This is a genomic window from Nocardia sp. NPDC004068 (assembly GCF_042874315.1).
Taxonomy (GTDB): Bacteria; Actinomycetota; Actinomycetes; order Mycobacteriales; family Mycobacteriaceae; genus Nocardia.
Genome location: NZ_JBIAMW010000010.1, coordinates 1 through 112000, shown reverse-complemented (window position 1 = coordinate 112000; position 112000 = coordinate 1). Strand labels below are relative to the sequence as shown.

Genomic DNA, 112000 nt, shown 5'->3' with positions numbered 1-112000 from the left:
GTTCGCGCGTCACGGCCAGGTAGGCCCGCAGGTGCCGCAACTCCAGATCCATGCGTTCAGCGTATACACGGTGCCCGGAAAGCATTTCTCTCGCCCGTCGCGGATCCCTAACGTCGAGTGGTGTGACGATTGTGCCGACTCGCCCGGATTCGCTCGCCCCCGCGTTCCGTGCCTCGGCGGGGCTGGCCGCCGCCATGGGGATCGGGCGGTTCGCCTTCACGCCGCTGCTGCCGGTCATGATTCACGCCGGTCGGATCGACGCGCGGGCGGGCGCGCTCATCGCGGCGGCCAACTACGCGGGCTATCTGCTCGGGGCGGTCGTCCTGGCTCGTCGTCCGGAATGGCACGGCCGCAACACCTTTCGGGTCGCCGCCGTCGCGCTCGTGCTGAGCGAGGCGCTGATGGCCTGGTCCGCGCCGCCGCTCGTGCCCGCGATGCTGCGGCTGGTCGCGGGTGTCGCGAGCGCGGTGGTGTTCATCGGGTGTGCGGGTATCGCGGCGCGGCACGAGAATCGGCGGCGCGCGGCCGGGATCACCTTCGCGGGCGTCGGCTGCGGGATCGCGCTGACCGGAGCGCTGGCACTGGTACTCGGGCCGCACGTGTCGTGGCAGGCGCTGTGGCTGGGGTCGGCCGTGCTGACCGCCGTGCTGCTGGCACCCGCGCTGGCGCTCGATATCGTGCCGGGTCGCCGGGCGCGGGCGGGCACCACCCGTTCGGTCCGGGCGTGGCGGGCGCTGCTGCTCGCCTACTTCCTGGAGGGCCTGGGCTACATCGTGATCGGCACATTCCTCGTGGCCGCCGTCGGTGACGCGACCCTCGGCACGACCCTGTGGGTCGTCGTCGGCGTGGCCGCGGCCCCGGCGACGGTGCTGTGGGGTGTGCTGGCCCGGAAGCGAACCCCGTTGCGCGCCATGGTCTTCGCGCTCGTCTTGCAGTTCTTCTCGGCATTGCTGCCCGCGCTGTCGCCCGGCGCGGTCCCGGCGCTCGTCGCCGCGGCGCTGTTCGGGGCCACGTTCATGGGCATCACCATGCTCGCGATCGAGATCGGCGACGACCTCGCGGGCGCGGGGGCGGCCGCGACGCTGACCGCCGGGTACGGGCTGGGTCAGGTGCTGGGGCCGCTGGTGGTGACGCCTGTCCTGGGCACGAGCTACACCGCGGCCTTCGCCATCGCCGCCGTCGTGCTCGCGGCGGCGACCGGCGTGGCGCTGACGATCAGGAGAACTTGATCTCGAAGCCGATGCCGAGGATGGAGATGATCCAGATCAGGCCGATGAAGATCGTGATGCGGTCGAGGTTCTTCTCCACGACGGTGGATCCGGACAGGCTCGCCTGCACGCCGCCGCCGAACAGGCTGGACAGCCCTCCGCCCTTGGCCCGGTGCAACAGGACCAGCAGCACCAGCAGCACGCTGGTGATGATCAGGAGGATATCCAGGAACATGCGCATGCCCGACAGTTTAGGTCCCCGCCCGCGCCGGTTCCGCAGCAGCCATGGCAATCATCCGCGCCGCCAGGTCCGCACCGGCTGCACCGGTCGCACCGCGACCAGATGCAGGGTGTGACTCTCCCCCGTCGTGTACTCCCCGACGCGTTGTTCGGCCAGCCGGTCGTTGGCGGTGAGCCGGACCTGATGCTGGCGCATGTGCTCGTCCCACGAACGCACCACGAACGCCTCGATATAGCGGTCGGCCACGCCCACGTCCCGGTACAGGCGCCATTCCATCGCGCCCGTGCGCTGCCGGGACCGGCCCACCCGCGCCATGGCCGAGGTGAAGTCGGCCGCCGCCGCGGCGGGTACGTGATAGGTCACCAGCACCAGCACCGGGCCGTCCTCGGGTTCGGGTTCGAACTCCAGCACCGGTTCGGGCCAGTAGGCGGCGGGCGTGGTGTCCAGCGAGGTGACCCGCACCGGCAGCCACACCGTGGTCAGCGCGCACAAGGCCAGCAGGCCGGTCGCGCACCACAGCGCGACCGTCACCCCGAACGACCCCGCCACCACACCCCACACCAGCGAACCGACGGCCTGCCCGCCCATGAACACCAGCTGATACACCGACAGCCCCCGCGCCCGCACCCACCCCGGCAACAGCAACTGCATCGTCGAATTCAGCGTCGACAACGCGGTCAACCAGGAGAACCCACCGAACACCAACGCCACCAACACGATTCCCGCGACGGGCACGCTGGCCGCCGCGAGCGTCGCCACCGCGAACAGCACCGCCGCCAACGCCAGCAACCGGGTCGGGCTCAATGTCCTTCGCAGCCAGGTCAATTGGGTCGCCCCGGCCACCGCGCCCACGCCCAGCGCGCCGAGCAGCAGGCCGTACCCCGACGACGACAACCCGAGGCGCGCGTGCGCGACCACCGGCAGCAACGCCCACAACGCGCTCGCCGGGCCGATGAACAGGATCGACCGCAGCAGCACCCGCCGGATCGCGGGCGCCGCGCGAATGAACCGCAATCCCGTCTGCAGGGCCGCGAACGGGCGTTCCGCGGGCAGATCCTGATCGGCCGTCGGCCGCCGCCACCGGACCAGCACGGCCACCACCCCCACGAACGAGGCGGCGTTCACCGCGAACACCAGCGTCGGCCCGACCAGCGACACCAGCACGCCCGCGATCGCGGGCCCGACCGCGCGGCCGATATTGTTGCTCATACTGCCCAGCGCCGCCGCGGCGGGAATCTCGTTGCGCGGCACCAACTCCGGCTGCACCGCCTGCCACGCGGGCGCGGTCATGGCCTGCCCGATGCCGAGCAGGAACAGCAGCGTCAGCAGCAGCGCCGGGGTGATCCGCCCGACGGCCGTCACCCCCGCGAGCACCAGCGCGCAGACCGCCATCGCCGATTGCGCGCCGATAAGCAGCCGTCGCCGGTCGAGCAGATCGGCGAGCACCCCCGACGGAATCGACAGCAGCATCACCGGCAGGGTCGTCGCGGTCTGCACCAGCGAGACCAGTGTCGCCGCGTTCGGCTCCTCGACCAGCAACCACTGCGCGCCGACCGTCTGCATCCAGGTCCCGAGATTGGACACCAGCTGGGCGATCCACAGCGCGCGAAACACGCGCGACGCCAAGGGCGCCCAGGTGGAGGCGGGAGCGATCGGGGGTGCGGCCATATCGGGAGCCTAACCAGCCGGGATCCGGGCCAATCGCCGCTACGATGGCAACATGTCGGCAACGCTGCTGCGCTGGGTGTCCGTCCTGACGCTGGCGACGGCGGTGGCGGGCTGTGCCACGGACTCGGGCTCGCACGATTCGACCGGTCCGACGCCCATGGGCCACACTTATGTCTCCACCAAGGTCGACGGCACGGCCATCCCCGGCGGCGGCCCGCTCGAACTCACCTTCACCGACGGCCGCGTCTCCGCGCGTTCCGGCTGCAACACCAGCGGCGGGCCGGTGTCCTTCGACGGCGACGTCCTGCGGATCTCCGGCCTCGCGACGACCATGATGGCGTGTGTCGGCGACCGCGCGGGAGCCGACGGCTGGCAGACGGGCCTGCTGGAATCCGCGCCGACCTGGAAACTGAACGGCGACACGCTCACCCTGACCGGTAACGGCAGCACGGTCGCCCTCCTCGACAAGCGGGTCGCCCGGCCCAACCGGCCGCTGACCGAGACCGAATGGACCGTCACCACGCTGCTGCGTCCCGAGGGACAGGTCACCTCGCAGGCCCTCGAACACGCGAAACCCACCCTGACCATCGGCACCGACAATCGGGTCGCGGGCAGCGCGGGCTGCAACCACCTGAGCGGAACGGCCGAGATCGCGGCGGGCGACCGGGAGATCACCTTCCGGCTCGCCACCACCCGCATGCTGTGCGAACCCGAGGTGATGGACGTCGAACGGCAGGTGCTCGAGGCCCTGGACGGTAAGACCACGGCCACCGTCGACGGCGACACGCTCACCCTGCGCAACGACGGCAACGGCACCGGTCTCGTGCTGACCGCCGATCGCTGATCGGCGGCGACGGCGGGATTCCGGCCCGCCGGGCGCTGCGAGACAACATCATTGGAGAGGTGAGCAGCGAACGCGAAGCAGACCTGGATCGCCGGTTGCGGGAGGCGGTGCGCGCGGCGGAGCCGGGGACGCCCCGGGCGGCCACCGATCCCGTCCGGACCGGGAGCGCGTACACGGGTGTCACCTGTCTCGACCTGTTCGACGCGCAGGCCACGAGCCGCCATCTCGATCTCGCCGCCCGGCGGCTCACCGCGTCGGGTCGCGGCTACTACAGCATCGGCTCGTCCGGCCACGAGGGGAATGTGGTGCTGGCGGCCACGTCGCGGCCGACGGATCCGGTGCTGTCGCACTATCGCGCGGGCGCGTTCTTCGTCCATCGCTGCCGTCAGGTGCCCGGCCTCGATCCCATCCGGGACGTGCTGCTGGGGGTGGTCGCCGCGGCGGCGGATCCGATTTCCGGTGGGCGGCACAAGGTTTACGGTTCCCGGCCCGCCGCGGTGATCCCGCAGACCTCCACCATCGCCTCCCACCTGCCGCGCGCGGTCGGGCTGGGTTTCGCCCTGGACCGGGCGACGCGGCTGGGCAGGCGCACCGAGTGGCCGCCGGACGCGGTGGTGTTGTGCACGTTCGGTGACGCCTCGGCCAACCACTCCACCGCCGCCGGCGCCGTCAATACCGCGATTCACACCGCGCACCAAGGGGTTCCGCTGCCGGTGCTGTTCGTGTGCGAGGACAACGGGCTGGGCATCAGCGTGCCGACCCCGCCGGACTGGATCGAGCACGCGTACGGGTCGCGGCCCGGACTGCGGTACTTCACCGCCGACGGGGCGGATCTGCTTGCGGCGCTGGATGTTTCGGCCGAGGCGTTCCGCTGGGCGCGCGAGCATCGACGCCCGGCGTTCCTGCGGTTGCGGACCGTGCGGCTGCTGGGGCACGCGGGTTCGGATGTGGAGTCGGCGTATCGGCGGGCGAGCGATATCGCCGCCGATCTCGACCGCGATCCGGTGGCGGCGACGGCCCGGCTGCTGGTCACCTCGGGCGTCGCCACCGCCGAGCACGTGCTCGAACGGTACGACTCGATCGGGGCGCGGGTCACCGAGGTCGCGGCCCGGGTCGTCGAGGAGCCGCCGTTGCGGAGCCGGGCGGAGGTCATCGCGCCGCTGGTGGCGAGCGATCCGGTGGCGGTTCGCGCGGACGCGGCGCGGACCGAACCCCTGGTGTCGGACCGGCGGGAGGGAGCTCCCGACTCGCCGGGAAAGCCGTTGTCGGGCAATGGTTTCGGTCTGCCCGCCCTGCGGACCGGGCGCTCGGTGGCGGCGGCCGGGGACGCGGCGTCGCCGGGCGAGAATCCGGCGGCGGAACTGCGGGACGCGACCGCGGCGGGCAGCACCGCCATAGACCCCGGCGACTCGGTGGTGGTCGTCTCCGATCGGGAGGAGCCCGCACCGGGCGGCCGGGAGCGGGCCGACGGGCCGATGACGTTGGCGCAGGCCGTGAATCGCACGCTCGCGGCGCTGCTGGAACGCGACGACGACATTCTGGTGTTCGGCGAGGATGTCGGTCGCAAGGGCGGGGTGTACGGGGTGACCAAGGGTTTGCAGAAAACCTTCGGCGCCCGCCGGGTCTTCGACACCCTGCTCGACGAGCAGAGCGTGCTCGGGTCCGCGCTCGGCGCGGGACTCGCCGGATTCGTGCCGATACCCGAGATCCAGTACCTGGCCTATGTGCACAACGCGCTGGACCAGATTCGGGGCGAGGCCGCGACGCTGCGATTCTTCTCGGCCGGGCAATATCGCAATCCGATGGTCGTGCGCATCCCCGGATACGGATACCAGAAGGGCTTCGGCGGTCACTTCCACAATGACGACTCCGTCGCCGCCCTGCGCGACATCCCCGGCGTGGTGGTCGCCTCCCCCGCCCGCGCCGACGACGCGGCCGCGATGCTGCGCACCTGCGTCGCGGCGGCCCGCGTCGACGGCCGGGTCTGCCTCTACCTCGAGCCGATCGCCCTCTATCACACGCGTAACCTGCACGAATCCGGTGACGACGCCTGGCTCGCCGCCGCCACCGGCGATTCGGTCGACATCGGCCGCGCCCGCGCGTACGGCGAGGGTGCCGACCTCACCATCGTCACCTTCGCCAACGGCGTCCCCATGAGCCTGCGCGTCGCCCGCCGCCTCGCGGACCGCGATATCAATGCCCGCGTCCTCGATCTGCGCTGGCTCGCGCCGCTGCCGCTCGACGACCTCCTCCACCACGCCCGCGCGACCGGCCGCGTCCTCGTCGCCGACGAGACCCGCCGCAGCGGCGGGGTTTCCGAATCGGTCTGCGCCGCGCTGCTGGACGCCGGGTTCGACGGCCCGATCGCGCGGGTCACCAGCGCCGACAGCTTCGTTCCGCTCGGCCCGGCCGCGGCCCGCGTACTCCTGGACGAGGACGCGATCGAGGAAGCCGCGGCGAAACTCGTCGAATCCTCGGCGGACACGTCCGATACGCGGCGCTAGGGGCCGTATTGGTTCAGCGGGCGGTGACCGTGGTCGGGAGAGCGGCGAACCCTCGGTTGTTGGAGGCGTGGATCCGGCGCAGGCCCGCGGGGTCGATCTCGTAGTCGGCGACGTGGGATGCCAACTCCCCCAACGCGATTCGCAGTTCGAGCTGGCCGAGAGCGGCGCCCAGGCAATGATGGCGGCCGCTGCCGAACACCAGCGACGGGCCGGTGTCGCGATCGAGGTCGAAGGTGTCGGGATCGGTGAACACCTCGGGGTCGCGATTGGCGGAACCGGTGATCAGCAGCATGCGCGCGCCCTTGGGGATGTGCACGCCGTGCAGTTCGATCTCCTCGGTGGTCGTGCGCAGATTGTTCTGGGTGGGCGGATCGAAACGCAGGCCCTCGGCGATGAATTCGTCCACGCGGCCGTCGAAGCCGCGGCGGCGCTGATCGGGATGCCGCCAGCCCGTGTACCAGAGATTGCCCAGCGACAGCATGGTCGTCTCGATGCCCGCGCCGACCAGCAGGATGAGCACGCCGACGATCTCCTGCGGCGTCAACCGGTCGTCCCCGTCGGCGGCGTCGAGCAGCGCGGACAGCAGATCGTCCCCGCGCCGCTGGCTCCGCTCGATCGTCAATTCGGTGTAGTAGCCGACCAGTTTCCCGATTGCCTCCATGGCCTCGGGCCGCAGATCGGTAGACTCCTCGTCGGTGTACATGATCTCCTTGCCGAGCTCGAGGACCAGCTCCCGGTCCCGCTCCGGCACCCCGACCAGTTCGGAGATCACATGTGTGGGGAACGGCCCCGCGAAGTCGGCCATCAGGTCGAACGAGCCCCGCTCGAGCAGCGGCGTCAGCAACCCGCGCGCGATCTCCCGGATCCGCGGCTCCAGCCCCGACACTCGCCGCTGGGTGAACGCCTTGGTCACCAGCCCGCGCAGGCGGGTGTGCTTCGGCGGATCCATGGCCACGAACGAGAAGAACTGCTCGGCCTGCGGACCCCAGAACGCCGGTTCCATCCGCAGCCCGTTGGCGCTGGAGAAGCGCTCCGAATCCCGGAACGCGGCCAGCACGTCGGCGTGGCGCGACAGGGCCCAGAAGTCGTCGACCTCGTTGCGGAACACCGGCGCCTCGGCGCGCAGCCGGGCGTAATAGGGGTACGGATCGTCGTGAACAGCGAAATCGTAAGGGCTGTACTGCAATTGCATTGACCGAGCCTTCCATGCGCGCGGCGGTGTCGCTACCGGATTCGCGGATCGGAGCTGACAGGATCACAGTAGTCGAGAGGAAAGAGGGCGTACGTGGACTCCGAATGGGCAACTCCACCCCCCGGCATCGATGTGTCCAAACCCCACCCCGCCCGGCGGTACGACTACTGGCTCGGCGGTAAGGACAACTTCGAGGCCGACCGCAAATCGGCCGAGCTGGTGGCCGAGGCGTTCCCCAGCGTCCAGTTCTCGGCGCTCGAGAACCGCGCCTTCCTGCGCCGCGTGGTCACCTTCCTGTCCGCGGAGGCCGGAATCCGGCAGTATCTCGACATCGGCGCGGGCCTGCCGACCGCGGGCAATGTACACGAGATCGCGCAGGACATCGCGCCCGAGTCGCGCATCGTCTACGTCGACTACGACCCGATCGTCGCGGTGCACGCGCGCACGCTGCTCAACAGCACGCCCGAGGGCCGGACCGCCTTCCTCGAGGCCGACGTCCGCGACCCCGAGCGCATTCTCGGTCATCCTGACGTGCTCGCCACCCTCGACTTCACCCGGCCGGTGGCGCTCATGCTGGTGGCGGTCATGCATTTCATCGTCGACGAGGAGAAGCCCTACGAGCTGGTGCGCCGACTCACCTCGGCGCTCCCGTCGGGCAGCTATCTGGTCATGAGCCACGCCACCAGCGACCACCTCACCCCCGAGGACATCGCCGAGAGCGAGGAGGCCAACAAGCGCAGCGGCATCCCGTTCCGGCTCCGGTCCACCGCCGAGTTCGAGCCGTTCTTCGAGGGGCTGGAGATCGAGCCGCCCGGAATCGGGTCGATCATGTCCTGGCGGCCGGAGGGGTGGCGGGCGCATCCGCGGCCGGAGGCGGTGTCGATGCTGGGAGCGGTTGCGCGAATTCCCTAGCGGCGCACGGCTTTTCGACGAGAAACGGCCCGGCATCGACGAGCGATACCGGGCCGTTGGGTTCGATCGCGGCCGATCAGGGCAGCGGGCCGCCCGCGGCGATGGCCGAGAGGGTGGCGAATTCGTCGCCCTTGAGCGACGCGCCGCCCACCAGGGCACCGTCGATATCGGTCTGCGAGGTCAGCTCGCCGACGTTCTTGGCGTTGACCGAGCCGCCGTAGAGCACCCGGACCGACGCCGCGACCTGCTGACCCGCCAGCTCGGCGAGTTCGGTGCGGATCGCGCCGCACACCTCCTGCGCGTCGGAGGGGGTGGCGACGCGGCCGGTGCCGATGGCCCACACCGGTTCGTAGGCGATGACGACCTTCGAGATCTCCTCGGCCGTCAGACCTTTCAGCGAACCGCGCAGCTGCTCGAGGTTGTAGGCTACGTGCGTCTGCGCCTCGCGGATGTTGAGGTTCTCGCCGATGCAGACGATAGGGGTCATCCCGTTCTTCAGCACCTGCTTGGTCTTCGCCAGCACGATGGCGTCGTCCTCGTTGTGGTACTGCCGCCGCTCGGAGTGGCCGACCACGACGAACGAGCAGCCCAGCTTCGCCAGCATCGGGGCGCTGATCTCGCCGGTGTAAGCGCCCGCGTCGTGCACCGAGACGTCCTGTGCGCCATAGGTGATCAGCAGGCGGTCGCCCTCGATCAGGGTCTGCACGCTGCGGAGGTCGGTGAACGGCGGGAGCACCGTGACATCGACCTTGTCGAAGTACTTGTCCGGCAGGGCGAAGGCGATCTTCTGCACCAGGGCGATGGCCTCGAGGTGGTTGAGGTTCATCTTCCAGTTGCCCGCGATCAGGGGTTTACGCGCCACGACTCAGTCCTCCAACACCGCGATGCCCGGAAGTTCCTTGCCCTCCAGGTATTCCAGCGACGCGCCGCCGCCGGTGGAGATGTGCGAGAAACCGTCCTCGGGCAGGCCGAGCGAGCGCACGGCCGCGGCCGAATCGCCGCCGCCGACCACCGTGAACGCGCCCTTCTCGGTGGCCTTGACGATCGCCTCGGCCACGCCTCGGGTGCCCGCGGCGAACTTCTCGAACTCGAACACACCCATCGGCCCGTTCCAGAACACCGTGCGCGCCTCGGTCAGCAGCGCGCCGAATCGCCGCGCCGACTCCGGGCCGATGTCCAGACCCATCCAGCCCTCGGGAATCTCGTGGGCCGCAACGACTTTCGACTCCGCGTCGGCGGCGAACTTGTCGGCCACCACGATATCGCGCGGCAGATGGATCACGTCGGCGTAGGTGTCGAGCAGCTTGCGGCAGGTGTCGACCATCTCCTCCTGCAACAGCGAGGAACCGACCGAAAGCCCTTGCGCGGCAAGGAAAGTGAAGCACATGCCGCCGCCGATGACGAGGGTGTCGACCTTGGGGGCGAGCGCCTCGATGACCGCGAGCTTGTCGGAGACCTTCGAGCCGCCGAGCACGACGGCGTAGGGGCGTTCCGGTTCGGTGGTGAGCTTGCGCAGCACCTCGACCTCGGTGGCGACCAGGCCGCCCGCGTAGTGCGGCAGCAGCTTGGCCACGTCGTAGACCGACGCCTGTTTGCGGTGCACCACGCCGAATCCGTCGGAGACGAACGCGCCGTCGTCGCCGACCAATTCGACCAGGGCCCGGGCCAGTTTGCCGCGCTCGGCGTCGTCCTTGCTGGTCTCGCGCGGGTCGAAGCGGATGTTCTCCAGCAGGAGCACATCGCCGTCGGTCAGGCCCTCCGAGCGGGCGAGGGCGTCCTGGCCGACGACGTCACCGGCGAGCTGGACGTTGCGGCCCAGCTCCTCGGCCAGCTTCGCCGCCACGGGGGCGAGCGAGAGCTTCGGGTCGGGCTCGCCCTTGGGGCGGCCCAGATGCGCGGTGACGACGACCTTGGCGCCCGCCTCGACCAGCGCCTTCAGCGTCGGGACCGAGGCGAGGATGCGGCCGGGATCGGTGATCGCGCCATTGTCGTCGAGGGGGACGTTCAGGTCGGAGCGCACGAGCACGCCCCGACCGTCGACACCCTCGGCCAACAGGTCCTGAAGTGTCTTGACTCCCATGGGTCTACAGCGACTTGCCGACGAGGCCCACGAGGTCGGCCAGGCGGTTGGAGTAGCCCCACTCGTTGTCGTACCAGCCGTTGACCTTCACCTGACCGTCGATGACCTTGGTCAGCGGCGCGTCGTAGATGCAGGAGTGCGGGTCGGTGACGATGTCGCTGGAGACGATCGGGTCGGTGTTGTACTTCAGGATGCCCTTGAGCGGACCCTCGGCGGCGGCCTTGTAGGCGGCGTTGATCTCGTCGACCGGGACGGCCTTGCTCAGGGTGACGGTCAGGTCGGTGAGCGAGCCCGTCGGGACCGGCACGCGCAGCGCGTAGCCGTCCAGCTTGCCGACCAGCTCCGGCAGCACCAGGCCGATGGCCTTGGCCGCGCCGGTGGAGGTGGGCACGATGTTCAGGGCGGCGGCGCGGGCGCGACGCAGATCCTTGTGCGGGCCGTCCTGCAGGTTCTGGTCCTGGGTGTAGGCGTGCACGGTGGTCATCAGGCCGCGTTCGATGCCGAACGCGTCGTTGAGGACCTTGGCCAGCGGGCCCAGGCAGTTGGTGGTGCAGGACGCGTTGGAGATGATGTTCTGGCTGCCGTCGTACTTGTCGTCGTTGACGCCCATGACCAGGGTGATGTCCTCGTCCTTGGCGGGCGCGGAGATGATCACCTTCTTGGCCCCGGCGGCCAGGTGGCCCTTGGCCTTGGCGGCGTCGGTGAAGATACCGGTCGACTCGACCACCACGTCGACACCCAGATCGCCCCAGGGCAGGGCCGACGGGCCCTCCTTGATGGCGAGCGCCTTGATCCGCTGGTCGCCCACGACGATGGTGTCATCACCGTCGAGCGAGACATCCTGCGGCAGGCGGCCGAGGATGGAGTCGTACTTGAGCAGCGTCGCCAGGGTGGCGTTGTCGGTGAGGTCGTTGACCGCGACGATCTCGATATCCGTGGTACCCAGCGCCTTCTGCGCCTCCACCGCCCTGAAGAAGTTACGACCGATGCGGCCGAAGCCGTTGATGCCTACCCGGACAGTCACGTTATCGCTCCTCAGCTTTCAAGCGGATTTCGTTCCGTTGCAAAGTCCACACTAATGCCCACGCCGCGAGGACACAGACATGCCCCTACTCACACCGAACTGCGGGAGTTCCCGCGATCGGCCCGGACCGCCGCCGACGCCCCGACGGCCCGTTAACCACCTAGCGAAGCCCGCCCTTCACTGGCCCGCGCGCCCGTTCAACGCCAGCACCACAAGGTCTTTCAGCTCGGCGAGCCCCTCCTCGAGCGATCGGAACCGCCCGTTCGCCTGGTCGAAGTACCGGTCCATCCGAGTCTCCAACTGATCGAATCGATTTCGCGTCTCGATCTGGAACTCGGCCAGCCGCTCCCCCAGCGCGTTCGTCATCTTCCGCTGAATCTCGGCCTTGCGCTCCAGAGATGACTGCCCCGCTTCCAGCCGGATCTGACCCTCCTCGAGTCTGGTCTGGCGGCCCTCCAAAGCGATCTGCCCCGCCACCAGGGACGCCTGTCCCTCGACGAGGGCCGTCTGGGTCGCCTCGATCGAGTCGAAGCGCGCCTCGTACCGTTCGTCGTTGGCGTCCACCTTGGCGCTCAGCGCGTCCACCTTGGCGCTCAAAGCCTGCACCGCGCCGGAGGTGGCGTGGTCCTCGGCTCGGTTCGCCTCCAGTGCCGCCACTCTCGCCTCCAGCTGAACCAACGTCGTCATCGTCTGGCCCCCTTACGCTTCGGTCACCCCTAACCTGGCACCTCGAAACTACCGCACCGGTGGGGTGGGTGGGGGTGGTGGAACGTGTTCTGGGGATAACTTTCGGGCTGGGGATGAATCTATGAAAACCGCCGTCGCACAGGGGGTTTCGTGCGGCGGCGGTTCTCGGGGGAAGGGTCAGGCGTCTTCGAGGAGTTCGGCGGTGACGGCGGATTCCGTGTCGGGGACGCCCAATTCCTTGGCGCGGCGGTCGGCCATGGAGAGCAGGCGCCGAATGCGGCCCGCCACCGCGTCTTTCGTCATGGGGGGCTCGGCCAGTTGGCCCAGTTCCTCGAGGGATGCCTGGCGGTGCTGGACGCGCAAGCGGCCCGCGGCGGCGAGATGGTCGGGGACGTCGTCGCCCAGTATCTCCAGGGCGCGCTCGACCCGGGCGGCGGCGGCGACGGCGGCGCGGGCGGACCGGCGCAGGTTGGCGTCGTCGAAATTGGCCAGCCGGTTGGCCGTCGCGCGCACCTCGCGGCGCATGCGGCGCTCCTCCCAGGTCAGGCGCGTGTCCTGCGCGCCCATCCGGGTGAGCAGGGCGCCGATGGCCTCGCCGTCGCGGACCACGACCCGATCGGTGCCGCGCACCTCGCGCGCCTTGGCCGAGATGCCCATCCGGCGGGCCGCGCCCACCAGGGCCAGCGCGGCCTCGGGGCCGGGGCAGCTCACCTCGAGGGCCGAGGAGCGACCCGGTTCGGTCAGCGAGCCGTGCGCGAGAAACGCTCCGCGCCAAGCGGCTTCGGCGTCGGCGATGCTGCCGCCGACCACCTGCGCGGGCAGGCCGCGCACGGGACGCCCGCGCACATCCAGCAGACCGGTCTGCCGGGCGAGGGCCTCACCCTCCTTCGACACCCGCACCACGTACCGGGAGGTCTTGCGCAACCCGCCCGCGCCGAGGACGTGCACGTCGGAGCCGTAGCCGTACAGCTCGAAGATCTCGCGGCGTAGCCGTCGCGCGATCGACCCCATGTCGACCTCCGCCTCGACGATCACCCGCCCACCGACGATGTGCAAGCCGCCGGCGAACCGGAGTAGCGCCGACAACTCCGCCTTGCGTGAACTCACCTGCGAGACGGAGAGACGGCTCAGCTCGTCCTTCACCTCGGCTGTCATCGCCACGAGACCCGCTCCTTTCCACCCAACGCGGACCGCACCTGCTGGCCACGGTGCCGTCCTTCGACTCGAAGCCCTGTCATTTCCGGCCGAGGTAGCCGGATCACCTGATCCAGTGCGGCGGCTAGTTTTCCAGGGTGGTGCCGGTCCGTCCCCGCCTCGGCGACATCAGCGAAGGTTACTCGTGCGCGCAGCTGTTCGGCAGCTCTTGCCACATGTTCGCGCTCGCTACCCTCGGGTACGGACCCGGAATCCACCAGCACATGATCGACCGCGAAATCCGGTGCGTGCTGGGACAATACATGCAGGTGCCGCTCGGCGGAGAATCCGGCCGTCTCACCCGGCTCCGCGGCGAGGTTGAGCACCAGCACTTTTCGGGCACGCGTGTGCACGAGCGCCTCGTGCAGGCCCGGAACGAGCACGTGCGGAATGACACTGGTGAACCACGAACCCGGACCCAGCACCACCACATCGGCGTGCTCGATCGCCGCGGTCGCCTCCGGGCTCGCGGGCGGATCCTGCGGAATGAGCCGCACGCGGCGCACCTTGCCGGGCGTGGTCGCCACCGCGACCTGCCCCCGGATGCACCGGCTCACCCGCGGGTCGGCCTCGAGCCCGGACACGTCGGCCTCGATGATCAACGCGGTCGGCGACATCGGCAGCACCCGCCCGCGAATGCCTAGCACTCGGCCCATCTCGTCGAGCGCCGCGACCGGATCGCCGAGCACCTCGGTCAGGCCCGCGAGAACGAGGTTGCCCACCGAATGCCCGGCCAGCGCGCCGGTGCCGCCGAAGCGGTGCTGCACCGTGCGCGCCCACAGTCCCTCGGTGTCCTCGGAGAGCGCGGCCAGCGCCATCCGCAGATCGCCCGGCGGCAACATGCCCAGTTCGGCGCGTAGTCGCCCCGACGAGCCGCCGTCGTCGGCGACGGTGACCACCGCGGTGATCCGCTCGGTCAGCCGGCGCGCCGCCGACAGGGTCGCGTACAGGCCGTGACCACCGCCCAGCGCGACGATCGCGGGCGTTTCGTCGGTTGCGCTCATTCCCGCCCCAGGTCTCGGTGAACCACACGCACGACATCGTGATCGGACGCCCCCAGCGCTTCGCCCAGGGCCTCCGCCATCGCCACACTGCGGTGCTTACCGCCGGTGCAGCCCACTGCCACGGTCATGTAACGCTTCCCCTCTTGGCGGTACCCGTTGGTCGTCAGATCGATCAGGTGGTGACAGGTCCGCAGGTAGTCGTCGGCGCCCGGCTGGGACAGCACGTACTCGCTGACCACCGCGTCCTGTCCGGTGTATTCGCGTAACTCCGGCACCCAATGCGGATTGGGCAGGAAACGCAAATCAAACACCATGTCGGCGTCCAGCGGAACTCCGTACTTGAAACCGAACGATTGGATTGTCACCTGCAACGCGGTCGGCGCGCCGCCACCGTAGGCCTCCTCCAGCTTGCGATGCAATTGATGCACCGACAGCGCGGTGGTGTCGATGACCAGATCGGCGGCGGCCTTCACCGTGGCCAAGCGCTGCCGCTCGGCGGTGATGCCGGCCGACAGCGTACCGTCGGCGCTCTCGCTCTGGAGCGGGTGGCGTCGGCGGGCGAAGCCGAACCGGCGGATCAGCACGTCGTCGGACGCCTCGAGGAACAGCACGCGGGTGCGCACGTTCGCGGCGCGCAGCTGCTCGGTCACCCCGGACAGGTCGCCGGTGAAAAACCGGCTGCGCACATCCATGACCAAGGCCAGTTTGCGGATCGGCGGATCGGCCGCGGCGCCCAATTCGACCAGGCGCGCGATCATTTCGGGCGGCAGGTTGTCGGCCACGTACCAGCCGAGGTCCTCGAGGACGCGCGCCGCCGTGCCGCGCCCGGCACCGGACAGTCCGGTGACGATGACAACCTCGACGCCCGCGTTGCCGGGCTCGGGTCGCAGGGACGTCACGGCGGCGTGGCCGTCCGCCGCGTTGTTGTTCGATTCGACGCTGGTCATGTCCTATCGGATCCGTCTCTGGGCTGTCATTCGATCATCCTGCCTCGCATCGGCTCGAGACGGCGAGCACACGCCAGGGACGAAACCCAGACGTGACCAGTCCGGTTCGCGACTCAGTCATCGTTGAGGGCCGCGAGCACCGCCTTGGCCGTGGCGACTCCGATGCCCGGCACCTCCGTGATCTCCTCCACCGTAGCCTCCTTCAGCCGCGCGACCGAGCCGAAGTGGGTGACGAGGGCGGTACGCCGGGATTCGCCGAGCCCGCGCACCGCGTCGAGCGCGGAGGCGGTCATGCGCCGGGAGCGTTTGGATCGGTGGAAGGTGATGGCGAACCGGTGCGCCTCGTCGCGCACCCGTTGCAGCAGATACAGCGATTCGCTGTTGCGCGGCATGATCACCGGGTCGGGCTCGTTCGGCACCCACACCTCCTCGAGCCGTTTCGCCAGCCCGATCACCGCGACATCGGTGATGCCGAGTTCGTCGAGCACCTCCGCGGCCGCGTTCACCTGCGGCGCACCGCCGTCGACGACGTACAGGTTCGGCGGATACGAGAATCGGCGCGGCTTACCGGTTTTCGGGTCGATCCCGGGCGTGGCGTTGTCGGGCTCCTCGGCGAGGGCCTCGAGATCCTTGCGCAGCCGGTAGAACCGCCGCCGGGTCACCTCGGCGATGCTGGCCACGTCGTCGGAGCGGCCCTCCCCCGCGGCCTCCTTGATCGTGTAGTGCCGGTACTCCGATTTGCGCGGCAGCCCGTCCTCGAACACCACCAGCGAGGCCACCACATCGGTGCCCTGCACATGGCTGATGTCGACGCATTCGATGCGCAACGGGGCCGAGTCGAGTTCCAGCGCGTCCTGAATGCCTTGCAGCGCGGCCGATCTCGCGGTCAGATCGCCCGCGCGCTTGAGTTTGTGCTGGGCCAGCGCCTCGGCGGCATTGCGCTGGACCGTCTCCATCAGCGCCTTCTTGTCGCCGCGCTGCGGCACCCGCACCTGCACGGCCGCGCCGCGCAACTCCGAGAGCCAGCCCTGGATCTGGTCGATGTCCAGCGGCAGGGTGGGCACGAGCACCTCGCGCGGGACCACGGTCGCCGGGGTCTCGGTGTCGGTGTTCTCGGCGAAGGCGGCCTGCTCGCCGTAGAACTGGGTGAGGAACTGCTCGACCAGCGCGGCCAGTTCGCCGCCGGATTCGACGTCGCGCTCATCGTCTCGACCTGTGCCGGGGCCCTCCGTGGTTACGCGGGCTGCCTCCTCCGGGCCTGACCAGCCCAGGTCGGCAGCGTCGCCGGACTTGTCGACCACCCAGCCGCGCTGGCCGCGCACGCGTCCGTCGCGGACGTGGAAGATCTGCACCGCCGCCTCGAGTTCGTCGGTGGCGAAGGCGATCACGTCGGCGTCGGTGCCGGTGCCGAGCACGACGGCCTGCTTCTCCAGCGCGCGTTCGAGCGCCTGTACGTCGTCGCGCAGCCGGGCCGCGGCCTCGAAGTCCAATTCTGCTGCGGCCGTGTGCATTTCGCGTTTGAGTTCGCGCACCATCCGGTCGGTCCGGCCGGAGAGGAAGTCGCAGAAGTCCTCGGCGATGCGGCGGTGCTCGGCGGCGTCGACGCGGCCGACGCAGGGGGCCGAGCATTTGTCGATGTAGCCGAGCAGGCACGGCCGCCCGATCTGCTGATGCCGCCGGAACACGCCGTTGGAGCAGGTGCGCACCGGGAACACGCGCAGCAGCAGATCGACCGTCTCGCGGATGGCCCAGGCGTGCGCGTAGGGGCCGAAGTAGCGCACCCCCTTCTTGCGCGCGCCGCGGTAGACGAACACCCGCGGATACTCCTCGTTCATGCTGACCGCGAGCATCGGGTAGGTCTTGTCGTCGCGGTAGCGGACGTTGAAGCGCGGATCGAATTCCTTGATCCAGTTGTATTCCAGCTGAAGGGCTTCCACCTCGGTGGTGACGACCGTCCACTCCACCGCGGCCGCCGAGGTGACCATCTGCCGGGTGCGCGGATGCAGCGAGGTGATGTCGGCGAAGTAGGAGTTCAACCGGCTCCGCAGGCTCTTGGCCTTACCGACGTAGATGACCCGCCCGTGCGCGTCCCGGAATTTGTAGACGCCGGGTTCGACGGGGATGGTGCCCGGGGCGGGTCGGTAGGTCGCGGGATCTGCCACGGCAACCAGGTTAACGACCTGGACCGACAGGTGAACCGACGGTGGCCGGGCGCAGCCGCCGCGCCGACGCGGCGATGGCCTCGTACAGCGCGCGTTCGGGTTCCGAGGGCCGCTCCCGGCGGCGCAACAGCACGAACTCCAGCTCCCCCAGATCGGGCAGCCGGTCGTCGCGCACCGCGAAAAGCCCTGGCGGGAGCAGACTTTCGGCGTGCACGGTCAGACCGAGACCGGCCAGGACGGCCGCGCGCAAGCCGAGCTGGCTGTCGCTGACGCAGGCGATGCGCCAGGTCCGGCCGTGGCGTTCCAGGGCGCGCAACGCGACGCGGCGGGTGATGCTCGGCGGCGGATAGGTCACCAGCGGGATCGGATCGGCGAAACCCGTTGCGCCCGAAGGTCCGGCCCACACCGTGCGGTCGCGCCAGAGCGGTTCGCCGTGCCGCTCGCCGGGCAGCCGCTTGCCGACCATGAGGTCCAGTTCGCCCGCCGCGAGCCGGTGCTCGAGGTTCTCGCTGAGCCCGACGGTCAGCTCCAGATCGACCCCCGGATGGCTGCGCTGGAATTCGAGCAGCACCTCGGGCAGTTCGCGGGCCATGACGTCGTCGGAGGCGCCGAGCCGGATCAGTCCGGTCAGGTGCGATTCGGCGAAGTGGCGTTCGGCGCGGGCCTGGGCGTCGAGGATGTCGCGCGCGAATCCGACCATGGCCGCGCCGTCGGCGGTCAGGGCGAGGTTGCGGGTGTCGCGGCGGAACAGGGCGCGGCCGGTCGCCTGTTCGAGCCGGGCGATGTGGCCGCTGACCGTCGACTGTCGCAGCCCGAGCAGGCGGCCCGCGGCGGTGAAGCCCCCGGCCCGCTCGACCGCCAGGAAGGTCCGCAGCAGGTCGGGATCGAACACATTGATCACGATACTCGTTCGGAGTTATCGCTTTCACCGCCTGTCGCGATCGGTGTGCCGGGTTCTACCGTGCGAGGGTGAGGTTCTTCGCCAAGCTACGCATCGACGCCTTCATGCTCGGCCTGCTGGTCAGCGTGCTGGTGGCCGTGGTCCTGCCCGCACGCGGCGAGGCGGCCGCCGTGCTGGACCGGGTCACCACCGTCGCCATCGGCGCGCTGTTCCTGCTCTACGGCGCGCGCCTGGAACCGCGCGAAGCCCTTGCGGGACTGCGGCATTGGCGGCTGCACTCGACGGTCCTCGCGGTCACCTATCTGGTGTTCCCGCTGCTCGGGCTGGCGTTGCGGCCGCTGGTGCCCGGTGTGCTGAGCGACGAGTTGTACACGGGGGTGCTGTTCCTGACGCTGCTGCCCTCGACGGTGCAGTCGTCGATCGCGTTCACCGCGATCGCCCGGGGCAACGTGGCGGGGGCGGTGGTGAGCGCGTCGCTGTCGAATCTGCTCGGCGTGTTCGTGACGCCGCTGCTGGTCGTGCTGCTGCTGCGCACCCCGGGCGGGGCGACGGTGTCGGCGGGCGCGGTGCTGGCGATCGTGTCGCAGTTGCTGCTGCCGTTCCTGGCCGGGCAGGTGCTGCGGTCCCGGTTGCGTCCGGTGCTGCGGCACGCGGCGCTGACGCGGGTGGTGGATCGGGGGTCGGTGTATCTGGTCGTGTACGCGGCCTTCAGCGCGGGGATGGTGGAACACGTCTGGCGCGGGATCTCGGGGTGGGCGCTCGCGGCGGTGGTCGCGGTGTGCGCGGGGCTGCTGGCGCTGGTGCTCGCCACGACCTCGGTGCTGGGGCGGGTCGCCGGGTTCGGGCGGGGTGATCGGATCGTGTTGATCTTCTGCGGGTCGAAGAAGAGTCTGGCGAGTGGGCTGCCGATGGCCACGGTGCTGTTCGGGGGGCACGCGGTGGGGTTGATCGTGTTGCCGCTGATGATCTTTCATCAGATCCAGTTGTTCACCTGCGCCGCGCTCGCGGGTCGATGGGGACGGGCCGAGGACGCGCGCAATGCCCAGGAGCGGGCGGGCGCGGTCGCGTGAACGGCTAACGGCCCGAAGGGAATTCGGTGGTTCCGCCGTCCCCGGCGGGGATGATCGGCAGCGTCACCGACGACGGGTGGTCGGGGTCGTGCAGGATCGTCTGGGTCGCGCTCTGCGTGGCGGTGCCGAGGCCGAACGGCTCGCCGGTGTTCGGGTTGGGAGCGTACTGCGGATAGTCGCTGGAGGAGATCTCGATCCGGAGGCGCGAGCCCGCGGGCACCAGGAAGCTGGTCGGCCAGATCTTGATGCTGTACCGGTAGGGCTGGCCGGGCACGATGGGTGTCGGATTCTCGAGCGAGTCGCGGAAGGCCGCGCGCAGGATGCCGTTGTTCAGATTGCGCGACGAGCCGTCGGGCGCGACCACCACGAGTTTGGCGGTGAAGTCGGTATCGGGCGCGGTGGAGGTGGCCCACAGGTCGACCGTCGTCGGACCGGTGAGTTCGGTGTCGGCGGTGAGCGGGGCGCTGGTGTAGGTGAGGACGTCGGTGCGTTGTTCGACCACGAATTGGTCGAACGGTCCCTGCGGTCCGGTGCTCGCGCCGCAACAGGAGTGCCCGCCCGCGCTGGGTGCCGGGGTGAGCGGATCGTAGATGTAGTGGTCCGGCGGTTGCGGACTCGTGGGGCGTTCGGAAGTCAGTGCGCCGCTGCGGTTCTGGGGGCTGGCGTCGCCGTTGCCGGAGAAGTAGTAGGTGGTCCAGCGGGTGTTCGGCAGGGGCCAGGCGTCGGCGGACTTCCAGCGGTCGGCGCCCATCAGGAAGTAGTCGACCCGCGGCTTGCCCGAGACGTTGTTGTCGCGCCCCTTCAGGAAGTGATCGAACCAGGCCAGCATGAGGTCGTTCACGGGACTGTCGCCCCCGGGACCGCCGTCGAGCATGGGCGCGGAGATGTGCGAACCCGGCCGCCCCCAGCCGACGTGGTCCCACGGCCCGATCACGAGCCGTTGGTTGCGGCGGGCGTCCTCGGTGCCGCCGGAGCGGACCATGCCCGCGAAGTTCTCCACCCCGCCCGCGAGGAAGGCGTCGTACCAGCCCTCCATATCGAGCACGGGCACCTTCACCGACGGATAGCGGTCGCGGATGCTCCACTGCTTCCAGTAGTCGTCGCGGGTGGAGTGCCGGATCCAGTCGAAGAACCAGGGCGCCACCGCCGGATCGCCCGGGTGCAGGGGCGGAAACTGCCGGTACGGCCGATACGCCAGCCAATGGGTGTAGTCGGCGCCGTCGGCCCGCAACTGTTTCGCGGTGCCGGTGTCCCCGCGATTGACCGCCGCGCTGGTGGCGATGGTCTCCATCACCCAGGGTTCGACGAAGGCCAGCCGGAACGCGCCGCCCTCGTAGGTCCAGCCGTCGTAGTAGTCCGAGGCGGTGTTGGCGGGCACGATCGTGGTCAGATGCGGCGGGGTCTCCACCGCGGCCAGCCATTGGGTCGCCCCGACGTAGGACGAGCCGTACATGCCGACCTTGCCGTTGGAACCGGGCAGGCCCGCGGCCCACTCGACCGAGTCGTAGCCGTCGGCGCGGTCGGCGGCGAATTCGGTGAAGGTGCCGCCCGACACGCCCTGACCCCGAATGTCCTGCACCACAACGAGATAGCAGTGCGAGGCGAACCAGTCCGGGGTTTGGTAGCGGGAGGGCTGGATCTGCGCGGCCGTTTTGCCGTACTGGGTGCGCATGAGCACGACCGGCACCGCGTCCCCGGTGCGCGGGCGGTACACGTCCGCCTTCAGCACGACACCGTCGCGCATGGTGGCGGGGACGTTCTCCTGTTTGTCGACCGCGCAGGGTCCGCGCCCGCCGGCCGGTGGCCACGATCCCGTCTCGCGGGTGCGCGTCCCGCCCGAACCGCCACAGCCGCTCAGGAGCAGAACGGCGATGGCCGCCAGCGCCGCGCCCCGCGTCCGCTTCGACGACATGCGCCGACGGTAGCACCGACGCGAACGCGGTTGCGCTACTTCGACTCCAAGGGCAGCAACACGTCGGTGAAGCGGTCCAGGAACGCCTCGAACGATTCGGTGCCCGCGGAGCGGACCACGAATTTGGTGATGCCCGCGTCGAGGTAACCGTCGACGAGGCGGCGCACCGCGTCCCAGTCGGCCGCGACGAGTTCGGCGGGATCGACGTCGGGCCTGCGCGCCCGCACGGCGGCCACCAGATCGGCGGGCGGATCACCCTCGGCGACAACGAGATTGACGCCGTAGTGGTCGGATTCGATCTCCCGCCCCGCCGCCGCGGCCGCCGCCTCGATGGCCGCCCGCGCGGTCCGGGCCTCGGCCGGGGTCGGGAAGCTGCCCAACCACCCGTCGCCGAACCGTCCGATGCGTTCGAACGCCGCCGGGGCCGAACCCCCCAACCAGATGTCCAGCGGCCGGGCCGGGCGCGGCCCGATCGCGGCGTCCCGCACGGTGAAGAACCGCCCGGTGAAGTTCAGCTTCTCCTCGGCCAGCGCCGCGCGCAGCAGGCGCAGCGATTCGTCGAAGACCGCGCCGCGCTTGCCTTTCGGCACCTCGAACAGGTCCCGCTCGCCGGGCCGCGCCGGTTGCAGTCCGAACACCGGCAGCACCCGCTTGGGCGCCAGCGCCGCCAGCGACGCGAGCTGCTTGGCCACCAAGACGGGATGACGGCCGGGCAGGATCGCCACCGAGGTGCCCACCTTCAACCGCTCGGTCCGCGACAACGCGAAGGCCATCCCGACCGTCGGATCCACCGCGTCGGCGTAGATCACCTCCGACAGCCACAGCGAATCCACACCCGCCGCCTCGAGCAGGTCCACGACCCGCGCGAATTCCGCGGGTCCGCTGTCCATTCCCAACCCGACCCCGAATCGGACCTTCATCCCCGCTCTCCTCCGTCGTCTCTCGCTCGGTGCCAACCCGGAGCACAGCCCGTTCCATTCCCGAGCGTCTCGAGACGCCTACGCCACCGCCGCGAAGACGCGGCCCAGTGGGCCCGCCAGGTCGCCGCGCGCCCCGATCTCGACCGTGTCCAGTTCCAGCCAGGCGGCCAGTTCGCGCAGTGCTCGGGCGAGTTCGCTTGTGACATAGGGCGAATCCCAGCCCGGTTCGGCGAAGGCGCCGGGGACCAGCAGGCGCCCAGTGCCGCGCTCCGCGCGCAGGTCGACCCGGGCCACCAGCTCGCCGTCGAGCAGGAACGGGAACACGTAATAGCCGTGCACGCGTTTGGGTTCCGGGGTGTAGATCTCGATGCGGTAGTGGAAGTCGAAGATCCTTTCGGTGCGGGGCCGGAAGAAGATGAGCGGATCGAACGGGCACAGCAGCGCCGCGCCCTCGATCCGCCGCGGCGTGCGCGCCGCCGCGTGGAGATAGGCCACCCGGTCCCAGCCGTCGACCTGGACCGGCTCCAGCATCCCCGCGTCCACCAATGCCGCGATGGCGGGTTCGGTTTGGCTGCGGTGCAGGCGGTAGTAGTCGCGCAGATCCGGTTCGGTGGCGATGCCCAGGGCGACCGCGGCGCGGCGGACGAGTTCGAGCACCGCCTCCGGCTCCTCGACGCGCTGGGCCGTGATCTCCGGCGGCAGCACGCGCTCGGTGAGGTCGTAGTGGCGCTGGAAGCCCACCCGCTTGTCGACCGACAGCTCACCGGTGGCGAACAGCACCTCGCAGACCACCTTGGTGTCGCTGTAGTTCCAGCCCCAGTGGTCCTTGCTGCGCGGCCGGTCCAGTTCCAGATGCCGCTCGACCTCCCCGGCCGTGCTCGCCCCGAATTCGCCGATCACCCCGAGCACGTCACCCGGTAGGTTTGGGTTGCGCTGCAACACGTTTCGCGCGCCGCCCCACCGGCCGTGGCGATACCGCTCCATCCGCCACCGCAGCAGCGGCCAGTCCTCGACCGGGAGCAGCGCCGCCTCGTGCGCCCAGTACTCGACCAGCCGCCGCGGCCGCCGCGCGCTGTGACTCCACGCCGCCTCGTCGAGCAGGGTGCGGTCGTACGCGCCGATGCGGCTGAACACCGGCGCGTAGTGCGCCCGCACCACCGCCGACACCGAATCCAGTTGCAGCAGCTGCGTCCGCTCCAGCACCCGCAGGATCGTGCGGCGGCTGGGTGGGGACGACGGCCGTGGCGTGGCGAATCCCTGGGCGGCGAGCGCGGTCCGGCGGGCCGCGGCGGCGGTCATGGTACGCACAGTCGCACCATGCCAGACGCCACCGACAAGTCGGCGCGCGCGCCCGCCCGGCCGCCGGTCAGGAGATCTTGTCCGCGGATTTCGGCGGCGCCAGCGCCTGTTCCACCGCCGCCAGGGCGTCGACGGGAGTTCGGTTGGCGCCGTTGGCGTCTCGCCCGAGCTGCGGCCAGCCCGCCCCGTCGGGGCCGCGCAGCTGGATCCAGATGTCGCGGGTCTTCTCCAGCAGCTCGCGCTGTTCGGCCTCGGTCAACGCTGTCATGATTCCCTCCTCTGTTCCCACGCCGCACTGTGCGGCGAAGTCCTCCGGTGACAGGCCGTTGGCGGCGTTCATATCGCAGCTGCCGAAGGGCGGACAGCCCTCGGGCAGGCCGCCGCCGAACCCGGCGCCGTCGGTGTACTGGTGGGCGATCTGGCCGGGCAGCTCCGGATTGTGGCCGTAGCCCGCGCCGACCAGGCGCAGCCCCTCGGGACGGTCGGGCCACATGGCGAACAGGTCGCCCTTGTTGGCGTAGCCGATGACCCGCCGCGGATCGCCGAGCCAGTCGGCCAGCCGCCAGTACGCGCGGTTGATGCCGTCGGATTGATCGCCGCCGGGATTGCCGCCCGATTCGACGTCGATCATCGTGATCATGCGGGGATGCGGGCCGCCGCACTGTTCCACCATCTCCCGATGGGTGGCCACCGTCTCGGCCCAGTTGGGCCGCCAGTAGAAGTAGACGATGAAACACGCCAACCGGCCGTCTTCGACCGCGGTCGTGGCCCACGCGTAGTTCGCGGCGAAGTTCGGATCGCGGAAGGTGCCGTCGTTGGAGCGGAAGCTCAGGATCCCGTACGGATAGGAATCGTCGACCGGGGCCTGGAAGTACGAGACATCGGCAAAGAGACTGTCCACCATTGTCTTTCCTTTCGATCGGTATGCGGCCAGTCTCGGGGCCGGGCGTCTCACCGACGTCTCACGCGCGTCTCATGAAACACGCCGATCGGTCCGCTCGAAATGCTGAAACATAGTTGCACCAAGGCTCGATAACCAGGAGAATCAGGCAGGCACTGATTCAGCCAGCCGGTGACCAACCGCTCGGGGGGCGGACATCGGACCGACAGCAGCCCGATCGCTCGGCGATCGAGGCGGCGGAAGGCCGAGGTGAACAGCGTGCGGGCAACGACCAAGAACGGAACGACGGGGGGCCGCGGGGTATTGGAGGGCGCGTTCGCGCTGCTCGACGTCCTCGCGGACGGTATCGATCGCGGGCTGACCCAGCTCGCGGCCGAGGCCGGTCTGCCGAAGGCGACCGCCCACCGACTGCTCGACCAACTCGTCTCGCTCGGCGCGGTCGAGCGCCGGGACGGGCGATACGGTCTGGGCGCCAAGACCTTTCGGCTCGGCCAGTCCTGGCGCCCGGCGCGGCTGCTGCGCGCGGCGGCGGGGCGGCCGATGGGCAGGCTGGCCGCGAATGTCGACCGCGGCGGATTCAGCCTGTCGGTGACCGCGGGCCGGCAGACCATGCTGGTGGCGGGCATCGGCCGCGAGGTGAACGAGGCGTTTCCGCTCCGCGCCGGGGTGGTGCTGCCGCCCGGCACGGCGGCGGGCAAGATCCTCGCTCCCACAACGCCTTTCGCGACCGCACCGGAGGGATGCTCACCGCGCGAATGGGCGCGCACGACCGCCGCGACCCGCGAGCAGGGCGTGGCCTACGACCTCGACATGCGGCACGTCGGGGTGGCGTGCGTGGCCGCGCCGGTGCACGCCCCGTCCGGGGTGGTGGTGGCCGCGCTGGCGGCCACCACCTTCGACCTGCGCCGGGTGCACGGCCTCGCCGAGGCGGTGCGCCGCGGCGCCACCATGATCACCGCCGATCTGGCCCGCCTCGTGCGCACCGAGCGCGCGGGGACGCCGTGGCCGGACGAGGGAGCGTTCGCCGCGCCGGAGTCCGGCGCGCCGGGCGACAGCCGGACTCGGACGGCCTGAGCCGGACCCGTTGCGGGCCGGGCGAATCCGCGACGTGCAAGTCGCTCACCCAGGACCACGGTGCGGACCGGCCCTCGGCTAGGCCGGTCAGGGCGACAACCTGCGGGTCCGGCCGACGAACAGGTCGGCCGGGCCGCACAGCGCTCGGCCGCCGTCGGTTCCGGCCGGTTCCAGCGGCGGCGTCGGCGGCCGCGTCGGAACCCGCAGCGACGGATCATGATTCAGCATGCGCACCTCGAGCTCGGCGGTCTCCGGTGACGGATCCATGCCCAGCTCGTCGGCGAGCGCGCGGCGCAGGCGGTGCAGGCGGTGCAGCGCGTCGGGCGGACTGCCGTTGCGGTACACCGCGATCGCGTGCAGGCGGGCCAGCGGTTCGTGCAGCGGATGCTCGGCCACCAGGGCCGCCAGTTCGGCGACCACGTCGGCGTCGGCGCCCGCGCGCACCGCGGCGTCGAGTCCGGTGACGGTGAGCCCGAGCCGCCACTCCGTCAACCGCGCGGCCTCGGCCTGGGCGAAGGGCAGCGCGAGCAGATCCGCCAGAGCCGGTGCGCGCCAACGGGATACGGCGTCGCCGGCCGCGACCCGAACGTCCTCGTGGCGTCCGGCGCGCCGGGCCGCGTGCATGCGATCGGCGGCGGCCTCGGCCGCGACCAGATCGGTGACGACCACGCGCGCCCGATAGCCCGCCGAGGTCCGTCGCACGGCGTCGTTGTGCTCGCCCAGCGCCGCGCGCAGGCGCGAAATCAGCACGCGCAGACGGGGAATGGGCCGCCGCAGCTCGCCCTCGCCCCACAGGTCGGCCGCCAGCCGACCGTCCGGCACCGGCATCCCGCGCGCGAGTCCGAGCCGGACCAGAACCGCCCGCTCCAGCGGGCGATCCACGGCCAGTCGCCGTCCCCCGGCCCACACCTGCACCGGCCCCAGTATGCGTAGCTCGACGGGCGCCTCGGCCGCCCCGCCCCCGTGCCATCGATCCGTCTCGCTCATCGCCCCTCCACGATTCTGCGCCGATGCGCCGGACGCGCATCCGCCCCGAAATGATTGCCGTGAGAATGAAGCCCCCGAGCCCGCCCGCGAATACCGAGAATGCCGACTCGCCCTGCCGAACGGAAGTTGGCGGTCCGATCACCGGACCGCTCACGATGATGCCGGGCGGCACCGACAAGTTCTGCTACCGTGGCCCGGCGAACCGATACACTGATGTATCCAATTTCGTCCGAACGGAGGACTCGTGGCGCAACAGCCGGATGTGATCGTCGTCGGGGCAGGGCTGGCCGGTCTGGTGGCGACCTACGAGCTGACCAGGGCCGGGCGGCGGGTCCTCGTGCTGGATCAGGAGAACCGCAACAATCTGGGCGGCCAGGCGTTCTGGTCGCTGGGCGGACTGTTCCTCGTCGACACGCCCGAACAGCGCCGGATGGGGATCAAGGACTCCCTCGAGCTGGCCTGGCAGGACTGGCAGGGCTCGGCCGGATTCGACCGGGACGACGAGGACCACTGGGCACGGCAGTGGGCACGGGCCTACGTCGAGTTCGCCGCCACCGAGAAACGCGACTACCTGCACGAACTCGGCCTGCGGGTGACCCCACTGGTCGGCTGGGCCGAACGCGGCGGCGCGCACGCCGACGGGCACGGCAACTCGGTGCCGCGCTTCCACCTCACCTGGGGTACGGGCCCGGAGGTGGTGCGGGTGTTCCTCGAACCCGTACTCGCCGCCGAACAGCGCGGTCTGGTGGAGTTCGCCTTCCGGCACCGGGTGGACGAGCTGATCGTGGAGAACGACGCGGTGGTCGGCGTGCGCGGCAGCGTGCTCGAACCCACCGATCTCGACCGCGGCCGGGCCTCCTCGCGAAACAGCGTGGGCGCGTTCGAGTTCCGCGCGCCCGCGGTGCTGGTGTCCTCGGGCGGCATCGGCCACAACCACGAACTCATCCGCGCGAACTGGCCTGCCGACCGCCTCGGCCCGTGCCCGGAGACCATGATCTCCGGCGTCCCCGCCCACGTGGACGGGCGGATGCTCGCGATCACCGAGACCGCGGGCGGGCGCATCGTCAACCGCGACCGCATGTGGCACTACACCGAGGGCCTGCACAACTGGGATCCGATCTGGCCCGATCACGCCATCCGCATCATCCCCGGCCCGTCCTCGCTGTGGTTCGACGCCACCGGAAAGCGCCTGCCCGCACCGTGTTTCCCGGGTTTCGACACCAATTCGACCATGAAGGCCATCCTGTCGACCGGCTACGACTACTCGTGGTTCGTGCTGTCGCGCTCGATCATCGAGAAGGAGTTCATGCTGTCGGGTTCGGAGCAGAACCCCGACATCACCGGCAAGGACCTGAGATTCGCGCTGCGCAGCCGCCTGGCCAAGGGCGCGCCCGGACCGGTGCAGGCGTTCGTCGACCACGGCGTGGACTTCGTGGTCGGCGCGACCGTGGCCGAACTCGTCGAGGGCATGAACAAGATCGCGCGGGGACCGCACCTCGACGCCGCCGACCTGGAACGCCAGATCGCCGCGCGCGACCGCGAATTGGCCAACAAGTTCAGCAAGGACGCCCAGCTCATGGCGACGGCCAACGCCCGCCGCGCCCTCGGCGACAAGCTGGCCCGCGTCGCCACCCCGCACCGCATCCTCGATCCCGCGCACGGCCCGCTGATCGCCGTGCGGCTCAACATCCTCACCCGCAAGACGCTGGGCGGTCTACAGACCAACCTCGACTCGCAGGTGATCCGCGCCGACGGCACCCCCTTCCCCGGCCTGTACGCCGCGGGTGAGGTCGCCGGGTTCGGCGGCGGCGGGGTGCACGGCTACAACGCCCTGGAGGGCACCTTCCTCGGCGGCTGCATCTTCTCCGGCCGGGCGGCGGGTCGCGCCCTGGCCCGCTGAATCCCGTTCGGGCTCAGGCGATTCGGGGCAGGTTCACGACCTGTCCCGCGTAGGCCAGTCCGGCGCCGAAGCCGAGCAGCAGCGCGGTGTCGCCGGGCCGGGCCTCGCCGGAGCGGAGCAGTTGCTCCATCGCCATCGGGATCGAGGCGGCGCTGGTGTTGCCGGTCTCGACGATGTCGCGGGCGACGGCCACGGAATCGGGGATGTGCAGCGCCTTGATGAGCGCGTCGATGATGCGGATGTTGGCCTGGTGCGGGACGAAGGCGTCGAGCTGGTCGGAGGTGACCCCGGCCAGATCGAGCGCGTCGCGGCACGCCTTCTCCAGAAATGTGACGGCCCAACGGAACACGGCCTGGCCGTTCATCCGGATGTAGGGCCGCACCGTGCTGCCGCCGCTCGCCTCGGCCGCGGCGACCTCGGCGAAGTACTGCTGGAAGTCCTTGTCCTGCTTGATCGCCGCGGTCTGGCTGCCGTCCGAACCCCAGGCGACCGGGCCGACGCCCTCGGCGTCCGACGGTCCCACCACGACCGCGCCCGCGCCGTCGGCGAAGATGAAGGCGGTCGTGCGGTCGGCGGGGTCGAGCAGATCAGAGAGCCGCTCCACGCCGATCACCAGGACGTGCCGGGCCTGTCCGGCGCGAATCAGGCTGGCGGCGTTGCCCAACGCGTAGCAGAATCCGGCGCACCCGGCGGAGACGTCGTAGGCCGCGGTGTCGTGCATGCCGAGTTCGGTGGCGACCACCGCACCGGCCGAGGGCCCGAGCACCATCTGCGAGGAGGTGGCCAGGACGACGGCGTCGATCTGCTCGGCCGCGATGCCCGCGGCGGCGAGCGCGTCACGGGCCGCGGCCGTGCTCATGGAGACGATGGTCTCGTCGGATTCGGCCCAGCGGCGGGCCGCGATGCCGGACCGGCTGCGGATCCATTCGTCGGAGGAGTCGATCTGCTCGACGATCTCGGCATTGGGCACGATGCGGCGCGGCCGGTACACACCGAGCCCGAGTAGGGCGGCGTGGGCGACCGGGGTGGCGGTGGCGATGGGGGTGGGCACGACGACTTCCTCTCCGGGTGAACCGATCGGTTCACCGTCTACGATCTAACATGAACCGAACGGTTCACACAAGTGTCGGAAGGTGCGAACATGACGACGGCGGGTCCGCGCGCACGACTGCTCGCGAATACCATCACGATCGTCCAGGAGCACGGGGTTCACGCCGCCGGCCTGAGCGAACTGCTCAAGCGCAGCAATGCCTCGCGCAACTCCCTGTACCAGCACTTCCCCTCCGGCAAGGGTCAGCTCGTGGAGACCGCCGCGCGGATCGTGTCACGCCTGGTCTACCAGCATCTGAGCACGATGGCCGACGCGCTGGCGACCACCCCCTCGGCGGAACGCTGGCTCGACGAGCTGTTCGCGTTCTGGCGGCGGCCGCTCGAGTCCAGCGACTACCGCAAGGGGTCGTTCATGATGGCCGCCGCGCTGGACGAACTGGATCCGGTGGTACAGGCCGCCGCCGGTCAGGCGTTCGCCGAGTGGACCGCGCGGCTGGCCGACGGCATGGTCGCCGCGGGCATCGAGCGGTCGGCCGCGCGGTCGCTGGCGGGTCTGCTGCTGTCGGTCATCGAGGGCACGATCGTGCAGAGCCGGGCATTGAAGTCGAGCCAGCCGTTCCTCGACGCCAAGACGCAGCTCGTGGTGCTCCTCGACCATCATCGCGGGCGGGCGTGAGGTCCCGCACGGCGAAGCGGGTCAGGGCAGTCCGTAGGGCGCGAGCGCGTCGAGCAGTCCGGTGCGGCGGTCGAGGGTGGGCAGCGGTTCGACGTGGGCGAACCGGCAGCCGACCGCGGTGGCCGCGCCGTCGGCCTCGACGCTGTCCCCGACCATGAGGGCATGGCGGGTGCCGACCCGCTCCAGCGCCCAGTCGAAGATGGCGGGGTCGGGTTTGACCGCGCCGATCTCGTAGGACAGCGCGAACGCGGTGATGTGCGCGTCCCAGCCGCGCGCGGCGAAGGCGGGCCGCACGTCGAAGGCGATATTGCTCACGATCGCGATCGGAACGCCTTGGGCGGCAAGCCCTTCCAGCACCTTGCCGGTATCCGGATAGGGCGTCCAGGCGTGCGGATCGACCATGCGGTCGTACAGCCGCTCGGCCCGGTCGCCCGGCAGTCCGGACCGCCGCAGTACGGTCAGGTAGGCCGCTCGGTGCAGCGCCGGGTCGAGATCGCGCCGCTCCCAAGCGAATCGGGTGCGCTCGTCGAGTTCGAGCACCGGCCCGACGGGCTGGGTCATCCGCCGCAGGATCTCGGCGGACTCGTCCGCGTCCATCGGCCGACCGTCCTCGGTGATGAGATCCGCGGCCCAGCTCTCGTCGTCCTCGAGCCGGAACAGGGTCCCCGAGTAATCGAACAGCACCGCCTCGACAGTCACCCGAACAGCCTACCGAATCGTCCCATGATTACCCACACCGCAGCTTGTCTGAGGAGTTTGCTACCGTGGCGGCATGGCCGACTCCCCCATTCTCCAGGCCGACGCCGTGGATTTCGTGCGCGCCCGCAACCCGATTCTGAGCGCGGTGTCGCTGACGGTGCGGCCCGGTGAGCACTGGGCCCTGCTCGGCCCCAACGGCGCGGGCAAGACGACCCTGCTGAAGTTGCTGGGCGCCCTCGAACATCCCACGCGCGGCGCGGTCGAGGTGCTCGGGCATCGGCTGGGCCGGGTCGACATGCGCGAATTGCGCACGGCCATCGGCCATGTCGACCCGCGGCACGCGCCGCCGTATCCGCTGACCGCGCACGAGGTGGTGCTGACCGGGATCACCAACACCGCCGATCTGAAGCAGCGCTGGAATCCGACCGCGGCCGAGATCGCCGAGGCGGACCGGCTCATCGAGTTGCTCGGGCTCGCGCATCGGCGAGATGCCCGCTGGCCCACCATGTCCCAGGGCGAACGCGGCCGCGCGCTGATCGCCCGCGCGCTCATGCCGAATCCGCGCCTGCTGCTGCTCGACGAGCCCGCCACCGGGCTCGATGTGGCCGGGCGCGAACAGCTCATCGAGAACATCGATCGGCTCCAGGCCGCCCGGCCCGAGCTCGCCTCGGTGCTGGTCACCCATCATCTCGAGGAGCTGCCGCCGGGCACGACCCACGCCATGCTGTTGCGGGCGGGCCGCAGTGTAGCCCAGGGTCCCGTCGAACGGGTGCTCACCGACGCCCATGTGAGTACGTGCTTCGACCATCCGATCCGACTCACCCGGACCGAGGGCCGGTGGCAGGTGCGCACGGACCGGGTGCGGGTCTAGGGATTGTCGTCCTTGTCGAGCGGAAGGTTCGCGACCACGGGGAATTCGCCCGTGTAGCCCTCACGTTCGCGGGCGATGCCGAGCACGCGGCGACGCGCGGCGAACCAGCCGACGATCAGGGCGGGCACGATGACGAGCAGGCTCGCCACGGTCCAGGTGCCCACCGGGTAGTCGAAGCCCATGAGCACCACCACGACCACCAGGAAGATCAGCGTGGCGACGCTCGTGTAGGGCGTGCCGAACATGCGGAAGGCGGGGCGGCGCGCCTCGCCCCTGCGCCACAACTGCCACAACCGCAGCTGGCACAGCACGATCGTGGCCCAGGACGCGAGGATCCCCAGCGAGGCGACGTTCAGCACGATCTCGAAGGCCCGGGACGGGACGATGTAGTTGAGCCAGATCCCGAACAGCGCGACCACGCTGGTCAGCAGGATGCCGCCGTAGGGCACGCCGCGGCGGTTCATGCGGCCGGTGAAGCGGGGCGCGCTGCCGTTCATCGACATCGAGCGCAGGATGCGTCCGGTGGAGTAGAGCCCGGCGTTCAGGCTGGAGAAGGCGGCGGTGAGCACCACGAAGTTCATGATCGATCCGGCGTTGCCGACCCCGAGCTTGCCGAAGAACGTGACGAACGGGCTCTCCCCCGCCGAGTACGCGGTGTAGGGCAGCAGCAGGGCCAGCAACAGCAGCGACCCGATGTAGAACACCACGATCCGGAAGATCACCGAGTTGATCGCGCGCGGCATGATCTTCTCCGGATTCGCCGTCTCCCCCGCCGCCGTGCCGACCAATTCGACTGCCGCGTAAGCGAATACGACGCCGGAGGTCACGGTGACCAGGGGCAGGACGCCCCGCGGCAGCCAGCCCCCGGCGTCGGAGACCATGCCGAGACCCGTGCTGTTGCCGGCGATCGGGAACCGGCCCACCAGGAAGACCAGGCCCACGACCAGGAACGTCACCAGCGCGATCACCTTCACCAGCGCGGCCCAGAACTCGAACTCGCCGAACCACTTCACCGACACCAGGTTCACGCTCAGCACCACACACAGCGCGATCAACGCCAGCAGCCACTGGGCCACCGGCTGGAACGAGGACCAGTAGTGCAGATAGGTGGCGATGGCGGTGGAGTCGACGATGCCGGTCATCGACCAGTTGAGGAAGTACATCCAGCCCGCCACGAACGCGGCCTTCTCGCCGAAGAACTCGCGCGCGTAGGACACGAACGAGCCCGACGACGGGCGGTGCAGCACCAGCTCGCCCATCGCGCGCAGGATGAAGAACACGAACAGACCGCACACCCCGTAGACCAGGAACAGGCCCGGTCCCGCGCTGGCGAGGCGGCCGCCCGCGCCGAGGAACAGGCCGGTGCCGATCGCGCCGCCGATCGCGATCATCTTCAGCTGACGCGGCTGGAGGCTCTTGTGGTAGCCGCTGTCCTCCGCGTCGAGATGTCTGTTGCCTCGTACCTGGGTCATCTGCCGGTTGTTCCTCCGTCGACTCCGTGAGGCCCTGACGTTATCTGTTCAATAGCCGCTGCCCGCATCAGACCCCGGACATCGACACCGATACACCATAAGACTTGCTGGCTCGAATTCGATGCAGCCGTGCGGAAATAGCTGTTCGGACGCTCGCGCTCGCGCGTCGGTCCGGCGCCGGGAAATGTCCGCCCGCTGTCGGACCCGGGCGATACAGTCCGTTCATGAGGCGCACGCGACACACCTGGACCGGCGCGGTCGCCGCGCTCGTGCTCACCACGGCCGTACTCACCGGATGTTCCTCGAACGATTCCACCGCCGCCGACCGGACGTGCGCCGACTCGCCCAACGGCACGGCCGTCGCGAGCACCGCCGCGGGTCCGGCCGCGACCAGTACCAACCTCGCCACCAATCCCGAGATCGCGACCGGCTACCGGAAGAACATGACGCCGGTGCGCACCGGCTCGTTCGCGGTGTCCTCCGCCAATCCCCTTGCGACACAGGCGGCCTGCCGGGTGCTGGCCGACGGCGGCAGCGCGGCCGACGCGCTGGTGGCCGCGCAGATGGTGCTGGGGCTGGTCGAACCGCAGGCGTCCGGCATCGGCGGAGGCGCGTTCCTCGTGTACTACGACGCCGCCTCCCGCACGGTCGACGCCTACGACGGCCGCGAGGTGGCCCCGGCCAGCGCGACCGAGAACTATCTGCGCTGGGTCAGCGACACCGATCGCACTGTGCCGCAACCCAATGCGCGGGCCAGCGGCCGCTCGATCGGGGTGCCCGGGGCGCTGCGGCTGCTGGAGCTGGCGCAGCGCGAGCACGGCCGCAAACAGTGGCGCGAACTGTTCGATCCCGCGATCAACCTTGCCGACCACGGCTTTTCGATCAGCCCGCGGCTGGCGGGACAGATCGCCGAATCCGCGCCCGATCTCGCCCGCGACGACAACGCCAAGGCGTACTTCCTGCAACCCGACGGTTCGCCCAAGCCGGTGGGCTTCCAGCTGAGCAATCCCGCGTACGCGAAGACGTTGGGCGCCATCGCCTCCGACGGTCCGGCGGCGTTCTACACCGGCGCCATCGCCCAGGACATCGTCGACGCGACGGCGACCACGTCCGGCGGTCGCACGCCGGGCCAGATCACGCTCGCCGACCTGAGCGGCTACCAGGCCAAGAAGCGCACGGCCTTGTGCACCGAGTACCGCTCCCATCAGATCTGCGGCATGCCGAATCCGTCCTCGGGCGGGATCACCGTCGCCGCGACGCTGGGCATCCTGTCGAATTTCGATCTCGCGTCGCTGCCGCCGGACTCGCTCGACCGCGACGGCGGCAAGCCCAAAGCCCAAGCGGTGCACCTGATCTCCGAGGCCGAGCGGCTGGCCTACGCCGACCGGGACAAGTACGTCGCCGACTCCGATTTCATTCCGTTGCCCGGCAATTCACCGGATACGCTGCTGAACCGGGACTATCTGAAACAACGTGCGGGACTGATCGATCCGAACCACAGCATGGGCACCGCGCAACCCGGCGACTTCGGCCCCGTCCCGGTGGGCAACGGCCCGCAGCCGCCCGAGCACGGCACGAGCCACATCTCGGTGGTCGACAAGTACGGCAACGCGGCCGCGATGACGACCACCGTGGAGTCGGCGTTCGGATCGTTCCACGTGGTGGACGGCTTCGTGCTCAACAACCAGCTCACCGACTTCAACGCCGAACCGACCGGACCCGACGGCGCCCCGCTCGCCAACCGGGTCCAGGCGAACAAGCGGCCGCGCAGTTCGATGAGCCCGACGCTGGTGTTCGACAGGGCGGCCGACGGTTCGCGCGGCGACCTCACCTTCGTCACCGGTTCGCCCGGCGGGTCGGTGATCATCCAGTTCGTCGTGAAAACCCTTGTGGGCATGCTGGATTGGGGCCTGGACCCGCAACAGGCGGTGTCGGGGGTGGCCTTCGGCGCGGCCAACTCCCCGAGCACCAACGTCGGCGGCGAACATCCCGCGATCGACGCCGCCGACCACGGCGACCACGATCCGCTCGTCCAGCGCCTGCGCGAACTCGGCCACCAGGTCAGCGTCGCCCCGCAGTCCAGCGGGCTCAGCGCGCTGAAACGGGAGAACGGCGGCTGGATCGGCGGCGCGGACCCGCGGCGGGAGGGCGCGGTGATGGGCGACGCGAAATAGGCCCTAGTGGTCGAGGCCGACCGAATAGGAGTACTGGTCGCCCTTGACCGCGGAGATGACGAAGGTGACCGGGACCGTCCTGCCGTCCACCTGGGTGACCGTGCACTTGCGGGAGCTGTTGGCCTCGAGCTTCTGCAAACCGGGGCAGGCGACCCCGGCCACCTCGCCGTCGGAGATCTGCCGGTACATGTTCTCGATCTTGGTCTGGGCGTCGTCGGCGGCCACCACGCGATCGTCGAAGGCCGCCTCGACCGAGACGTCGTTGCCATTGACCTTGGCGGCCTTGGCGGTCACCGGCCAGGTGGTGCCCGCCTTGTCGGCGGCCTTGCACTTGACGGTCGCGCCCTCCTTCACCGCGAGCGTGCCGTCGCACGACGAACTCGCCGGATCCTCGCCCGCGTTCTTGTGGAACAGGTCGGTGATCGCGGCCTGGACGTCCTTGTCGTCCACATGGGAACCGATCGACACCGAACAGCCCACGGCGATCAGGATCGGCGACAACAACAGCAAACGACGCATGGCGGGACCTTCACTTCTCCGGTCGGCGACCCCTCATCGATCACCGATTCAGCAAGTGCTATCACGCCCCGGGCGCTTCGGCCATTCGAACGGGCGACCGGCGCTCAGTCGCCCTGCGTCGCGGTGTATTTCGCGCCCAGTTCGCGGAACCGGTCCATGGCCCGCGCGGCGTGCTCGCCGTCGTTGACCCGCAGCGCCAGCATCGGCACGTACTCGTCGCCGATCAGTTCCAGCCGCGCCCACGCCTTCTTGTCCGGCAGTGACACGCCGCGGATATCGGGCCAGCGGAAGTCGTTGTCGCCCAGCACGTTCCGGACCGAGACCCCACCCGGCCCGACGCGCACCCGGGGGCGGGTCAGCAGCAGCACCGCCCCGGCCAGCAGCCAGCCGAAGCAGATGAGCGCGATCTGGTCGGCGACGCGCAGATTCACGCCGGTCGCGGTGTGCGGGGTCGCGATCCCGGCCACGGTGAACGCGATCGCGAGGACCGCGGCCACGATCCGCGCGGTGCGCGCCGAACGCCGGGGACGGATCTCGAGATCCCACTCCGGCGCGGGCTCGGCCCGCTCGGGTCCGCGCTTGCGGATACGGACGACCGGCACGCGATCACGCGTCCTGTCGCAGCGCCCGCAGGGTGAGCGCCGCGTCCAGCGCGGCGGCGGCGGCCTGCTCGCCCTTGTCCTCCGCCGAATCCGGCAGCCCGGCGCGGTCGAGGGCCTGATGTTCGGTGTTCACGGTGAGCACGCCGTTGGTGACCGGGGTGGACTCGTCCAGCGACACGCGCGTCAGCCCGGCCGTCACCGCGTCGCAGACGTACTCGAAATGCGGTGTCTCCCCGCGGATCACGACGCCCAGCGCCACCACCGCGTCGTGGCCGCGGGCCAGCGCCTGCGCGACCACCGGCAGTTCCATCGCGCCCGCGCAGCGCACCACCGTGATCTCCTCGACGCCCGCGTCGCGCGCCACCCGCTCGGCGTTGGCCACGAGCGTGTCGCAGATCTTGGTGTGCCAGCGCGAGGCGACGATGCCGAGTTTGAGGCTGCTGGCATCCTCGAGTGCGAAATCCGGTACGCCCGCACCGCTCATTGTCGAATGTCCGCCTTCCGAATAGTTATCGCGCGGTCTCGTCGAGGTCCAGATCGTCCAGCCCGACCAGGTCGTGGCCCATCCGGTCCCGCTTGGTACGCAGGTAGTGCAGATTCTCCGGCGTGGGGCGGACCGGCATCGGCACCCGCTCGGTGATGCTCAGGCCGTACCCGTCCAGACCGACCCGCTTGGCCGGGTTGTTGGTCAGCAGCCGCATGGACTTGATGCCGAGATCGACGAGGATCTGCGCGCCCGTGCCGTAGTCGCGGGCGTCGGCGGGCAGGCCGAGTTCGATATTGGCGTCGACGGTGTCGTGCAGGCCGCTGTCCTGCAACTGGTACGCCTGCAACTTGTGCATGAGGCCGATGCCGCGGCCCTCGTGCCCGCGCATGTACAGCACGACGCCGCGGCCCTCGGCCGCCACCATCTCCATGGCCGCCTCGAGCTGCGGGCCGCAGTCGCAGCGCAGCGAGCCGAACACGTCGCCGGTGAGGCATTCGGAGTGCACGCGCACGAGTACGTCCTCGCCGCCGTCGACGGCGATGTCGCCGAGGACCAGCGCGACATGTTCGACGTCGTCGTAGATGCTGCGGTAGCCGACGGCCCGGAAGCCGCCGACGCGGGTGGGGATGCGGGCCTCGGCGATGCGCTCGACCTGCTTCTCGTGCTTGCGCCGCCAGGCGATCATGTCGGCGATGGAGATCAGCGCGAGGTCGTGTTCGTCGGCGAAGACGCGCAGCTCCTCGGTGCGCGCCATATCGCCCTCGTTCTTCTGGCTGACGATCTCGCAGATGACACCGGCCGGGCCGAGCCCGGCCATGCGGGCCAGGTCCACGGCGGCCTCGGTGTGGCCCGGGCGGCGCAGCACGCCACCGTCCTTGGCGCGCAACGGAACCACGTGCCCGGGGCGGGTGAAGTCGCTGGGCTTGGCGAGCGGATCGGCGAGCAGGCGCATGGTGGTCGCGCGGTCGGCGGCGGAGATGCCGGTGCTCACGCCCTCGCGCGCGTCGACCGAGACGGTGTAGGCGGTGCCGTGCTTGTCCTGATTGATCGCGTACATCGGCGGCAGGCCGAGGCGATCGCAGTCGGCGCCGGTGAGGGGCACACAGATGTAGCCGGAGGTGTAGCGGATCATGAAGGCCACGAGTTCCGGGGTGGCCTTCTCCGCCGCGAAGATGAGGTCGCCCTCGTTCTCCCGGCCCTCGTCGTCGACGACGACGACCGCCTTACCGGCGGCGATATCGGCGACGGCGCGCTCGATGGTGTCGAACCTGGTCACGTCTGTTGTGCTCCATCTCGAATTCGGTGCCCCTCAACACTACGGCGTGGGCCTGTGCGCCGACGCGGCGGGAATCACCCGCGGTGTGTCAGCCGCTCGACGTACTTGGCGATGATGTCGACCTCGAGATTGACGGTCGTGCCGACCGGGGCGCCGCCGAGGGTGGTGAGTTCGCGCGTGGTCGGGATGAGCGAGACCTCGAGCCAGTCGCCGTCGTCGTCCGCGCCGAGGCCGGACACGGTCAGCGAGATGCCGTCGACGGTGATCGAGCCCTTCTCGACGACATAGCGAGCGAGGTTGTCCGGCAACGAGATTCGCACGACCTCCCAGTTCTCGGCGGGGGTGCGCGCGACGACGACGCCGGTGCCGTCGACGTGTCCCTGCACGATGTGCCCGCCGAGGCGGCTGTTGACCGCGGCGGCCCGTTCCAGATTGACCCGGGAGCCGACGTCGAGCCCGCCGATGCTGGAGCGGGCGAGCGTCTCGCCCATGACGTCGGTGGTGAAGCTGTCGCCGTCGACGATGTCGACGACGGTCAGGCATACGCCGTTGACGGCGATGGAGTCGCCGTGCTTGGCATCGGAGGTGGCCAGCTTGCCGCGGATGGTCAGCCGGGCCGAGTCCGCGAGCGGTTCGCGCGCGACGATCTCCCCCAACTCCTCGACGATGCCTGTGAACATGCCCTCTTCTCCTGTCACCGTGCCCGGCGCGCCGGGCTCCCGCTTGCGCCAACAGCCCGAACCGGCGGGCCTATTCCCCGCCGCGCCGACGTGCCCTTCAGCGTAACGACGGGCGGTCGTAGGCGACAGACTGCCGTCCCGGCGGCGCGTTCGAGACCGCGCTCCGGTTCCCGGGGTGGGAAGCGGACGGCTCGTCGGGAATCGCGCGGCGAAAGGAAATGCGATCGAGGAAATCTCCGGCTATTTCCGGTAACGGCAATTCGGAAAATCCGACGATCCCAACCAGTCGGAACATGTAGGGCGGGAATTGCGGCGCGGCGAAGGACCTGCCCGAATTACCTTCGCGGCGTTCGATGTTCACCCGCTCGACGGCGTGTTTACACCCGGTGCTTGCGTTCCGACAGACGCAGACGCAATATCGTTATAGAGTCGATTCCGAACAACAACTGCGGCGAACAGATGGGGGTAAGCGTGAGCACGCTTCTCGATTCGACACTCGAGGTTCGTTGCGTTCAATATTCCCGCGAATTCCACCTCCCCGCGTCGATCGATCCCGCGACCCGGCACATCCTGCTCGAGATCGGCGCCCGCTACTGCGCGGTGACCATGCCCGCCGAATTGGGCGAGCGGGTACATCAGCGCCTGACACAGGCCGAACTCGCCGGGCCGGTGGTTCATCATCCGCGCGCGGGGCGCTGGACCTTCATCACCGGTCCCGCCCGCCCGGGCGCGGTGACCGCGGCCGTGTCCGCCGAGTTGTTCCGCCTCTACGCCACCGTCGCGTGCGCGGGCAGTCAGGTGGTGCTGCCCTCGGCCGACGACGAGCGCACCGGCTACCGCACCTGGGTGCACGCCCCAGAGACCACCGCCGCCGTGCCGCCGCTGGAGGCCGTCGTGGAGGCCCTGCGAGCGGTAGGCGCGCCGAAAAGCACGGCGCGCTAACGGGTTTCGGAGCGACCCCGTCCTACCGCGCCTGCACGACCTTCTCGCGCAGCTTCTCGACCGTGGCCGCCGGATCGTCGGTGCCGTAGACCGCGGACCCGGCGACGAAGCAGTCCACGCCCGCCTCGGCGGCCTGTTCGATGGTGTCCATATTGATGCCGCCGTCGATCTCCACGACCAGGCGCAGTTCGCCGGAGTCGACGAGGCGGCGGACCGTGCGCGCCTTATCGAGCACGTCGGCGATGAACGACTGCCCGCCGAAACCGGGCTCGACGCTCATCACGAGCAGGGTGTCGAAATTGCGCAGGATCGGCAGGTACGGCTCGATAGGGGTTTTCGGCTTGACCGAGAGTCCGGCCTTGGCCCCGGCCGCGCGGATGTCGCGGGCCACCGCGACCGGATCGTCGGTCGCCTCCGCGTGGAAGGTCACGTTGTAGGCCCCGGCCTCGGCGTAGGGCGGCGCCCAGCGACCCGGATCCTCGATCATGAGGTGGCAGTCCAGGGGGATGTCGGTGGTCTTCAACAGGCTCTGGACCACCGGCAGGCCGAGGGTGAGGTTCGGCACGAAGTGGTTGTCCATGACGTCGACGTGCAGCCAGTCCGCGCCCGCGACCGCGTCGGCCTCCTCGGCCAGATGCGCGAAGTCCGCGGACAGGATGGACGGGGCGATCATCGGCGACGGCCGGTGGAAGGGCGCGTTCGAGGAGGTGGACACGGCGCAGAGTGTAGCGACGCCCGGTCACGCGCAGGGCATCGCAGGGGATACCCCGATTACGCGACAGGGGTTTGGGTAGCCTTCTTCAGGTGATCAATACTTCGGCGGAACAGGGGTTGCGCGGCACCCCGGTGGAGATCGGCGTCGCCGCGACCGTGTCACAGCTGCCGATCGTGCGCGGTCTCGCCGAAACGTTGGTGCTGCTCAGCGATTTCACCCTCGACGAGGTCGCCGACATCCGGCTGGCCGTCGACGAGGCGTGCTCCACGCTGATCGCGATCGCCGCGCCCGACAGCACGTTGCAGTGCCGATTCTCGGTGGGCGACAAGGATCTGCTGGTCCGCGTGGCCGGGGTGGCCGCCCGCGAGGGCCTACCCGACGAGCACGCCTTCGGCTGGCACGTGCTGCGCACGCTCACCGACGAGATCGCCGCCACGCAGGAGGGCTTCGACGAGAACGTGTCCGGCTATCCGACGATCGTGGAATTCCGGCGGGTCCGGGGGAAGGCGTAGTGGCCGAGGAGAACACCGCTTCCACTCCCCACGGCGCGACCGCCGCCGAGCCGGACGAGGACACCGACGACAACGAGGCCGTCGACAGCGACGAGGTCGACGAGGTCGCCGAATCGGTCTCCGGATACGACGACGTCACAGCGCTTTTCGAGCAGCTGGCCCGGGTCGGCGAGGACGAACCGCGCCGCGCCGAGCTGCGCGCCGAACTGATCCATCGCTGCATTCCGCTCGCCGATCACATCGCGCGCAAGTTCAGCGGCCGCGGCGAGCCGTTCGACGATCTGACCCAGGTCGCCCGGGTCGGCCTCGTGCACGCGGTGGACCGCTTCGACATCGCGCGCGGCTCGAACTTCCTGTCGTTCGCCGTGCCGACGATCATGGGCGAGGTTCGCCGCTACTTCCGCGACAACACCTGGGCCATGCGAGTTCCGCGGCGCGTCAAGGAGACTCACCTGCGCATCGGCTCGGCCATCGACGCGCTGTCGCAGTCGCTGGGCCGCTCCCCCACCGCCAAGGAGATCGCCGCCGAGCTGGGCATCTCCGCCGACGAGGTGACCCAGGCCGTCATCGCGGGCAACGCCTACCAGCCCAGCTCCATCGACGCGGTCTCGGTGGGCCGCGATTCGGAGGCGTCGCTGCTGGACACGCTCGGCGAGGAGGAGTCGCAGTTCGATCGCGTGGAGGAGTACGTCGCGATCCGCCCGCTGCTGGCCGGGCTGCCCGAACGCGAGCGCCGCATCCTCACCATGCGGTTCTTCGAATCCATGACCCAGACCCAGATCGCCCAGCGCATGGGCATCTCCCAGATGCACGTCTCTCGCATCCTCGCCAAAACCCTTGCCCGCCTGCGGGAACAGTCGGCCCGCGAGTAGGTCGAGTAGATTCTCGAGTACATGATCACCTCACCCGGACGGAAAGGGGTCGGTGTGGCGCAGGAGCTGCCGTTCGATTCGTTGTATCGGCACGGGTTCGCGCGGGTGGCGGTGGCGGTGCCCCCGATGCGGGTCGCGGATCCGGACTACAACGCCGAGCAGACGCTGCGGCTGGCCGAGCGGGCCGCCGGGGACGGCGTGGTGCTCACGGTCTTCCCCGAACTGGGCCTGTCCAGTTACACCGCCGACGACCTGTTCCATCAGGACGCGCTCGACGACGCCGTGGGCCGCGCGATCGATCGGATCGTCGCCGCGAGCGCCGACCTGGACACCGTGCTGGCGATCGGCGCGCCGATCCGCGCGCAGGGCCGATTGTTCAACTGCGGCATCGTGATCCATCGCGGCCGGGTGCTGGGCGCGGTGCCCAAGAGCTATCTGCCGAACTATCGCGAGTTCTACGAGAAGCGGCAGTACGCGGCCGCGCGCGAGGTGCTCGACGATCACGTCACCATCGCCGGGCAGCGGGTGCCGTTCGGGGCGGACCTGCTGTTCGTGGCGAGCAATCTGGAGGGCTTCGTCTTCCATCTGGAGATCTGCGAGGACGGCTGGGTTCCCTTGCCGCCCAGCGGTTTCGCGGCGCTGGCCGGGGCGACGGTGCTGGTGAACCTGTCGGCGAGCAATATCGTCGTCGGCAAGGCCGACTATCGGCGGCAGCTGTGTTCGGCGCATTCGGCGCAGTTCATCGCCGCCTACCTGTATTCGGCTGCGGGACACGGGGAGTCGACGACCGATCTGGCGTGGGACGGGCAGGCGCTGGTCTGCGAGAACGGCGATCTGCTGGCCGAGGGTGAGCGGTTCGCCGATCATCCGCAGCTGGTGACCGCCGATCTGGATCTGCGCCGCCTGGCGGCGGATCGGCTGCGGATGACCAGTTTCGCCGACAATGTCCACGATCACCGCGAGCGGCTGAGCTGTCTGCGCCGCATCGAGGTCGATCTGCCGGTGCCGTCCGGCGCGGTGGAGCTGCGCCGCGAGATCGCCCGGTTCCCTTACGTTCCCGCGAATCCGGCCAAACGCAACGAGCGCTGCGCCGAGGTGCACCACATCCAGGTCGAGGGGCTGAGCACGCGGCTCGGGGCGACCGGCGCGCAGCGGGTGGTGATCGGCGTGTCCGGCGGCCTGGATTCGACGCTGGCCCTGATCGTGGCGGTCAAGACGATGGACCGGCTCGGGCTGCCGCGCGAGAACGTGCTGGCCTACACCATGCCCGGGTTCGCGACCAGCAAGCGCACCCTGAACGACGCGCATCGGCTCATGCGCGCGCTCGGGGTGTCCGCCCGCGAGATCGATATCCGGCCGTCGGCGACGCAGATGCTGCGCGACCTGGAACACCCTGCGGCCGAAGGGGTTCCGCAGTACGACGTGACGTATGAGAACGTGCAGGCCGGGGAGCGCACCTCGCACCTGTTCCGGCTGGCCAACCAGCACAACGCGCTCGTGCTGGGCACCGGCGATCTCAGCGAATTGGCCTTGGGCTGGTGCACTTTCGGGGTGGGTGACCACATGGCGCACTACAGCGTCAACGCCTCGGTGCCCAAGACCCTGATCAAGTACCTCATCGCGTGGGCGGTCGACACCGGCGAACTGGGCGAGGCCGCGAACGAGGTGCTGACCTCGATTCTGGAGACCGAGATCTCGCCCGAACTCGTGCCCTCGGACGCCGACAGCGACGACGACTCCGCGCAGCCGGGGCAGAGTTCGGAGGCCACCGTCGGGCCCTACGAGTTGCAGGACTTCCACCTGTACTACCTGCTGCGCTTCGGTTACCTGCCCAGCCGGATCGCGTATCTGGCCCGGCACGCCTGGTCCGATCGCACGCGCGGCCGCTGGCCGGATCTCATTCGTCCCGAGGACCACCACGAATACGATCTGCCGACGATCAAGCACTGGCTCGCGGAGTTCCTGCGGCGGTTCGTGCAGACCAGCCAGTTCAAGCGCTCGACGCTGCCGAACGCGCCGAAGGTCGGTTCGGGCGGTTCGCTGTCACCGCGCGGCGACTGGCGCGCGCCCAGCGACGCGGTGGCCACGGCCTGGCTCGACGAATTGCAGCGCAACGTCCCCTAGGGCCCGGTCTGGTGCACGGTGAGCAGCAGGTGGTCGAAGGCGTTCTGCACGCCGGGCGGGGGCGGCTCGAGCGTGTCGAGTTCGGCGATCAACTGGGCCGCCAGGGCGTGCAGCGAGACCCCGGTCTCGTCGGCACGCCATTGCAGGATGCGCAGGGCCTGGTCGGCGCGGATGCGATAGATCCGCATGAGCACGCCCTTGGCCTGTTCGACGACCGCGCGGGCGGCGACCAGTTCCGGCAGGGTCTCGTTGACGACGGTGCGCCGATGTTCGGTGAGGGTCGGGGTGAGATCGAGATAGTAGCCGGAGGTGCCGACGACCGCGCCGGTGTCGTCGAGCATCCGGTCGGCCACCACGATCACCTGGTGTTCCCGGCCCGCGGTATCGATGAAGCGGTGGCGACTGGAGAACGGTTCGCCGCGCCGGACCGATTCGGCGAGCAGATCCGCCACCACGGGCCGATCGTCGGGATGCTTGTGCGAGAGGATCAAGGCGGTGGTCGGGGTGACCGTGCCCGGCTCGTAGCCGTGCATCCGCGCCACCTCGTCCGACCACTCCCACCGCTGATCGGCGAACCAGAACCGGAAACTGCCCACGCCCGCGGAGTCGCTCACCGACCGAGTATGGCACCGCGAACGCTCACGGTGTGACGATCGCCTGCGCGGCGCTCTCCTTCAATTTCGCGTTGGACCACTGCATCTGGCGCAGGGTCTCGTCGTGGCAGCGGGTGGCGAGTTCGAGCAGTTCCGCGTCCTCGGTCGCCTGGGCGGACTGGGCGAGGATCTCCCAGTCCAGCGATACCACCACCGCCTTGGCGTACACGGTCCGCAGATCCCGCAGCAGCAACAGCGCGGGCGTGTGCCGACGGCCCAGCAGTTCACTGGTCCGCTGCCGGACCGCGCTCGAAACCTTGTGCGGCAGTGCGGTTTCCATGAATATCCGGACGCCGCGCGGGCGGCCGACGCGGGTCAGCGCGCGCTGATGCGCCCGGGACCAGTCCGCGAGATCGCGGGCGAGGTGGAAGATGTCGTGGTCGGCCTTGTGCCGGTCGGAGACGCGCAGCAGTTCGTCGGCGAGCTCGCCCTCGGCGCGATGCAGATCCCGGATGACGAGCGCGAGCTTGTTCATCGCGAATCCCCCGCCTCGATCCGCTCGACCGCGGCGACCCCGGCCTTGAACAGCGGCTGTTTGGAGACCGGATCCCAGTCGGTGAGGGTCAGTTCGTTGGCCGCGCGGCCGTCCTCGCCGTCGGGTCGGTAGCCGCCGGGTTCGTCCCAGTACCCGTAGTGGAACGGCAGGAACACCGTACCGGGCCGAATTCCGGTGACGCGCAACCGCGCTCGCACCCGCCCGCGCGGGGTGGTGACGCGCAGCAGATCGCCCTCGGACCAGCCGTGGGAGCGCGCGTCGGCCTCGGCCAGTTCCACCCACACCTCCGGCGCGGCGGCACGCAACTGGGGGACGCGGCCGGTTTTGGTGCGGGTGTGGAAGTGGTAGAGGGTGCGGCCGGTGGTCAGCTGATACGGGTAGTCGGCCGAGGTGGTCTCGTGCGGCGGTGCGTAGTCCGCGCCCCGGATCATGCCCTTGCCGGCCGGGTTGAACGCGGTGTACTCGTCCTTCGACCAGGGCGCGCCGGTGACCAGATCGCGGCCGTACCCCTCGCACATCTCCGGCGTCGCCCAGAAGCTGCCGTCGGCGTAGAGGCGTTCGGTGCCCTCGGGTCGGTCCGGTGTGCACGGCCATTGGATGCCGCCGCCGCGCAGCGCGTCGTACGTGATGCCGGTGTAGTCGCAGGGCCGTCCGGCGCTGCACCGCTTCCACGCCTCGAACGCCTCCTCGGGGGTGTGCCAGGTGATCAGCGGGCCGCCGTCCTTGTCGCGCAGGTCCAGTCGTGCGGCGTAGTCGAGCAGGATGGCCAGATCGGAGCGGGCCAGGCCGGGCGGTTCGACGGCCTGCTCCGAAAGGTGCACGGTCCGATCGGCATTGGTGAAGGTGCCGGACTTCTCGCCCCAGGTCGCCGCGGGCAGCACGACATCGGCCAGGCGCGCGGTCTCGGACAGGAAGATGTCCTGGACCACGAGGAACAGCCGATCCTGCGAGAGGATGCGGCGCACCCGTTCCAGTTCCGGCAGTGACACCAGCGGATTGGTGCCGGTGACGTACAGGAACCGGATCGAGCCGTCCTCGACGTAGCGCAGGATCTGCATGAGATGGGTCGGCGCGGAGTAGTGCGGGATGTGGCCGGGATCGACGTTCCAGATCTCGGCCAGTTCGCGCACGTGCTCGTCGTTCGCCCAGTTCCGGAAGCCGGGCAGATCGCCGTTCGCGCCGCATTCGCGGGTGTTCTGGGCGGTCGGCTGCCCGTTCATCTGGAGCACGCCGCAGCCGCGGCGGCCGAGCAGGCCACGCAGCAGGTGAATGTTGTTGACCTGCATGGCCGCCGCGGTGGCCTGATGGGATTGATAGAAGCCCTGCAGCACGGTCGACAGCACGCGGTCGGCCGTGCCGAGCAGGCGCGCGGCGTGGCGGATGTCCTCGACGGGGACGTCGCAGATCTCGGCCACCCGCTCGGGCGGATAGTCCACGACCAGCTTGCTCAGTTGCTCGAAGCCGACGGTGTGCGCGGCCACGTATTCGTGGTCGACCCAATCGTTTTCGATGATCTCGTGCAGCAGCCCGTTCATCAGCGCGAGATTGGTGCCGATCCGAGGCGCGAGATGTACGGTCGCGGCGCGGGCCACCGGGGTGGTGCGGGGGTCGACGCAGACGACCGCGGGCGGATTCGGTCCCGCGAGCCGGTCCAGGACGCGGGACCAGGACACCGTCTGGGTGGCGGCCATATTGTGGCCGAAGAGCGCGATGACGTCGGCGTGGTCGATATCGGCGAAGCTGCCGGGCTGGCCGTCGCAGCCGAAGGACTCCTTGAGCGCCTCGGCGGCGGTCGCGGTGCACAGCCGGGTGTTGCCGTCGAGATGGTTGGTGCCGATGCCGCCGCGGGCGAGGGTGGCGAGGGTGTAGTACTCCTCGAGGAACAGCTGGCCGGTGGTGTAGAAGCCGATCGAGCCGGGACCGCGTTCGTCGAGCAGCGTCCGCGTGCGTTCGGCGACCACGGACATGGCCGTCTCCCAATCGGTTTCGACCAGTTCGCCGTCGCGGCGGATCAGCGGTGCCGTCAGCCGATCCGGCGCGGCGTTGGCCTGCCAGCCGTACAGATCCTTCGGGCCCAGCCGTCCCCGGTTCACCCGATCGCTCGCGCGCCCGCGCACCCCGACCATGCGGCCGTCGGCCACCGCGATGTCCATGGCGTCGCCGTTGGAGTGCAGCAGCGACGCGGTCGGCACCCAGCGCTCGACGGCATCGGGGGTGACCCCGTCGGCGAGATGGGTGTCCACCCGGTCGGGCCAGGCGTCCCCCCGCCCGTACGGTGTGCGCTCACCCCAGGGTTCGGCGATTCGATCCTCGGCGATCACGTGGTCGAGCTACCCGACCGCCCGGTCACGAAACCTGGGCCCGGCTAGCGGAGGACCGGGGTGAGGTCGTAGCGGGCCAGGACGCGGCGCACCAGGTCACCGAGTTGTTCGGCGGTGTCCAGGGCGGGCGGGTGGAAACCGTTGACGCGCAGCGTGATCGCGCCGTCGATCTCGAAGAACACGCCGTAGAGGGTGCCGCCGCGCGCGGTGACGATCGCGCGGGAGTCCAGGCCCTGGTTGATCAGCGCGAGGGTGATCGAGGAGGCCGCGCTGCCGTCGATGTCGAGGATGCGCGGGTCCACGGTGCCGAGGTTCGAACAGACCGTGCGGGTGGGGTCGGTGGCGGCCCGGCGGGCGAGCTTGCCGTACAGGCCGCGCGGCAGCGCCACCGCGATGGGGATGAGCGGGGGCATGGTCTGCTCGGCGGACAGCTTCTCCTTGATCAGGGCGCGCAGCGGGGCCAGGTCGTCGGGCACGCCCTCGACCGCGAAATCGATCGAGCCGAGCGCGTTGGCGCGTTCGTCGTCGGCGGTGCGGGTGCTGACCGGCATCATGACCCGGGCATGGCCCTGGTCGTCGACGCGGCCGACCTCGGTCGCGAGCGCGGCCATGACGGCGACGGCGAGGGTGGTGGAGGTGCCGTGCCGCGCCTTGGCGGCGGCGTGCCAGAGGTCGGCGGGGATCGTCGCGTCGACGGTCGGCAGTTCGAAGCCGTCCTCGCGGGCGGGCCGGGGTTCGCCGCGGCCGGTCGCGGCGAGCCGCGCGCCGAGCACCACGGCGGCCAGGACGGGACGGATCCGTCTCGCCGTCGCGCCGAGATCGGCGAACAGACGACGCACTGGACCCTGATCTGTTGTGGCCCAGTCGAATTCGTGGTCCTCGTCGGCGACGGCGGCCACCAGGGCGTCGCAGAACCCGCGGCCGTCGGCGATGGTGTGCGAGGCGAGCAGCGATACCGCGCTGCCGCCGTCGTCGAGGTCGACCACGGCCAGCCGCCACGCCGGGCCGCCGTAGGTCCGCAATTCGGCGCGGCTGCGTTCGGCCACCCAGGCGTCGAGTTCGGCGCGCGGGATCGGCCGGGGCGCGATCTCGATGGGCGCGAATTCGCCCGCGCCGCTCCAGGTGTCACCGGCCGCGGGAATGCGGGCGGGTTCGACCACTCGGCGGAGCCGGCCGCGACGCAGTGCCGCGTGGAATTGTTCCAATTGCGCGATATTCGCCGCACGGTCGTAGCGCCACACCGCGTGGATCGCCAGCGCTCCTCCCAGGGCGGCATGACCGCGCGCGCTGACGCAGTCGATGTCATTCAGGCGGTACAACATGTCTCCTCGAAACCCGAACATCGACCGGACACCGACGTCGTCGCAGAGACAATACGATTTGCCCACCCCGAATGTTACGGAACCGGACAGTAGGGTAATCGTGAGGTCATGACCGAAACCCGGGGTTCGGGGCTGCGCGGTACGACCGTGGCGGGGGCGCGTGTTCGTTATCTCGAGCGCGGGACGGGTGAGCCGTTGGTGCTGCTGCACGGGTATCCGCAGAATCACCGGTGTTGGCGGCGACAGATCGACGCGCTCGCCGCGATCCGGCGGGTGATCGCGCCGGACTGGTTCGGCTGGGGTGAGTCCGCGCGGCCGCCCGGCGCGACGTGCGAATACGACTCCGAGGTGGCGTTGCTGCCCGCGCTGCTCGACGCGCTCGGCATCGAGCGGGCCGATATCGCGGCCCACGACTACGGCGGTTATCTCGCACTGGGTTTCGCGGTGGCGCAACCGAATCGGGTACGGCGCCTGGCGATCCTGAACTCGCGGGCGCACCGTACCTTTCCCGCACCGTACTACGCGCTGTTCGGCGCCCTGAGCGCGCTGGCGCGGCGGCCCGCCCGGCGTCGGGTGCTGGTGTCGCTCCCGCTCGGCGGCGCGCACCGCCGGATGCTGAAACGTTATGTGCGCCAAGGGGCGTTCACCGCCGCCGAGGTCGAGGACTACATCGGCTGGCTGGACACCCGGGCCGGACGCGAGCGCTACGCCGACTACTTCGCGGGCTACAGCGTCCGGCCGCGGCCGCAGCTCGCCGACCTGTCCGGCATCCGCTGCCCCGCCGCGGTCGTCTGGGGCGATCGGGATGCCGCCTGCCCCTTCGCGATCGGCGAGGATCTGGCCCAGCGGCTCCCGGACGCCACCCTCACCCGCGTCGCCGGGGCGGACCACTACGTGATGGAACAGCGGCCCGCCGAGGTCACCGCGGCGCTGCTGGCGTGGCTGGAACGCCCTGCGCCGTAATCAGGTTCGCCGCTGCGAGGCCGCGACCGCCTCGAATCCGTAGCGGAGCATCGCACCCTCGTAGTCGTGCACCGCCGCCACCAGCGCACCGGGTTCGGCGAGAATCCGGCGGCACAGCTCGGCCGCGTCGCGCAGGGCGACGGCCGCGCTGATCCCGGCGGGCACCATGGTGTGCGCCGCGTCGCCCATCAGGGTGACGGGCCCGGATTCCCACGGCGACAACGGTTTCGCGGTGCGGATCGTGGTGCGGGCGACGCTGTCCGGATCGCCGAGGCGGATGAGCGCGCCGAGATTCGGATGCCAGTCGCGCACGGTGTCGGCCGCGATCCGGCGCAGCTCGGCCCCGTCGGCCCGTTCGAGACCGGCCGGGAACCGCTCGGCCGGGGCGACCACCACCCACATCACGTAATCCGAACCGCCGGAGAGGAATTCGTGAGCGGCGACCGGCACGAAGCGTCCGTCGTCCCCGACCACGGTGCAGAATCCGTCCAGCGCGGCGGGCGGGGTGAGGGCGCGCGCTTCCTCGGTCAGCGCGGTGCGGCCGTAGATCTCGGTCTGCCCGGTCTCCACCACCTCGGCGTGCGGCAGCAGTTGGGCGCGCACCCGCGAATGGGTGCCGTCCGCGCCCACCAGCAGATCGGCGTCGATCTCCGTACCGTCCCCGAACCAGGCCCGCACCCGGCCCGTGTCGAGCACCTCGTAGCGCTGGAAGGGCGCCGCGTGGCGCACCGTCAGCCCGGTGAGCAGAATTCGCCGCAGGGTCGAACGGTCGACGGTCAGATGCCGTCCGGACACCGCCTCGTCCGCGGTCTCCGGGACCAGGAACTCCTGAACGACGCGCAGGCCCGGATCCAGCACGCGCACACCCGAGCCGCGTTTGCCCGCCGTGGCGAGCACCCGGTCGTACAGCTCCGGGGGCAGGAGTTCGCGCAGGGCGAGATCGCCCGGCTGGTCGATGTGGATGCGATACCCCTGCGCGTCGCGCTCGGCCGGTTCGCGTTCGAAGACGGTGACATCGATTCCGGCCCGGCTCAATCCCTGGGCCAGCAGGGAGCCCGCGAGACCGGCTCCGGCGACAACAATATTCACGCCTTCAGATTATCTGTTTTAAGACGGTTTGTCCTCGGCCATAATAATCCGGTGGACGATTCCTCGGCTCGGCTCGGCGCCCGGATCGGCGGGCAGCTGTATCTGGCCCACCGCTACGCCCGTTCGGCGACCAATCGGGCGCTGCGCGACCACGGCGTGGAACTGCGGCATCTGGGCGTGCTCACCCGACTCGCCGAGAACGGTCCGCTCAGCCAGCGCGCCCTGGTCGATCAGCTCCAACTCGACAAGTCGTCGATGGTCTACATCATCGACGAGCTGGAGAAGCAGGGTCTGGCCGAACGCCGCCGCGACGATCGCGACCGGCGCAGTTACGCCGTCCACATCACGGACGCGGGCCGGGACCGCCTGCTCGCGGCCACGGCCACCGCCGACGCCGTGGTCGCCGACCTGCTCGCGCCCCTGTCCCCCGCCGAGCGCGAACAGCTGCACGACCTGCTCGGCCGCTTCATCGCCCACGCCGAGGAGCGGGCGTAGCGGGTGCCCCTGGAACGGCGAAGCGCGGTGCGCCCCGGGGGCACACCGCGCTACGGAAGAACCGAGGGAACGGGCCGTCAGGCCGCGCTGCCGCTCAGCGCTTGCAGGGCCGTGCTGAAGATCGTCGCGACCACGTCCAGAAGTTCCATTGTCTGCCTCACCTTCGATCGAGTGGAAGGCCCGAGCATGCACGGGCCGAGTGGACAACAGGTTACGAGGCGCTGCGAGGTTCCTCAGCGCGGCTTGCGCAGGGCGGCCAGGAACATGGCGTCCGTGCCGTGCCGGTGCGGCCACAGCTGGGCGGCCGGTCCGTCGCCGACGTCGGTGACGCCGGGGAGCAGTTCGCGGGCGTCGAGCTGTTCGGCGTCGGCGCGGCGGACCAGATCGCCCACCACCGCGACCGTCTCGGGCAGGTGCGGCGAGCAGGTCGAGTAGACCACCACACCGCCCGGCCGCAGCAAACCCCATGCGGCGCCGAGCAATTCGCGTTGCAGCACGGTGAGATCGCGGACGTCGGCGGGGGTGCGCCGCCAGCGCGCCTCCGGCCGCCGCCGCAGCGCGCCCAGGCCCGTGCAGGGGGCGTCGACCAGGATGCGGTCGTAGCCGGGGGCGAGGCCGCTGGCCCGGCCGTCGGTGACGTGCACGGTCACCGGCAGCCCGCGGGTGGCGGTGCGCACGAGTTCGGCGCGGTGCGCGGCCTGTTCGACCGCGTCGAGGTGGTAGCCGTCGATGTCGGCGAGCGCGCCGAGCAGCGCCGCCTTCCCGCCCGGTCCGGCGCACAGGTCGAGCCAGCGGCCGGTGTCGGGGCCCAGCAGCGGGGCGCGGGTCAGCGCCAGCGCGACCAGCTGACTGCCCTCGTCCTGCACCGCGGCCATGCCCTCGCGCACGGGTTCGAGCTTGCCCGGATCGCCGCCGTCGAGGTAGACCGCGTACGGGGACCAGCGGCCCTCCTCGCCACCGGTCACCAGGGCCAGCTCCTCGGCGGTGATCTCGCCGGGCCGCGCCACCAGATGCACGGCCGGGCGCTCGTCGTCGGCGGCGAGCAGGTCGCGCAGCTCCCCCGCCCGCGCGCCCAGCGCGTCGGCGAACGCCTGCGCGATCCACGTCGGGTGCGCGTACTCGAAGGCCAAGTGCCCCACCGGATCCGGCGGCGCGAGCCGTTCCACCCACTCGTCCGGTCCGCGCTCGGCGACCCGGCGCAGCACGGCGTTCACGAAACCCGCCCGCCCCTGGCCGAATTCGGCCCGCGCCAGCGCCACCGAGGTGTCCACGGCGGCGTGCGCCCCCACCCGGGTCCGCAGAATCTGATACGCCCCGAGCCGCAGCACGTCCAGCAACGGCCCGTCGATCTCCACGACCGCGCGCCCCGCCCCCGCCTCGATCACCGCGTCCAGGAACCCGAGCGACCGACAGGCCCCGTACCCCAGTTCGGTCGCGAACGCCGCGTCCCGCCCGGACAACCCGCGATCGCGAATCATCTTGGGCAACACCAGGTTCGCGTAGGCATCCCGCTCCCGCACCACCCGCAGCAGATCCCGCGCCACCGCCCGGACCGGATCCGGATCGGCGTCGTTCCCCCGCCCCTTCCCGGCCCCGTTCGGCCGCGACCGCCCCGGCGCGGCGTTCCCGCCTCGCCCGCGTCCCCCCGATTTGGCTTGCCCCGCAGCGCTGTTGGGCCGACGCGGCCCCGCACCCTCATCCCGGCCGCCCTCGCGGCGCGGCCCGTCCGCGCCACGGCCCGCACCGGATCGACCACGCTCACCCCGGCCCGATCCATTCGGACCCGAGTCCGAGCCTCGACCCGACCCTTCGGGCCGATTCGCGCCCGAGTCCCCCCGCGGCCCGTCGGCACGGCGATCCGCAGCGAATCCGGGATCGGTACCGCGCACGCGCGCCGACTGCCCGGACGCTCCGCGGCCGTCGGCTGAATTCCGCTGCGCGCCAGCCGATCTCGGCTGTGATTCGTCGCGACGCCCCCGATCGGCGGGGCTCACTCGACCACCGCGCCGGGCTCCAGGCGGGCGCCGCGGGCCCAGTCGAGAGCGGGCATCATGCGTTTGCCCTCGGGCTGGACCTCGGTGAGGCGGACGGCGGTGGTGGTGGTGCCGACGTAGACGCCGGATTTGCGGACCTCGACGACGCGTTCGGGGAGGGTCTCCTCGACCAGTTCGACCGGGGCGACCTTGAGGCGTTTGCCGTCGACCAGGGTCCACGCGCCCGGCGCGGGGGTCACCGCGCGGATGCGGCGATGGACGGCGAGGGCGGGCTGATCCCAGCGGATGTGCCCGGCGTCCGGATCGACCTTCGGGGCGTAGGAGACGCCCTCGGTCGGCTGGGGTTCGGCGTGCACGGTGCCGTCCTCGATGCCGTCGAGCGTCGATTCCAGCAGGCGCGCACCGGTTTCGGCGAGCCGGTCGAGCAGGGTTCCGGCGGTGTCGGTGACCGCGATCTTCTCGGTGACCACGCCGAAGACGGGACCGGTGTCGAGCCCGGCCTCGATGCGGAAGGTGGAGGCGCCGGTGATCTCGTCCCCGGCCGCGATCGCCGCCTGCACGGGTGCCGCGCCGCGCCAGGCGGGCAGCAGCGAGAAGTGCAGATTCACCCAGCCGTGCCGCGGGATGTCGAGCACCGGCTGGGGCAGCAGCGCGCCGTAGGCGACCACCGGGCAGCAGTCGGGGGCCAGCTCGGTCAGCCGGGCGACGAAGTCCGGTTCCGAGGGCTTGCGCGGGGTGAGGACCGGGATGCCGCGCTCGTCGGCGAGTCGCCCGATGGGCGAACGGGTCACCTTGCGGCCGCGGCCCGCCACCGCGTCGGGCCGGGTGACCACCGCGACCACCTCGTGCCGCGACGAGTCCAGCAACCGCCGCAGCGACGGCACCGCCGGTTCGGGCGTGCCCGCGAAGACCAGGCGCATCAGCTGCTCCGCTCCGCCGCAGCGGCCTTCGTGGCGGCCACTTCCGCGGCCGGCATCACCGTCTTGCCCGTGGTGAACCACTCCGATTCGCGCACCGCGCGCATCGCCTCCTTTCGTGTCGCCGCATTCAGACGGTCCAGGTACAGCAGCCCGTCGAGATGATCGGTCTCGTGTTGGACACAGCGCGCCAGCAGTCCCTCGGCCTCGAATTCGACTGCGGCCCCGGCACTGTCGAGTCCGCGCGCCCGCACCCGCAGCGCGCGGGTGACGTCGTAGCGCAGGCCCGGAATCGACAGGCAGCCCTCCGGACCGGTCTGCTCCTCCGCGCCCAGCACCTCGTAACTCGGATTGACCAGATGCCCGGCCGCGTCACCGGTGTCGTAGACGAAGACTCGCAGTCCGACGCCGATCTGCGGTCCGGCCATGCCGATGCCTCCGCTGGCGTGCATCGTATCGGTCAGGTCGGTCACCAGCTGACGCAGTTCCCTGTCGAAGGTCGTGACCTCGTCGGCACGGGCGCGCAGGACGGGATCGCCGAACAGGCGAACGGGCTGGACGGTCACGAGAAACTCCCCGGGCGATCGGATACGGACGTCCTATTTTACGGACGTCCCCGATCAGGAGTGCGCGCCCAGCACGACCTCCGGAATACCGGTCCCGAGCGGCACCGCCTGACACACCGGTTCGACGGCGTGTTCGGGGTCGAGGACGTTGAGCATCAGCCGCTGCGCGAACGGGTCGTAGACGATGTGGAAATGCCCGGTCAGGTCGACGGGACACAGATCCTGCAACACCAGATTGGTCGCGTTGGGTCCGTGCAGCGCGATATTGCCGAAGGGCTGGATGATCTCGTCGACCCGGCTGCCGATGGTGGTGTAGTGCGGTCCCGCGACGGTGTCGCCACCGGCGTTGAGCGCCACCATGAACGGCGCGCCCTGGGCCTGCTGCACCGCCGCGATCGAGGTGACCCTCTCGAACACCGGCCACAGCCCCGGCACCGCGTCGGCCACCGGCACCAGCCCGTACATCACGCCGCCGTAGGAGGGCGAGGCCATGCCGACCCACTGGTCGACCTTGTCCGCGCCGCCGAGCTTGTCGACGTAGTAGCGAGTGACGTTGGCGCCCTGGGAGAATCCGACCAGATCGACCTTCTTCGCGCCCGTCGCGGCCAGCACCTCGTCGACGAAATCGCCGATCTGGCGCGCCGACTGCCACACGTCCTGGGTGCCGTAGGTCGTCGCGCCGGGCTTGCCGCCGTAATTCGGTGCGAAGACACAGAATCCGGCGTCCTTCAGCTGGGGCGACACGGCCGACCAGTCGGAATAGGCCGAGGCGTCGGTGCCGTGCGCGAGCACGACCGGATAGGGATGCTCGGCGGTCGGGGCGCACCCGAAGTCGTTGGCGCCCAAGGGCGCGGCGTCGGGGTGGTCCTTGAGGTACCAGGACGCGGTCAGATGCTCCGACTGCGGCGGACCCGCCTCGGTCGGCACCGAGACGTCGGCGCCCGCATCGGCGAAAGCGGGCGCACCGGCACCGAATACCAGTGCGCACGCCGCCCCGCCCGCGACCACCGCGTGCCGCCATTGTGAGATACCTCGAGCGAATCCGCCCCCGGGTCGTGCCATTTCACGATCATCCCGCATTCGCGGTCGCGGAATTCCGTGCTCGGCCAAACCATTTCGAAACCGTTACTTTTGCTCGTCGTCGGCGAGGATCCGGTACAGCGCGCGCCGGGCCTCGGTGAGCACCTCGGCCGCCTTGGCCGCCTGCTCCGGCGTGCCCGCGCGGGCCACCTGAGCGACCGCGCCCATCAACTGTCCGACGAGTTCGCGCAGATCCAGTGCCTGATCACCGATTCCGTCGCGGACCTCCTGCCAGGGATCGCCGAGTTCGTCGGCGTGCTCGCGCACGTAGGTGACGCCCTCGTCGGTCAGCTTGGCGGTCTTGCGGCCCGAGACCTTCTCGATGAGCACCAGCCCTTCGTCCTCGAGTTGTGACAATGCCGGATAAATCGATCCCGGACTGGGACGCCAGACATCGTCGCTGCGCTCGCGGATCCGCTGGATCAGCTCGTAGCCGTGCATCGGACGCTCCTGGAGCAGCAGCAGGATCGCCGCGCGGACGTCGCCGCGCCGACCCCGCCCGCCCCGACCGCGCCCGCGGCCGAAGTGGCCACCCCCGGGACCGAAGCCCGGTCCGAAGTCGGGACCGAACGGTCCGAACCCCGGGCCGAAGCCGCGCGGGCCCCGCGGGTGACGGTGGAACTGTTCGGGTCCGAACTGCTCGCGACCCGGTCCGCGGCCACGCCAGCGGCCGCGTGCGTTCATGTTCTCCATGTTTTCCATGGCCAGCCTCCTCAGGCTTGTTCTTACGTTGACAACATCGACGATATATCGGCAATGCATCTTCGACAAGTGTGAGGCGGGACACGAACCGACCAGATGGGTTATCCCCTGTCAGGCGCGGGCTGACCGTGGCACCTCAGGTGGCGGGCACCCAATTCCCGTGGAAGCCCGCGGGCACGCGGTGCGGCAGGTGCACGCGGGCGACGTCCTCGAGGGTCGCCGCGTCGAGGATGGCCAGATCGCTGGTGTCGGTGGCGGCGTCGTAGACGAAGCCCATCAGCACGCCGTCGTCCTCGGCAGCGTCGGGGGCGGAGGGCTGGAAGACGAACTCGCCCAGGGCTTTTCCGGGACCGAACTCGCGGACGAGCGCGCCGCCGCCGACGAAGTCGTGCTTGTAGAGCCGCGGACCGCTCGCCACGCCCGTCCCCACCGCGGGCGCGTATCCGTAGCGATGCCGCCGACCCGTCAGTCGCTCGTCGACGCGCGGGAACTCCTGCGGCCGATCGTCGAGCACGCCCTGGCGGACCTTGCCCGCCGCGAGGTCGACCTCCCAGCGGTCCAGGGTCGGCAAGCCCTCGTTGGGTCCGGTGAAGTCGGTGGCGAACATCGTCTGATAGCGGACCACGTCGAGCACGAGGGTCTCGCCGTCCTCGTAGGCGTTCATGGGGTGGAAGACGTAGCACGGCTCGATGTCGAACCAGCGCACGTCGGCGTTGCCGCCCGACCGCGGCATGACGCCCAGCCGCGCCGGATACTTCGGATCCCAGCGATAGGGCATGCGGCGATCGGGCGAGACCGAATTCTGCCGTGCCGCGGGCGGATTCGGGATCGGCACGCGACCGACCAAGGCCGACAACACCAGTCGCGCGGGCAGCCGCAGCGCGCGCGGCACGGTCATCGCCACCGCCTGGCGCGCGTCGAAGGTGACCGGCAGATCGTAGAAGACGACGTAGTTCTCGGTGAGCGAGAAGTCGTGCATCATCGGCGAGCCGCCGACCTCGATGTCGACCGTGCGCCGGGCCCGGCCGTCGGCGCCGATGACCGAGTACTGCACCTTGTTGCCGCGCTGGAACGAATACGAAACCGCGTGCAGCTCACCGGTTTCCGGGTCGCGCTTGGGGTGGGCGGTGTAGCCGCCGGTGATCGTGCCGTCGAAATCGCAGACGCCGATCGTGTCGAGTTCCTCGGACAGCTCGTAGTTGGGCTGGCCCGCCTCGATCAGGGCGAACGTGCGCCCGGCATGGCCGATGACATTGGTGTTGGCGCCCGGACCCCCGACCGCCTCCGTCCCGGGCACGGCCCCCTCGCCGAGCGCGCGGGCGGTGACCGGGCCGCGCACCCAGCGGTTGCGGTACCACTCGGCGCGGCCGTCGCGCAGGCGCACGCCGTGCACCATGCCGTCGCCGACGAACCAGTGGTACACGGCCGGATCGAGTTCGCCCACCGGGTTGGGGCCGTTGCGCAGGTACCGGCCGTCGAGGTGGTCGGGAATGGTTCCGGTGACCTTCAGATCGGTGAGTGTGTGCTCGTGCTCGATCGGAGCGAACAAGCCCGAGAGATAGCGATTGCCCATGGGGACCCCCAAGACGAGGAATAACGGTGTTATAGGAGCTAGAATAACGCCGTTATGGAGGTGTGGCAATGGTGAGTTCCCGATCCGGAGCGGGGATGCGTGAACGGTTGATCGAGGCGGGGATCGACCTACTGGAGTCCGACGGCCCCCAGGCATTGCAGACGCGGCGGGTGGCCGCGGCGGTCGGCGCGTCGACGATGGCGGTGTACACGCATTTCGGCGGCATGACCGAATTGCTGGGCGCGATCGTGGCCGAGGCGTTCGCGCGCTTCGGCGCGGCCCTGGGCGCGCGGCCGTCGAGCGACGATCCGGTGGCCGATTTCCTGGTGATGGGATACGCGTATCGGCAGTACGCGCTGGCCAATCCGCAACGCTATCTGCTCATGTTCGGCCTGTCTCCCGCATCCGAAAGCGGCAGCGCGCCTTGCGATTTCGTCGCCGCCCCGGTGACCGACGCGGTCGGGGCGGAGACCTTCGAACAGTTGGTGGCGGTGGTCGAGCGCATGATCGCCGACGGCCATATCCACACCGGCTCGGCCCGCGAGGTGGCGGCGCGCCTGTGGGGCCTCATCCACGGCGTGGTGCTGCTGGAGCTGTCGGGCAATCTCGGCGGCGACGGCCGGGCCGTCACACAGGTGCTGCTACCCGCCACGATGGACATCCTGGTCGGCATGGGCGCCGACCGCGCCCACGTCGAGGAGTCGCTGGCGCGAGCCGCGGCGACCATCACGGGCTGAACCTGTGTGCGGGCGCGGTCCCGGCGGTTGCCGCGCGTGGCCTCGCCGCGGGCGCTCGCCGCTTAGGATGGCGCGGTGGGACTGCTGTTGGCGGCGCGGGCGTCGGATTCTCCGTGGGTCGCCGAGGTGTGGACGTGCCGCAGTGAGCGGGTGGCGGAGATGACCTCGGTGGCGACCGAGACGTGGGGGCTGGTGTTCTGGGAGCAGGACGGGGTGGCGGGCGCGGCCGTCACCGGTCCCGAGAGCCGTACCGCGACCGCACCCGTCCCGGAGGGCGCGTCGTTCGTCGGTATCCAGTTCGCGGTCGGCACCTCGCTGCGCGGAGTGGCCGCGCCGAGTCTGGTCGACACGGGGATCGTGCTGCCGGATGTGACGGACCGGAAATTCTGGCTGGACGGAAGCCGTTGGGAGACACCGGGTCCCGATGACGCGGAGGCGCTCGTCGCCCGGCTCGTCCGGTCCGGGGTGGTGGTGCGCGACGGGCTGGTCGCCGACGTGGTGCGGGGACATCGCCCGCCGGTCACCGAGCGGACCCTCGAGCGCCGCTTCCGCGCCGCGACGGGACTCACCCGCGGCGCGGTGCGGCAGATCGAGCGGGCCCGCACGGCCGCCACCCTGCTGAGTTCGGGCGCGGGCGAGGACACCGTCATCGAGACGCTCGGGTACTACGACGCGCCGCATCTCGCGCGGGCGCTGCGGCGATTCGTCGGGCGTACCTCGCGGCAGCTCCGCGCGGGAGTCGAGGGCGCGATCGCGCTCGATCTACGTCAGCGCGCCACCTCGTAGACGAGTTTGGTCACCCCGTTGGCGTAGGACGCCGAATCCCGCAGGCGCAGTTGCTGTTTGTCGCGGTCAGCCCGGCTGAACACGCTCTTGCCCGCACCCAGCAGCACCGGGAACACCAGCAGGTTGTAGCGGTCGATCAGGTCGGCGTCGGCCAGACGGCGGGCCAGTTCGGCGCTGCCGTGGATGAAGATGCCGCCGCCGTCGCCCTGCTTCAGCTTCGCGACGTCCTCGGTCGAGCGCAGGATCGTGGTCGGTCCCCAGCCGTCGACCAGGTCGTCGTCGGTGAGTCCGGTCGAGACCACGTACTTGGGCAGGTCCTTGTAGTCGACGTGGTCCGCCGAATCGCGCCAGATCGGGGCGAACGCCTCGTAGCTGCGGCGGCCGAACAGCAGTGCGGTCGTGTCGGCGAGTTCCTCGCCCTTGAGCGCGAACGCCTCCGGCACGAATTCGGTCTCCATCACCCAGCCGCCGCTGCGGTGGCCCTCGACCTTGCCGCCCGGCGAGTCGACCACGCCGTCCAGCGTCATGAAGCCCGTCCAGACCAGTTCCCGTGTCACCGAATCTCTCCTCGTCCTCGTTGTCGGTGGTCGGAAGCCTACGGGGCCCAGCCAGCGACGTCTTGGACGAAACCGACACGATGTCGAGGGCCTGGATGTGGTCGGCCCGGGCGCACCCGGCGCTGCGGGCGGGGCTCGGTGCGGGAGGCCGACGCGATGGTCAGCCGATATCGATCGGGTCGATCTGGACGCGCAGTGGGTCGTCGGAGCGATGGGTGCTGCGCACGGCCTGGGCGGCGGTGAGGGCGCGGGACAGGGCGTTGCCCGCAAGCCGGGGGGCGCGCAGGATCATGCGCTCGACCTCGGCGGGAGAATCGCCGGAGGAGAACGGTTTTCGGGCACCCGGCGGCAGCGGGACGGGGCCGAGGATCTCCACCTCGGCGGGAAGCGTTGCCTCCCCGAGCAATTCGGCGATGGAGTCGGCGGTGCCGTCGACGGCGGCCAGGCGGACCGCGGGCGGGAAGCGGACCTCGGTGCGGGCGGCGAGCTCGAAGTCCGCGTGGCCCACGGGATCCCAGCGCACGAGAGCCTGCACGGTCGGTACGGCCGGATCGGCCATGACGATCACCTGCCCCGTCGAGCGCACCAGGGCGGCCGCCGACATCCAGCGCCGCAGCGCGTCCTCGGCGGCCCGCAGATCGGCCCGCCCGAGCAGCGCCCACCCGTCGAGAAGCAGCGCGACCCCGTAGCCGCCGGGCGTCGTGGGTTCGGCCCCGATCGTCGCGACGACCACCTGCGGCCCCTCCGGCACCGAATCCAGCACCGCCGAGCCCCCGGACCCGCGGATCGGCACGCCGGGAAACGCCCGGCCCAATTCCTCGGCCGTGCGAGCGGCCCCGATCACGACGGCCCGCAGCGCCCGCGACCCACACGTCCCGCACCGGAACGCCGCCTCGGTCTTGCCACACCACCGACAGCTCGGGCTGTGCGCGATCTCGTGCGGCGGCACGCTGTCGGCCCGCGCCCGCGCGGATACGCCCCGGCCGCCAGCGATCCCACCACCCGCTCCGTCGCGTCGGCCACCGGGTAGCCCTCCGCCAACGGTTCGGCTTGCTGGTCCGTCGGATCGGGCGGCGCCGTCGGTTCGACTTCCTGGTCCGTCGAATCGGGCGGCACCATCATGTCGTTCATTCGAACGACGTTGTGGCGCAGGGGCTTTCGAGGAGTGGTCGGGGAGGGCCAAGGGGCCGTTGCAGTGGCGGCAGCGGGCGGGGGTGCGGCATTTGGCGCAGGAGAGGGCGGGGACGTAGCCGCGGCGGGGGACCTGGACGAGGACGGGTTCGCCTGCCGCGAGGGCCTTGCGGGCGGCGGTGAACGCGACGCCGGGGATGCGGACGGCGCGGGCGACCGGGTCGCGTTCCAGTGCGATATCGGTGTCGCCGGGGACGCTGATGCGGGGCATGTGCTCGCGGATGACGGCGCGGTCGGCGAGAAGGTTGTGGGCCCAACCGGATTCGACGACGGCCTGGATCTCGGCGGTGCGGGAGAATCCGGCCGCCAGGAAGGCCGCGCCGGTCTCGTGCGCCCGCAGCATGGCGACCTCACGGGCGTGCGGATACGGCGAGCGGGGCTCGGCGTACATATCGTCTCCGTCGTCCCAGATCGCGATCAGCCCCAGATCCCGCGCGGGCGCGAATACCGCGCTGCGCGTGCCGACGACGACCCGCGCCTCCCCGCGCAGCACCGACAGCCAGCGCCGGTATCGCGCCGAAGGCCCCAAACCCGCGGCCAACCCCACCACCCCCTCCACCACGACCTCCGCGCAGGCCGCCAGCACCCGGTCCAGATCACGCTGATCCGGCACCACCACGATCGCGCTGCGCCCACCCTCGGCCACCACCGCCGCCACCTCGGCCAGCCGTCGCGCCCACTCCTCCCCCGGCACCGCCTGCCACGCCGCCCGCGGCCCCCGCCCCTGCCCCAAGGCCGTCAGGAACGATTCGGCATGCCGGTACTTCGCCCATCCGGGGTAACGCGAACCCGCGCCCGCCTGCTCCCTCGATTCCGGGGACACCTCCGAAACCGCCGTGCGCACAACGGCTTCCGAGTCCCCGGGAGTATCGCCCGCCGTATCGTTCAGGTCCGCCGTCGCGACCTGCTCTCCGGAGCCGGGAGGCCCGTCGGAGACGGACTCGGCATCCGCCCCGTCACCCGAATCCGCTGCCTCGCCACGCTCCCCCGACCCTGAGGACGCCTCCGAAAACGCCGCGGCGGCAGCCACTTTCGTGGACAACGGAGCATCGCTCTTCGCGCTGATCGCCTCCCCCGGTGCGGCCTGCTCCCCCGACGCCGAGGACGCATCCGAAGCTTCCGGGCCAGCAACCGCATTCGCGGCATCCGGACCTTCGGCCGCCTTCGAAACCGATTCGGCCGCAGCCGGTTTCCCCTCGGCCTTGGCATGTCGCGGCGGAATGGCCAGCCGCAGCACATCCGCACGCGTCCCCGCATATCGGGCGGCGACGGCCTCGACCAACCGGAGGATCTCCGGGGTGAGAACCCGCTCGCCGGACACGACGCGTTCGAGGCGCACGAGTTTGCCGGTGTGGTCGGACTTCTCGAGGCGTTCGAGAACGAATCCGTCGATCAGCCGACCCGAGAACCGAACCCGGACGCGCACGCCGGGTTGGGCGAGGGCGTCCAGGTTCGGGGGGACCAGATAATCGAAATCCCGGTCGAGGTGGGCCGGTTCGAGCAGCGGCAGGACGCGCGCGATGGGGCGCGCGACCGCCGCCGTCTCCGGTTCCGGCTCGGCCAATTACAGCCCGACGGCCGCGCGCAGCTTGTCCGCGCGGTCGGTGCGCTCCCAGGGGAGGTCGACATCGGTGCGGCCGAAGTGGCCGTAGGCCGCGGTCTTGGCGTAGATCGGGCGCAGCAGGTCCAGGTCGCGGATGATCGCGCCGGGACGCAGATCGAAGACCTCGGTCAGGGCCGCGGAAATCTTTGCGGGATCGACCTTTTCGGTGCCGAACGTCTCGACGAACAGACCGACGGGCGCGGCCTTGCCGATGGCGTAGGCGACCTGCACCTCGGCCCGGTCGGCCAGTTCCGCGGCGACCACGTTCTTGGCGACCCAGCGCATGGCGTAGGCGGCCGAGCGGTCGACCTTCGACGGATCCTTGCCCGAGAACGCGCCGCCGCCGTGACGGGCCATGCCGCCGTAGGTGTCGACGATGATCTTGCGACCGGTCAGGCCCGCGTCGCCCATCGGGCCGCCGAGCACGAATTTGCCGGTCGGGTTGACCAGCAGGCGGATGTCCGAAGTGTCCAGCGGCTCCGGCAGATTCAGCTCGGCGAGCACCGAATCCACAACCTTCTCGCGGATGTCGGGGGCGAGCAGGTTGTCCAGATCGATGTCCGCGGCGTGCTGGGTGGACAGCACCACGGTGTCCAGCCGCACCGGCCGGGCGCCGTCGTATTCGATGGTGACCTGGGTCTTGCCGTCGGGGCGCAGGTAGGGCAGCACACCGGACTTGCGGACCTCGGTCAGTCGCCGGGACAGGCGATGCGCCAACGCGATCGGCAGCGGCATGAGCTCGGGGGTCTCGCGGGTGGCGTAACCGAACATCAGGCCCTGGTCGCCCGCGCCCTGACGCTCGATCTCGTCGTCGGAACCGCCGACGCGCGCTTCGTGCGAAGTGTCCACGCCCTGAGCGATATCCGGCGACTGCGCGCCGATGGCGACGTTCACGCCGCAGGACGCGCCGTCGAAGCCCTTGGCCGAGGAGTCGTAGCCGATCTCGAGCACCTTCTCGCGCACGATCGTCGGGATGTCGGCGTACGCCGATGTGGTGACCTCGCCGGCCACATGGACCTGGCCCGTGGTCACCAGGGTCTCCACCGCGACGCGGCTGCGCGGGTCCTGCTCGAGCAGTGCGTCGAGGATGGAATCGCTGATGGCATCACAGATCTTGTCGGGATGCCCCTCGGTCACGGATTCACTCGTGAAAAGCCGACCACCGAACGTGCGCACAGTTAATCCCTCTCCCTCAACGGGTTTCTCGTCTCGGACTGCGACGCTAACGGCCTCCCGTCACCGCGCAACCCTTTGACTCAGACTATTCCAAACCACCGACGGGGTGGGCGATGACGTCGCCGCTTGCGACGTTCCCACCAGCGACAACACCTCCACAGGGCTCCGTTTCGGCGGCCGGTGCGCTGATGCGCGCGACGCGTTCCCGCATCGCGTGCCACTTAGCAGGATAAGCCGGAACCATGGGCGCGTCAGCGCAACAGTGGTCCCAGCGCGTCCAGCACACGGCTGGCCAACAGGGCCTTCGATCCGTGATCGAGGGCCTGCTCGGTGCCGTCGGCGCCGAGCAGCCAGCCGTCGTTGTTGTCCACCTCGAAGGCCTTGCCCTCGCCGACCGCGTTGACGACCAGCAGGTCACAGCCCTTCCGCTTCAGCTTCGCGCGGGCGTGGGTGAGTACGTCGCCGTGTTCGTCGCCGGTCTCGGCGGCGAATCCGACGATCGCGAGCCCGGGCAGGCGGCCGTCGCGGCGCGCCTGCACCAACCCGGCGAGGATGTCGCGGTTCTTGGTGAGTTCGATCGAATCCGGTTCTCCCGCACCCTTTTTGATCTTCGCGGCGGCGACGTTGGCGGGCCGGAAGTCGGCGACCGCGGCGGCCATGATGACCGCGTCGGCCCCGGCGGCGTGCTTGTCCACCGCGATGCCCATCTGGTCGGCGGTGGTCACCGGCACGACCTCGACGCTCGCGGGCGGTTCGAGGCCGACCGTATTGCCCGCGACGAGGGTCACCTGCGCGCCGCGCTGGGCGGCGACGCGGGCCATCGCGTACCCCTGCTTCCCGGAACTGCGGTTGCCCAGGAATCGCACCGGATCCAGCGGTTCGCGCGTGCCGCCCGCCGAGATCACGATGCGACGGCCCTCGAGGTCGCGCGGGATCGCGTCGGCGCGTTCGAGCAGCAGCGAGGCCAGCGCGAAGATCTCCTCGGGTTCGGGCAGGCGGCCCGGTCCGGTGTCGGCGCCGGTGAGGCGGCCCGCGGCCGGTTCCATGACCGTCGCGCCGTGCGCGCGCAGCGTCCGCACGTTCGCCGCCGTGGCCGGGTGCTCCCACATCTCGGTGTGCATGGCCGGGGCGAACAGCACGGGACATCGCGCGGTCAGCAGGGTCGCGGTGAGCAGATCGTCGGCGCGGCCCATCGCGGCGCGCGCCATCAGGTCGGCGGTCGCGGGGGCGATGACGACGAGATCGGCGGCCTGCCCGATCCGCACGTGCGGGACCTCGGGCACATCGGCGAAAACGCCGGTGTGGACCGGGTTTCCGGACAGCGCCTCGAACGTGGCCTTGCCGACGAACTGCAATGCCGACTCGGTGGGGATGACGCGGACGTCGTGCCCGGTCTCGGTGAATTTGCGAACGAGCGAGCAGGCCTTGTAGGCGGCGATCCCGCCACCCACGCCGACAACGATCCGCATCTGACTACGCCTCTTCGGGTCCGGGTGCTGTGGGCGGCGGGGTGCGCCCCTTACTCGCCTTCGGAGTGCTCGAGCAGATCGGAGTGGATCTCGCGCAGCGCCACCGACAACGGCTTCTCCTGCAGGCCCGGCTCGACCAGCGGGCCGACGTACTCGAGGATGCCGTCGCCGAGCTGGTTGTAGTAGTCGTTGATCTGGCGCGCCCGCTTGGCCGCGTAGATGACCAGCGCGTACTTCGACGACGTGCGCTCGAGCAGCTCGTCGATCGGCGGGTTGGTGAGACCGACCGGGGTGTCGTACGCGGGCACGGTCTTGGTGTCGCTCACTGGTGAGGCTCCCTGCGGGTCGTGTGGACGTGAATTCGGCCGTACCGGCCGCACTCAGAAAGAATTTGTGCTAACGAACAACGATACCAACTGCTCACAGGCGCTCGTCAGTTCGTCGTTCACGATCACGGTGTCGTACTGGTCACAGGTCGCCAGTTCCATCCGCGCGGTCTCCAGCCGGCGCTCGATGACCTCGGGCGGTTCGGTGCCGCGGCCGGTGAGCCGGGCGACCAGTTCCTCCCAGCTGGGCGGCTTGAGGAAGACCGTGCGGGCCTCGGGCATGACCAGCTTCATCTGGCGGGCCCCTTCCTGGTCCACCTCGACCAGGACGTTCTTCCCGGCGGCGAGGGCCGCGCGCACCGGGGCGGCCGGGGTTCCCGAACGTTGCAGGCCGCCGTGAATCTCGGCCCACTCCAGCAGGTCTCCCCTGGCGATCATGGCGTCGAACTCGGCCCGGCTCACGAAGTGGTAGTCCTGCCCGTCGACCTCCCCGGGCCGGGGGGCCCGGGTGGTGGCCGACACACTGAAGACCAGGTCCGGCAGCCGCTCGCGGACGCACCGGACGATCGTGGACTTGCCGACGGCCGAGGGGCCGACCAGTACGACCAGTCGACCCTTCTGCGTGTGCTCGACCACCCTCGTGATCAGGCCTGGTCGAACTTCGCCAGCAGCGCCTTGCGCTGACGATCGCCGAGGCCGCGCAGGCGACGGGTCGGCGCGATCTCGAGCTCGGTCATGATCTCGGCGGCCTTGACCTTGCCCACCTTCGGCAGGGCCTCGAGCAGCGCCGACACCTTCATCTTGCCCAGGACCTCATCCGTCTCGGCATCCTTCAGGACCGTCTTCAGGTCGGTGCCGCCACGCTTCAAGCGCTCCTTGAGCTCTGCCCGAGCGCGGCGAGCGGCAGCCGCCTTCTCCAAAGCAGCGGCGCGCTGCTCGTCAGTCAGCTGGGGAAGGGCCACGGTTCCTCCGTCTCATCGTTCATTGCATCATCTCCCGCCGGTAACCCGGCGGTCTGTGCGACCGTACCCACGCCGCGTGCCGATTGCGAACCCACCCCCCAGGTCAGCGCGGGATTCGGGCACGCTATCGCATCCCCGGACGCCCCCCGACGCCCCATCGAACAGACATTCCGAATCGTACCGCCGATCCCGCCACCAGGCCCGTGACCTGCGTCTTTCCCGGCCCGGACCGGCATTGTCGCAGTACAGCCCACCTCCCCCGCCCCACCGTGACCGCCCCGTTATCCGCCGACCAGGAATTTTCTTGGATTTCCCGGCGTGTCGCGAAATCTCGCCAGGGCGTGTCGCCCGTCTCGCCCCCTTCCTCCCCCTCGCCCGACTCCACCCACCCCACCCCTCCCCCAACCCCTCGTACCGACCCCTCACGCGCCCCTGACACGCCGAAACACATCCATGTAATTCCCACAGCCCCATCCGGTTCCCCGCCCCGTCCAAACCTCCACCACGACAAACAAACCGGTCTCCCTCATAGCTACGGCAACCCCAGCCGCACCCTTTATTCGCAAACGCACCCCTTTCTGGGCCATGAAAGGGGTGCGAATTCGAATAAAGGGTGCGGCTGGGTTGCCGGGCCTTGGGGGTGTTCAGGTTTGAAGGAAGGCGAACTGGTCGGAGAGGTGGTGCAGGCGGGTGCGGAGGGCGGCTGTGGAGGGGCCCGCCGAGAGGAGTTCGCGGGAGACTGCGGGGAGGGCCGTGTGGTAGACCGAGGGGGGGAGGAGGGTGCGGATCGAATCCGGGCCGCCGCCTTGCGTTCCCACGCCGGGCATGAGGATGGGGCCGTTGAGGTGGGTCAGGTCGGGGGCCTCGGTGAGGGTGGCGCCGATGACGACGCCGACCGAGCCGAAGGGGGAACCCGTGTTGCAGGCGGCGGCCTCGTCGACCATGGTTTGGGCGATCGTGCGGCCGTCGGAGGCCGTGGCGCGCTGTAAGGACGCGGCCTCGGGGTTGGAGGTGGCGGCCAGGACGAAGACGCCGCGGTCGTTCGCGGTCGCCGATTCGATTGCGGGAGACAGGGATCCGAAGCCGAGGTAGGGCGAGACCGTGACCGCGTCGCTGCCGAGCGGACCGTCGCCGAGCCACGCCTGGGCGTAGGCGGCCATGGTGGAACCGATGTCGCCGCGCTTGGCGTCGGCGAGCACCAGCGTGCCCTCCGCGCGCAGCGCGCCGATGGTGTCCTCGAGGACCATCAGCCCGCCCGACCCGTACGCCTCGAAGAACGCCACCTGCGGCTTGACGAGCGCGACCCGGCCCGCGAACGCCTCCACACAGGCGTCCGCGAAACGTTTGAGCCCCTCGACGTCCTCGCTCAGCTCCCAGGCGCGCAACAGCGGCGGATGCGGGTCGATGCCCACGCACAGCGAACCGTGCCGGGCGCAGGCATCGCGCAACCGTTCACCGAACGAGGTCAACGGCTGTCCGCGTCCGCGCCCGCGGTAGCCAGCTCGGCCTCGATCGGCTCGTCGTCGGAACGCAGCGGGTCGCGGCCGATGGGCGGGGTGGCACGAAAACCGACGGTGGAATACCCGCCGACCTTCCGCATCCCCCTGATGTCGCCTCCCCCCGGCAAGACGACCTCACCGGTTTCGATCGTGCGACGCCGACGCGGTTTGACCCGCCCCGCGCCCACGGGACGGGCACCTGCCCCAAGCCCGATGGCTCCCACCGTAGTTTCCTCTCCTGTTCCGGTTGTCGTTCAGCCGCGCAGTACGGCGTGCAACTCCTGCAGGGAGCGCACCCCGATACCGCCATTGATCGTCGCCTCGATGCCCTGCACGGCCGCGGCCGCGCCCTGCACCGTCGTGATGCACGGAATATCCGCACCCACCGCGGCGGTCCGGATCTCGTAGCCGTCGACCCGAGGACCCGAGTTGCCGTAAGGGGTGTTGAACACGATGTCGATCTCACCATTCCTGATCCGATCGACGACCGTCGGCTCGTCGGTCGGCGACGGCTCCGAGTGCTTGCGTACCCGCTCGCACGGAATTCCGTTGCGCCGCAACATCTCCGCGGTGCCCTCGGTGGCCAGGATCCGGAAGCCCAGATCGTGGAGTCGTTTGACCGGGAACACCATGGCGCGCTTGTCGCGGTTGGCGATCGACACGAATACGGTACCCGCGGTAGGCAACGAACCATAGGCCGCACTCTGACTCTTGGCGAAAGCGGTACCGAAATCCGCGTCGATGCCCATCACCTCACCGGTCGACTTCATCTCCGGTGAGAGCAGCGAGTCGATGCCCGTGCCGTCGGGCCGCCGGAACCGGTGGAAGGGCAGCACGGCCTCCTTCACCGCGACCGGCGCGTCCAGCTGCGCGTGCCCGCCGTCGCCCTCGGCGGGCAGCATGCCCTCCTTGCGCAGCCCGGCGATGGTGGCGCCCAACATGATTCGCGCCGCCGCCTTGGCCAGCGGCACCGCGGTCGCCTTGGACACGAACGGCACCGTGCGGCTCGCTCGCGGATTGGCCTCGAGCACGTAGAGCACATCGTCCTTGAGCGCGTACTGCACGTTCAGCAGCCCGCGCACCCCGATACCCTTGGCCAGCGCCGCGGTCGAGCGCCGGACGGCCTCGATATCGCTGCGGCCCAGCGTGATCGGCGGCAGCGCGCACGCGGAGTCGCCCGAGTGGATCCCGGCCTCCTCAATGTGTTCCATGACGCCGCCGAGGTAGACCTCCTCGCCGTCGCACAGCGCGTCGACGTCGATCTCGATGGCGTCCTCCAGGAACCGGTCCACCAGCACCGGATGATTCGGGTTCAATTCGGTGGCACGGGAGATGTACCCCTCGAGCGCGGTTTCGTCGTAGACGATCTCCATGCCGCGCCCGCCGAGCACGTAGGAGGGCCGTACCAGCACCGGATAGCCGATCGCCGCGGCGATCTTCTTGGCCTGGTCGACGGTGGTCGCGGTGCCGTACTTCGGCGCGGGCAGCCCGGCCTCGACCAGCACCTGCCCGAACTCGCCGCGGTCCTCGGCCAGGTCGATGGCCGCGGCGGAGGTGCCGACCACCGGCACCCCGGCGTCGGTCAGCCGCTGCGCCAGGCCCAGCGGGGTCTGCCCGCCCAGCTGCACGATGACGCCCGCGACCGTGCCCGATTCGCGCTCGGAGTGATACACCTCGAGCACGTCCTCGAAGGTGAGCGGCTCGAAGTAGAGGCGGTCGGCGGTGTCGTAGTCGGTGGAGACGGTCTCGGGGTTGCAGTTGACCATCACCGTCTCGTAGCCCGCGGCCGAAAGCGTCTGCGCCGCATGCACACACGAGTAGTCGAACTCGATGCCCTGCCCGATCCGGTTGGGCCCGGAACCGAGGATGATCACCTTGTCCCGCTCGAGCTGCGGGGCCACCTCGGACTCCGCGCCCGGATCCAGCTCGTAGCTGGAGTAGTGGTAGGGCGTCTTGGCCTCGAATTCGGCGGCGCAGGTGTCGACGGTCTTGTAGACCGGCCGCACGCCGAGCCGGTGGCGCAGCTCGCGCACCCCGTTCTCGCCCGCCAATTCCGGTCGCAGCGCGGCGATCTGGCGATCGGACAGGCCGTGGTACTTGGCCCGGCGCAACAGCGGCTCGTCCAGTACGGGCGCGGCCAGCAGTTCGATCCGCAGATCGACCAGCCCGGCGATCTCGGCGACGAACCACGGGTCGATGCCGGAGGCTTCCGCGACCTCCTCGACGGTCGCGCCCAGCCGCAGCGCCCGCTCGACCTGGTAGAGCCGGCCCTCGGTGGGTGTGCGCAGATCCTCGAGGATCGCGGGCACGTCGGTCCAGTCGCCGTCGGGCTGGGTCCAGAAGCCGGTGGCCTTGGTCTCGAGCGAGCGCAGCACCTTGCCGAGGGCCTCGGTGAAGTTGCGGCCCAGGCTCATCGCCTCGCCGACCGACTTCATCGTGGTGGTCAGGGTCGGGTCGGCGCCCGGGAACTTCTCGAACGCGAAGCGCGGCGCCTTGACCACCACGTAGTCGAGCGTCGGCTCGAAACAGGCGGGGGTCTCCTTGGTGATGTCGTTGACGATCTCGTCGAGGGTGTAGCCGATGGCCAGCTTCGCCGCGATCTTGGCGATCGGGAAGCCGGTGGCCTTGGACGCCAGCGCCGACGAGCGCGACACGCGCGGGTTCATCTCGATGACGATCAATCGGCCGTCGGCCGGGTTGACCGCGAACTGGATGTTGCAGCCGCCGGTGTCGACGCCGACCTCGCGCAGGATGGCGATGCCCAGATCGCGCATCTTCTGGTACTCGCGGTCGGTGAGGGTCATGGCGGGCGCGACGGTCACCGAGTCGCCGGTGTGCACGCCCATCGGGTCGACGTTCTCGATCGAGCAGACAATCACGACATTGTCGCGGCCGTCGCGCATGAGCTCGAGCTCGTATTCCTTCCAGCCGAGGATGGACTCCTCGATGAGCACGTTGGCCGTCGGCGACGCGGCCAGCCCGCCCCCGGCGATGCGATCGAGGTCGGCCTCGTTGTAGGCCATGCCCGAGCCGAGCCCGCCCATGGTGAACGAGGGCCGCACGACCACCGGAAAACCCAGCTCCGCAACGGTTTCGCGGACCTCGTCCATGGTGAAGCACACCCGCGAGCGCGCCGATTCGCCACCGACCTTGGCGACGATGTCCTTGAACTTCTGCCGGTCCTCACCGCGCTGGATGGCGTCGAAGTCCGCGCCGATCAGCTCGACGCCGTACTTCTCCAGCACACCCCGCTCGTGCAGGGCGACGGCGGTGTTGAGCGCGGTCTGACCGCCCAGCGTCGCCAGGATGGCGTCGGGGCGTTCCTTGGCGATGACCTTCTCGACGAACTCGGGGGTGATCGGCTCGACGTAGGTCGAGTCCGCGAACTCCGGGTCGGTCATGATCGTCGCCGGGTTGGAGTTGACCAGCGATACCCGCAGGCCCTCCGACCGCAGCACCCGGCACGCCTGGGTGCCGGAGTAGTCGAACTCGCAGGCCTGACCGATCACGATCGGGCCCGAGCCGATCACCAGGATGTGGCGCAGATCCTCGCGGCGTGGCATCAGGCTCCCTCCATGAGACCGGCGAAGCGGTCGAACAGATATGCGGCGTCGTGCGGACCCGCGGCCGCTTCGGGGTGGTACTGCACGGAGAACGCGCGGCCGTCGATCAGCCGCACGCCCTCGACCGTGCCGTCGTTGGCGCAGGTGTGGGTGACCTCGGCGGGGCCGAAGGGCGTGTCGAAGCGCTGCCCGGCCTCGCCCTCGAGCGCGAACCCGTGGTTCTGCGCGGTGATGGAGACCGCGCCGGTGGTGTGGTCGATCACCGGGATGTTGATGCCGCGGTGGCCGAACTTCATCTTGTAGGTGCCCAGACCCAGTGCGCGGCCGAGGATCTGATTGCCGAAGCAGATCCCGAACAACGGAATCCCTTCGCCCAGAACGTCTTTCGTGAGCGCGACGGCGGCGTCCTGGGTGGCGGGGTCGCCCGGCCCGTTGGACAGGAAGACCCCGTTCGGCTTCAGCTCCTTGATCCGGTCGAGCGAGGCGTCCGAGGGCACGACGTGCACCCGGATGCCGCGCTCGGCGAACATGCGCGGAGTGTTGGTCTTGATGCCGAGATCGACCGCGACGACCGTGAACCGGTGCGCCCCAACGGGTTCGATGGTGTAGACGTCGTCGGTGCTGACCTCCTCGGCCAGATCCGCGCCCAGCATCGAGGGCTGACCGGTGACCCGGCCGACCAATTCCTCCACCGAGGCGTCGGCGGTCGCGCCGGAGAAGATGCCCGCCTTCATCGACCCGCGGGTGCGCAGATGCCGCACCACCGCGCGGGTGTCGATGCCGGAGATGCCGACCACGTGCTGGCGTTCCAGCTCCTCGTGCAGCGTGGTGGTGGCCCGCCAGTTGGAGGCGCGCCGCGCGGGATCGCGCACCGCGTAGCCCGCGACCCAGATCCGCTGGGACTCGTCGTCCTCCTCGTTCCAGCCGGTGTTGCCGATCTGCGGGGCGGTGGCCACCACGATCTGGCGGTGATAGCTGGGGTCGGTCAGCGTCTCCTGATAGCCCGTCATCGCGGTGCAGAACACCGCCTCGCCCAACGTCTCTCCCGTGGCGCCGAAGGGCGCGCCGCGGAACACCCGGCCGTCCTCCAGCACCAGCACAGCGGTGTTCCCGCTCATGGTTGTTCTCCCGTCGTCGTGCCGGTCGCGCTGCCCGTCCAGGCCGGATACACCGTCTTGTCGTCCCCGCGGAATCCGGTGTCCACCTCGGTCCCGGTCGGCAGCTTCCAGCGAATTACCAGCACCCCATCTGCTGTCATTACCTTGCCCGCGTGTCCGCGCTCGGTGCGCACCGCGGTGATGGACTCCTGCGGAATCCACAGCGGCGTGGCGCCGTCGCGTTCGAGCAGGATGCCCCGCTCGAATCGGGTGAGCTCCGCCGTGGCCCGGAACCCCAGATCGCCCACCGCGATCCGGTTCTGCCAGCTGGGGGCCAGCGTGGTTCCGGTGTAGAGGCCCGTGGTCGGTTCCAGCAGTTGCGCGCCCAATTCGGCCGGTACGGGCGGCAGTTCACCGACCGCGGCGGCCTGCTTGCGCGCCTTCTTCAGCCAGGCCCGGTACATCAGCCACAGGCACAGCGCGAACAGTGCCAGCAGCCCGAGCACCCACAGCAGTCGCTCCATTTACCGTCTCGCTCTCGCCTTGCCGTCGCGAGCGGTGATCCGCCCGCGCAGCAACGTCGCCGTCACCCGCGCGGGCAGGGTCATCGCCTCGTAGGGCGTATTGGTGGAAATGCTCGCGAGCTCCGTTGCCCGCACGGTCCACTCCGTCTCCGGATCGACCAGCGTCAGATTGGCCGGTTCGCCGACCGCGATCGGCCGACCCTGATCGTCCAGACCCGTGATGCGCGAAGGGTTCTCGCTCATCACCCGGGCCACGCCCCGCCAGTCCAGCAGACCCGGCGCGACCATGGTCGCCACGATGATCGACAGCGCGGTCTCGAGGCCCAGCATGCCGGGGCGGGCGGCGGCGAATTCGCAGCACTTGTCCTGTTCGGCGTGCGGGGCGTGGTCGGTGGCGACGCAGTCGATGATCCCGGCGGCCAGGGCTTCGCGCAGCGCCGCCGCGTCGCTCGCCTCGCGCAGCGGGGGGTTGACCTTGTTGACCGCGTCGTAGGTCTCCAGCCGCGAGTCGTCGAGCAGCAGGTGATGCGGGGTGACCTCGGCGGTGATCGAAATGCCTTGGGCCTTGGCCCATTTCACCAACTCGACGGTGCCCGCGGTGGAGGCGTGGCAGATGTGCACCCGCGCCCCGGCGTCGCGGGCCAGCAGCGCGTCGCGCGCCACGATCGACTCCTCGGCCGCGCGCGGCCAGCCCTGCAAACCCAGCCGGGCGGCATTGGGGCCCTCGTGGGCGACTGCGCCCGCGGTCAGCCGCGGCTCCTCCGCGTGCTGGGCGATGAGCACGCCGAGCGAGTTGGAGTACTCCAGCGCGCGGCGCATGATCAGCGGGTCGTACACGCAGTGCCCGTCGTCGGAGAACATCCGCACCCCCGCCGCCCCGGCGGCCATGGTGCCCATCTCCGCGAGCTGCTTGCCCGCGAGGCCCACGGTCACCGCGCCGACCGGGTACACGTCGACCAGCCCGACCTCCTGCCCGCGCCGCCAGACATGGTCGGTGACGACCACGCTGTCGGCCACCGGGCTGGTGTTGGCCATGGCGAACACGGCCGTGTAGCCGCCGAGAGCCGCTGCGGCGGAACCGGTTTCGATGGTCTCGGTGTCCTCGCGGCCGGGTTCGCGCAGGTGCGTGTGCAGGTCGACGAAGCCGGGCAGCAGGATCTGGCCGGTGCCGTCGATGATTTCGTCGTCCGCGCCCCGCTCGACGTCCCCGATCTCCCGGATGATCCCGTCCTCGACGAGGACGTCGACCGGCTCGCCCTCGCCGTAAGGGCGAACGTTCTCGATCAGCACCCTGCTCACGCCACCACCTCTTCGGCTCCGATCAGCAGGCGGAACAGGACCGCCATGCGCATGTGCACCCCGTTGGTGACCTGTTGCAGCACAGCCGCTTTCGGGGAATCCGCGACCGAGGGCGCGATCTCCATACCGCGCAGCATGGGCCCGGGGTGCAGGACCACGGCGTGGTCGTCGAGCAGCGCCAGCCGTCGCTCGTTGAGTCCGTAGTTGATCGAGTACTCCCGCGCGGAGGGGAAGAAGCCGCCGTTCATCCGCTCGGCCTGCACGCGCAGCATCATGACCGCGTCCGCGCCGGGCAGTTCGGCGTCGAGCGAATGCGCGATCCGCACGGGCCACGCGTCGACCCCGACCGGCAGCAGCGTGCGCGGGGCGACGAGCACGACCTCCGCGCCGAGGATGTTCAGCAGGAACGCGTTGGAACGCGCGACCCGGCTGTGCAGGATGTCGCCCACGATGACCACGCGTTTGCCGTCCAGATCGCCGAGCCGTTGCCGCAGCGTCAGCGCGTCGAGCAGGGCCTGGGTCGGATGTTCGTGCATCCCGTCCCCGGCGTTGATGACGGCCGGACCCGGGCCCGCGTATCCGCTCGCGCCCTCGGCGAATTCGCCGAACCAGCGCGCGATCTGGTGGGCCGCGCCGGAGGCCGGATGCCGCACGATGAGCGCGTCCGCCCCGGCGGCGTGCAGGGTGAGCGCGGTGTCGCGCAGCGACTCACCCTTGGACACCGACGAACTCGACGCGCTGACATTGATGACGTCGGCGCTCATCCACTTCCCCGCGACCTCGAACGAGACCCGCGTGCGGGTGGAGTTCTCGAAGAACACCGTCATGACGGTGCGCCCGCGCAGCGTCGGCAGCTTGCGCACCTCGCGCCCGAGCAGCGCCTGCTCGAAACGCTGGGCGTCGTCCAGCAATTCGGTCGCGCTGGCCCGGTCCAGATCGGTGACCGACAGGAGATGCCTCACTTCTCGTCCCCCTGATGCAGGTAGACGCCGTCGCGGCCGTCGTGTTCGGTCAAGAGCACGGAGATGTCCTCGGTCCGGGCGGTGGGCACGTTCTTGCCGACGTAGTCGGCGCGGATGGGCAGTTCGCGGTGGCCGCGGTCGATGAGGACCGCCAGTTGCACGGCGCGGGGGCGGCCCAGATCGCGCAGGCCGTCGAGTGCGGCGCGCACGCTGCGGCCGGAGAACAGCACGTCGTCGACCAGGACCACCAGCGAATCGTCGATGCCGCCCTCGGGTACCGAGGTCCGCTCCAGCGGGCGGTGCGGGCGGTTGCGCAGATCGTCGCGGTACAGGGTGATGTCGAGCGAGCCGACGGCCGGGCGCACCCCGGCGAACTCCTCGATGCGGTCGGCGAGTCGCGCCGCCAAACCCGTTCCGCGCGTGGGGATTCCGATCAGCACCACGCGCGGCGAGCCCGGCTCCCGGGAGTCCAGCGCGGTCTTCTCGATGATCTGGTGCGCCATGCGCGCGATGGTCCGGCCGACATCCTGAGCGGACAACAGCTCCCGCCCGGCACCCACCCAATCCGGGTCGTGCCGTTGCGAGTATTCGCCCGCGCTCGACCTGGCGGCCCGATCCTCGGGCACGGCCATGTCGACCTCCTTCCCCGCCTCACAGGACGGTCCTTTAAAGGATGTCTTCCGGGCACGAAGACTAGCAGCGCGCCCGCGACCGCCCGATGGCGGGGTACCCGGTGTGAGCGCCGCCACCTGCGCCGATACCCGGCGTTCCACTGAGCGGCGAGTGGCCCGTACACCGTAAATCCCTGTGTGACATGCTGGATGGGTGAGCAATGAGGCCGACTTCTCCGAACCGCGGCGACTGCGCTTCACCGGCCTGGGCGGCATCACCCTCGCGGGCGAGAGCTGGGGTCCCGAGGACGGGCCGCTGGCGGTGTTCCTGCACGGTGGCGGCCAGACCCGGCATTCGTGGAAGGAATCCGGCGCGGCCCTGGCCAAGGCCGGGATGCGGGCCGTGCTGCTGGACGCGCGCGGGCACGGCGAGAGCGACTGGGCGCCCGACGGCGACTACCGCCGCGAGGCCATGACCGCCGATCTGCTCGGCGTCCTCGCCGAGCTCGGCCGTCCCGCGATCGTGGTCGGCGCGAGCATGGGCGGGCTCACCGGGCTGCTGGCGACCGCGCGGCCGGGTCACGAGTTGATCGCCGGGCTGGTCCTCGTCGACGTCGTACCGCGTCCGGAGCACAAGGGCGTCGAACGCGTCCTGAACTTCCTCGGCGGCCATCCCGAGGGTTTCGCCACGCTCGACGAGGCCGCCGACGCGGTCGCCGAATACCTCCCGCACCGCAAACGCCCGCGCAGCACCGACGGCCTGCGCCGCAATCTCCGTCAGCGCGCGGACGGCCGCTGGTACTGGCATTGGGATCCGGCGATGATGTCGGGCCGGGGCGAGGACATCGAACTGCACACCGAGGTGCTCGAGGACGCCGCCCGTCGCCTGACCCTGCCGGTCCTGCTGGTGCGCGGCCGCCTCTCCGACGTGGTGAGCGAGCAGGGCGTGGCCGAGTTCCGAAAGCTGGTGCCGCACATGGAGTATGTCGAGATCACCGGCGCGGCCCACACCGCGGCCAGTGATGTCAACGACGCGTTCTCCGACGCCGTGGTCGATTTCGTGCGTGCTCACCTCGAGGGTTAGGGCACGACCGAACCGGCGTGACTGGAACCTGACGTCGGGTCATGGTGCACGGTCGGATTCATGGATACCGAATTCGAGGTCGGTCGCGTCTTCGACCGTTACTTCCGGGCACTGGACGAGAAGCGTTTCGACGCCGCGCATTTCGCGACCCTCTTCGCACCCGACGGGAGGATCGTGCGGCCGAACGACGCGGTCACCACGGGACCGGCCGCCATCGCGGCGAGTCACGCGCGGAGTTTCGCTCGGTTCGAGGCGACCCAGCACCTGGTCACCGGGCGTGATGTGACGATCGAGGGCGACGCGGCGGCGGTGTGGGCGAATATCGTGGCCATTCATCTGTGGCGGGACATACCCGCCGACGCGAGCATGCTCGATCGCTCGTTCACGGCGGGCGGGGTGATCACGGCGGCGGCGGTGCGGACCGCGGCGGGCTGGCGGCTCACCGAGGTCCGCAACCGAATCCTCTGGCGCACCGGGTTTTTCGGGGATATGGCGCGGATGCGGTGACGATCAGGCCGCGGCGCGGCGGCGGACCGTGCGCTCGAGAATGCCGAGCGTGGCCTTGAGCGCCGACTCGGGCACCACGGGAAAGGGGAAGCGCCGCTTCCATTTCTCCTCGACGCCGGACCAGTCGTAGTACGAGGTCACCAGTGTGCCGCCAGCGACGGGTTCGAGGCGGTAGCCGTAGACGTGCTCGAGTCGGAGCCGCCGCTCGCCGCGGCCCTCGACCGTCCAGGCGATCTCCCGGTTCGGGGTGAGCGTTCGGATGACGACCTCGACGTCGTATTTGCCGAGGGGCACATCGCCGAGCGCCTCGCGGTCCATGTGGACCACGAACCGGTCGCCGGGTCGGCGCACCCGCTCCCCCTCGGCGGCGAGCAGCATGCCCGAGGCGTCGATGTCGACGTGGCCCGCGGGGTCGGTGAGGATCGCGAAAATGTCCTCCGGCGCGGCGGGCACAAGCCGGGAAACCTCTGTGCGCTCGACCTTTTCGCGTAGCGGCGGGGTCTCGGCGGTGGCGATGAGGACCGCGCGGCCGAGCGTATGACCCGACATGGTGAAGCCGAGCAGCGCGGGCGTGGCATCGGCGGGGACGTCGAGGGTTTCGACGTCGAGGGCGTACACCACGACGAAGTAGCGGTGCGGCCCGTCCCCGGCGGGCGGGGCCGCGCCGATGAAACGAGCGAGGCGGGCGTCATTGGGCAGTTGGTAGGCGCCCGCGGGCAGGCCCGAGCCGGTGTCGTCGCCCGCGCCCTCGGGCAGTTCGGTGACGGTGGCCGGGATGTCGGCGACGGCCCAGTGCCAGAACCCCGAACCGGTCGGGGCGTCCGGATCGTAGACGGTGACGGCGTAGCTCTTGGTGCCCTCCGGCGCGTCCCGCCAACTCAGTTGCGGCGAAACGTCTTTGCCGCCGGGGACGCCGGAGGACCACTGCGCGGGCGGCCACGCGGCGCCGTCGGCGACGGTGGTGCTGGTGACGGTGAACGAGGCCGCCTCGGGCAGACGAGCGAGCGGATTCATGCGGGGCTTCCTTTCGAGCGGTACGAATCGACCATAACACCGATAATCGATTATTTACAGCATGATCTATGATGGCTCGTATGTCTTCCCCTCCCGCACCGGCCGCCCGGATGCTCTCCGAACAGGTCTACGCCCAGCTGCGGGAAGCCATCCTGCGCGGCGAGCACGCGCCCGGCGCGCCACTCAAACCGCAGGATCTGGCGAGCGCGCACGGGGTGAGCCTGGCCGTCGTGCGCGAGGCGCTGGTCCGACTGGTCGGCGACGGCCTCGCCGACCGGTTGCCCAATCGGGGTTTCGCGGTGCCCGCCTACTCCGATCGCCGCTGGCAGCAGATCGCGGAGGCACGTCGCACGATCGAACCGGCGATCCTGCGCATCTCCGTCGAACGCGGCGATCTGGACTGGGAGGCGCGCGTGCGCGCGGCCCATCACCGCCTGGCCCGCACGCCCGCCTTCGCCCCCGACGAGGGCGAGTACTACACCGCCGCCTGGTCCGAGGCCCATCGCGTCTTCCATCGCGCCCTGCTCGAGGGGTGCGGGAATCCGGCGCTGCTGGACACCTTCGACAGGCTCTGGACCGCAAGCGAATTGACGCGTCGCTGGTCCACCCAGCGCCATCCCGATCGCGACGGCGCGACCGAACACCGCCGCCTCGAGAAGCTCGCCTTGGCTCGCGACGCCGACGCGGCCGCCGCCACGCTGGCCCGCCACCTCACGCTGACCGCGACGGGCCTGACCGATTGAGTGGTCACCGCCACGCGCACCGACACGAGGAACTCGGCCTCGCCGACGGCTCGCCGTTCCCATGGAAAGCTGGGCGCGAACCTGAGACGACGGCGTCCCGCCGTTCATCCGATCGAGGAGCGCACAGTGCGAGCAGCTCGTTTCAGCCGGTTCGGGGGACCCGAGGTCCTCGAGATTGTCGATCTGCCCGAACCGCATCCCGGTCCCGGGGAGGTGCGAATCGCGGTGCGGGCGGCGGGAATCAACGCCAGTGACTGGAAGAAGCGCCGGGGCGAGCTGGACGAGGGGTTGCCGCAGGCCCTCGGATACGAGGCGGCGGGCGTCGTCGACGAGCTGGGTTCGGGGGTCACCGAGGTGGCCGTGGGGGATCGCGTGTTCGGTTTCACCGCGCACGAGGGCGCGCAGGCCGAGTCGGCCGTGCTGGCGCATTACGCGCCGATCCCCCGGTCGCTGGATTTCGCGCACGCCGCCGCGCTCCCGGCCGCCCTCGAAACGGCCACGCGCGCCCTCGATCAGCTCGGTGTCCGCGATGGCGGCACGCTGCTCGTCAACGGCGCGTCGGGCAGCGTCGGCAGCGCGGCCGTGCAACTCGCGGTGGCACGGGGCGCTCGCGTGATCGGCACGGCCGGTCCCGCCAATCACGACTATCTGCGCTCCCTCGGGGCCGATCCCGTCGCCTACGGTCCGGGTCTGGTCGAGCGCGTTCGGGCCTTGCGGCCCAACGGCATCGACCTCGCCCTCGATGTCGCCGGCAGCGGTGTCCTGCCCGAACTCATCGCCCTCACCGGCGACCCCGGCCGCGTCGTGACGCTCGCCGATTTCGCCGGGGCCCGCGCGCACGGCGTCACCTTCAGCCGCGGCGACGCCGGACGCGCCCTGCACGCCCTCGACGACATCGGCGAACTGCTCGAGACGGGCCGTTTCACCGTCCCCGACGTGCACACCTTCCCCCTCGCCGAGATCGCCGAGGCCCATCGGGTCGGCGAAAACGGCCGGGTGCGCGGCAAACTCGTCCTGGTGGTCGGGTTCGACCGCTGACCCAGCGTCGCCCCCGCACTGCCCTTCGCCGAACCCGTTGTGGCGCACGCGAACCCGTTCTCCGTACCCTGAGAACGAGTTCGAGGGGGTCCGGGGTGAAGCGCCTGCTGTTTCTCGTCATCGCGATCGTCGTGGGGGTGTCGACCTACGACTACGCCACGTCCGCCGGGCATTACGGGCTCGTGGTGGTCGCCGGGGTCGTCGCCGTGCTGGTACTGGCGAGCAAGATCGTCGAGTAGCGCCTCGGATCCGCGGCGACCTGGACCGAGCCCGGGCGTTACTCGAGCCGGTGTTCCTCGATCAGGGTGCTCAGGTCGACGCCGTTGAGTGTCAGGTAGAGCTGGCGTTCGGTCACCGAGACCGCGAGGGTGTTGCGGCGGTCCAGGGTCGCGGCAGCGTCGTCGACGAAGGCGCGGTCGAAGCCGTACAGCGGGATCTCCTCGGCGCGATGGATTCGCTTGCCGGACAGCTGGTTCAGGACCTTCGCCGGGTCACGATGGGTGTAGATCGCGACGCGTCCGGCGAGCTTGCTGCCCCGGTGAACGCGGTCGGCGTCGGGCGCGCCGATCTCGATCCACGCCGTGATCCGGCCGGTGAGATCGCGGACCAGCACGGCGGGTTCGTCGGTCGAGGAGACGCCGCCGTCGCTGAAGGCGATGCCCGGCTCGTATTCGAGGCAGTAGGCCAGCAGGCGCGTGACCATGAATTCGGCCGTCTCCGAGGGATGCCGGGCCAGCCGTACGTCCAACTCCTCGTAGACGCCGCGATCGACGTCGGCGAGGTGGACGCCGACGGTGTACAGGGTCGCGCCGAGGGCCATAGTCGCGGCAGCTTAGCCGAAACCATAATGACGAACACTATTGTTCGCTATTCTGGCCGCCTCGAAAGCATTTGGAAGGCAGGTGACTTCGTTGTCGAAGATCTCTCGCTGGGCGGCCGCCGCGTTCGGTGCGCTGGCCGCCGTGACACTGGTGACAGCGGCCCCGGCGGTCGCGGACGACGCCCCGGCGGCGTGTTCCACGACCTCGACCGGCGGAACCATTTCCCAGTCGGTCGACGGACGCCCGTATCTGTTGAATGTGCCCGCCGGACTGCCGAATCCGGCGCCGCTGCTCGTGGCGGTACACGGCGGACAGGACAATCCGGCGCACTTCGAGGGCGTGACGGGCTGGACGCCGTACGTCGCGCAGAAGAAGGCCATCGTGGCCTACCCGCGAGGAAGCAAGGACGACAACAACGGAAACTGGTCCTGGGACTTCGCTCACGGTTCCGACGACGTCCGGGTCCTGCGGGACATGGTGGCGAAGATCGAGGGACAGTTCTGCGTCGATCCGCACCGGATCTACTTCAGCGGCCACTCCAACGGCGGCCAGATGACCTCCCGAATGGCCTGTGACGCAACCGATCTCGTGGCCTCGGCGGCGGTGTACGCGGGCCCGGCCCCGACCCTGTCCGACGACGACTGCCCCGCCTCTCGCCCGATCTCCTTCGGCGTCATGCTGGCCGACGACGATCCGCTCGTCTGGCAGGTCGTCGCCGAACAGCATCGCGACCTGTGGCGGCGCAAGGACAGCTGCGGCACGTCACACACCGAGACGGGCCCGGAGGTCCTCACCGGCACCCGCTACGACTGCGCCGCGGGCACCCAGGTGGTGTACCGGCTCTACGACAACGGCGGGCACCTCTGGCCCGGCGGCGCCCGGGGCGCCGATGTGCGCGATCGAATGTGGAGCCTGTTCACGGCCAGTCCACGCCCCTGAGTGCTGACGCGGCCGGCGGTTGTCACAGAATCGGGGCGGGCGGCATCTGATGGGAAACCGCCCGACCCCGAAGGGACTCCCATGCCGGACCCGGCCACCGACGCCTTCGTCGCCCACCGCAATCTGCTGTTCACCGTCGCCTACGAGATGCTCGGCTCGGCCGCCGACGCCGAGGACGCGTTGCAGGAGACGTGGTTGCGCTGGTCCGCGGTCGACCTGGACGGGATCCGGGACCAGCGCGCCTACCTCGTGCGCATGGTCACCCGGCAGGCGTTGATGCGGGTGCGGTCGCTGGGGCGGCGCAAGGAGTCGTATGTCGGTTCGTGGCTGCCCGAACCGTTGCTCACCGCGCCCGATGTGGCCGAGGACGTCGAACTCGCCGAGAGCGTGTCGATGGCGATGCTGCTCGTCCTGGAGACCCTCGCGCCGACCGAGCGCGCGGTGTTCGTGCTGCGCGAGGTCTTCGACCTGGGCTACGACGAGATCGCGGACGCGGTCGACAAGACACCGGCGGCGGTCCGCCAGATCGCGCACCGCGCCCGCGCCCATGTGGCGGCGCGCCGCCCCCGCGGCGAGATCTCCCCCGCCGAGACCCGGCACGCCCTCGCCGCCTTCCAGCGCGCGGTGGAAACCGGTGAGCTGCAAGGACTTCTGGACATCCTGGCGCCCGACGTCGTCCTGATCGGCGACGGCGGCGGGATCGCGCAGGCGGTGCTCGACCCGATCGTCGGCGCGGACGCGGTCGCTCGCGTCCTGGGCCCCGGACTGCACCACATCGATGCCGCCTCGCTGCGGCCCGCGCAGGTCAACGGGTATCCGGCGCTGATCCTGTGGCGCGACGGCGAGGTCGATACGGTGCTGGCCCTGCGCGTGGAGGAGGGGCTGATCACCGGGTTCTACTCGGTCCGCAATCCGGAGAAGCTGTCGCGGCTGCGGCAGGAGACGGCGTTGCGGCGCTGATCGTCAGTTGTCGCAGCAGCCCTCTCCGCAGCAGCAACAGCAGTCCTCGCCGCAGTCGCAGCATTCGCAGCAGATCATGCCCTCGCAGAAGGGGATACAGAATCCGCCGCGCCGGGGCGGTCGGCCGTAGCCGTACCCGTAGGGCGGCGGCGGATAGCCGTAACCCGGTGGCGGATAGTCGTATCCGGGCGGGGGACGGCGGCGGCGCCAGCGGCCGCTCGGCGGGGCGAAGGTGCGCTGGACGGAGTGCCGCAGCTCGTGGATCAGCAGGGCGCGCACGAGACGATCGTCGGTGAAATCGGCCTCGGCCAGGGCGAGTTCGATACCGAGCAGGGCGTCCGCGCAGAGCCGGTGCGCCTCGTCCACGCCGGAACCGGTGGCGGCCAACGGATTCCATTTGCCCCGGGCGAGATCGTCGGCCAGGTCCTCCACCGCGTCGAGGAGATGCGCCGTGCGACCGAACAATCGGCCCGCCTCGGTGAGCGCGTCGACATTGCGCGGGCGTCCGGCGAGGATCGCCGTATGCCCGAACGCCGCGGCGGTGGCGGCCTCGGTCGGTTCGGTCACTTCCAGTAGGGCGGTGCCCGGCCCGGCGGCGGCCTCGACGGCGATCTGCCGATCCACCGCCCGCAACAGCACGGCCGTGTCGAAGCCCAGCGCCGCGCCGCTCTCGGTGCCCTGCCGCGCCCACCGATCCGCGATACGCCGTGCGGCGGGGCGCAATCCGGTGGTCCCGGCCCACCCGTCGCCGTCGTCGGCGTGATCGCGGACCTTGGCCGCGGCCAGTACCAGCGACACCGTCGCCGCGAGCCGGACGCAGTCGCCGGTGGCCACGTCCGCGCGCCGCATGCCGCGCAGCGGGCACGGACCGGCGGCCCGGCGACTCGTGCCCGGCGACTGGGCCTCCACGAGCGCGGAGATCACCAGCCCGTCGTAGTTGGTCGCCACCCGGGCGGCCTGACCGTGACCGTCGCGCAGGGCCAGACACAGCCCACACAGCTGGGCCAGCCACGCGCGACCCAACTCCTCGCCCAGTCGATGCCGACACGGGCGGATGATGCCGAACATCCCTCGACGGTAACCCGGTCGCGCGAACGCCGCGCCGAGATCGGCCGCGCGGATACGAAATTGGGTGGCAAACCGGAAATTCGCCCGTCACCCTGATGGAATGGAATGTCTGGGAATCGATTTCGGCCGCGTGATCCAGGGGGCGCCCGGCCCCGACGGCACGGCCGACACCGTCTTCCTCGGCGCGAGCCTCGCCGAGGCGATCGAATCACCCGCCACGCCGGGCGCATTCGAGGTGCTCCCGGATCTGATCGCCCGGTTCGAGGGGCGCGCGTGGATCATCTCCAAATGCGGTGAGAACACCGAACGCAAGACCCGGGCCTGGCTGGACCATCACGCGTTCTACGACCGCACCGGCCTGCCGCGCGGCCACGTCCGATTCTGCCGCCAGCGCGCCGACAAGGCGGTCGTCTGCGCCGAGCTGGGCATCACGCACATGATCGACGATCGGCTCGACGTGCACCGCGCGCTGCACGACGTCGTCCCGCACCGCTACCTGTTCGGGCCGCAGGAGGAGATCCCGGACTGGGTGGTGCACACGCCCGACTGGGACGCCGTCGCGGCCTTGGTACGGTGAGCTGATCGTGGACCTCCCGGTGCCCTCCGCGCTCGCACCCGGAGTCGCGCCGCCCGCCCGAATCGAGGTGGGCGAGTTGCTGCTTCGCGCTTGGCGGCCGGAGGATCTGGTGCCCCGCTTCGAGGCCGTCGCCGACTCGTTCGACCACCTGCATCCGTGGATGGACTGGCTCGCCGAGCCGACCACACTGAATCGGCAACGCGAGTGGGATCGCGCCCGGGGACACGGCTGGCCGAGTGACGACCGCGGCTTCCATTACGGCGTCTTCGCACCCGACGGTCTCCTGCTCGGCGCGATGAGCCTGCACGATCGGCTCGGCCCGCCCGCGATGGAGATCGGCTACTGGTGCCGGGCCGGGCACACCGGCCGCGGCGTGATCACCCGCCGCGCCGACGCCCTGACCCGGATCGCACTGTCACTGCCCGGCATCGAGCGCGTCGAAATCCATTGCGACGCCGCCAATCTGCGCAGCGCCGCGGTCCCCCGACGGCTCGGCTACGAACTCGATCGCGTCGAACCGCGGCCACGACGCGCTCCGGCGGAGTCCGGTCGCGGCATGTGCTGGGTCAAGCGGCGAACCCTTGGACCGCCCGGTCCAGAGGGCGGTACCGTCGAGGGGTGAGACTCACCGCCAAGGGGCAGGCCACCCGGCAGCGCATCGTGGAGGGGGCCGCGCTGCATCTGCGCGGGGACGATCCGGGCAATGTGACACTGGACGACATCCGGGCCATCAGCGGGACCAGCAAGGGGCAGATCTTCCACTACTTCCCGGGCGGCAAGGAGGAACTCCTCGTCGCGGTCGCGCGGTACGAGGCGGAGCGCGTGCTCGACGATCAGCGGCCGCATCTCGACGCGCTGACCACGTGGGCGGCGTGGGAACGCTGGCGGGACGCGGTGGTCGCGCGCTATCGGGCGCAGGGCAGGAACTGCCCGCTGGGCGCGCTCCTGCAGCAGGCCGCCGCCACGCCGGGCGCGGCGGCGATCGTCACCACGCTGCTCGCGCAATGGCACGCACGGATCCGGGACGGGATCGCAGGAATGCAGGCCGCCGGACTCGTCCGCCCGGAACTCGCGGCCGATCGGGTCGCGACGACCTTTCTCGCGGGCATCCAGGGCGGGGTGCAGATGCTGCGCACGACCGGTGACGCGACCTATCTGGAGACGACGATGGACACCCTCATCGAGTATCTGCGCGGGGTCTGAGTTTGGACTTGCCGGTCCAAAAATCCGCTCGTACCTTCGCCGGTATGACACGACTTTCCGGTAGGACCGCCCTCGTCACGGGGTCCACGAGCAATATCGGCCGCGCGATCGCGACGGCCCTGGCCCGCGAGGGAGCGCACGTCGTCGTCTCCGGGCGCGACGACGGCCGGGGCGAGGCCGTGGTCGCCGCGATCCGCGCCGAGGGCGGCCGGGCCGACTACGTGCGCGCCGAGCTGGACGGCGGTTCCGCGGCGAGCCGGGCCCTCGCGTCGGCGGCACGCGATCGGCTCGGCGGCCGCATCGACATCCTGGTCAACAACGCCGGGATCTATCCGCCCTCGGCGACGCTCACCGACGACGACGAGATCGTGGACCGGCTCTACGCCGTGAACGTCAAGGCCCCGTACTTCCTCACCCAGGCGGTGCTTCCCGACATGATCGAGGCCGGCGGCGGCGTGATCATCAATCTCGGTTCCTGGGTGACGCGGCTCGGGCTGCCCGTGGGAGCGCTGTACGCCTCGACCAAGGGGGCGCTGGAGACCCTCACCCGATCCTGGTCCGCGGAGTTCGGGCCGAAAGGCGTTCGGGTGAACGCCATTTCGCCGGGCGTCATCCTCGCCGCCGATTCGACCGTCGCGCACCCCTCGGTCGAGACGCTGATGCACGGCACCCCCGCGGGGAGTGCGGGCGCCCCGGAGGCGATCGCCGCGGCGGCGGTCTACCTCGCCTCCGACGACGCGGCCTTCGTCCACGGGTCCGTCCTCGACGTGGACGGTGGCCGGACCGGGGTGGCGGTGATCGCCGACGCGACGGCGGTCGGCTCCTGACGGGCGCGGTTCAGGAGCCGAACTCCTCGTACAGCTCGGGTAGGAAGCCCGCGAGGTGGTTCATCTCCTGGCCGCAGTGCAGCATGAGGTCGCGGGCGAGGTCGAGGCCGGGCAGCAGGTCCGCGGGGTCGGCCGCGGGTCCGCGCTGCACGGCCCGCGCGGCGTGCAGCGGATCGAGCGGGTGTGTTCCATAGAGGCGGAGGTAGAAGCGGCTGCGCATTTCGCAGCCATCGGCGACCGGCCGTACCTGATGGGCCAGCCACCCCAGATCGACGGGTGCGATCGCGCTGCCGACGCGGCCGAGGATCACCGTGTGCTCGTCGGGAACCGTGAAGCCGTGGGCGACGGGGTCGCGGAAGGCGATGGCGAGCTGTTGCAGTTTCGGGCCGATGTACTCGTCGACGTAGGAGATGTTGCCGATGTACTTCGCCCGATCCGGCAGCGGCGCGCCGACCCGATCGGCGGCCACCTCGGCGTACAGGTGCGCGTCCGGATGCCACAGTTTGTAGCGGGCGGACTCGACGAGATGCCAGCCGAACCACCAATCCCACATGGCCGCGGACACGCGCGGCATCTCCGTGCGCACCGCCACCCAGACGACACCGGTTTCGGTTGCGCCGTAACCGGTTTCGACGGCCGAGTAGCCGCCCGGGGCGAGGTCGGTGACGAGGTCGGCGAAGGGCGGTATCGAGGCGGCGGGCGTGGGCGCGGCGCGGTAGGCGTCGGCGACGGCGGGTTGCGGGGGCGCGGTGTGCTCGGCCAGGTACCGCGCGTAGGGGCGGGTCCGGTCCCGCGGTGAATAGCCGGGATAGCGGAGGTCGTCGTCGGGTTCGTCGGCGTGCGCGAGTCCGGTGGCCGCGACGAATGCGCTTGCGGCACTTGCCCCCAACGCCAGCGCGCGACGACGGTTCACCCTCGATTGCCTCGGCACCGGCCGAGGCTAACCCGCTGCCGCCACCGGTGCGGTGCGGGCCGGACGGGCCTGGGACATCTCACAACGGCGCGGCGGTGAACAGGTCGATGAGCCCGTACGGCGCGCGTTCCCCCAGGCACAGATCCAGGATCTCGTGCGCGTCGGCGTAGAACGCGGCGCCGCGTTCGAACATCGCCTTCTCGTAGACACCGAGCGCCGCCTCCAGGTCGCCGGGGTGCGCGGCGATGGCCTCGCCGAGTTCGGCGCCGTCGAGCATCGCCAGATTCGCGCCGTCGCCCGAGGGCGGCATGAGGTGCGCGGCGTCGCCGAGCAGGGTCACCCCCGGCACCGGATCCCACCGATGCCCGTCGGGCAGGGTGTGGATCATGCGCGCGACCGGAGCGGTGTCGGCGTCGGTGATGAGCGCGGTGAGTTCCGGTGCCCAGCCGTCGAATTCGGCCGCGACGCGGGCCGTCGCGGCGACGGGATCGGTGAAGTCGATCGCCGCGACCCACTCGGCCGAACGATTCAGCTCGACGTAGGTGTGCAGCACCCCGCCCGCCTCGCGATGCGCGGCGATGCCCTGTCCCGGCGTGGCCGCGTACATCGCGCCCGAGCCGACCGCGGCAGCCGACGCGGGATGGCGTTCGTCCGCGTCGTGGAGGTAGGTCTCCACGAACGTCGTGCCGATGTACTCCGGCCGGGCGTCGGACAGCAGCGGCCGGATCCTCGACCACGCGCCGTCGGCCCCGACCAAAAGATCGGCGATCGCCGTCGACCCGTTCGCGAAGCTCAGCTCGTGGCGGCCGTCGCCGAGGGACCGCACCGCGGTGACCTTGTGACCCCAGCGCACGGTGCCCTCGGGCAGCGCGTCGAGCAGGATCCGGCGCAGGTCGCCGCGCAGCACCTCCGGACGGCGGCCCGAGCCGTCGTCGGGAAGGTCGAGCAGCACCGTGCCGTCCGGGCCGAGGACGCGCGACGCCTCGGCGCCCCGGTGGATGATCGCGTGGAATTCGTCGGTGAGACCGGCGGCGGCGAGCGCGCGCTGCCCGTCCTCCTCGTGGATGTCGAGCTGACCGCCCTGTGTCCGGGCCGCCGCGGACGCGTCGGCCTCGTAGACGGTCGCCGCGATGCCGTGGACGTGCAGAACGCGCGCGAGGGTGAGGCCGCCCAGGCCCGCACCGACGATCGAAATGGTTGTCGTCATGGTCTTCTCCCTTCGTTGGAACGCCGTTCCAGCATCCAGCTTGGAACAACGTTCCAGACATGTCAAGATGGGTGTCGTGGCAACCGGGAAGCAGCGGAGCGAGCGGCGCGCGGACGCGCTGTCGAAGGAGCGGATCGTCGAGACCGCGATCGAGATCCTCGACACCGAGGGCGAGAACGCCCTCACCTTCCGCGCGCTCGCCGCCCGGCTGGCCACCGGGGCGGGCGCGATCTACTGGCACGTCGCGAACAAGAACGACCTGCTCACCGCGGCGACCGAGGCGGTGGTGGCCCGCGCGCTGACCGAGGGCGACGACGCGGCCGAGCCCCGGCAGGCCATCCGGGACATCGCCCTGGGCGTGTTCGACGCCATCGACGCCCATCCGTGGGTGGGGACCCAGCTCACCCGCGAGCCGTGGCAGGCCGCCATGCTCTCGATCTTCGAGGGCCTCGGCGGTCGCCTCCCGGCCCTCGGCGTTCCCGAACCCGCGCAGTTCGACGCGGCCTCGGCGCTGTTGAACTACGTCCTCGGCGTCGCCGGGCAGAACGCGGCGAACGCGCGCGAGCACGCGCGGGCGACCGACCGGCGCGCCTTCCTCGGGGCCGTCGCCGCGCGCTGGTCCGCGCTCGATCCGCGGCGGTATCCGTTCCTGAACCGGGCGGCCGAGCGGCTGCCCGACCACGACGACCGCGAACAGTTCCTCGCGGGCATCGATCTGATTCTCGCCGGGATCGAAACCCTCGGCGGGCCAGCCTGATTCACGCCGAAGCGCGGAAGCCGCGGCGATACGCCGAGGGCGAGCAGCGCATGGCCCGGGTGAAGTGGTGCCGGAACGTCACCGGGCTCGCGAAGCCGACGGCCGCGGCGACCTCCTCGATCGACATCGTGCCGCGTTCGAGCGGCGGCAGGCTGGCCCGGACGCGTTGCGCGACGACCCACCGCATCGGGGTGGTTCCGGTTCGCCGCTGGAACTGCCGAAGGAACGTCCGGCGCGCGAGATGGGCCCGAGCGGCCATGTCCCCCACCGTGATCGGTTCGGCCAGATGATCCAGCGCCCAGGCCATGGCCCGCGCGACCCAGTCGTCGTCGGATTCGGGCACGGCGGTCGGCACGAGCTGGGCCTGCTCGCCCGCGCGATGCGGCGGAACCAGCAGGTGCCGGGCAATCGTGTTCGCGACCCGCGCGCCGCGGTCCCTGCGCACCAGGTGCAGGCACAGGTCGAGCCCGGCGGCATTGCCCGCGCCGGTGAGGATGTCGCCCTCGTCCACGTACAGCACATCGGGGCACACCCGGATGTTCGGATGGCGGCGGCGCAGCAGCTCGGTGTACTGCCAGTGCGTCGTCGCCGCCCGGCCGTCGAGCAGTCCGGCGGCGGCCAGCGCGAAGACGCCCGAACAGATCGAGACGATTCGCGCCCCGCGGGCGCGCGCCGCGCGCAGCGCCGCCACGAGGTGGGACGGTATCGCGCCGCCCGGATCCGGTACCCCGACGACGATCACGGTGTCGGCCCCGGCGAACAGCTCGTCCTCGTCGAGCGAACAGATCCGCAGTTCGTACCACGGCCCCTCGACATCGGGACGGGTCACACCGAATACCTCGACCACAGAACCGAATTCGAACGGCGCCATCCCGTCGAAGGCGAGGACGGAGACCGTGTGCCGCCCGTCGGAGGTTCCCTCACGCATGGCACAATCTTAGCGATAGGGGGCGTTACTGCCACTCCCGGTCGGTCGGGCGACGAGCCATGATCTTGGTATCGGAAGGAAACATCGAGGAGAGGTATTCCATGATCGTGCGCTCACTGCGAGAGACCGTCGGCACCGAACGCGAAGTGCGAGGACCGGATTGGATCAGCCGCCGCCTGATCCTCGCCCGGGAGAAGGCGGGCTTCTCCGTGAACGACACCCTCGTGCGCGCGGGGGCCGAGCTGAAGATGTGGTACGCCAACCACGTCGAGGCCGTCTACGTCCTCGAGGGCACCGGCGAGGTCGTCGACGACGAGACCGGGCAGCGGCATCCGCTCGAACCCGGCGTGCTGTATCTGCTCGACGGGCACGAGCACCACACCCTGCGGACCCATACCGCGTTCCGGGCGCTGTGCGTCTTCGATCCGCCGCTCACCGGCCGCGAAACCCACGACGAGAACGGCACTTTCCCGCTCCTGCCGGAAGAGGACGCATGACCGGCACCCAGGGCGAACCGCGAAGCGGATTCGTCAGTGACAACAACGCTCCCGTCCACCCGGACATCATGACGGCGCTGATCGCCGCCAACGAGGGCCACGAACCCGCCTACGGCGCGGACCGCCACACGGCCCGGTTGCGCGAGGTGATCAAGACGCGTTTCGGGGAGCGCGCCGAGGTCTATCCGGTCTTCAACGGCAGCGGCGCGAATGTCATTGGGCTGCAAGCGATGTGCGATCGCTGGAGCGCGGTGATCTGTCCCGCGTCCGCGCACGTCAACCTGGACGAGGGCGGCGCGCCCGAGAAGGTGGCCGGGCTCAAGCTGATCGCGGTCCCGACCGCAGACGGCAAGCTCACCCCGGAACTGATCGAGCCTTACGCGCGCGGCTTCGGGGTGCAGCATCACGCGCAGCCGAAGGTCGTCTCCCTCACCCAGACAACCGAACTCGGCACCCGCTACACCCCGGGCGAGATCGCGGCGATCGCCGCCTTCGCCCACGAACGCGGCATGCTGCTGCACATCGACGGCGCGCGCCTGGCCAACGCGGCCGCGGCCCTGGACCTGCCGCCGCGCGCGTTCACCACCGACGTCGGGGTGGACGTGCTGTCGCTGGGCGGCACCAAGAACGGCCTCATGTTCGGCGAGGCCATCGTGGTGCTGAATCCCGACGCGGTCCGCGGGGTGTCCTACCTCCGCAAGTCCGCCCTGCAACTGGCGTCGAAGATGCGGTACCTCTCGGCCCAATTCGTCGCGCTGCTCGAGGGCGACCTGTGGTTGCGCAACGCGCGCCACGCCAACGCCATGGCGGCCCGCCTGGCCGCGGCCGTCGCCGACGTCCCCGGCGTCGAGATCCCGCGACCGGTGCAGGCCAACGCCGTCTTCGCCGTCCTGCCCCCAGCGGTCATCGAACGACTCCTTCGCCGCTACCAGTTCGCCGTCTGGGACGAACGCGTCGGCGAGGTCCGCTGGATGTGCTCGTTCGACACCACCGAGGCCGAGGTGGACGCCTTCGCCGCGACGGTTCGCGACGAGATGTCCGCCCATGCCGGGGTAGCTTGAACATATGTTCGAAGAACCGTAGATTCGAGGCATGTCGATACCGTTACAGGGATCGCTGTTCGACGACGCCGAGGACGCGGCGCTCGGGTCGCTATGCGGAGTGCGCCGAGACAGGTTGAGCGACGGGGCCTGGGTGGATGTGCTGCCCGGCTGGCTCGGCGGGGCCGACGCGGTGTTCCAGCGGCTGGTCACCGGGGTGCCGTGGCGCGCGGATCGGCGGCAGATGTACGACCGCATGGTGGATGTGCCGCGGCTGCTGCGGTTCTACGGCGCGGACGAACCGTTGCCCGATCCCATCCTGGACCAGGCGCGCGCCGCGTTGACCGACCACTACCGCGCCGAACTCGGCGAACCGTTCCGCACCGCGGGCCTGTGCTACTACCGCGACGGCAACGACAGCGTCGCCTGGCACGGCGACACCATCGGCCGCGGGGCGACCACCGACACCATGGTCGCGATCGTCTCGGTCGGCGCGGCCCGCACCCTCGCGCTGCGCCCGCGCGGCGGCGGGGCGAGCCTCCGCTACCAGGTCGGCCACGGCGACCTCCTCGTCATGGGCGGCTCCTGCCAACGCACCTGGGAACACGCGGTCCCCAAGTCCCGCCGCCCGGTCGGCCCGCGCATCAGCATCCAGTTCCGGCCGCTCGACGTCCGGTGACTCGCCCACGGATTCGGCGCTCCGAGCCCCGCTCGTCGCCCGATGAACGGGCCACGAGATATTCGTCCCGAGGGCCACTCGTCGTTCAATGAACCGGCCACGAGATATTCGCCTCGAGCGCCGGTCGTCATCCGATGAATTGCCCACGAGATATTCGTCTCGGGCACCGCTCGTCGTCCGATGAGCCGCCCACGAGATATTCGCCCCGAGGGCCACTCCTCATCCGGTGAACCACCCACGAGGTGTTCGCTCCCGGCAGGCCCCCGGTTAGATTGGGCGGTATGAGCACAGTAGGGGCGGGGCTTCTGGCCGTGATGCCGTTACACACCATCAGTGAGGTGCACGGCGAGAGCGGTTTACGGCAGCGGCTGGAACTGGAGACCGAGAAACTGGCCGAACCGGAGCGGGTCGGCGCGGCCCTGGACCTGGCGTCACGGCTGCACGCGGCGGACCGCTACGGCCGCGAACCGTACGTGAATCATCTACTGCGCGTGGCGATCCGGATCGTCAGCCACTACGAGGTGCACGACACCGAGCTGGCGATCGCGGGCCTGCTGCACGACGCGGTCGAGGACCATGCCGCCGACCTCGCGGGCGAACGACCCGGCACGCCGACCGAGGCGGCGCTGGCCGAACTCGAAAACCGGTTCGGCCCCCGGGTCGCGGATATCGTTGCCGCCGTGACCAATCCACCCCGCGAACCGGGCGTGGACCGGCAGGAACAGTACCGCGAGCACGTCGCCGCCAGCCTGGACCGCAACCCCTGGGCGCGGGTGGTGAAGATCTCCGACTTCACCGACAACGGCGTCGGCATCGTCTACGCCACCGGCGGCGTGCAGCACCACCTGGCCACCAAATACCGTCCACTGACCGATGTCTACCGCGAATTGGTCACCCGCCCCGACACCCCCCTCGCCGACCACGTCAAACAGCACATCCTCGACCAGCTCGACCGCGCCGACCAACGATTCGACGCGATCCTCGACGAGGAGTAGTCAGGGCCGCCGCGCGAAGTCGGGGGCGTGCTCGGGTAGCGCACCCCGCGCGACCAGGAACGGCGGCACATCGCGCACGATCGGCACGCGCCGGAAGACGCGCAGCGGCAACGGGGTTCGCGTCCGATTGGAGACGTTCAACCGTCCCGCCACCGCCGGGCCGATCACCACCCGATGCAGGACACGCTGCATGGTCTGCGTGATCACGGTCGGCACGATCCGGCGACGCTGCACCCGCGCCAGATCCGCGACCGTCACATGTCCGGACCGCAAGCGCGGCACCAGGATTCGCGCGGCGGCCACCGCGTCCTGCACCGCCAGATTGATGCCGACCCCACCGACCGGCGACATGGCGTGCGCGGCGTCGCCGAGGCACAGCAACCCGTCGGTGTACCAGCGGTCGAGACGGTCGAGGCGCACCTCGAGCAGCTTCACGTGCTGCCAGTCGGGCACCGCGTCGATCCGATCCGCCAGCCACGCCACGCTGTCGGCCATGGCCCGCATGATCTCGGTGACCGGCCCCTGCCGCAGCGCCGGATCGCTGCCCTTCGCGATGAGCGTCGCGCACTGCCAGTAGTCGCCGCGGTCGAGCATGATCGCGACCCGGTCGGCGGTCAGCACCGGAACCGCGCCCGCGGGATCGGTGTCGTGGCGCGGGATGCGGAACCACCACACGTCGAACGGGGTCGCCCAGCGGCGTGAGCCCAGCCCGGCCGCGTCCCGCAGCACCGAACCGCGGCCGTCGCAGGCGAGGGTCAGCGCGGCCCGGATCTCGCCCGCCCCACCGTCTTTCGTGCGGTAGCGGACCCCGACGATCCGGCCGCCCTCGCGCAGCGGATCGATGGCCTCGGTGTTCATCCGCAACCGGAAGCTCGGTTCCCGGTCGGCGGCGCGGGCCAGCAGATCGAGCAGATCCCATTGCGGGACCATGGCGATGTACTTGTGCGGGCCGGGCAGGCGGTCGAATGTCGCGACCGTGGTCATGCCGCCGCGCAGCGGCAACTGCACACCCCGCAGACGGCGTTGCGGCAGTTTCGCGAACTCCTCCCCCAGACCCAGTTCGTCGAGCAGGTCGAGGGTGGTGGGATGCACTGTGTCGCCGCGGAAGTCGCGCAGGAAGTCACCGTGCTTCTCGAGAACGGTGACGTCCACCCCGGCGCGGGCCGCCAGCAGAGCGAAGACGATCCCGGCGGGGCCGCCCCCGGCGACCAGACAGGTCGTGCGTTCCATCGGGACATCCCTTCGGTCGCGACGCGCTGTCCCGATGGTAGTTCACGCGGAGGCCCGCTCGCTCAGACGCTTTCGCGGCGCAGGATGAAGAAGTACGGCTCCGGCATTCCGCGCAGATCCATCACGCCCAGCAGGGTCTGATCGTCCACCAGCCGGAAGATGTCGATGATCGGCAGATGGTCGTAGATCATTGCGGCGCTGATCTTTCCGCGGAACTCCACATTACGCAGCCGGGCCCGTGACGGGCGGGTGCGCAGCAGCGGGCGCAGGATCGGCAGCAGGGCGCGGGCGGCACGCACCCCGGACAGCGGAATGCGACCGGCCAGCGCGAGCGGCACCCGGCGGGGATCGACCGCGAACACGGCGGCGTCCCGCCCGGCGAACAGCAACGGCTGCACGGCGTCGGGGCTGTCGAACTGCTTTCCGTACCAACCGGATTCGATGAGGACCCCGGCGAACGGGTGCCCGGTGTCGAGCTCGTCGCCGCGCCAGCGGCCGGTGGTGATCTCGTCGACCCGGACCGCGGGCAGGGAGTCGAACAGTTCCCACGCCTCCTCGGGCGTGCAGCCCTCATCCTGCAACTCGCGTAAGCGCGCGGCGGGCGTCTCGACGCTGGCCATCCGTCCTCCTCCACGTAGCGACCGAATGACAAAGATCCTCTCACGATATCTCACTGGTTCCGCGGCACCGGCCGACGTGACCCAGGCCACGCCGCCCGGCCCTGGACCTCGAGCGCGGTTCAGGAACGACCATGGTGTCGTGACCATGGAAGACACCGACGACATCGCCGAGATCCGCGCTCTCATCGGGCGTGTCGAGGCAGGCTTCAACACCAACGACGCCGACCTCATGAGCGGCGATTTCACCGCCGACGCCACGGCCGTCAACGCCGTCGGGACCCTGATCCGCGGCCGCGAGGCCCTGCTCGAGGCCAGCCGCGCCGGCCTGGCCGGATTCCTGAAGGACGAATACGTCCGCTACGACCTCGTCGACGTCACCTTCCTGCGCCCCGATATCGCCGTGGCGCACAAGCACGCCCGAGCCACCACCGCCGACGGCACCCTCATCGACCGAGAGCCCGCCATGATCGCGCTCTACGTCCTGGTCAAGGAGAACGGCCGGTGGCGCACCGCCGCCCGGCAGAACACCCCGATCCCCCGGCCTTCATGACGGCCGGGCCGACGGGCACCCACGCGCCCGCCGGTGCCCCCGCTGCGCCCACGTACACCCGGCAGCGGGGGCATTTCCTTCCGGTATCCGTGTCCCTCATGGTTACTGGGCGCTCAAGGATTCGACGTCCCCCACGGTTACCGGGCGCTCGAGAATTCGACGGTCCCCACAATACCCGGGCATTCGGGGATTCGACGCCCCCACAGTTACCTGGCACTCGGGGACTCGACGGCCCTTACGATTCCCTGGCACTCGGGGATTCGAGGCGTCCCGGTACTGGTCCGTGCGCGGCGGCCCTCCGCACGGTTCGGGCTACCCTGGGCGTTGTGCAGACCAGTCTCCTGCCTCATGTGGCCGCCGCCAACGCATTGACCGAGCGGTGGTGCGCGGCCGCCGGTAGCGACGACTTCGTCCTGTCGGGGTGCGGGGTGTGGCCCTTGCTGGGGGTGCTGGCGGGGGCGGCGAACGAACCCGCGCGCGCCGAATTGGCCGCCGCCGTGGGGCTTTCCGACGCCGAGGCGCACGAGGCGGCCCTGCGCCTGCTGGCGGAGCTGGACGGGGCCGAGACCATCGCGGGGGCGCTCGGGGTCTGGGTGCGCGAGGACGTGGAGCTGCGGGAGCGCTGGGCGCGCTCGTTGCCGGACGGGACCGTCGAGAAGCTCACCGACCAGGCCGCGCTCGACGGGTGGGCCGACCAGCACACGGGCGGACTCATCCGGCGGTTCCCGCTCGACATCACGCCCGAGACGCTGCTCGTGCTCGCGACCGCGATCGTGGCGCGCACCGCGTGGCGCGACACCTTCGACGAGGATGTGCTCGAGCCGCAGGACGGCCCCTGGCAGGGACATCGCGGCCCGGCGCTGGCGCGCAATTCCCATCAGCTGGACGATGTTTCGCTCCTGACGGCGGCGACGCCGGTGACCCGCGTGGTGGTCCGCGGCATCGGCGATCTCGATGTGCACCTGCTGACCGGCCACGGCGAACCCGCCGAAGTCCTCGGCGCGGGGCTCGGGGCGCTGGACGGCTCGGTGGCGGTACGCACCGACTTGCCGGTCGGCACCGAAGGACCCGGCCTGCGCGTCCGCGACACCCGGGCGGTGTTCGACACTCTGCGAATCCAGCTGCCGCCGTTCGAGATTCGCTCCAGCCACAGCCTGCTCGCGCACGCCGAGCTGTTCGGGCTGCGCACGGCCGCCGACGGCAGCGCCCAGCGTTTCCCCGAGATCTCGCAGACGCCGCTGTATGTCGCCGAGGCCGCCCAGAACGCGCTCGCCCGCTTCACCCGGGAAGGTTTCGAGGCCGCCGCCGTGACCGCGGTGACACTGGCCCGGGCGGCGGCGCTGCATCGCCCCCGCCCCGCCCTCGAGATCTCGGTGACCTTCGATCGACCGTTCGGATTCCTGGCCGTGCACCGGCCCACGGGACTGGTGATCGTGGCCGGGTGGGTGGCCCGGCCGCCCGCCTGAGCGCCGCATGCCGCAACGGATCGACACCGAGCGGATCGCGTCCGCGGCCGAGCCGCGCCCCCGGCGACTGAGCACCCTCGATTGGATTCGCCTGGCGCTGTTGGGAATCGGGCTGCTGTGCGTGGCCACCGGCCTGCTGCCGCGCGCCGAGGCCGCCGCCAATCTGCGCCGCGTCGGGCCGCTGCTGTTGTTCCTGGGCAGCGTGATCGTGCTCGCCCACCTCGCGCGCCGGGCCCTGGTGTTCGATGTGATCGCGCATCGGCTGGCGATCATCGGGCGGGGGCGTTATCCGATTCTGTTCGTGCTGTGCGTGCTGTTCGCCGCGACCACGACCATGGTGCTGAATCTGGACACCACTGCGGTGCTGCTCACCCCGGTCATGCTCGCGCTGGCCCGGCCCGCCCGCATTCCGCCGCTGCCGTTGGCGATGACGACGCTGTGGCTGGCCAATACCGCGAGCCTGGTGCTGCCGGTCTCCAACCTCACCAACCTGCTGGCCGCCGACCGCGTCGGCCTGGACGGCACCGCCTTCGCGGCGAGAATGTGGCTGCCGCAACTGGTTTCGGTGCTGCTGACCATGCTGTTCCTATGGGTCTGGTACTGGCGGCGACGACACCGGGACAACGATCGCTACCTGCCGCCCGAACCCGTCCGTCCCGGCGACGGGCGGCAACGGGCGCTGTTCGCCGTGACCGGTGTGGCGTGTCTGCTGTTCATCGCGGCCATCCCGATCGTCGGTGACAGCATCGGCATCGCGGCCGCCGTGGCCGCGCTCGTTGCCGTGGCGGCCTTCGTCATCTGGGATCGCGGCGCGCTGCGCTGGTCGCTGATCCCCTGGCAGCTGCTGATCTTCGTGGTCGGGCTGTTCCTGGTGATCCCGACCCTCGGCCGGTTCGGTCTGTCCGATCTCATGGGACACCTGATCGGCACCGACTCCGGAGCGGTGGGGGCGTATCGCGCGGCGGCGGCGGGGGCGGGCCTGTCCAATGTGGCCAACAATCTGCCCGCCTACACCGCCGGGGAAGCGGTGGTGCCGCACGGCAACGGAAATCAGTTGCTGGCGTTGCTGATCGGCACCAATGTCGGCGCGATCGTCACGCCCTGGGCCTCGCTGGCCACATTGCTGTGCCTCGAGTTCTGCCGCACGCACGGGGTGCGGGTGCCGATGGTCCGGTTCGTGCTCACCGGGGCGGGGCTGGCGATCTGCGCGACCGCGGCGGCCGTGGCCATGCTGTACGTCACCGGCTGAGTCCGCTCAGCCCGTCACGTCCCATTCGTACACGGTGAGTTCCGAGGCGCCGGTGGTGTGAATGGGATCGGTGCTCACCAATTCCCGTGCCGCCGTGAGGTTTTCGGCCCGCACGACGTAGGCGCCGCCGCTGCCGTCGGTGAATCCGCCGCTGCAATCGAGCTGATCGCGGGCCCGGACGTCGGCGAGCCACGCGCGATGCGGCTGGATCACCGACTCGTCCCAGCGCGCGGTCCGCAGGGCCAGGACCAGATACTTGCGCATCACGCCTCGTCGTCGCGGACCCGGGTGGCGGCGGCCGCGGCCCGCACCTGCGGGGCCACCTGCACCACCTGACCGAGCACGCCGTTGACGAACCCCGGCGAATCGTCGGTCGACAGTTCCTTGGCCAGCTCCACCGCCTCGTCGACGGCGACCACGGGCGGTACGTCGGTGGCGTGGAACAACTCCCACACCGCCACCCGCAGCACCGCGCGATCCACCGCGGGCAGCCGCGACAGCGTCCAGTCCTGCAAGTAGGACTCGATCGTGCCGTCCACCCGATCCAGGTCGTCGGCGACGCCCTCGACCAGGGTGCGGGTGTACGGGTTCACCGGCGCCACCGACTCGTCGCGCACCGCCAGCCGCACCCGCTCGTCGAGCAGGTCGGCGGGATCGATGTCGCGGGCCTCGGCCTCGAACAACAGGTCGACCGCGCGTCGGCGCGCCTTGTGCCGGGCGCCGAGCTTCTTGTACGGGGACTTCTTGTCCCCGGGCTGATCCGCCACGCTCACCAGGTTAGGCGTTCACTCGGCCGAGGTAGCTGCCGTCGCGCGAGTCGATCTTCAGCTTGTCGCCCTGGTTGATGAACAGCGGCACCTGAACCTCGGCGCCGGTCTCCAGGGTGGCGGGCTTGGTGCCCGCGCTGGACCGGTCGCCCTGCAGGCCGGGCTCGGTGTGGGTGACCTGCAATTCGACGGTGACCGGGAGTTCGACGTAGAGCACCTCGCCCTCGTGCGTGGCGACCTGCACCGACATGTTCTCCAGCAGGAAGTTCGCGCTGTTGCCGAGCACCTTGTCGCCGATGTGGATCTGGTCGTAGGTGTCGCCGTCCATGAAGATGTAGTCCGACCCGTCGTGGTACAGGTAGGTCATGTCGCGACGGTCGACATTCGCGATCTCCACCTTGACGCCCGCGTTGAAGGTCTTGTCGACGACCTTGCCGGAGACGACGTTCTTCAGCTTGGTCCGCACGAACGCCGGACCCTTCCCCGGCTTCACGTGCTGGAACTCGACGATCTGCTGGAGCTGATTGTCGATTTTCAGCACGATGCCGTTCTTGAAGTCGCTGGTGTCCGCCACTGTCCTCGGATCTCCTGTTCGTAGGGCAACCGGCGTCAGTCGACGACGGTCAAATCTTTGCTGGTGAGCGTGAGCAGCTCGGGGCCCCCCTCGCGAACCACGAGCGTATCCTCGATGCGGACACCGCCGCGGCCGGGGAAGTACACACCTGGCTCGACGGTCACCGCCACGCCTCGCAGCAGTGTACCCGTGCCGGTTTTGCCGACCGCCGGTGCTTCGTGGATGCGCAGGCCCACACCGTGACCCAGGCCGTGCACGAACAGCTCACCGTGCCCGGCCGCCTCGATGACCGAACGGGCCGCCGCGTCCACATCCGCGCACGCGGCCCCGGGTTTCAGTGCCTCCCGACCGGCCCGCTGCGACTCCAGGACCAGCTCGTACACCTCGCGCTGCCAGTCGCTGGGCGGCCCGAGCACCAGGGTACGGGTCATATCGGAGTGGTAGCCGTCGACGACCGCCCCGAAGTCGAGCTTCACGAAATCGCCCGCGGTCAGCACAGCGTCGGTCGGACGATGGTGCGGCACAGCCGAATTGGGGCCGGCGGCGACGATCGTCTCGAACGAGATCGCGTGCGCGCCGTGTTCGAACATCAGCCATTCCAGTTCGCGGGCCACCTGGCGTTCGGTGCGGCCGGGGCGCAGGCCGCCGCGGTCGAGCAGGGTCGCCAGCGCCGCGTCGGCGGCCGCGCAGGCCGCGCGCAGGCGTTCGACCTCGTAGGCGTCCTTGACCAGGCGCAACTGCTCCACCAGGCCGGGGGTGGGCGCGAATTCGAGCCCGGTGCCCCACTCCAGGAAGGAGCGGTGCTGGTCGACGGTGACGACGTGGCTCTCGAAGCCGACGCGGCCGGTCTGCCATTCCCCTGCCAGTTCGACCAGGCGGCGCGCGCTCGACCGCGCGATCTCGGCGCGTAGATCGGGAGCCTGCTCGCCGACCTGCGTGCGGTAGCGGCCGTCGGTGCAGAGGACGGTGCGCTCCTCGGCCCCGTCCCAGGCGTACACCAGCAGCGCGGCATTGGATCCGGTGAAGCCGGTCAGGTATCTGACGTTCACCAGATCGGTCACCAGCAAGGCGTCGACCCTGTTCTCCACCAACAGGTCCCGCAGCGCGGCCCGGCGGGCCGCGTACGCGGGACGGTGCGCACCGTGATCAGACATGGCACCCACGCTACCGCTGCCCGCCGACAGGGCCCGCACCCCGTCGGTCGCCCCGCCGAAGCCGCCGCACCCGTCGTCACCTGGGCGAACCCCTCCGCGAGGCGACCGATCGTAAGCAACGGTTGTTCACATCCCGAAAGTTGTCCACATTTTGGATTCGTGGCTCCCGCAAGCGATTTCGACCGTGCAGGATCGAGACATGACCGCCTTCGCACTCGTCCTCCTCGCCCTGTGGTGTACGGCCTTGAGCGTCATCGACTTCCGCGTCCGCCGATTACCCGACCCGCTGACGCTGCCCGGTGCGCTCGCCGTACTCGGCTACGCCGCGAGCGCCGATCGACTGGCCGCCGCCGTCGCCGGGGCTCTCCTGCTGGCCGTGCCGTATCTGCTCGTGCACTTGGCCGCGCCCGCCGCGTTCGGTGCCGGGGATGTGAAACTGGCGCTCGGCCTCGGCGCGGCCGCCGCGTGTGGCGGAGCGAACACTTGGATGTGGGCGGCGCTGAGCGCCCCGGTGCTCACGGCGCTCGGCGGCGGCGCCCTCACGGTGTTCCGCGCCTACCGATCCCACGCCCCACCAGCGAATACGACTGTCCCGCACGGCCCTTCGATGTGCGTCGGAACGCTCGCCGCGCTGCTGGCCGCGCCGTTCGTGTGATCGACCGATCCCCCGGTCGGCGGGCATACGGAGCCCCGCCGGTGCGCCGCCGGGCCGACCGGATGTCCGACCTGACCTGCTGACGTGGAAAGATGGTGAGCGTGTTGCGCTGGATTACCGCCGGAGAGTCGCATGGTCCCGCCCTCGTGGCGATCCTCGAGGGGATGGTGGCCGGGGTCGAGGTGACCTCGGCCGATATCGCCGCGCAACTCGCGCGCCGCCGCCTCGGATACGGGCGTGGCGCGCGGATGAAGTTCGAGGCCGACAAGGTCACCGTCATCGGCGGCCTGCGGCACGGCCGCACCATGGGCGGTCCCCTCGCGATCGAGATCGCCAATTCCGAATGGCCGAAGTGGACCCAGGTCATGGCCGCCGACCCCGTCGACGAGGCCGAACTGGCCGAACTCGCGCGCAACGCGCCGCTGACCCGGCCGCGTCCCGGGCACGCCGACTATTCGGGGATGCTCAAGTACGGCTTCGACGACGCGCGCCCCGTCCTCGAGCGGGCCAGTGCCCGCGAGACCGCGGCCCGCGTCGCGGCGGGCACGGTGGCCCGGGCGTTTCTGCGGCAGGCTCTCGGCGTCGAGGTCGTCTCGCATGTGGTGTCGATCGGGTCGGCGCGCGCGGCCGACGGCGTCGTGCCGACCGCCGCGGACGCCGACGCCATCGATGAGAGCCCGGTGCGGGCCTTCGACAAGGACGCCGAGGCCGCGATGATCGCCGAGATCGATGCCGCCAAGAAGGACGGCGACACCCTCGGCGGTGTGGTGGAGGTCGTGGTCGAGGGGCTGCCGGTCGGTCTGGGGTCGTTCACCAGTGGCGAGCACCGGCTCGACGCGCGCTTGGCCGCCGCGCTGATGGGGATTCAGGCGATCAAGGGCGTCGAGGTCGGCGACGGGTTCGAGACCGCGCGGCGGCGCGGCAGCCAGGCCCACGACGAGATGCGGCCCGGCCCGGACGGGGTCCTGCGCTCGACCAATCGGGCCGGTGGTCTCGAGGGCGGCATGACCAACGGCGAGCCGCTGCGCGTGCGCGCGGCCATGAAGCCGATCTCGACCGTGCCGCGCGCGTTGTCGACGGTGGATATGAGCAGCGGCGAGGAGGCCGCCGCCATCCATCAGCGTTCCGACGTGTGCGCCGTGCCCGCCGCGGGCGTCGTGGCCGAGGCGATGGTCGCGCTCGTCGTCGCGCAGGCCGCCCTGGAGAAGTTCGGCGGCGACTCGTTGTCGGAGACCGTCGACAACATCACCAGCTATGTGAAGCGGATCAATGCCCGCCCGCACGTTCCGGGCGCCGTGACGTCATGATCGTGCAGACCGACCCGCGCCGACCGTGCGTGGTGCTGGTCGGCCCACCGGGAGCGGGCAAGTCGACGATCGGCCGCAAGCTCGCCAAGGAACTCGGCGTCGAACTGTTCGACACCGACGCGGGAATCGAGGCGGAGACCGGACGCAGCATCCCGGAGATCTTCGCCGACGAGGGCGAACCGGAGTTCCGGCGCATCGAGGAGCGCGTGGTGCGGCGGGCCATCCTCGCCGAGCGTGGCGTGGTCTCCCTGGGCGGCGGCGCCGTGCTGTCGGCGAACACCCGCGAGCTGCTGCACGGCCGCACGGTCGTCTACCTGGAAATCAGTGTGGCCGAAGGACTTCGGCGCACCGGCGCGAGCACCCACCGCCCCCTGCTGGCCGGTGACGATCCGGGCGCCAAGTACCGCAGCCTCATGCGCGAACGCCGCCCCCTCTACCGCGAGGTCGCCAGCGTCCGCGTCCGCACCGACGGCCGCAGCCCCGGCCGCGTGGTCCGCAACATCCTCGCCAAACTCGACCTCGAGCCCGCCACCACCCACCCCGCGCCCCCCTCCCGAGCACCCGGCGGCGAGGCCACGAGCCGCCGCGCCCGAGCCCGCCGACGCCGCCGTTCCCGCACGGGCAACCAGCCCACCGCCGAGACGAACGCGACGGCGGCGCGGCAGAACCCCGAGTCGGCCGCCTCAACCTCGAGCAACACCGAGGGCGCGGCGGCGAGGCCCCGCTCCGCCGGTACCAGCACGGCCGCGAAACCTACCCGGCAGGCCGAAGACGCCCCTCGCACAACCGATTCCGCCGAACCAACCGCGAACGACTCCGCACGGCGACGATCTCGCCGCTCCCGCCGAGGCGGACGCCGACACACCCGCAAGACGCCGAGCGCCATCGAGTCGATTACGAGCGATACCTCCGACTCCACCCCGAACGACCCACCGACGCGTAGGTCCACCCCCACGACTTCCGCCGAGCGCTCAACGGACGCCCCCCAATCTCCGGCGAAGCGTGCGGCAGCCCCGTCGAACGCGGACCGCCGTCGCAGACGCCGCACCACCCGCCCATCGGCCGCACCGACCCACCTTGCCCCGTCCACGCGAGTCGACAATTCAAAGGCAGATTTCCCCGCCGCTGAAAAGCCGGACGACACAACACCTTCCGATTCGACTCGGTCGACAGGGGCCATCTCGAAGCCCCAGCCGACCACTCCCAACGATCCGTCCACCACAACCACACCCGACCCGAACGCATCCGCGAATTCCCGGTCCCCGCAAGCCCACCCCGAACCCGAGGCCCACCCGACCAACCGTCCGCCCCGCCGACGCGCCGCGGCCCGCCCGGCGGGTCCACCCATGACGCCCGCTGGCCCAGCCACATCCACCACGAACAACGAGACCGCCGAGCGTCCGAAGACGACTTCCGCCCCAACACCACGCGTGACAGGCCCCGAGGCAGCCAGGCCAACCTCCCCCAACCCGACAGCATCCGCGAGGAGCGACCAAATCGCCGGTACGCCGGAAAACCCTTCCGCCGCAACGGCATTCACCGGGAGCAACGAGACCACCAAACCGCAAACAGTGGACTCCGGCCCAGCGGCAATCACCACGAGCCACGAAGCCGCTGAGTCGCCGAAAAAGTACCCCAGCTCAACAGCGGCCGTCACGAGCAATCAGACCGCCGAGGTTTCGAAAACATCCTTTGGCCCAACGGCATTCGCTACGGGCCACGAGGCCGCCGAGTCGCGGATAACGTCCCCCGGGTCAGCGGCATCCGTCACGATCGGCGAGGCCGCCAGCGCGCCGATCAGGCCTTCCGGGCTCATGGGGTCTCCCGGGAGCGGCGGGGCTACGGTGGGCGAGGAGTCGAGATCCCGCCTCGCGCAGGGTGACTCGGCCGGAGAGGGGATGGGCCGGGGCATGGTGCTCGGGTCCGGCATGGGCGGGCATGTACACGACGAACACGAGAAGAATCGGAGCAGCTGCCATGAGTGAGCCGACCCGCATCGAGGTCCGCGCCGCCGATCCGTATCCGGTGATCATCGGGCGGGGGTTGCTCGGCGATCTGGTCGATCAGGTGACCGGGCAGTCCGGGGTGCGGACGGTCGCGATCTTCCATCAGCCGCCGCTCACCGAGACGGCCGAGGTGGTGCGGCAGGCGTTGGCGGACAAAGGGATCGACGCGCATCGCGTCGAGATCCCGGACGCCGAGGCGGGCAAGGACCTGCCGGTGGCGGGATTCTGCTGGGAGGTGCTCGGTCGGATCGGCCTCACCCGGCAGGACGTGGTGATCAGCCTCGGCGGCGGCGCGGCCACCGATCTGGCCGGGTTCGTGGCCGCGACCTGGATGCGCGGCGTGAAGATCGTGCACGTGCCGACCACCCTGCTCGCCATGGTCGACGCGGCCGTCGGCGGCAAGACCGGCATCAACACCGAGGCCGGTAAGAATCTCGTCGGCTGCTTCCACGAGCCCACGGCGGTCCTGGTCGATCTGGCGACCCTGGAAACCGTGCCGCGCAACGAGATCGTGGCCGGTATGGCCGAGATCATCAAGGCGGGCTTCATCGCCGACCCGGTCATCCTGGACCTCATCGAACGCGACCCGCAGGCCGCCCTCGACCCCAAGGGCGACGTGCTCCCCGAACTGGTGAGCCGGGCCATCCAGGTCAAGGCCGACGTGGTCTCCGCCGACCTCAAGGAGGCCAGCCTCCGCGAAATCCTCAACTACGGCCACACCCTCGGCCACGCCATCGAACGCCGCGAACGCTACCGCTGGCGGCACGGCGCCGCCGTCGCCGTCGGCCTCGTCTTCGCCGCCGAACTCGGCCGCCTCGCCGGCCGCCTCGACGACGCCACCACCGACCGCCACCGCACCATCCTCGAAAGCGTCGGCCTCCCCACCACTTACGACGCCGACGCCCTCCCCCAACTCCTCGAAGCCATGCAGACCGACAAGAAAACCCGCTCAGGCGTCCTCCGCTTCGTAGTCCTCGACGGCCTCGCCAAACCCGGCCGCCTCGAAGGCCCCGACCCCACCCTCCTGGCCGCCGCCTACGCCACCATCGCCCGAGAGGACGCCCCCACCAACGGCGCCATCCTCCTATGACACCCACCCGCGACTGCCCCGGGTACGCAACGCATTGCGGCCGAACACTTTTCGCTGACTCACGGTGGCCACATCGAACGCCATCTCACTCTGTGTGCCCGCGACGTCTCAGCAGAACCACCGGCAACAGCGAGAGCGTCGGCCGCACCGACGCCAGCAACCCTCGCCACGCGCCAACCGGGAGGCCGAGGTAGAAGCCGTCAAGGCCCGCCTCGGCGGAGCCGTAGGCAAAGTTGAAGCGGCGGACGCGTTCGCCCGCGACCGAGGACATGACCGGCCGCCCCAGCGGGCCGCGGCTCCGCCCCCCGTGGGAATTGCGAACGCCGACTCCAGGGCAGAGCGCTGTCGGCCCACGTGAACAGCGACCTACCCGGCAGAGCGACCGCACGTCTCCCGCTGGGCGGACGTACGTCTCCCGTAAGACACATACGTCGCGCGCAAACACAGCGCACACCCCCCGCAGGGCGGCGCACTCCCACTCCGCGCGGTGGTGAACGTGGCCAGCGTCGGGGGCCTGCGCTCGACCGGCGTGATCGCCGCCTACGGCGCCTCCAAGGCCGCGCTCATCCGGCTCACCGAGGAGCTGGCCTGGCAGCTCGGCCCGACGATCCGGGTGAACGCGGTGGCATAACCACCTAGAACGGCCCGCGACCAACGGCTCGGCGAAACCTCCCGACGGGCTGCCCTCTATTCTGGCCTACCTGACCGGGTGTCGAAGATCCCAACCATCGCCCGGTCCTGCGAGGAGCTGGCCGACCCAGGCCCGCGACGAAAACTGGTCGCACGAGGTGTATTTGGTGGCTCTGCTGCAACGCCGAGTCGCCGACCGCGAGTCCAAGGGCACCATCATGCGGATCCGCACCGCGCACTTCCCCCAGATCAAGGCCCTCGACGAATTCAACCACGACCACCTGCCTTCACTACGGCGAGATGTGTTGGCGCACTTGGCAAGCGGCACCTTCATCCCTAAGCCGAGAACGTCATCTCTGCTGGGCCCGCCCGGCATCGGCAAGACCACCTCGCGATCGGGCTCGGCGTCAAAGCCGCCCACGCCGGCTACTCGATGCTGTTCGACACCGCCAGCAACTGGATCGCCCGCCTCACCAGCACCCACCACTCCGGACGCCCGGACGCGGAACAGAAGAAGATCCGCCGCTACAAGCTGATCATCATCGACGAGGTCGGCTACATCCCCTTCGACCAGGACGCGGCGAACCTGCGCTTCCAACTCGTCGCCTCCCGCTATGAACAGGGCTCGATCATGGTCACCTCGAACCTGCCCTTCGTCCGCTGGGCAAGACGTTCTCCGACGACGTCGTCGCCGCAGCCATGATCGACCGCCAGGGCCACCACGCCGAGGTTCTCACCGTCACCGGCGACTCCTACGCCACGCCCTCCTCGCCAAGGCAAACCGCGCCGCCGACTAATCCTCGAAAACTGACCCTCCAGGGGATCAAAATCCACGATTCGACCGAGGTCAGTCTTCAGGTTCTGGCACACTTTCGTGATCCACCCGTCAGTAATGTGCTGGGGGGCTTTATATTCGGATGGCCGGTCGCCGATGGTGTCTCGGATGTTCTGATCTTGAGTTGATGGCCGGGCTGTTCCCGCATTTGGACGGCTTGCGCATCGATGGTGTTCGAATGTCCGGTGAAGTCGTTCAGATCGAGGCCAGTACCAGCGCATTCCGGTTGCTTGCCCCGGATGCTCGCGGTTATCTTCGCGCGTGCACAGCCGCTATCAGCGTCGATTGTCCGACACCGCGATCGCGGGCCGGGAAGTGCTGATCGGGTTGCAGGTCCGACGGCTGTTTTGCGGCAATACCGATTGCAGCAGAGGGACTTTCGTCGAGCAATTCCCTGCGCTGGCCGCGAGGCATGGCCGCCGCACGGCGGTAGCGCAACGAGTCTTGTGCGCAGTCGCCTTGGCACTGGGCGGTCGCGCCGGAGCGCGTCTGACCCGGGATTTGGCGGTGTCGATGAGCCGGATGACGCTGTCGCGGCAGATCCGGGCGCTGCCGGATCCGATCCGGCCGACGCCACGGGTACTCGGGGTCGACGATTCCGCGCGGCGCCGAGGACATCACTACGGCACGATCCTGATCGATATCGAGTCCCGTCGCCCGATCGAGGTGCTTGGCGATCGCACCGCCGAGACACTCGCCGCGTGGTTGAGGGTCCATCCAGGGGTCGAGATCGTGTGCCGCGACCGGGCCTGCGCCTACGCCGAAGGAGCCGCTGCCGGTGCACCCGAGGCGTTGCAGGTGGCCGATCGCTGGCACATTCGGAACAACCTCGCCACCGCGGTCGAACGCACCGTCGCTGCCCACCGAACCCACCTGAGCGCGAAGGTTCCGGCCGACTCCGGCGAACATCATCGGCAACCGCCGATCCTGACCGGACCGGCGCAAGTGGTCGCGAGCGCCCGACCTCGCGCGAGCAATCTGATCGAACCGCGGTCCGAACTCAACAGCGCCACAGCGAAATCCACACACTGATAGCCAAAGGCGACAGCATCCGAGTCATCTGCGCGAAGCTCGGTTTGGCACGCAGAACGGTCCGGCGCTTCGCGCGCGCCGATACCGCCGAGGAACTGCTGGTCAACAATGGCACCGGCTACCGGCCCAGCATGCTCGACGATTTCAAGCCCTACCTCCCGCAACGGTGGGGCGAAGGCTTCACGAACGCCACTCAGCTGTTCGACGAGATCACCGCCCACGGTTATCGAGGCCGAGAGGAACGTCGTTCGCTCCTATCTACGCCCTTGGCGCGCCGGAGAGCCTGTTGCCCCAACCGGTCATCAAACCGCCAGCAGTCCGGCGTGTCGCCAGCTGGCTCATGACAGATCCCGCCACTCTCAACGCTGCGGACACGCAGCATTTGGAAGCGATCCTGACGTCCAGTCGGTCCCTGACCGGCCTCGCGAACCATGTCCGCTCGTTCGCTGCCATCCTCTGGCAGCTGCGCGGACGCGACCTCGAGCCCTGGATGAGCGCCGTCGACGTCGATGATCTGCCCGCACTGCATTTGTTCGTCCGCGGTCTGCGTCAAGACCTCGACGCGGTGACCGCCTGCCTGTCGCCGCCCTGGAACAGTGGCGTCGTGGAGGGCCATGTCAACCGGATCATGATGCTCAAACGCCAGATGTTCGGCCGCGCTAAGCCCGATCTGCTCAGAAAGCGAATCCTGTTGAGCGACTGATGAACCTGCTGAACCGAACGCGACAATGTGCCAGAACCTGAACCTGACCACCTGGTCCGGGTCAACCGTGACCCCACCGCGCCTCAACGCACCAAAATGGCTCCCCTCTCGTGTCAAGGCGAGGGTTGCAGGTCATGGCTATATCTCTTTGGCGGTGAGTGCCGCCCCCCGATTGCCCTCCCGGACTTGCCGTTTCGAGGCGACGCTGGTCGGCGAGCATGCGCGTGTGGACAACGTTCGACAGGCGCCCCCTCCCGAGTCGAAACCGAGAGGAGGCGTAAGCGCTACCGGCTCCCTGTGCCGAATGGGTTGCAGGGTTAGGTGATGCCGAGGGTGCGCAGGGCGTGCCCGATGCCGCCGAAGAATCCGGTGTAGGCGATGTCTTCACGGGTGAATCCACCGGTGCGTTTGGGCGGCGTCCAGGGGGTGATGGTCCATGATTGGCCGGGTTCCCCTGGGGGACGGCCGTGGAGGTGACCGTCGCGGTCGGTCCAGTGGGTACGGTCGGGGCCCAGGGTTTTGTCGTCGGCGGCGTAGATGTGCGTGCCGTCGGTGGCCCACCGGTAGGTTTCGTAGTTGGCGCGATCACGTCCGCAGGCTCTCATCCGGGCGACCGTAGTGGTGTCGTCGTGGGAGGGCCTGTAATAGATGCCATCCTGTTCGAGTTCGGGCAGATAGGACTCCATCGCCTCGAGCAGGGGCTGTTTGTGCTCCTCCGCGGGTTCCCAGCCCGCGAGCATTCTGAATTTGATCCAATCCATGCCCCCGTCGCTGGCGTAGACCGCGCACGCGCCTTCCCAGTCGTCGAGATTCTTGTGGTCGTTGGGCATGGATTCGGGGATCAGCGTGCTCAGATATCGTTTGCGTTCTTCCGGCCTGGCCTTTCGCGTGGCTTCCCTGGCCAGAATCTCATCCCACTCCGCTTCACTGGTCAACTCCACAGGGCCGCTGTCGGACTGATCGCGGGTACGGAACCCGACACAGTAGTCACCGATGTTCTGCAGGTCGCGCACTGCGGTGCTGACGATCTGGTTGTAGGGACGCCGCTCAGCCCGGTCTTCAGCGGTGTAGAACTGCCACGCGGTGGCGATGCTGCCGTCGGGATCGCCGAGTTCGAGCCACGGCGCGCTGGTCTTGTACTGAGGGAAGGTCGTGCCTTCCTTGTGGTCGCTGATATCGACGGCGGTGCCTAACCGCACGCGCAGGACCCGTCCGGTGTCGTTGTTGGTGATGGTGAAATTGCCGTTCGGAAAGTTCGCCATGCCTGCAGTCTGCGAGACACCCAGGCTGCGCGTGGGCAGCTTGCCTGAAATGACTACCTGACCTGCGAGATAACGGAACCACGAATCCTGCTGGCTCAGACGGTTTTGGATTCAGCCAACGCCCGCCACGAGTATCGGCGATGGGGGCTGCTGCACGGATAGGTGACAACCGAGTTGGCTTGCCGGGTGGCGAGCCTGAGAGGATGTCGCAGTGCCGAAGCCGTATCCGAAAGAGTTC

The 112000-nt window shown here is 70.1% G+C and carries 111 protein-coding genes and 5 pseudogenes (1 of these 116 cut by a window edge); 46 read left to right on the top strand and 70 right to left on the bottom strand.

The window, feature by feature from the left end:
- Window positions 1-52: the beginning of a LysR family transcriptional regulator gene (locus tag ACFYTQ_RS25325; RefSeq protein WP_387365751.1), read on the bottom strand. The gene continues 782 nt to the left of window position 1, outside the view; only the first 52 of its 834 coding nucleotides appear in the window; its start codon is at window positions 50-52; the stop codon falls past the left edge of the window.
- 70 nt (window positions 53-122) lie between these two features.
- On the opposite strand from ACFYTQ_RS25325, the gene ACFYTQ_RS25320 reads away from it, so the two are divergent.
- Window positions 123-1229 carry a YbfB/YjiJ family MFS transporter gene (locus ACFYTQ_RS25320; RefSeq protein ID WP_387365748.1) on the top strand — a complete coding sequence of 369 codons (1107 nt, stop codon included), beginning with the start codon at window positions 123-125 and terminating at the stop codon, window positions 1227-1229.
- On the opposite strand, the gene secG is transcribed toward ACFYTQ_RS25320, so the two are convergent.
- Entirely contained in the window at window positions 1216-1449 is a 234-nt protein-coding gene (gene secG, locus ACFYTQ_RS25315; RefSeq protein ID WP_387365745.1) for a preprotein translocase subunit SecG, read from the bottom strand. The two genes, ACFYTQ_RS25320 and secG, sit on opposite strands and share 14 nt — an antisense overlap.
- Before the next feature lie 51 nt (window positions 1450-1500).
- Window positions 1501-3117 carry an MFS transporter gene (locus tag ACFYTQ_RS25310; protein WP_387365742.1) on the bottom strand — a complete coding sequence of 539 codons (1617 nt, stop codon included), beginning with the start codon at window positions 3115-3117 and terminating at the stop codon, window positions 1501-1503.
- A gap of 52 nt (window positions 3118-3169) precedes the next feature.
- Between ACFYTQ_RS25310 and ACFYTQ_RS25305 the strand changes: the two genes are divergently transcribed.
- Together ACFYTQ_RS25305 and ACFYTQ_RS25300 are read left to right on the top strand one after the other, a co-directional pair.
- Window positions 3170-3961 carry an META domain-containing protein gene (locus tag ACFYTQ_RS25305; protein ID WP_387365739.1) on the top strand — a complete coding sequence of 264 codons (792 nt, stop codon included), beginning with the start codon at window positions 3170-3172 and terminating at the stop codon, window positions 3959-3961.
- Window positions 3962-4020: 59 nt separating this feature from the next.
- Window positions 4021-6465 carry a thiamine pyrophosphate-dependent enzyme gene (locus tag ACFYTQ_RS25300; RefSeq protein WP_387365736.1) on the top strand — a complete coding sequence of 815 codons (2445 nt, stop codon included), beginning with the start codon at window positions 4021-4023 and terminating at the stop codon, window positions 6463-6465.
- 13 nt (window positions 6466-6478) lie between these two features.
- Here the strand turns inward: ACFYTQ_RS25300 and ACFYTQ_RS25295 are convergent, their stop codons facing one another.
- Window positions 6479-7657, bottom strand: coding sequence for a cytochrome P450 (locus ACFYTQ_RS25295; RefSeq protein WP_387365733.1), 1179 nt, complete (start codon window positions 7655-7657; stop codon window positions 6479-6481).
- 93 nt (window positions 7658-7750) lie between these two features.
- On the opposite strand from ACFYTQ_RS25295, the gene ACFYTQ_RS25290 reads away from it, so the two are divergent.
- Window positions 7751-8569: an SAM-dependent methyltransferase gene (locus ACFYTQ_RS25290; protein ID WP_387365729.1), complete on the top strand. Its 819-nt coding sequence runs from the start codon at window positions 7751-7753 to the stop codon at window positions 8567-8569.
- A 76-nt stretch (window positions 8570-8645) separates the two neighbouring features.
- Here ACFYTQ_RS25290 and tpiA read toward each other — a convergent pair whose 3' ends face one another.
- The 9 genes from tpiA to ACFYTQ_RS25245 all read right to left on the bottom strand — a co-directional run bounded on the left by tpiA (window position 8646) and on the right by ACFYTQ_RS25245 (window position 18565).
- A complete protein-coding gene (gene tpiA, locus ACFYTQ_RS25285; RefSeq protein ID WP_387365726.1) occupies window positions 8646-9431 on the bottom strand; it encodes a triose-phosphate isomerase in 786 nt (261 codons plus the stop codon).
- Between the two features lie 3 nt (window positions 9432-9434).
- A complete protein-coding gene (locus ACFYTQ_RS25280; protein ID WP_387365723.1) occupies window positions 9435-10649 on the bottom strand; it encodes a phosphoglycerate kinase in 1215 nt (404 codons plus the stop codon).
- Window positions 10650-10653: 4 nt separating this feature from the next.
- Window positions 10654-11673: a type I glyceraldehyde-3-phosphate dehydrogenase gene (gene gap / locus ACFYTQ_RS25275; RefSeq protein WP_387365720.1), complete on the bottom strand. Its 1020-nt coding sequence runs from the start codon at window positions 11671-11673 to the stop codon at window positions 10654-10656.
- A 177-nt stretch (window positions 11674-11850) separates the two neighbouring features.
- The gene (locus ACFYTQ_RS25270) at window positions 11851-12360 is read right to left on the bottom strand and encodes a hypothetical protein (RefSeq protein ID WP_387365717.1); all 510 of its coding nucleotides are present in this window, start codon (window positions 12358-12360) and stop codon (window positions 11851-11853) included.
- 177 nt (window positions 12361-12537) lie between these two features.
- A complete protein-coding gene (gene whiA / locus ACFYTQ_RS25265; protein WP_387365714.1) occupies window positions 12538-13521 on the bottom strand; it encodes a DNA-binding protein WhiA in 984 nt (327 codons plus the stop codon).
- Complete coding sequence (gene yvcK / locus ACFYTQ_RS25260; RefSeq protein ID WP_387365711.1) at window positions 13512-14558, bottom strand: uridine diphosphate-N-acetylglucosamine-binding protein YvcK; 1047 nt, start codon at window positions 14556-14558, stop codon at window positions 13512-13514. Before yvcK ends, whiA begins: the two co-directional genes overlap by 10 nt.
- Window positions 14555-15505: an RNase adapter RapZ gene (rapZ, locus tag ACFYTQ_RS25255; RefSeq protein WP_387365708.1), complete on the bottom strand. Its 951-nt coding sequence runs from the start codon at window positions 15503-15505 to the stop codon at window positions 14555-14557. Before rapZ ends, yvcK begins: the two co-directional genes overlap by 4 nt.
- A 113-nt stretch (window positions 15506-15618) precedes the next feature.
- Window positions 15619-17667: an excinuclease ABC subunit UvrC gene (uvrC, locus tag ACFYTQ_RS25250; protein ID WP_387365705.1), complete on the bottom strand. Its 2049-nt coding sequence runs from the start codon at window positions 17665-17667 to the stop codon at window positions 15619-15621.
- 10 nt (window positions 17668-17677) lie between these two features.
- Window positions 17678-18565: a LysR substrate-binding domain-containing protein gene (locus ACFYTQ_RS25245; protein WP_387366185.1), complete on the bottom strand. Its 888-nt coding sequence runs from the start codon at window positions 18563-18565 to the stop codon at window positions 17678-17680.
- 71 nt (window positions 18566-18636) lie between these two features.
- Here ACFYTQ_RS25245 and ACFYTQ_RS25240 point away from each other — a divergent pair, with 71 nt between their 5' ends.
- Window positions 18637-19638 carry a bile acid:sodium symporter family protein gene (locus ACFYTQ_RS25240; protein ID WP_387365702.1) on the top strand — a complete coding sequence of 334 codons (1002 nt, stop codon included), beginning with the start codon at window positions 18637-18639 and terminating at the stop codon, window positions 19636-19638.
- Between the two features lie 4 nt (window positions 19639-19642).
- Here ACFYTQ_RS25240 and ACFYTQ_RS25235 read toward each other — a convergent pair whose 3' ends face one another.
- From ACFYTQ_RS25235 to ACFYTQ_RS25220, 4 genes are all read right to left on the bottom strand, one after another.
- Window positions 19643-21550 (bottom strand): CocE/NonD family hydrolase, encoded by a 1908-nt coding sequence (locus ACFYTQ_RS25235; RefSeq protein ID WP_387365699.1) that lies wholly within the window; start codon window positions 21548-21550, stop codon window positions 19643-19645.
- A 35-nt stretch (window positions 21551-21585) separates the two neighbouring features.
- Window positions 21586-22470: a TIGR03854 family LLM class F420-dependent oxidoreductase gene (locus tag ACFYTQ_RS25230; protein ID WP_387365696.1), complete on the bottom strand. Its 885-nt coding sequence runs from the start codon at window positions 22468-22470 to the stop codon at window positions 21586-21588.
- A 78-nt stretch (window positions 22471-22548) separates the two neighbouring features.
- A complete protein-coding gene (locus tag ACFYTQ_RS25225; protein ID WP_387365693.1) occupies window positions 22549-23778 on the bottom strand; it encodes a winged helix-turn-helix domain-containing protein in 1230 nt (409 codons plus the stop codon).
- Window positions 23779-23836: 58 nt separating this feature from the next.
- On the bottom strand, window positions 23837-24673 hold the full coding sequence (locus tag ACFYTQ_RS25220) for a hypothetical protein (protein ID WP_387365690.1): 837 nt from the start codon (window positions 24671-24673) through the stop codon (window positions 23837-23839).
- Between the two features lie 255 nt (window positions 24674-24928).
- Here ACFYTQ_RS25220 and ACFYTQ_RS25215 point away from each other — a divergent pair, with 255 nt between their 5' ends.
- Window positions 24929-25744 (top strand): IclR family transcriptional regulator, encoded by an 816-nt coding sequence (locus ACFYTQ_RS25215; RefSeq protein ID WP_387365687.1) that lies wholly within the window; start codon window positions 24929-24931, stop codon window positions 25742-25744.
- A gap of 87 nt (window positions 25745-25831) precedes the next feature.
- Here ACFYTQ_RS25215 and ACFYTQ_RS25210 read toward each other — a convergent pair whose 3' ends face one another.
- Complete coding sequence (locus ACFYTQ_RS25210; RefSeq protein WP_387365685.1) at window positions 25832-26731, bottom strand: BTAD domain-containing putative transcriptional regulator; 900 nt, start codon at window positions 26729-26731, stop codon at window positions 25832-25834.
- Between the two features lie 244 nt (window positions 26732-26975).
- On the opposite strand from ACFYTQ_RS25210, the gene ACFYTQ_RS25205 reads away from it, so the two are divergent.
- Window positions 26976-28631: an FAD-binding dehydrogenase gene (locus ACFYTQ_RS25205; RefSeq protein ID WP_387365682.1), complete on the top strand. Its 1656-nt coding sequence runs from the start codon at window positions 26976-26978 to the stop codon at window positions 28629-28631.
- A gap of 13 nt (window positions 28632-28644) precedes the next feature.
- Here the strand turns inward: ACFYTQ_RS25205 and ACFYTQ_RS25200 are convergent, their stop codons facing one another.
- Window positions 28645-29682 (bottom strand): beta-ketoacyl-ACP synthase III, encoded by a 1038-nt coding sequence (locus ACFYTQ_RS25200; protein ID WP_387365679.1) that lies wholly within the window; start codon window positions 29680-29682, stop codon window positions 28645-28647.
- A 90-nt stretch (window positions 29683-29772) separates the two neighbouring features.
- Here ACFYTQ_RS25200 and ACFYTQ_RS25195 point away from each other — a divergent pair, with 90 nt between their 5' ends.
- Window positions 29773-30357, top strand: a complete 585-nt coding sequence (locus ACFYTQ_RS25195) for a TetR/AcrR family transcriptional regulator (RefSeq protein WP_387365676.1) — start codon at window positions 29773-29775, stop codon at window positions 30355-30357.
- Between the two features lie 21 nt (window positions 30358-30378).
- Here ACFYTQ_RS25195 and ACFYTQ_RS25190 read toward each other — a convergent pair whose 3' ends face one another.
- Window positions 30379-31056, bottom strand: coding sequence for an HAD family hydrolase (locus ACFYTQ_RS25190; protein ID WP_387365673.1), 678 nt, complete (start codon window positions 31054-31056; stop codon window positions 30379-30381).
- 73 nt (window positions 31057-31129) lie between these two features.
- Between ACFYTQ_RS25190 and ACFYTQ_RS25185 the strand changes: the two genes are divergently transcribed.
- The gene (locus ACFYTQ_RS25185) at window positions 31130-31927 is read left to right on the top strand and encodes an ABC transporter ATP-binding protein (protein WP_387365670.1); all 798 of its coding nucleotides are present in this window, start codon (window positions 31130-31132) and stop codon (window positions 31925-31927) included.
- Here ACFYTQ_RS25185 and ACFYTQ_RS25180 read toward each other — a convergent pair.
- Window positions 31924-33399, bottom strand: a complete 1476-nt coding sequence (locus ACFYTQ_RS25180; protein WP_387365667.1) for an amino acid permease — start codon at window positions 33397-33399, stop codon at window positions 31924-31926. The two genes, ACFYTQ_RS25185 and ACFYTQ_RS25180, sit on opposite strands and share 4 nt — an antisense overlap.
- 224 nt (window positions 33400-33623) lie before the next feature.
- Between ACFYTQ_RS25180 and ACFYTQ_RS25175 the strand changes: the two genes are divergently transcribed.
- On the top strand, window positions 33624-35573 hold the full coding sequence (locus tag ACFYTQ_RS25175) for a gamma-glutamyltransferase family protein (protein WP_387365664.1): 1950 nt from the start codon (window positions 33624-33626) through the stop codon (window positions 35571-35573).
- 3 nt (window positions 35574-35576) lie between these two features.
- Here ACFYTQ_RS25175 and ACFYTQ_RS25170 read toward each other — a convergent pair whose 3' ends face one another.
- The 6 genes from ACFYTQ_RS25170 to ACFYTQ_RS25145 all read right to left on the bottom strand — a co-directional run bounded on the left by ACFYTQ_RS25170 (window position 35577) and on the right by ACFYTQ_RS25145 (window position 39498).
- Window positions 35577-36092, bottom strand: coding sequence for a DUF4333 domain-containing protein (locus tag ACFYTQ_RS25170; RefSeq protein ID WP_387365660.1), 516 nt, complete (start codon window positions 36090-36092; stop codon window positions 35577-35579).
- 104 nt (window positions 36093-36196) lie between these two features.
- Complete coding sequence (locus ACFYTQ_RS25165) at window positions 36197-36694, bottom strand: PH domain-containing protein (protein WP_387365657.1); 498 nt, start codon at window positions 36692-36694, stop codon at window positions 36197-36199.
- A 4-nt stretch (window positions 36695-36698) separates the two neighbouring features.
- Window positions 36699-37178 carry a 6,7-dimethyl-8-ribityllumazine synthase gene (ribH, locus tag ACFYTQ_RS25160; RefSeq protein ID WP_387365654.1) on the bottom strand — a complete coding sequence of 160 codons (480 nt, stop codon included), beginning with the start codon at window positions 37176-37178 and terminating at the stop codon, window positions 36699-36701.
- 25 nt (window positions 37179-37203) lie between these two features.
- Window positions 37204-38457, bottom strand: coding sequence for a bifunctional 3,4-dihydroxy-2-butanone-4-phosphate synthase/GTP cyclohydrolase II (locus ACFYTQ_RS25155; RefSeq protein WP_387365651.1), 1254 nt, complete (start codon window positions 38455-38457; stop codon window positions 37204-37206).
- A 74-nt stretch (window positions 38458-38531) separates the two neighbouring features.
- Window positions 38532-39137, bottom strand: coding sequence for a riboflavin synthase (locus tag ACFYTQ_RS25150; protein ID WP_387365648.1), 606 nt, complete (start codon window positions 39135-39137; stop codon window positions 38532-38534).
- 97 nt (window positions 39138-39234) lie between these two features.
- Window positions 39235-39498, bottom strand: coding sequence for a hypothetical protein (locus ACFYTQ_RS25145; RefSeq protein WP_387365645.1), 264 nt, complete (start codon window positions 39496-39498; stop codon window positions 39235-39237).
- A 110-nt stretch (window positions 39499-39608) separates the two neighbouring features.
- On the opposite strand from ACFYTQ_RS25145, the gene ACFYTQ_RS25140 reads away from it, so the two are divergent.
- On the top strand, window positions 39609-40079 hold the full coding sequence (locus ACFYTQ_RS25140) for a hypothetical protein (protein WP_387365642.1): 471 nt from the start codon (window positions 39609-39611) through the stop codon (window positions 40077-40079).
- A gap of 22 nt (window positions 40080-40101) precedes the next feature.
- Here the strand turns inward: ACFYTQ_RS25140 and rpe are convergent, their stop codons facing one another.
- Window positions 40102-40752: a ribulose-phosphate 3-epimerase gene (gene rpe / locus ACFYTQ_RS25135; RefSeq protein WP_387366182.1), complete on the bottom strand. Its 651-nt coding sequence runs from the start codon at window positions 40750-40752 to the stop codon at window positions 40102-40104.
- A gap of 131 nt (window positions 40753-40883) precedes the next feature.
- Between rpe and ACFYTQ_RS25130 the strand changes: the two genes are divergently transcribed.
- Genes ACFYTQ_RS25130 through ACFYTQ_RS25120 form a run of 3 tightly spaced genes read left to right on the top strand, consistent with a single transcriptional unit; the run spans window position 40884 to window position 44302 of the window.
- A complete protein-coding gene (locus tag ACFYTQ_RS25130) occupies window positions 40884-41306 on the top strand; it encodes an anti-sigma factor (RefSeq protein ID WP_387365639.1) in 423 nt (140 codons plus the stop codon).
- Window positions 41306-42178 (top strand): SigB/SigF/SigG family RNA polymerase sigma factor, encoded by an 873-nt coding sequence (locus ACFYTQ_RS25125; RefSeq protein WP_387365636.1) that lies wholly within the window; start codon window positions 41306-41308, stop codon window positions 42176-42178. The genes ACFYTQ_RS25130 and ACFYTQ_RS25125 overlap by 1 nt, the downstream gene beginning before the upstream one ends.
- A gap of 21 nt (window positions 42179-42199) precedes the next feature.
- The gene (locus ACFYTQ_RS25120; RefSeq protein ID WP_387365633.1) at window positions 42200-44302 is read left to right on the top strand and encodes an NAD(+) synthase; all 2103 of its coding nucleotides are present in this window, start codon (window positions 42200-42202) and stop codon (window positions 44300-44302) included.
- Here the strand turns inward: ACFYTQ_RS25120 and ACFYTQ_RS25115 are convergent.
- Genes ACFYTQ_RS25115 through ACFYTQ_RS25100 form a run of 4 tightly spaced genes read right to left on the bottom strand, consistent with a single transcriptional unit; the run spans window position 44299 to window position 49094 of the window.
- The gene (locus ACFYTQ_RS25115) at window positions 44299-44916 is read right to left on the bottom strand and encodes a PAS and ANTAR domain-containing protein (protein ID WP_387365630.1); all 618 of its coding nucleotides are present in this window, start codon (window positions 44914-44916) and stop codon (window positions 44299-44301) included. The genes ACFYTQ_RS25120 and ACFYTQ_RS25115 overlap by 4 nt on opposite strands.
- Window positions 44917-44941: 25 nt before the next feature.
- Window positions 44942-45430: a hypothetical protein gene (locus ACFYTQ_RS25110; RefSeq protein WP_387365627.1), complete on the bottom strand. Its 489-nt coding sequence runs from the start codon at window positions 45428-45430 to the stop codon at window positions 44942-44944.
- A complete protein-coding gene (locus ACFYTQ_RS25105) occupies window positions 45427-47769 on the bottom strand; it encodes a molybdopterin oxidoreductase family protein (RefSeq protein ID WP_387366179.1) in 2343 nt (780 codons plus the stop codon). Before ACFYTQ_RS25105 ends, ACFYTQ_RS25110 begins: the two co-directional genes overlap by 4 nt.
- Window positions 47770-47816: 47 nt before the next feature.
- The gene (locus tag ACFYTQ_RS25100) at window positions 47817-49094 is read right to left on the bottom strand and encodes a hypothetical protein (protein WP_387365624.1); all 1278 of its coding nucleotides are present in this window, start codon (window positions 49092-49094) and stop codon (window positions 47817-47819) included.
- Window positions 49095-49202: 108 nt separating this feature from the next.
- On the opposite strand from ACFYTQ_RS25100, the gene ACFYTQ_RS25095 reads away from it, so the two are divergent.
- The gene (locus tag ACFYTQ_RS25095; protein ID WP_387365621.1) at window positions 49203-50057 is read left to right on the top strand and encodes an alpha/beta fold hydrolase; all 855 of its coding nucleotides are present in this window, start codon (window positions 49203-49205) and stop codon (window positions 50055-50057) included.
- Here ACFYTQ_RS25095 and ACFYTQ_RS25090 read toward each other — a convergent pair whose 3' ends face one another.
- Complete coding sequence (locus tag ACFYTQ_RS25090; protein WP_387365618.1) at window positions 50058-51146, bottom strand: FAD-dependent oxidoreductase; 1089 nt, start codon at window positions 51144-51146, stop codon at window positions 50058-50060.
- Between the two features lie 51 nt (window positions 51147-51197).
- On the opposite strand from ACFYTQ_RS25090, the gene ACFYTQ_RS25085 reads away from it, so the two are divergent.
- Window positions 51198-51641, top strand: a complete 444-nt coding sequence (locus tag ACFYTQ_RS25085; RefSeq protein WP_387365615.1) for a MarR family winged helix-turn-helix transcriptional regulator — start codon at window positions 51198-51200, stop codon at window positions 51639-51641.
- A 233-nt stretch (window positions 51642-51874) separates the two neighbouring features.
- Here the strand turns inward: ACFYTQ_RS25085 and ACFYTQ_RS25080 are convergent, their stop codons facing one another.
- The 6 genes from ACFYTQ_RS25080 to ACFYTQ_RS25055 all read right to left on the bottom strand — a co-directional run bounded on the left by ACFYTQ_RS25080 (window position 51875) and on the right by ACFYTQ_RS25055 (window position 58473).
- Entirely contained in the window at window positions 51875-53185 is a 1311-nt protein-coding gene (locus ACFYTQ_RS25080) for an RsmB/NOP family class I SAM-dependent RNA methyltransferase (RefSeq protein ID WP_387365612.1), read from the bottom strand.
- A gap of 446 nt (window positions 53186-53631) precedes the next feature.
- Window positions 53632-54555 (bottom strand): methionyl-tRNA formyltransferase, encoded by a 924-nt coding sequence (fmt, locus tag ACFYTQ_RS25075; RefSeq protein WP_387365609.1) that lies wholly within the window; start codon window positions 54553-54555, stop codon window positions 53632-53634.
- On the bottom strand, window positions 54555-55118 hold the full coding sequence (gene def / locus ACFYTQ_RS25070; protein WP_387365606.1) for a peptide deformylase: 564 nt from the start codon (window positions 55116-55118) through the stop codon (window positions 54555-54557). Before def ends, fmt begins: the two co-directional genes overlap by 1 nt.
- Before the next feature lie 54 nt (window positions 55119-55172).
- A complete protein-coding gene (locus ACFYTQ_RS25065) occupies window positions 55173-56180 on the bottom strand; it encodes an esterase/lipase family protein (protein ID WP_387365603.1) in 1008 nt (335 codons plus the stop codon).
- A gap of 63 nt (window positions 56181-56243) precedes the next feature.
- On the bottom strand, window positions 56244-56900 hold the full coding sequence (locus tag ACFYTQ_RS25060) for a PadR family transcriptional regulator (protein WP_387365600.1): 657 nt from the start codon (window positions 56898-56900) through the stop codon (window positions 56244-56246).
- 136 nt (window positions 56901-57036) lie between these two features.
- On the bottom strand, window positions 57037-58473 hold the full coding sequence (locus ACFYTQ_RS25055) for a carotenoid oxygenase family protein (protein ID WP_387365597.1): 1437 nt from the start codon (window positions 58471-58473) through the stop codon (window positions 57037-57039).
- A gap of 95 nt (window positions 58474-58568) precedes the next feature.
- On the opposite strand from ACFYTQ_RS25055, the gene ACFYTQ_RS25050 reads away from it, so the two are divergent.
- Both ACFYTQ_RS25050 and ACFYTQ_RS25045 read left to right on the top strand, forming a co-directional pair.
- The gene (locus ACFYTQ_RS25050; protein WP_387365594.1) at window positions 58569-59210 is read left to right on the top strand and encodes a TetR/AcrR family transcriptional regulator; all 642 of its coding nucleotides are present in this window, start codon (window positions 58569-58571) and stop codon (window positions 59208-59210) included.
- Window positions 59211-59285: 75 nt separating this feature from the next.
- Complete coding sequence (locus tag ACFYTQ_RS25045; RefSeq protein ID WP_387365591.1) at window positions 59286-59996, top strand: helix-turn-helix domain-containing protein; 711 nt, start codon at window positions 59286-59288, stop codon at window positions 59994-59996.
- Here the strand turns inward: ACFYTQ_RS25045 and ACFYTQ_RS25040 are convergent.
- From ACFYTQ_RS25040 to pyrR, 15 genes are all read right to left on the bottom strand, one after another.
- Window positions 59978-60553 (bottom strand): dihydrofolate reductase family protein, encoded by a 576-nt coding sequence (locus tag ACFYTQ_RS25040; protein ID WP_387365589.1) that lies wholly within the window; start codon window positions 60551-60553, stop codon window positions 59978-59980. The genes ACFYTQ_RS25045 and ACFYTQ_RS25040 overlap by 19 nt on opposite strands.
- A 160-nt stretch (window positions 60554-60713) precedes the next feature.
- A complete protein-coding gene (locus tag ACFYTQ_RS25035; protein WP_387365586.1) occupies window positions 60714-63308 on the bottom strand; it encodes a primosomal protein N' in 2595 nt (864 codons plus the stop codon).
- Window positions 63309-64523, bottom strand: a complete 1215-nt coding sequence (gene metK, locus ACFYTQ_RS25030) for a methionine adenosyltransferase (RefSeq protein ID WP_387365583.1) — start codon at window positions 64521-64523, stop codon at window positions 63309-63311.
- Between the two features lie 251 nt (window positions 64524-64774).
- Window positions 64775-65992, bottom strand: coding sequence for a bifunctional phosphopantothenoylcysteine decarboxylase/phosphopantothenate--cysteine ligase CoaBC (gene coaBC, locus ACFYTQ_RS25025; protein ID WP_387365580.1), 1218 nt, complete (start codon window positions 65990-65992; stop codon window positions 64775-64777).
- A 50-nt stretch (window positions 65993-66042) separates the two neighbouring features.
- Window positions 66043-66318 carry a DNA-directed RNA polymerase subunit omega gene (rpoZ, locus tag ACFYTQ_RS25020; RefSeq protein ID WP_387365577.1) on the bottom strand — a complete coding sequence of 92 codons (276 nt, stop codon included), beginning with the start codon at window positions 66316-66318 and terminating at the stop codon, window positions 66043-66045.
- 54 nt (window positions 66319-66372) lie between these two features.
- Window positions 66373-66954, bottom strand: coding sequence for a guanylate kinase (gene gmk, locus ACFYTQ_RS25015; protein ID WP_387365574.1), 582 nt, complete (start codon window positions 66952-66954; stop codon window positions 66373-66375).
- A gap of 8 nt (window positions 66955-66962) precedes the next feature.
- Window positions 66963-67280, bottom strand: a complete 318-nt coding sequence (mihF, locus tag ACFYTQ_RS25010) for an integration host factor, actinobacterial type (RefSeq protein WP_040748769.1) — start codon at window positions 67278-67280, stop codon at window positions 66963-66965.
- Window positions 67281-67924: 644 nt separating this feature from the next.
- Window positions 67925-68749, bottom strand: a complete 825-nt coding sequence (gene pyrF / locus ACFYTQ_RS25005) for an orotidine-5'-phosphate decarboxylase (protein ID WP_387365570.1) — start codon at window positions 68747-68749, stop codon at window positions 67925-67927.
- Window positions 68746-68880: a hypothetical protein gene (locus ACFYTQ_RS25000; protein ID WP_387365567.1), complete on the bottom strand. Its 135-nt coding sequence runs from the start codon at window positions 68878-68880 to the stop codon at window positions 68746-68748. Before ACFYTQ_RS25000 ends, pyrF begins: the two co-directional genes overlap by 4 nt.
- Before the next feature lie 153 nt (window positions 68881-69033).
- A complete protein-coding gene (gene carB, locus ACFYTQ_RS24995) occupies window positions 69034-72342 on the bottom strand; it encodes a carbamoyl-phosphate synthase large subunit (protein WP_387365564.1) in 3309 nt (1102 codons plus the stop codon).
- Entirely contained in the window at window positions 72342-73460 is a 1119-nt protein-coding gene (carA, locus tag ACFYTQ_RS24990; RefSeq protein WP_387365561.1) for a glutamine-hydrolyzing carbamoyl-phosphate synthase small subunit, read from the bottom strand. Before carA ends, carB begins: the two co-directional genes overlap by 1 nt.
- Window positions 73457-73963, bottom strand: coding sequence for a transporter (locus ACFYTQ_RS24985; protein ID WP_387365558.1), 507 nt, complete (start codon window positions 73961-73963; stop codon window positions 73457-73459). The genes carA and ACFYTQ_RS24985 overlap by 4 nt, the downstream gene beginning before the upstream one ends.
- Entirely contained in the window at window positions 73964-75262 is a 1299-nt protein-coding gene (locus tag ACFYTQ_RS24980) for a dihydroorotase (RefSeq protein ID WP_387365555.1), read from the bottom strand.
- Complete coding sequence (locus ACFYTQ_RS24975; RefSeq protein ID WP_387365552.1) at window positions 75259-76224, bottom strand: aspartate carbamoyltransferase catalytic subunit; 966 nt, start codon at window positions 76222-76224, stop codon at window positions 75259-75261. The genes ACFYTQ_RS24980 and ACFYTQ_RS24975 overlap by 4 nt, the downstream gene beginning before the upstream one ends.
- Window positions 76221-76856 (bottom strand): bifunctional pyr operon transcriptional regulator/uracil phosphoribosyltransferase PyrR, encoded by a 636-nt coding sequence (gene pyrR / locus ACFYTQ_RS24970; protein WP_387365549.1) that lies wholly within the window; start codon window positions 76854-76856, stop codon window positions 76221-76223. The genes ACFYTQ_RS24975 and pyrR overlap by 4 nt, the downstream gene beginning before the upstream one ends.
- Window positions 76857-77049: 193 nt before the next feature.
- Between pyrR and ACFYTQ_RS24965 the strand changes: the two genes are divergently transcribed.
- Together ACFYTQ_RS24965 and ACFYTQ_RS24960 are read left to right on the top strand one after the other, a co-directional pair.
- Window positions 77050-77919 carry an alpha/beta fold hydrolase gene (locus tag ACFYTQ_RS24965; RefSeq protein ID WP_387365546.1) on the top strand — a complete coding sequence of 290 codons (870 nt, stop codon included), beginning with the start codon at window positions 77050-77052 and terminating at the stop codon, window positions 77917-77919.
- Between the two features lie 60 nt (window positions 77920-77979).
- Window positions 77980-78426: a nuclear transport factor 2 family protein gene (locus ACFYTQ_RS24960; protein WP_387365543.1), complete on the top strand. Its 447-nt coding sequence runs from the start codon at window positions 77980-77982 to the stop codon at window positions 78424-78426.
- Window positions 78427-78921: 495 nt separating this feature from the next.
- Here ACFYTQ_RS24960 and ACFYTQ_RS24955 read toward each other — a convergent pair.
- Window positions 78922-79440 (bottom strand): annotated as a pseudogene (locus ACFYTQ_RS24955) (YbhB/YbcL family Raf kinase inhibitor-like protein); the annotation flags it as partial.
- An 80-nt stretch (window positions 79441-79520) separates the two neighbouring features.
- Between ACFYTQ_RS24955 and ACFYTQ_RS24950 the strand changes: the two are divergent.
- The 3 genes from ACFYTQ_RS24950 to ACFYTQ_RS24940 all read left to right on the top strand — a co-directional run bounded on the left by ACFYTQ_RS24950 (window position 79521) and on the right by ACFYTQ_RS24940 (window position 81460).
- Entirely contained in the window at window positions 79521-80183 is a 663-nt protein-coding gene (locus ACFYTQ_RS24950; protein WP_387365540.1) for a GntR family transcriptional regulator, read from the top strand.
- A 126-nt stretch (window positions 80184-80309) separates the two neighbouring features.
- A complete protein-coding gene (locus ACFYTQ_RS24945; RefSeq protein ID WP_387365537.1) occupies window positions 80310-81221 on the top strand; it encodes an NADP-dependent oxidoreductase in 912 nt (303 codons plus the stop codon).
- A 95-nt stretch (window positions 81222-81316) separates the two neighbouring features.
- Window positions 81317-81460, top strand: coding sequence for a hypothetical protein (locus ACFYTQ_RS24940; RefSeq protein WP_387365534.1), 144 nt, complete (start codon window positions 81317-81319; stop codon window positions 81458-81460).
- Between the two features lie 38 nt (window positions 81461-81498).
- Here ACFYTQ_RS24940 and ACFYTQ_RS24935 read toward each other — a convergent pair whose 3' ends face one another.
- On the bottom strand, window positions 81499-82041 hold the full coding sequence (locus ACFYTQ_RS24935) for a YaeQ family protein (RefSeq protein ID WP_387365531.1): 543 nt from the start codon (window positions 82039-82041) through the stop codon (window positions 81499-81501).
- 91 nt (window positions 82042-82132) lie between these two features.
- Here ACFYTQ_RS24935 and ACFYTQ_RS24930 point away from each other — a divergent pair, with 91 nt between their 5' ends.
- Window positions 82133-82981, top strand: coding sequence for an alpha/beta hydrolase family esterase (locus tag ACFYTQ_RS24930; RefSeq protein ID WP_387365528.1), 849 nt, complete (start codon window positions 82133-82135; stop codon window positions 82979-82981).
- Between the two features lie 81 nt (window positions 82982-83062).
- A complete protein-coding gene (locus tag ACFYTQ_RS24925) occupies window positions 83063-83941 on the top strand; it encodes an RNA polymerase sigma-70 factor (RefSeq protein WP_387365526.1) in 879 nt (292 codons plus the stop codon).
- Between the two features lie 3 nt (window positions 83942-83944).
- Here the strand turns inward: ACFYTQ_RS24925 and ACFYTQ_RS24920 are convergent, their stop codons facing one another.
- Entirely contained in the window at window positions 83945-85009 is a 1065-nt protein-coding gene (locus ACFYTQ_RS24920) for a DUF5685 family protein (protein WP_387365523.1), read from the bottom strand.
- A 100-nt stretch (window positions 85010-85109) separates the two neighbouring features.
- On the opposite strand from ACFYTQ_RS24920, the gene ACFYTQ_RS24915 reads away from it, so the two are divergent.
- The 4 genes from ACFYTQ_RS24915 to ACFYTQ_RS24900 are packed head-to-tail and all read left to right on the top strand — an operon-like array spanning window position 85110 to window position 87616.
- Window positions 85110-85586 carry a hypothetical protein gene (locus ACFYTQ_RS24915; protein WP_387365520.1) on the top strand — a complete coding sequence of 159 codons (477 nt, stop codon included), beginning with the start codon at window positions 85110-85112 and terminating at the stop codon, window positions 85584-85586.
- Between the two features lie 7 nt (window positions 85587-85593).
- The gene (locus ACFYTQ_RS24910; protein WP_387365517.1) at window positions 85594-86208 is read left to right on the top strand and encodes a GNAT family N-acetyltransferase; all 615 of its coding nucleotides are present in this window, start codon (window positions 85594-85596) and stop codon (window positions 86206-86208) included.
- Window positions 86205-86789: a TetR/AcrR family transcriptional regulator gene (locus tag ACFYTQ_RS24905; RefSeq protein ID WP_387365514.1), complete on the top strand. Its 585-nt coding sequence runs from the start codon at window positions 86205-86207 to the stop codon at window positions 86787-86789. Before ACFYTQ_RS24910 ends, ACFYTQ_RS24905 begins: the two co-directional genes overlap by 4 nt.
- A 44-nt stretch (window positions 86790-86833) precedes the next feature.
- Window positions 86834-87616 (top strand): SDR family NAD(P)-dependent oxidoreductase, encoded by a 783-nt coding sequence (locus ACFYTQ_RS24900; protein WP_387365511.1) that lies wholly within the window; start codon window positions 86834-86836, stop codon window positions 87614-87616.
- Between the two features lie 10 nt (window positions 87617-87626).
- On the opposite strand, the gene ACFYTQ_RS24895 is transcribed toward ACFYTQ_RS24900, so the two are convergent.
- On the bottom strand, window positions 87627-88529 hold the full coding sequence (locus ACFYTQ_RS24895; protein ID WP_387365508.1) for a DAPG hydrolase family protein: 903 nt from the start codon (window positions 88527-88529) through the stop codon (window positions 87627-87629).
- 79 nt (window positions 88530-88608) lie between these two features.
- Entirely contained in the window at window positions 88609-89736 is a 1128-nt protein-coding gene (locus ACFYTQ_RS24890; protein ID WP_387365505.1) for an FAD-dependent oxidoreductase, read from the bottom strand.
- A 67-nt stretch (window positions 89737-89803) separates the two neighbouring features.
- On the opposite strand from ACFYTQ_RS24890, the gene ACFYTQ_RS24885 reads away from it, so the two are divergent.
- Window positions 89804-90493 (top strand): TetR/AcrR family transcriptional regulator, encoded by a 690-nt coding sequence (locus ACFYTQ_RS24885; RefSeq protein WP_387365502.1) that lies wholly within the window; start codon window positions 89804-89806, stop codon window positions 90491-90493.
- Window position 90494: 1 nt separating this feature from the next.
- Here the strand turns inward: ACFYTQ_RS24885 and ACFYTQ_RS24880 are convergent, their stop codons facing one another.
- Window positions 90495-91421, bottom strand: a complete 927-nt coding sequence (locus ACFYTQ_RS24880) for a helix-turn-helix domain-containing protein (protein WP_387365499.1) — start codon at window positions 91419-91421, stop codon at window positions 90495-90497.
- A 101-nt stretch (window positions 91422-91522) separates the two neighbouring features.
- On the opposite strand from ACFYTQ_RS24880, the gene ACFYTQ_RS24875 reads away from it, so the two are divergent.
- The 4 genes from ACFYTQ_RS24875 to ACFYTQ_RS24860 all read left to right on the top strand — a co-directional run bounded on the left by ACFYTQ_RS24875 (window position 91523) and on the right by ACFYTQ_RS24860 (window position 94632).
- Window positions 91523-91918 carry an ectoine synthase gene (locus ACFYTQ_RS24875; protein WP_387365496.1) on the top strand — a complete coding sequence of 132 codons (396 nt, stop codon included), beginning with the start codon at window positions 91523-91525 and terminating at the stop codon, window positions 91916-91918.
- Window positions 91915-92979 (top strand): threonine aldolase family protein, encoded by a 1065-nt coding sequence (locus ACFYTQ_RS24870; protein WP_387365493.1) that lies wholly within the window; start codon window positions 91915-91917, stop codon window positions 92977-92979. The genes ACFYTQ_RS24875 and ACFYTQ_RS24870 overlap by 4 nt, the downstream gene beginning before the upstream one ends.
- Window positions 92980-93010: 31 nt before the next feature.
- Entirely contained in the window at window positions 93011-93637 is a 627-nt protein-coding gene (locus ACFYTQ_RS24865) for an alpha-ketoglutarate-dependent dioxygenase AlkB (protein ID WP_387365490.1), read from the top strand.
- Between the two features lie 281 nt (window positions 93638-93918).
- A complete protein-coding gene (locus ACFYTQ_RS24860; protein WP_387365487.1) occupies window positions 93919-94632 on the top strand; it encodes an HD domain-containing protein in 714 nt (237 codons plus the stop codon).
- Here the strand turns inward: ACFYTQ_RS24860 and ACFYTQ_RS24855 are convergent, their stop codons facing one another.
- Window positions 94633-95862 carry an FAD-dependent oxidoreductase gene (locus ACFYTQ_RS24855; RefSeq protein WP_387365484.1) on the bottom strand — a complete coding sequence of 410 codons (1230 nt, stop codon included), beginning with the start codon at window positions 95860-95862 and terminating at the stop codon, window positions 94633-94635. It abuts the gene before it with no gap.
- A gap of 62 nt (window positions 95863-95924) precedes the next feature.
- On the bottom strand, window positions 95925-96482 hold the full coding sequence (locus ACFYTQ_RS24850) for a DUF4334 domain-containing protein (protein WP_387365481.1): 558 nt from the start codon (window positions 96480-96482) through the stop codon (window positions 95925-95927).
- Between the two features lie 145 nt (window positions 96483-96627).
- Here ACFYTQ_RS24850 and ACFYTQ_RS24845 point away from each other — a divergent pair, with 145 nt between their 5' ends.
- From ACFYTQ_RS24845 to ACFYTQ_RS24835, 3 genes are all read left to right on the top strand, one after another.
- Window positions 96628-97032, top strand: coding sequence for an SgcJ/EcaC family oxidoreductase (locus ACFYTQ_RS24845; RefSeq protein WP_387366176.1), 405 nt, complete (start codon window positions 96628-96630; stop codon window positions 97030-97032).
- A gap of 326 nt (window positions 97033-97358) precedes the next feature.
- Window positions 97359-98498, top strand: coding sequence for a serpin family protein (locus ACFYTQ_RS24840; RefSeq protein WP_387365478.1), 1140 nt, complete (start codon window positions 97359-97361; stop codon window positions 98496-98498).
- Between the two features lie 7 nt (window positions 98499-98505).
- Entirely contained in the window at window positions 98506-99747 is a 1242-nt protein-coding gene (locus tag ACFYTQ_RS24835) for an SLC13 family permease (protein ID WP_387365475.1), read from the top strand.
- 6 nt (window positions 99748-99753) lie between these two features.
- On the opposite strand, the gene ACFYTQ_RS24830 is transcribed toward ACFYTQ_RS24835, so the two are convergent.
- From ACFYTQ_RS24830 to ACFYTQ_RS24815, 4 genes are read right to left on the bottom strand one after another with little or no spacing between them, the layout of a single operon-like run.
- The gene (locus ACFYTQ_RS24830; protein WP_387365472.1) at window positions 99754-100011 is read right to left on the bottom strand and encodes a YciI family protein; all 258 of its coding nucleotides are present in this window, start codon (window positions 100009-100011) and stop codon (window positions 99754-99756) included.
- Window positions 100011-100514 carry a transcription antitermination factor NusB gene (gene nusB / locus ACFYTQ_RS24825; RefSeq protein WP_387365469.1) on the bottom strand — a complete coding sequence of 168 codons (504 nt, stop codon included), beginning with the start codon at window positions 100512-100514 and terminating at the stop codon, window positions 100011-100013. The genes ACFYTQ_RS24830 and nusB overlap by 1 nt, the downstream gene beginning before the upstream one ends.
- 10 nt (window positions 100515-100524) lie before the next feature.
- A complete protein-coding gene (efp, locus tag ACFYTQ_RS24820) occupies window positions 100525-101088 on the bottom strand; it encodes an elongation factor P (RefSeq protein WP_387365466.1) in 564 nt (187 codons plus the stop codon).
- 35 nt (window positions 101089-101123) lie between these two features.
- Window positions 101124-102242 (bottom strand): aminopeptidase P family protein, encoded by a 1119-nt coding sequence (locus tag ACFYTQ_RS24815; protein WP_387365463.1) that lies wholly within the window; start codon window positions 102240-102242, stop codon window positions 101124-101126.
- A gap of 199 nt (window positions 102243-102441) precedes the next feature.
- Between ACFYTQ_RS24815 and ACFYTQ_RS24810 the strand changes: the two genes are divergently transcribed.
- From ACFYTQ_RS24810 to ACFYTQ_RS24800, 3 genes and pseudogenes are all read left to right on the top strand, one after another.
- Complete coding sequence (locus ACFYTQ_RS24810; RefSeq protein ID WP_387365460.1) at window positions 102442-102897, top strand: prepilin peptidase; 456 nt, start codon at window positions 102442-102444, stop codon at window positions 102895-102897.
- A 92-nt stretch (window positions 102898-102989) separates the two neighbouring features.
- On the top strand, window positions 102990-104204 hold the full coding sequence (aroC, locus tag ACFYTQ_RS24805) for a chorismate synthase (RefSeq protein WP_387365457.1): 1215 nt from the start codon (window positions 102990-102992) through the stop codon (window positions 104202-104204).
- Window positions 104201-104719, top strand: a pseudogene (locus ACFYTQ_RS24800) (shikimate kinase); the annotation flags it as partial. The gene aroC and the pseudogene ACFYTQ_RS24800, both read left to right, overlap by 4 nt.
- On the opposite strand, the gene ACFYTQ_RS24795 reads toward ACFYTQ_RS24800, so the two are convergent.
- Both ACFYTQ_RS24795 and ACFYTQ_RS24790 read right to left on the bottom strand, forming a co-directional pair.
- Window positions 104638-104946 (bottom strand): hypothetical protein, encoded by a 309-nt coding sequence (locus tag ACFYTQ_RS24795; RefSeq protein ID WP_387366196.1) that lies wholly within the window; start codon window positions 104944-104946, stop codon window positions 104638-104640. The pseudogene ACFYTQ_RS24800 and the gene ACFYTQ_RS24795 sit on opposite strands and share 82 nt — an antisense overlap.
- Window positions 104947-105867: 921 nt before the next feature.
- Entirely contained in the window at window positions 105868-106020 is a 153-nt protein-coding gene (locus tag ACFYTQ_RS24790; RefSeq protein ID WP_387366193.1) for a hypothetical protein, read from the bottom strand.
- A 161-nt stretch (window positions 106021-106181) separates the two neighbouring features.
- On the opposite strand from ACFYTQ_RS24790, the gene aroB reads away from it, so the two are divergent.
- Window positions 106182-107300 carry a 3-dehydroquinate synthase gene (aroB, locus tag ACFYTQ_RS24785; protein WP_387365454.1) on the top strand — a complete coding sequence of 373 codons (1119 nt, stop codon included), beginning with the start codon at window positions 106182-106184 and terminating at the stop codon, window positions 107298-107300.
- Window positions 107301-107481: 181 nt separating this feature from the next.
- Here aroB and ACFYTQ_RS24780 read toward each other — a convergent pair.
- Window positions 107482-107574: pseudogene (locus tag ACFYTQ_RS24780) on the bottom strand (decaprenylphospho-beta-D-erythro-pentofuranosid-2-ulose 2-reductase); the annotation flags it as partial.
- 210 nt (window positions 107575-107784) lie between these two features.
- Between ACFYTQ_RS24780 and ACFYTQ_RS24775 the strand changes: the two are divergent.
- From ACFYTQ_RS24775 to ACFYTQ_RS24755, 5 genes and pseudogenes are all read left to right on the top strand, one after another.
- Window positions 107785-107928 (top strand): annotated as a pseudogene (locus ACFYTQ_RS24775) (SDR family NAD(P)-dependent oxidoreductase); the annotation flags it as partial.
- Window positions 107929-108009: 81 nt separating this feature from the next.
- Window positions 108010-108686: pseudogene (gene istB / locus ACFYTQ_RS24770) on the top strand (IS21-like element helper ATPase IstB); the annotation flags it as partial.
- A gap of 340 nt (window positions 108687-109026) precedes the next feature.
- Complete coding sequence (locus ACFYTQ_RS24765) at window positions 109027-109797, top strand: ISL3 family transposase (protein WP_387365451.1); 771 nt, start codon at window positions 109027-109029, stop codon at window positions 109795-109797.
- A gap of 44 nt (window positions 109798-109841) precedes the next feature.
- On the top strand, window positions 109842-110141 hold the full coding sequence (locus ACFYTQ_RS24760) for a hypothetical protein (protein WP_387365448.1): 300 nt from the start codon (window positions 109842-109844) through the stop codon (window positions 110139-110141).
- On the top strand, window positions 110138-110500 hold the full coding sequence (locus tag ACFYTQ_RS24755) for a transposase (RefSeq protein WP_387365445.1): 363 nt from the start codon (window positions 110138-110140) through the stop codon (window positions 110498-110500). The genes ACFYTQ_RS24760 and ACFYTQ_RS24755 overlap by 4 nt, the downstream gene beginning before the upstream one ends.
- Before the next feature lie 317 nt (window positions 110501-110817).
- On the opposite strand, the gene ACFYTQ_RS24750 is transcribed toward ACFYTQ_RS24755, so the two are convergent.
- The gene (locus ACFYTQ_RS24750; protein ID WP_387365442.1) at window positions 110818-111762 is read right to left on the bottom strand and encodes a hypothetical protein; all 945 of its coding nucleotides are present in this window, start codon (window positions 111760-111762) and stop codon (window positions 110818-110820) included.
- Window positions 111763-112000 lie beyond the last annotated feature (238 nt).

Excerpts from the sequence above, each read along its gene's own strand:
- secG (WP_387365745.1), bottom strand. The coding sequence starts at position 1,449 with ATGCGCATGTTCCTGGATATCCTCCTGATCATCACCAGCGTGCTGCTG.
- ACFYTQ_RS25310 (WP_387365742.1), bottom strand. The coding sequence starts at position 3,117 with ATGGCCGCACCCCCGATCGCTCCCGCCTCCACCTGGGCGCCCTTGGCG.
- ACFYTQ_RS25305 (WP_387365739.1), top strand. The coding sequence starts at position 3,170 with ATGTCGGCAACGCTGCTGCGCTGGGTGTCCGTCCTGACGCTGGCGACG.
- ACFYTQ_RS25295 (WP_387365733.1), bottom strand. The coding sequence starts at position 7,657 with ATGCAATTGCAGTACAGCCCTTACGATTTCGCTGTTCACGACGATCCG.
- ACFYTQ_RS25280 (WP_387365723.1), bottom strand. The coding sequence starts at position 10,649 with ATGGGAGTCAAGACACTTCAGGACCTGTTGGCCGAGGGTGTCGACGGT.
- ACFYTQ_RS25270 (WP_387365717.1), bottom strand. The coding sequence starts at position 12,360 with ATGACGACGTTGGTTCAGCTGGAGGCGAGAGTGGCGGCACTGGAGGCG.
- yvcK (WP_387365711.1), bottom strand. The coding sequence starts at position 14,558 with ATGAGCGCAACCGACGAAACGCCCGCGATCGTCGCGCTGGGCGGTGGT.
- rapZ (WP_387365708.1), bottom strand. The coding sequence starts at position 15,505 with ATGACCAGCGTCGAATCGAACAACAACGCGGCGGACGGCCACGCCGCC.
- ACFYTQ_RS25235 (WP_387365699.1), bottom strand. The coding sequence starts at position 21,550 with ATGTCGTCGAAGCGGACGCGGGGCGCGGCGCTGGCGGCCATCGCCGTT.
- ACFYTQ_RS25230 (WP_387365696.1), bottom strand. The coding sequence starts at position 22,470 with ATGAAGGTCCGATTCGGGGTCGGGTTGGGAATGGACAGCGGACCCGCG.
- ACFYTQ_RS25220 (WP_387365690.1), bottom strand. The coding sequence starts at position 24,673 with ATGGTGGACAGTCTCTTTGCCGATGTCTCGTACTTCCAGGCCCCGGTC.
- ACFYTQ_RS25210 (WP_387365685.1), bottom strand. The coding sequence starts at position 26,731 with ATGAGCGAGACGGATCGATGGCACGGGGGCGGGGCGGCCGAGGCGCCC.
- ACFYTQ_RS25195 (WP_387365676.1), top strand. The coding sequence starts at position 29,773 with ATGACGACGGCGGGTCCGCGCGCACGACTGCTCGCGAATACCATCACG.
- ACFYTQ_RS25185 (WP_387365670.1), top strand. The coding sequence starts at position 31,130 with ATGGCCGACTCCCCCATTCTCCAGGCCGACGCCGTGGATTTCGTGCGC.
- ACFYTQ_RS25180 (WP_387365667.1), bottom strand. The coding sequence starts at position 33,399 with ATGACCCAGGTACGAGGCAACAGACATCTCGACGCGGAGGACAGCGGC.
- ACFYTQ_RS25175 (WP_387365664.1), top strand. The coding sequence starts at position 33,624 with ATGAGGCGCACGCGACACACCTGGACCGGCGCGGTCGCCGCGCTCGTG.
- ACFYTQ_RS25170 (WP_387365660.1), bottom strand. The coding sequence starts at position 36,092 with ATGCGTCGTTTGCTGTTGTTGTCGCCGATCCTGATCGCCGTGGGCTGT.
- ribH (WP_387365654.1), bottom strand. The coding sequence starts at position 37,178 with ATGAGCGGTGCGGGCGTACCGGATTTCGCACTCGAGGATGCCAGCAGC.
- ACFYTQ_RS25150 (WP_387365648.1), bottom strand. The coding sequence starts at position 39,137 with ATGTTCACAGGCATCGTCGAGGAGTTGGGGGAGATCGTCGCGCGCGAA.
- rpe (WP_387366182.1), bottom strand. The coding sequence starts at position 40,752 with ATGATCGCCCCGTCCATCCTGTCCGCGGACTTCGCGCATCTGGCCGAG.
- ACFYTQ_RS25120 (WP_387365633.1), top strand. The coding sequence starts at position 42,200 with ATGATCACCTCACCCGGACGGAAAGGGGTCGGTGTGGCGCAGGAGCTG.
- ACFYTQ_RS25110 (WP_387365627.1), bottom strand. The coding sequence starts at position 45,430 with ATGAACAAGCTCGCGCTCGTCATCCGGGATCTGCATCGCGCCGAGGGC.
- ACFYTQ_RS25100 (WP_387365624.1), bottom strand. The coding sequence starts at position 49,094 with ATGTTGTACCGCCTGAATGACATCGACTGCGTCAGCGCGCGCGGTCAT.
- ACFYTQ_RS25095 (WP_387365621.1), top strand. The coding sequence starts at position 49,203 with ATGACCGAAACCCGGGGTTCGGGGCTGCGCGGTACGACCGTGGCGGGG.
- fmt (WP_387365609.1), bottom strand. The coding sequence starts at position 54,555 with ATGCGCCTGGTCTTCGCGGGCACGCCCGAACCGGCGGTGCCGTCGCTG.
- ACFYTQ_RS25065 (WP_387365603.1), bottom strand. The coding sequence starts at position 56,180 with ATGGCACGACCCGGGGGCGGATTCGCTCGAGGTATCTCACAATGGCGG.
- ACFYTQ_RS25060 (WP_387365600.1), bottom strand. The coding sequence starts at position 56,900 with ATGGAAAACATGGAGAACATGAACGCACGCGGCCGCTGGCGTGGCCGC.
- ACFYTQ_RS25055 (WP_387365597.1), bottom strand. The coding sequence starts at position 58,473 with ATGGGCAATCGCTATCTCTCGGGCTTGTTCGCTCCGATCGAGCACGAG.
- ACFYTQ_RS25050 (WP_387365594.1), top strand. The coding sequence starts at position 58,569 with ATGCGTGAACGGTTGATCGAGGCGGGGATCGACCTACTGGAGTCCGAC.
- coaBC (WP_387365580.1), bottom strand. The coding sequence starts at position 65,992 with ATGCGGATCGTTGTCGGCGTGGGTGGCGGGATCGCCGCCTACAAGGCC.
- ACFYTQ_RS25000 (WP_387365567.1), bottom strand. The coding sequence starts at position 68,880 with ATGCGGAAGGTCGGCGGGTATTCCACCGTCGGTTTTCGTGCCACCCCG.
- carB (WP_387365564.1), bottom strand. The coding sequence starts at position 72,342 with ATGCCACGCCGCGAGGATCTGCGCCACATCCTGGTGATCGGCTCGGGC.
- carA (WP_387365561.1), bottom strand. The coding sequence starts at position 73,460 with ATGAGCGGGAACACCGCTGTGCTGGTGCTGGAGGACGGCCGGGTGTTC.
- ACFYTQ_RS24985 (WP_387365558.1), bottom strand. The coding sequence starts at position 73,963 with ATGGAGCGACTGCTGTGGGTGCTCGGGCTGCTGGCACTGTTCGCGCTG.
- pyrR (WP_387365549.1), bottom strand. The coding sequence starts at position 76,856 with ATGGCCGTGCCCGAGGATCGGGCCGCCAGGTCGAGCGCGGGCGAATAC.
- ACFYTQ_RS24960 (WP_387365543.1), top strand. The coding sequence starts at position 77,980 with ATGGATACCGAATTCGAGGTCGGTCGCGTCTTCGACCGTTACTTCCGG.
- ACFYTQ_RS24950 (WP_387365540.1), top strand. The coding sequence starts at position 79,521 with ATGTCTTCCCCTCCCGCACCGGCCGCCCGGATGCTCTCCGAACAGGTC.
- ACFYTQ_RS24935 (WP_387365531.1), bottom strand. The coding sequence starts at position 82,041 with ATGGCCCTCGGCGCGACCCTGTACACCGTCGGCGTCCACCTCGCCGAC.
- ACFYTQ_RS24925 (WP_387365526.1), top strand. The coding sequence starts at position 83,063 with ATGCCGGACCCGGCCACCGACGCCTTCGTCGCCCACCGCAATCTGCTG.
- ACFYTQ_RS24920 (WP_387365523.1), bottom strand. The coding sequence starts at position 85,009 with ATGTTCGGCATCATCCGCCCGTGTCGGCATCGACTGGGCGAGGAGTTG.
- ACFYTQ_RS24915 (WP_387365520.1), top strand. The coding sequence starts at position 85,110 with ATGGAATGTCTGGGAATCGATTTCGGCCGCGTGATCCAGGGGGCGCCC.
- ACFYTQ_RS24900 (WP_387365511.1), top strand. The coding sequence starts at position 86,834 with ATGACACGACTTTCCGGTAGGACCGCCCTCGTCACGGGGTCCACGAGC.
- ACFYTQ_RS24890 (WP_387365505.1), bottom strand. The coding sequence starts at position 89,736 with ATGACGACAACCATTTCGATCGTCGGTGCGGGCCTGGGCGGCCTCACC.
- ACFYTQ_RS24885 (WP_387365502.1), top strand. The coding sequence starts at position 89,804 with ATGGGTGTCGTGGCAACCGGGAAGCAGCGGAGCGAGCGGCGCGCGGAC.
- ACFYTQ_RS24880 (WP_387365499.1), bottom strand. The coding sequence starts at position 91,421 with ATGCGTGAGGGAACCTCCGACGGGCGGCACACGGTCTCCGTCCTCGCC.
- ACFYTQ_RS24875 (WP_387365496.1), top strand. The coding sequence starts at position 91,523 with ATGATCGTGCGCTCACTGCGAGAGACCGTCGGCACCGAACGCGAAGTG.
- ACFYTQ_RS24870 (WP_387365493.1), top strand. The coding sequence starts at position 91,915 with ATGACCGGCACCCAGGGCGAACCGCGAAGCGGATTCGTCAGTGACAAC.
- ACFYTQ_RS24865 (WP_387365490.1), top strand. The coding sequence starts at position 93,011 with ATGTCGATACCGTTACAGGGATCGCTGTTCGACGACGCCGAGGACGCG.
- ACFYTQ_RS24860 (WP_387365487.1), top strand. The coding sequence starts at position 93,919 with ATGAGCACAGTAGGGGCGGGGCTTCTGGCCGTGATGCCGTTACACACC.
- ACFYTQ_RS24855 (WP_387365484.1), bottom strand. The coding sequence starts at position 95,862 with ATGGAACGCACGACCTGTCTGGTCGCCGGGGGCGGCCCCGCCGGGATC.
- ACFYTQ_RS24850 (WP_387365481.1), bottom strand. The coding sequence starts at position 96,482 with ATGGCCAGCGTCGAGACGCCCGCCGCGCGCTTACGCGAGTTGCAGGAT.
- ACFYTQ_RS24845 (WP_387366176.1), top strand. The coding sequence starts at position 96,628 with ATGGAAGACACCGACGACATCGCCGAGATCCGCGCTCTCATCGGGCGT.
- ACFYTQ_RS24835 (WP_387365475.1), top strand. The coding sequence starts at position 98,506 with ATGCCGCAACGGATCGACACCGAGCGGATCGCGTCCGCGGCCGAGCCG.
- ACFYTQ_RS24830 (WP_387365472.1), bottom strand. The coding sequence starts at position 100,011 with ATGCGCAAGTATCTGGTCCTGGCCCTGCGGACCGCGCGCTGGGACGAG.
- ACFYTQ_RS24815 (WP_387365463.1), bottom strand. The coding sequence starts at position 102,242 with ATGTCTGATCACGGTGCGCACCGTCCCGCGTACGCGGCCCGCCGGGCC.
- ACFYTQ_RS24810 (WP_387365460.1), top strand. The coding sequence starts at position 102,442 with ATGACCGCCTTCGCACTCGTCCTCCTCGCCCTGTGGTGTACGGCCTTG.
- aroC (WP_387365457.1), top strand. The coding sequence starts at position 102,990 with ATGGTGAGCGTGTTGCGCTGGATTACCGCCGGAGAGTCGCATGGTCCC.
- ACFYTQ_RS24790 (WP_387366193.1), bottom strand. The coding sequence starts at position 106,020 with ATGAGCCCGGAAGGCCTGATCGGCGCGCTGGCGGCCTCGCCGATCGTG.
- aroB (WP_387365454.1), top strand. The coding sequence starts at position 106,182 with ATGAGTGAGCCGACCCGCATCGAGGTCCGCGCCGCCGATCCGTATCCG.
- ACFYTQ_RS24755 (WP_387365445.1), top strand. The coding sequence starts at position 110,138 with ATGACAGATCCCGCCACTCTCAACGCTGCGGACACGCAGCATTTGGAA.
- ACFYTQ_RS24750 (WP_387365442.1), bottom strand. The coding sequence starts at position 111,762 with ATGGCGAACTTTCCGAACGGCAATTTCACCATCACCAACAACGACACC.